This window comes from Priestia sp. TGN 0903 (assembly GCF_050846855.1).
Classification (GTDB): Bacteria; Bacillota; Bacilli; order Bacillales; family Bacillaceae_H; genus Priestia; species Priestia zanthoxyli.
Genome location: NZ_JBOZGL010000006.1, coordinates 1 through 113090 on the forward strand (window position 1 = coordinate 1; position 113090 = coordinate 113090).

Consider the following 113090-nt stretch of genomic DNA (forward strand, 5'->3'; position numbering starts at 1 on the left):
CTTGCATGTATTAGGCACGCCGCCAGCGTTCATCCTGAGCCAGGATCAAACTCTCCGAAGAAATGTTTGACTTGCTCATTTAAAAAATAAAAATTAACGTTGACGTTTGTCGCTTTGTTCAGTTTTCAAAGTTCAACCGCCGCTCTTAAGCGACTTTACCATCATAACAAGTTGCAATCTAGTTGTCAACAAGTTTTTTATTTGTTTATCACTTCGATGTTTGCTTTAGCAGTTCATCTTAGCGACATTTAATAATATACCATGCCTTCTTTTATTGTGCAATAGTTTTTCGATATATTTTTAAAAACTATTTTCTTGTACACGAAACGTTAGCCAATTAATAGATACTAGCATATCTAGACCTAAGCTAGCATAATGTCTATTAAATCATTATCCGCCAAGGAGGCGTTCACTTGGATACCTTAATTGCAGCTGCACTCTATTTGTCCTTTTGTATGTCTATTCTCTTAATTTCACTTGCTTATTGGGAATCAATTCAAATGTCTAATAAAGAAGGCAAAGTCAACGGCCTTTCATTTATTTCACTTTCAACATTCAGCATGATTTTTTGTTTGTTTACTTCATATTTTTATACCATTCTTTATTAACATGATGTTACGTTGTCTTCTTATAATAAGGAGACATTTCTTTATTTTATTACAATATTCGCATTCGGTATACTTACTTATTGAAATCAATACGATAAACTCAGCTCCCCCCTTCTTCATACGTGCGATGGACAGTGAAGGAATTTGTCGAATGATTTTTTGGAACACTTTCTTTAAATTTGATAAACTACTTTTAGAAAACGCTTTCATATATACTTTAACATTATTCAAGGAGGAAACCAAATGAAACCATTGCTTGAAGTAACGGTTGGAGAACTTTTAAAAGAAAGTACAAAAAAGTTTGGGCATCAAGAAGCGGTTATCTACTCTGAACAAAATATTCGCTATACGTACGCAGAGTTTTATCAAGAAACCTCTCGAGTTGCAAAGGCACTTCTAGCCACCGGTCTCAAAAAAGGCGATCATATCGCTATCTGGGCTACAAATGTGCCGGAATGGTTACTTCTGCAATTCGCAGCAGCTAGAATAGGCGCTGTTTTGGTTACCCTTAATACAAGCTACCAATCCTCTGAATTAGAGTATGTATTGAGGCATTCTGATACAGCAGCGCTATTTTTCATTGATGAATTTAAAAGCACTTCTTATACGTCTATTATCACCGGTATTGAACATAATCTTCCCAATCTAAAACATCTTATAAACTTAAGTGAATCAAGCGAACATACTTCTTGGAACGAGTTCTTAATGAGTAGCTCAATGGTATCGGATGAGGTGCTCGATAAGTATGAGCAATCCCTACATATCCATGAAGTTATCAATATGCAATATACTTCCGGAACAACAGGTTTTCCAAAAGGAGTTATGCTAAGTCACCATAATATAGTAAATAACGGCTTTTTAGTTGCTCAGTCTATGAAACTGACTAACGAAGACCGCTTATGCATCCCAGTTCCTTTCTTTCATTGTTTTGGATGTGTACTGGGCGTTCTAGCATGCGTATCCGTAGGTGCTACTATGCTACCGATTATTGAATTTCAGCCTTCCTCTGTTTTACGCACCGTAGAGAAAGAAAAATGTACAGCGCTTCACGGTGTACCAACTATGTTTATTGCGGAATTAAATGCACTTGAGTTTAATCAATATGACTTATCTACTCTTCGCACAGGAATCATGGCTGGTTCTAATTGTCCAGCAGAAGTAATGAAACGAGTCATAAATGACATGGGTATCAGCGAAATTACCATCGCCTATGGTCAAACCGAAACATCTCCTGTAATCACCCAAACAACCCCAACTGATTCTATCGAGCGGCGAGTACAAACGGTTGGCAAAGTACATGATCATGTACAGATTCAAATTATTAATCCAATTACAGGTAAACAAGCTTCTTTTGGAGAACAAGGAGAACTTTGTGCAAAAGGATATTTAACAATGAAAGGATATTACAAAATGCCGGAAGAAACAGAAAAAACAATTGTAGAGGGCTGGCTACATACAGGAGATTTAGCTACCATCGATAAAGATGGCTATGTAAAAATTACAGGACGTCTAAAAGATATGATTATTAGAGGTGGAGAAAACATTTACCCAAGAGAAATTGAAGAGTTTTTATATAGATTACCCGAGGTAGAAGATGTGCAAATTGTCGGTATTCCTGATCCAAAGTATGGAGAACGAGTTGCTGCATGCATTAAACTCAAGCAAGATTCTTTTCTTACCGCTCAAGAAATCAAAGACTTTTGCAAAGGTAAGCTTGCTCATTTCAAAATTCCCGAACATATTTATTTTATAGACGACTTTCCCATGACGGCATCCGGCAAGATTCAAAAATATAAATTAAAAGAAACGATCGTAGCGCTTTATAAATAATCAGATTTTTTCGAATTTCACCTGTCATTATGAAGAAAAGTTTACTATACTGATACATATCTGTTTTTCTTCTTTCATACAGATATAAACAACAATGTCTATTGAAATAGGTGAAAATAATGGAAAATGAAATGTTGCTCAAATTAGGTATTTCTGCTGTACTTGGTCTTATTATTGGAATTGAAAGGGAACTAAAACGAAAGCCTGTTGGTTTAAAAACATCTCTCGTAATTTCCATTATTAGCTGTTTACTCACGATTGTTTCGATTGAGTCTTCTCAAATTTTTAATAAAGGTGATCATATCACAATGGACCCGCTTCGTCTGGCTGCTCAAATTGTTTCTGGAATTGGTTTTTTAGGAGCGGGTGTTATTTTACGAAAAGAAAATGACAGCATCTCTGGGCTTACAACAGCCGCTATTATCTGGGGGGCAGCAGGTATAGGTATTGCTGTAGGTGCAGGGTTTTATCCCGAAGCCATTACCGGAGTTGTACTGCTCATCATCAGCGTTGAACTTCTCCCTTTCCTTATTACTATTCTAGGGCCTAGGCAACTGCGCGAGAAAGAGCTTATTCTTCAACTTAAGCTGGCTGATAAGCACAATATTTTTGATACAACTAACAGCATTAGAGAAAAGAATATTACAATAAAAAATATTCGAATCAAAGATTTAGACACCAATGAATTATATATACGTATGAAAGTGTCAGTTAATAATCAGCGTCCTACTACAGAAGTGTATTACGAGATTCAAAAAATCAGCGGTATTCGTAGCATTGAAGTTGAAAATGTATAAATGAAAAACGGCCAATTGGCCGTTTTTTTATTTATATTTTTCAATCTGTTGTAAAAATTCCCTCTGTTTTACTAGAGACAGCCGGTATTGATCATCGATAATTTCTGTTAACAACTCATGTTTACGGCTCTTTGACACATTCAATCTGTGGATAAGAACTCTGCATTCGTACAAAAACTGTGTATACTGTGTGTAACTCTCATCATAATTCGAAGATAATTCTTCTTTTATTCGTTTTGTCAACAAAGGACTAGCGCCATCTGTGGATATTGCTAGCGATAATCTCCCTCTAGAAAACTGTGCAGGAATTTGAATATTTCCATCGGAAAAACTGCTGGCCATATTAACCAACTGATCATTTTTAATATGCTGCTTAACAAACTCGTTCACAGCTTTATCATTTGTAGCTACAACAATAAAAAAAACATTAAGTAAGTCTTCTACTTCTACTTTTTTTATTTTTACACACAGCTGACCTTTAGCTTCCCACTCATTTATTTGAGATGAAACAGTTGGAGCAACCACTGTAATGGCTGCTCCTTCTTGTAAAAAACCTTTAATTCTACGAGTTGCGATTGTTCCGCCTCCAACTACTAAGACCGAACGATCCTTTAAATCAAGCATAACGGTATACATCGTATTGATTTCCTTTGCTCGATAATAACGTTTTTACTTGATGACTTAAAATGCGTGCAAGTCCATCATGATAACCTAGGTAGTTGGCTAAGATAAACTGCTGGTCATCTGTTGATAACTGCTCCAATTCTTCCTTAATTTCGTTCATTAAAATACCGGTAAACAAAAGGTAAGGAAGAACGAATACTTGCTTATACGAAGTTTGTTTCGCAAGGTGCAGGCCTTCTTTTAAATTAGGGGAAGCCGCAGCTAAATAGCATGTGCTCACTTCTTTAAAAGCTCCTTTACCTTTTAGCAGTTGAGCTATTTCATTAAAATCTTTTTTTACAGCAGGATCACTGCTTCCTCTGCCGACCAACAATACCATTGAATCTTCAAGCTTATCCACATTGGTTTCATTGATTCTCTCTACCAAGATATCAACAATTCGTTCGTCCACGCCGAACGGTTCTCCGTACAACACTTCTACCTGGGGATAACGTTCATATACTTTGTGTATTTCTTCAGGTATATCATGTTTTGCATGCGCAGCTGTTAATAACAGAAGAGGCACAATTGCAATACGAGTAGCACCTTGTTCAATACACGCTTCAAATCCTTGTTCAATAGTGGGGGAAGCTAGTTCTAGGAAACAAACTTCTTGAATCGGTACATCTAGATTTTTTTTACATCTTTCAATAAAAGCAACTGCCTGATCAGCGCCTTCTTTTACGCGGCTGCCATGGCAAACATATAAAACTGCATCCATATAATCAACCTCTTTAGTAAGCTTCTTGTGCAAACGAATAGTAATGCTGTCCAGTCTTCTCAAACCAATTTAATCGGTCATGAAAATTCACAACTTCACCAACGATAATCATACTTGGATTTTCAATTTGTTCTTCTTTAACAATATCAACAATTGTACCAAGAGTTCCAGTTACAGTGCGCTGGTCCGTACATGTTCCCCAGTGAATCAATGCAATTGGCGTAGCTGAAGTTTTTCCGTGTTTCATTAATTGTTGGCAAATGTACGGTAAGTTCCGCACCCCCATATAAATTGCAAGAGTATCTACACCTTTGGCTAGGCTATCCCATTTGATTGCATCATGCTCGCTATCTTTACGATGGCCTGCTACAAAAGCAAAGCTTGCGCTGTATTCCCGGTGAGTGACAGGGATTCCTGCATAAGCAGCAGCTGCGATGCCTGATGTAATTCCTGGAACAATTTCAAATGAAATGCCCTGCTGCACGAGAGCTTCTGCTTCTTCCCCTCCGCGTCCGAAAACAAATGGATCTCCGCCTTTTAAGCGCGTTACAATTTTTCCTTTTTTAGCGAATTTCACTAAAAAGTTGTTAATTGTTTCTTGCTTGAGGGTATGATAGTTTGGAAGCTTTCCGCAGTAAATGATATCTGCATCACTTTTAGCATACTCCAGCAGGTCCTTATTCACTAAACGATCATATAAGATAACATCTGCTTGCTGAATTGCTTTCAACCCTTTTAATGTAATTAAATCTGGATCTCCCGGCCCTGCACCGACTAGATATACTTTCCCCATGAATGCCTTTCACCCTTCCATCATTTCCACGTCTCCGCAATGCTCCCAAATTTCAAGTTGAATTAGAACAGCGGACAAAGTCCGCTGTCATTTAGATAAATTTTCGGTTAGCTAAATATTCAATAACAGTTTGTACACATTCTTCTACAGACTGTGTGCTTGTATTAATTGTTAATTCAGGGTTAGCCGGTGACTCATACGGAGAATCAATTCCTGTAAAATCACGAATTTCTCCGCTTCTTGCTTTTTTGTAAAGGCCTTTTGGATCTCTTTTTTCACATTCTTCTAACGGACACTCCACGTATACTTCCAAAAATTCATTCCCCTCTAAGATCTCACGCACTTGAGCGCGGTCCTCTTGGAATGGAGAGATAAATGCTGTTAGTACCACTTGACCGCTGTCTACAAATAGCTTAGAAACCTCACCGATACGGCGAATATTTTCTGTACGATCTTCAGCAGAAAACCCTAGATTCTTATTTAAGCCGAACCGAACATTGTCACCATCTAATACATAGTTGCGAATATTTTTATCAAAAAGCGCTTTTGCCACTGCGTTTGCTACGGTAGATTTACCTGAACCCGAAAGACCTGTAAACCATAATACAAAACTGTGATGATTATTTTGCTCGCGTCTTTCCTCTTTTGTAATTCCAGCATCATGCCACGTAATGTTTGTTGATTTGCTCACTTCAACCGCTCCTTATTTTGAAGATACTTTTTGTTTTGCTAATCCTTTAATTAACACTTCAATTACTTCTTTACGGCTGAATGTGCTTGGTGGCACTTCTCCGTTACGAAGCATTTCACGTACCTTTGTTCCAGATAGAATCATATGATCTTCCTTGCTATGAGGGCACGTTTTCGTTGATGCCATCGCTTCACACTTCTTGCAGTAGAAGCTGTGTTCAAAGAATAAAGGTGTAATTCCTAATTCATCTGCTGTAAAGTTACTGAAGATTTTTTGTGCATCATATGTTCCGTAGTAGTCACCAACACCAGCGTGATCACGACCTACAATGAAATGCGTGCATCCAAAGTTTTTTCGAACCATTGCATGAAAAATCGCTTCTCTAGGTCCAGCATAACGCATCGCGGCAGGGAAAACTGCTAAAGCTACACGATCGCTAGGATAATAGTTCTCTAAAAGTACTTCATAACTTTCCATACGGATATCTGCTGGGATATCATCTGACTTTGTTTCTCCTACAAGAGGATTTAAGAACAGGCCGTCTACAATTTCTAATGCCGTTTTTTGAATATATTCGTGCGCACGGTGAACAGGGTTACGAGTTTGGAATCCAACAACCGTTTTCCAACCGCGTTCTTCAAATGCTGCTCTTGTTTCAGTTGGATCTAGGTAATATTTTTCAAAACGCGTTTTAGGTGTACGTTCTACAAGTACGATTGGACCTGCTACATATACATTTGGGCGTTCCATCATTTTCTTCACACCAGGGTGGGCAAGTTCTGCTGTGCGGTACACATTTTCCGCTTCTTTTTCTTTATTTGGCGTATATACCTCAGAAACTTCTAGAACACCATATGTCACACCGCTTTGAACTAGTTTTACTTTGTCGCCAATGTTTAATTCTTTAGCTTGCTCTTCTGTTACGGGAAGAGTAATAGGAATACTCCATACAGTTCCATCTGCTAGACGCATATTTTCAACAACTGATTGATAATCTTTTTCTCCTAAAAACCCTGTAATTGGGCTGTAAGCACCAATTCCAATTAGTTCTAAATCACTTAGAGCCATGTTGTCTACTTCAATTTCTTTTGTTAGTGAAGTGTAGTCATATGTTGGTTGATATAAATTAATTAATTCTCCACCGTGTGCTTGAATTGTTGTCATTTTGTAAAATCCTCCTTAAGTAATTAACACAATATAATAAAAAGCAATTGAATCACGCAGTCATTTTTTCTTTTTCCGACTGCAAGCTTGCTCTTTTTCTTCTAGTCGTTCTAGCTAAGCTTAGAACACCTGCTGTGGCAATGCAGCCACTAGCTAGCACCACAAATGAATATAAGTCGCTTTCAAGTACTAATTTCACAAGAACATATGAGATTACGAGTGAAAATACAGGGGATACCACCCAAACCTTTAACATTTGAATGACCACTTCGCGCTGTTCTTTCGTAAATCCCGTTTTCGCTGCGCCTATCCCAATAATAGAAGACGTAGTGACCTGTGTAAGCGGTACTGGCAAACCAAACAGTGAAGCTGCTGTAACAAGAGAAGCACCAGTACCTGAAATAATGCAGCCTTCCCCTACAGAATAGCGAGTAATTTTTTTTCCGTTTGTTTCAATAACTCGGCCTCCTAGTAAAAGAGCTCCGAGTGCCACCGCCAATCCTCCTGCTATGACACCCGTTGTAGCATCCATTAACCCAGCTCCTACTAGAGGACCGACAGCATTTGCCACATTATTCATTCCAGCTGAGAAGGCTTCAAAGAATCCCGTCGCTATAACTAAAATCGTTAAAACTCTTTTCCACTTTCCCTCTGCTTCTTTTTTATGCGCTCTGCGTTTTATCACTTTCCCAATCAAAAAAGCAATGACAAATGAAACTAGCGGAACAATAATCCAAAAAGACATGACAATTAAAAGTTTTTCTACATACAGAGATTGATAAGCTACTCCTACTCCAACAACTGAGCCAACTGTTACTTCACTTGTTGATAGAGGGATACCAATCAAATTCGCGAAAAAGAGTGACAGCGTTGCAGCAGCCAGAATGATAATAACTAATTCTACTGACAGCAGTTTTTCAGGTATGATACCTGAACTGATGGTTTTTACCACCTCACCGCCTCCGGTAACAGCTCCGAGCACAATTCCTACAGCACAGATGAACAGGGCCACTCTTCGCTTTTTAATTGCACCGGAGCCGTATGAAACGCCCATAGCAGCTGCTGCACCGCTTGCCCCAATATTCATTGCAAAAAAAAGCGCAATGATAAAGGCAACATATAAAAGCATCATTTATTCAGCTCTTTCGTATTTAAGATTCGTGTAATCCGCACTCAACTTTTTGTGTACCTGCCCATCTTCCTGAACGTAAATCGTCTACATTATAGGCAGGTGCGGTACAGGGCTCACAGCCGATACTTGGGTAGCCTTGATCATGAAGTTTGTTGTACGGCAAATCATGCTTATACACATAGCGCCAAATTTCTTTCCATGACCAATGAATTAACGGACAAACTTTCACCTTCTTGAATTTCTCATCTTTATTAAAATAATTCGTGTTGGCACGAGACTCAGACTGCTCGCGTCTCAAACCAGAAATCCACGCATCATAAGGAGCAAGGGATTCTCTTAGCGGAATGATTTTTCGAATTTGACAGCATAAGTTAGGCTGACTCTTCCAAAGCTCATCTCCATGTTTTTCAGCTTGTTCTGCAAGAGTTAAATCCGGCTTTTTCATATGAATACGTAAATCAGGGAAGCGTTCTTTAATTGCATCAATCACTTCATATGTTTCTTTAAAATGAACACCTGTATCTAAAAAGACAATTTCAGCGTCTTTTTTCACTTTTGAAATTAAATCAATTAACACGATTCCTTCGATCCCAAAGCTTGACGCATAAATAATTGAATCTCCGTAGGTATCATACGCCCACTGCAATGCTGAAAGGGCTCCTTTTGTTTCATCTTTACTGTCGAACTCTGGAAATGTATCGCTCCAGTTTTCGTACGTATATAAGTCTGCCATTTTCTCCACTCCAATTCTTAGTTATCCGCGTTATCCAATAAAAAAAGACGGTTTTACCCACTAGAATTGGATAAAACCGCCTCTAGTGTGTCTAGTCAGCGAAACTATTTAATTCTTACTTTACTTCGGCGTGTTCAAAAATTTGTTTTAAGTCGGGGTTTACAGTCATTGGTTTCCCTTCTCAAATTATCGCTTGCGCTATATCAAAATAAAAAGTCTTCCGTATTGAAAGACTGGGTAGGCAATAAATTTTCACCTTATCTTTCAAAATGATACACACTTTGCTGGAATTAGCACCTTGCTAAGCAGGTTGCCGGGGTTCAGCGGGCCAGATCCCTCCACCACTCTTGATAAGCATTTTTTAAAAATTTTAGCATATTTAGAATATTTGTCAACATTAAAAATCATATATCCGATAAGAAAACTATACTTTAAATTCACAGAAATATCTATACTTTTATTTAAAACAACATATGTAAATTTGACCCAAATGTGAACATATCAGTTTATAAAACGCTTTCTTTTTTCTCCAACTTTTGATGTTCTCTTGCTAAATAAAACGCAAAATCTCTCTATAAAATTAATAGCGGATTTATAAGCTTTACGGATAATTCACCCACATTAGCACACATTACAGATAACACTGACTGACAGATAGGAGCTATATAAGATGGAGAGACAACCCTTTCAATTAGACGATACAATTAAAAATAATGTACGAACATATTTACAGCAGATTTCAACTGAAGCCTCTAATTTAATTAAACATTTAGACACGAGTGATCATTGTATCCTATGTGATTTTGAGGAGATGAGAAGGTTATTTCAAGATGTTCAAGCTACGGCCGCCTCTTATTACTTGCGTCATTACTTATCGCCTTATACATTTGAATACGCTGCTCTGTCCCTAGCTATTCATAACCTCTCTGAGAAACGTCACGGCGCTTTAATTGTCATTGAACGGGAACAAAATGTTGATCCTCTTATTCAAAAAGGAATGCCTATTCAAGCTCCTGTCAGCGCTACGCTAGTTGAGACACTGTTCTATCCAGGGACACCCTTACATGACGGAGCTGTCCTAATTAGAAATAATCAGCTTATTTCGGCTGCTAATGTTTTACCTCTCTCGTCTATTATTTCAACGAACAAAAAATTGGGAACACGTCACCGTGCAGCCATTGGAATGTCAGAAAAATCGGATGCATTAATTTTAGTTGTATCTGAAGAAACAGGCAAAATTTCGTTTGCGCTTGATGGAAGCCTCTACCCTATTCACTCCAGCAAAAATATGATTTAAGAGCCCTTTCCTAATAAGCAGCCCTATCTTGACTTCTATATCCTTTCTCTTTAATATATTTCATAGTTTTTACATACTATAGATACGGGTGATGCATATGGCAATTTTAAAATTTGAACATGTAGGCGTTCAAGTAAAGGATATAGAAAAATCTATTGAGTTCTATACACAAAAGGTGGGATTAGAGCTCATCGAAACACTACCACATACCGATCCGTCTTTGAAGCTAGCTTTTCTAGGTTTAGAAGGCAATGTAATCGTAGAGTTAATTCAAGGGTATAACTCAAGCTTACCTAATGAAGGTAAAGTTCATCATTTTGCGCTGGCAGTAGATGGAATTGAAGAGGAGTTTGAGCGTTTAAAATCAGCAGGCGTTTCATTTGTGGAAGAAAACATTGTAACTTTGCCAAATGGAGCAAGATACTTATTTTTCTATGGTCCAGACAAAGAATGGATTGAATATTACGAAGTAAAAAGATAAAGATATCTTATACCTTCAGTGAAAAATGGTCATACTGTGGCTATGACTAATCACTGGAGGTATTTTTATGATGGAATGGCTATTATTTCGACTTTTTCGTCGTTCTATTTTAGTGCGGCTTCTTTTTATTATCGGCTGCCTTGTTTTACTTTTCGGCATGCTTATACATTTCCTAGAGCCGCAAACGTTTGGGAATGTGTTTGAAGGAATTTGGTGGGTTATTATTACAATCTCTACTATAGGGTACGGTGATTTTGCTCCCACCACTACGATTGGAAGGTTAGCTGCAATTATTTTAGTCCTCATTGGAACGGGATTTATTACTACTTATTTTGTCACGCTTTCTAAAATTGCTGTTTCCGCTGAGAGCGCTTATCTGGAAGGAAATTTAAAGTTTTATGGAAAAGATCACTTCATCGTTGTGGGGTGGAATGAGCGCGCCAAACTCGTGTTAGAGTCTTATCGCGACGCATTTCATAAAGAAGACATTGTTCTTATCGACGACTCTTTGACTAAAAACCCCATGATCTGTGATCGCGTTCATTTTATTAAAGGAAGTCCCTCTCACTATGAGGTATTAGAACTTGCTAATGCTCGGTACGCAAAAAAAGTGCTGATTACTGCGGATCAGCATAAGACAGAAGAATATGCAGACATGAATACTATTGTTACGCTAGTCGCTCTGCAAGGACTGAACCCTTCTATTTACAGCATCGTTGAACTGTTAACAAAAAAGCATATTCAAAATGCGCAAAATTTGGGGGTAAATGAAATGATTAAAACAAACGAGTTGATTAGTCAGGTCATGTACGAACATATTTTTGTAAAAAAATTAGAGAGTTTAAGAAAAGAATAGTCCCTTCAATTACCGAAGCAGCGCCTCTTCTGCCTCTCTAATTAGCTCTTCTCCTAAGCTGATATACTTTTCTGGAAATGAAGCGTCTGCGTCTTGGGGTTCTGCAAACTGATTAAATGAAGCACCCACGTTTCCATTGTGAACATTGTCATCTAGGCCAATTTGATACTTATGTGAAAGTAAAAATGGCGTACCAATCTGTACGGTTGTTCCTTTAGAATCCAGTTCTCCATTCGTAGCTGTAAACGGGATACGTAAAAACTGATAGCCGACTTCATCGTTCATCTTATAGTCGAATGAACCATGATCATAATCCCAATTTCCTCCAATGTTATACCCAAGCGGCTTAAGCGTTTTTTCTAATTCATAAAGCTTGAATAATGTGCCGTCTAATCTTGAAGATAATTCAATCATCTTATCCCTCCTCTGTTTTAACATGTCCTTTTTCCAGCTTTTTATCCTTTATCTCAAAAGCAAAAAAGTTCACCTTCTAACAAGAAGGTGAACTTTTTATTTATTTCAAACGCTTTTCTAATTCTGCTTTTTTCTCTTCAAAACCAGGTTTTCCAAGAAGAGCAAACATATTTACTTTATATGCTTCTACTCCAGGCTGATCGAACGGATTTACTCCTAGTAAATAGCCGCTGATTGCGCATGCTTTTTCGAAGAAGTATACAACATATCCAAACGTATACTCATCTAGCGCCGGAATGTTTACAACTAAGTTTGGAACGCCTCCGTCTGTGTGAGCAAGCATTGTACCTTGGAACGCTTTTTTATTTACAAAGTCAACTGTTTCCCCAGCTAAGTAATTTAGTCCATCTAAGTCCGCTGCATCTTCTTCAATTGTTAGCTCATGACGAGAATCTTGAACTTGTACAATTGTTTCAAAAATATCACGACGACCTTCTTGTACATATTGACCTAAAGAATGAAGATCCGTTGAGAAGTTAGCAGATGAAGGGTAAATACCTTTTTGGTCTTTTCCTTCACTTTCACCAAATAACTGTTTCCACCACTCAGCAAAGTATTGAAGAGCTGGCTCATAGTTAATCAGCATTTCAATTGTTTTTCCTTTATTATAAAGAACATTACGAGCTACAGCATATTGATAAGCTGCGTTTTCTTCTAGCTCTGATGATGAAAATGCTTCTTGAGCATCAGCTGCCCCTTTCATCATTTGTTCGATATCAAGACCTGCAGCGGCAATTGGCAATAAGCCAACTGCTGTTAATACTGAATAACGGCCGCCTACATCATCTGGAATAACAAATGTTTCATAGCCTTCTTCGTCCGCTAATGTTTTTAATGCGCCGCGCGCTTTATCTGTTGTTGCATAAATACGCTTGCGTGCTTCTTCTTTGCCGTATTTCTCTTCTAATAATTTACGGAAGATACGGAAAGCAATCGCCGGTTCTGTTGTTGTACCAGATTTTGAAATAACATTAATAGAGAAATCTTTATCTTGTAAAACATCCATTAAGTCTTTCATGTATGTTGAGCTGATGTTGTTACCAGCAAAAATAACTTGCGGAGTTTTACGCTGTTCTTTTGATAATGTGTTATAGAATGAATGCTGAAGCATTTCAATAGCAGCACGAGCACCTAAGTAAGATCCTCCAATACCAATAACAATTAATACATCTGAATCAGATTTAATTTTTTCTGCACTTTTTTGAATGCGTGCAAATTCTTCTTTGTCATACTCCGTAGGAAGGTCTACCCATCCTAAAAAGTCGTTCCCAGCACCTGTTTTTTCATGAATTGAATGGTGAGCTACTTTCACGGCATCACGTAAGTATGTAAGTTCATGTTCACCAAAAAATGATAACGCGTTTGAATAATCAAAACGAACATGTGTCATAGTCTGTTCCTCCATTAAAATATCTTTATTTTCCACTTTATCGAAACTGTTAGCTGAATTCAAGTGAATCCACTTACAATTTGACACAATCATTATAGTTTGTTGAAACTGCAATCATTGTATGTACCCTTTTATTTAACGATAAATTCCGTTATGAAGTCAACTAATGTTCTTTGATTACAGAACGGAATTCATGCACGATGACGCAAATAATAAGCAAATAAAAAACGACTAAAGAGTGGTCTTCAATCGTTTTTTATTTGCTTACCGGATGGTGCAATATAGTTCATTTCACCTATCTTTACATATTGTCTCGGTTTATAAGAGGCTTTTAACAGGGAAGAGTCTATTGATATGGAATTTTCAGCTTCACTTTTAGAAGTGATTAGCATCCTGTTTTCTTCTTTCATTTCCAAGTGATTATTTAGCACAAATCCACTCATACATAGTGCGGTAAAAATGAGAAAACTGATGGCTATTTGTTTCCTATACATTTCCATCACCTCACTCTTAGAGTGACAATTTCGCATGATTTTTATACGTCGAAAAAAATTTTTTTATGTTTTTTTTATGGATTTTGTGACGAGTTTCTATTTATTTAATAAGCCTTGAAAATTCTGCTGATACTAAGAATTAGCATGGATGCATGCATAATTAAATTATTATATAATCGGTTACAGAATTGAATATCACAAGGAGGTTTGTCTTTTGTCGTGGTTGCACTTGGTGATTTTATCGCCTTTTTTATTAGCCTTTTTTGTCCCGCTTCTGTATAGGAAATTCCAGCGTATTCATACAGGGTGGTTCGTTTTACCTCTTCCACTTGTGTTGTTCATTTATTTCACACAATATATCAGTGGTGTTTCTAAGGGGGAAACATATCTACATTCAATGAAATGGATACCTAGTCTGGGCATTAACTTTGATGCTTATGTGGATGGACTCGGTCTTCTATTTTCTCTGTTAATCACCGGAATTGGGACACTTGTTATTCTTTACTCCATTTATTATCTTTCTAAGACAAAAGAAGCGCTGCATTCGTTTTATGTCTATTTGCTTCTTTTTATGGGATCTATGCTAGGAGTTGTATTATCAGACAATTTAATGAGTCTTTACAGCTTTTGGGAATTAACAAGCCTTTCATCTTTTTTATTGATTGGTTATTGGTACAAACGAGAGAAATCTCAATACGGAGCCTTAAAATCTATGCTCATTACCGTATTCGGAGGACTTTCCCTATTAGCAGGAATTGTACTTTTATACGTCATGACAGGTACTTTCAGCATACGCGAAATTATCTCAAACGTAGATGTGGTTACATCAAGTCATCTATTTATTCCAGCTCTAGTCCTCATTTTATTAGGGGCCTTTACAAAATCTGCTCAGTTTCCTTTTCATATTTGGCTGCCAGATGCAATGGAAGCTCCAACCCCAGTGAGTGCATACCTTCATTCAGCTACAATGGTAAAAGCGGGAATTTATCTTTTAGCAAGACTCAGCCCTGTTTTTGCTATAAGCGCCACTTGGTTTTTTGTTATTTCAATCATAGGACTAATTACACTGTTTTGGGGCTCGTTTTCAGCAGTAAAGCAACAAGACTTGAAAGGGATTTTAGCTTTTTCAACAATTAGTCAGCTTGGGATGATTATGTCACTTATAGGAGTAGGTAGCGCAGCTATTCACTATGATTTTTTAGACGATAATATCTACTTAGTGGCTCTTACTGCAGCAGTTTTCCATTTGATTAACCACGCTACCTTCAAAGGCAGCTTATTTATGGTAGTAGGCATTGTCGATCATGAAACAGGCACGCGTGACATTAGAAAGTTAGGCGGGTTAATGAGCTTCATGCCTGTCACATTTACCATTGCTATCATTGGGGGATTTTCAATGGCAGGTCTCCCTCCCTTTAACGGATTTTTAAGTAAAGAGATGTTTTTTACAGGCATGGTAAACGTGACAAAAATGGATATGTATAGCATGCAGACGTGGGGAATTTTGCTGCCTATCATCGCTTGGGTGGGAAGTATTTTTACGTTCGTCTATAGTATGATTCTTGTCTTTAAAACCTTTACAGGCAAATACCAGCCCGAAAAGTTGGAGAAGAAGCCGCATGAAGCACCAGTAGGCATGCTGATTTCACCGGTTATTTTAGCATCATTGGTTGTTATTTTTGGCTTTGCTCCTAATTTATTAGAATCAACCCTTATTGAGCCAACAATGGCCTCTATCGCACCTAGCCTGCTAGCTGAAGGTAAAGAATATCAAGTGCATATTAAATTTTGGCACGGCTTTACGCCAGAATTATTTATGACGCTAGGGGTCATCACATTTGGTATTTTGTTGTTTATGACGCTTCAAAAGTGGTCAAAAATTTATACACGATTCCCTTCTTCTTTAACGCTTAATAACGGATATAATTATGGCATTAAAGGGATGGAAAAAGGCTCAACGCGCATCATGAAAACATTAATGACAGGATTTATTAGAGACTATCTTTTAATCATTTTTACTTTCATAGGCATTTTACTTCTCGTAACGCTCTTTTCTCAGAATGCCTTTGCGATTGATCTAAAAGATACTGCTTCTATCGGCGTTTATGAAGCCATACTAGCAGTTGTAATGGTTGCGGCTACTATTACAACTTTATTGGCAAAATCACGCCTCACAGCCATTATTTCGCTGGGAGTTGTCGGGTATACGCTTTCTTTATTTTTCGTATTATTCCGCGCTCCTGACTTAGCTTTGACTCAATTAGTTATTGAGACTGTATCCGTATCACTGTTTTTACTATGTTTCTACTACTTGCCGGAGTTTCGGAAGCGAAAAGTAAGGGTGAAGTTTCAACTGCCAAATTTACTGGTTGCCCTTCTTGTAGGAACGACCGTTACATTGCTTGGCATATCAGCAAACAGTACAAAACTATTTGAATCGATTTCACATTACTTTATTGAAAACAGCTATGAAAAAGCAGGCGGCGAAAACATGGTGAACGTAATCCTTGTGGACTTCCGCGGATTTGATACATTATTTGAAATTACCGTACTTTGTATAGCAGCTCTTGCTATCTATGGCATGATTCGTCTTCGGTTAACAAAGGAGGAAGAAAAATGAAAAAAAATGATTTGATACTACAAACCACAACGAAAGTAGTCACGTTCATTATTATCATTTTTGCCATTCATCTTTTCTTTGCAGGTCATTATACACCCGGGGGAGGGTTTGTTGGGGGACTTACTACCTCAGCAGCCCTTGTATTACTACTGCTGGCTTTCGATATAAAAACGGTATCGAAAGTCATCCCATTTGACTATAAGAAGGTGGCGGCCTCTGGACTGCTGCTAGCTATTTTAACGGGGCTTGGGTCATTTATTTTCAAAGTCCCATTTCTGACTCACACATATAGCTACTTTAACCTTCCCCTTCTCGGGAAAACATCTTTAGCTACCGTTGTACTGTTTGATTTAGGCGTATATCTAGTAGTTGTTGGTGTTACGATGACCATTATTCAAACGATTGGAGAGAGTGAATAGTGGAAATATTAATGTCCATAGTGGCAGGGATTCTATTCACTGCCGCTGTATATCTCATGTTATCCCGCAGTTTACTGCGAATTATTATTGGAACAGGCTTATTAAGCCACGGTGTTCACCTGTTGATTTTAACGATGGGCGGATTAAAAGGGGGGAGTGTTCCCCTTTTGGGAGAAAAGGCTTCTTCTTATACAGATCCTTTACCTCAAGCCCTTATTTTAACTGCCATTGTCATAAGCTTTGGTGTCACTTCTTTTTTCCTTGTACTAGCTTACAGGGCTTATCAAGAACTCGGAACAGACGATATGGACAAGTTAAGGGGAAATGAACATGACGAGTAATTTTGTAATCATCCCACTGCTTATCCCGTTTGTTGTAGGTGTTGTGCTCATTTTTTTCAAAGACAATATTAAACTTCAAAGGATAATCAGTGTTTTATCATTAATCACCACCACTGCTTTTGCTGCATATTTGGTACAGTTGGTTCAATCAAAAGGTGTTTTAACTCATGAGCTTGGGAACTGGAAACCTCCTTTTGGAATTATTCTAGTAGCGGACATGTTCGCTTCCCTTCTCGTACTTACTGCTAGTATCGTAACACTATGCTGCGTTCTTTTTGCTTTTCATACAATTGGCGAAAGACGTGAACGCTTTTACTTTTATTCGTTTGTACAGTTTTTATTAGTAGGCGTATTTGGCGCTTTCTTGACAGGTGATATCTTTAACTTATTTGTCTTTTTTGAAGTCATGCTTATGTCTTCGTACGCTCTTATTGTAATTGGCGGTACAAAAGAACAGCTTCGAGAGTCTCTTAAGTATATTTTAGTCAATGTCATTTCATCTGCTTTGTTTGTAATTGCTGTTGCTTATTTGTACGCCGTAACAGGAACTCTCAACATGGCAGACCTTTCGCAGCGAATTGCAGAGGCTAATCAGCCGGGAATTTTAACAACCATTGGCATGCTTTTATTTATTGTATTTGCATTAAAAGCAGCTTTATTCCCAATGTATTTTTGGCTTCCAGGTTCGTACAGTGCGCCTCCACCCGTTATTATCGGATTGTTTGGTGCGTTGCTCACAAAAGTAGGCGTTTATTCGATTTTCAGGACTTTCACTTTACTGTTTTACCATCATCCTGAATTTACTCATCAAATTATCGGCTACGTTGCGCTTTTGACTATCGTTGTTGGTGCAGTAGGCGCCATTGCTTATTCGGATGTGAATAAAATTTTAATTTATAATATTATTATTGCTGTGGGAGTCATTGTCTACGGTGTAACTTTAACAACAAAAGCAGGTTTTGAAGGAGCCATTTATTATTTAATTCACGACATGATTATTAAAGCAGCTCTCTTCCTTCTTGCTGGAAGCATCATTCGAATAACTGGAACAACAAAATTAAAGAAAATGGGTGGGTTAATTAAAGACTATCCGCTGCTTGGCTGGATGTTTTTTATCGCTACTATTTCGTTGGCAGGAATTCCTCCCCTAAGCGGCTTTATTGGAAAATTCCTTTTAGTTCAAGGCGGTTTAGAATCAGAGAGCTACACGTTTGTAGGAGTTTTACTCGTTTCAAGCCTGCTCGTTTTATATTCTGCCATTAAGATTTTCATGAGCTGCTTCTGGGGTGAACCTACGCTTTCTTCTGAGCATGAAAAAGTATCCCTTAAAGGTATTCTATACCCATCCGCTATCTTACTTGCTGTTTCTGTCTTTTTAGGACTAGGTGCAGAAGCTGTTATTCCTTATGTGTCGACAGCCGCTCAAACGCTTATGGATCCTTCAATTTATATCCAATCGGTGTTAAAGGAGTAGATCTGCATGTCATTTCAACTATTATTAAACGTAATCATTGCATTCACATGGATGTTTTTGAGAGGGATTTGGACACTACCTTCTTTTATTATAGGATTTTTCTGGGGAGCGGTACTGCTGTTTGTTTTCCGCCGTTTTTTTCACAGACGTTTTTACCTGCATAAAGTGTATGCGATCATTAAGCTGCTGTTTATTTTCATACGAGAATTATTCAAAGCCAATATTGCAGTGACGAAAGACGTATTGCGCCCTAAATTAAATATTCAGCCAGCCATCTTTGCAATGCCAACCCGTCTGGAGAGTGAATGGGAAATTACCATTCTTTCTCTTTTAATTACGCTAACGCCAGGCACACTGGTAATGGATGTGTCAGATGACAATTCTACTATCTATATTCATGCAATCAATACCGACGATATTGATGACATTATTACAGATATTCAGCAAACATTCGAAAAAGCTATTATGGAGGTGAGTCGTTAAATGCTCGATATTTTTCTAAACGTTTCGCTCATTCTCATTTCTGCTTCAACTATTGGGTTTGTTTACCGAGTGGTAAAAGGTCCGTCAACTGCTGACCGAGCAATGGCCCTTGATGCTATTGGAATTAACATCATTGCTATCACGGCCATCATCTCGATTATTTTTCGAACTCAGGCTTTTTTCGAAGTCATTTTACTGCTAGGCATCATAGCCTTTGTAGGTACCGTTGCTTTTTCTAAGTTTTTAGAGAAAGGAGAAGTGATTGAATATGAACGTGATCAGTGAAATCATTGTAGGAGCTTTGGTACTCATAGGGTCTCTTCTGACAGTTGTGACCATGATTGGGCTTATTCGTTTGCCTGATACGTACACAAGAAGTCATGCTGCCTCCAAAAGTGCTACCTTAGGCGTCCTGTTTATATTAGTGGGCTGCTTACTCTACTTTTGGATTGACACTGGCCATATTAGTGCACGGTTAATTTTAGCGATTGTCTTTGTGTTTATCACCTCTCCTATTGCTGGGCATTTACTAGGAAGAGCAGCTTATTACAGCGGAGTTCCTCTTTCTGATAAAACCGTTCGGGATGATTTGAAAACCAAACAGCAGAAAAAGCTTACCCATCATGAATAAAAAAAAACGCCGTGCGGTTTGCACGGCGTTTTTTATCGAGAATCTTATAAAGAAGCGCGTAGGATTGCTAGTACATCTTCTTTGTTTAATTTTTTAAATTTACCAAATTCACCTTTGGCCATCGCACGATCAGCCATAAGATCTAATTTGTCTTCGCCAATATCATAATCAGCTAAGCGAGTTGGTGCACCTAGGCTTGACCAGAATTCACGAAGCTTATCCACACCTTCAAGTGCTACTTCTTTATCTGTCTTACCTTCCGTATCTACGTTAAATACGCGTACAGCTACTTGCTTGAAGCGATCTACGTTCTCATCCATTACGTGTTTCATCCAGTTCGGGAATAAAATTGCGAGTCCACCCGCATGTGGAATATCATATACAGCTGATACCGCATGCTCAATATTATGAGTAGCCCAATCGCCTTGGTGTCCCATTTGTAACATACCGTTTAATGCGATGGTACCATTATATAAAATCGTTTCACGTAACTCGTAGTTTTCTAAGTCGTTTAATAATTTTGGTCCCGTTTCAATAACCGTTTGTAGCACACCTTCACACATGCGATCTTGAAGCGGCGTATTTGTTGCAGCATGGAAATATTGTTCAAATACGTGGCTCATCATGTCAACCATGCCATAAACTGTTTGATTTTTTGGTACAGTAAATGTATTAACCGGATCTAAAATAGAGAATTGAGGGAATGTTGCCGGACTGCCCCAGCCGTATTTTTCTTGTGTTTCCCAATTTGTAATAACAGAACCAGCATTCATTTCTGAACCTGTTGCTGCTAATGTTAGCACTGTTCCAAATGGAAGAGCTTCAGCTGCGAATACGTCGCGGTTAATGATGTCCCATACGTCGCCATCATATTTTGCGCCAGCTGCGATTGCTTTTGTACAATCGATTACGCTTCCTCCACCTACTGCAAGTAAAAATTCAATACCGTTTTCTTTACAAATATCGATTCCTTTACGAACAGTTGTCAGACGAGGATTCGGTTCTACTCCCGCTAACTCATGTACTTCTGCATTCATGTCATTCAGTACATCCATTACTTGATCGTATAAACCGCTGCGTTTTACACTTCCTCCACCGTATACTAATAATATCTTTTTACCAAAGCGACTTGCTTCTGTTTTTAATTGCTCTAATTGACCTTTACCAAAAATTAATTTTGTAGGATTATAAAATGTAAAATTGTTCACTATAAACTCCTCCTTACGAGCTTGATTACATGCATCATTATGAAGAACAACTTTTTGATTGTAAAGAAAATTGACTTCCTAAAGATTATTCCCTGTTGGCTAGATGCTCACCCCATCCAAATGAACGTTTATTTGTCTGTATCTTCCAAAAGCAAATATGCATATTTCCCTCTAAAAAAAGCAGGCTAATAAGTGAACTACAAAACAAGGAGGGTTCATCATGAGTGGTATTCAACGTATTGCGCTCGTATTAACGATTATTGGAGCAATTAACTGGGGACTTATTGGCTTTTTTCAATTTGATTTAGTAGCAGCAATCTTCGGCGGTCAAACATCTGCTTTCTCCCGCATTATTTATGGATTGGTTGGAATCGCAGGACTGATTAACCTAGGTCTATTATTTAAACCTTCTGCTGAAGTAGAGCGTACAGAACCTAGAACGGAACATTAAAAAAGAAGGATAGCTAAGCTATCCTTCTTTTTTTCTTATTTCTTAATTAGATCTTCGCGGTTTGATTGCTCAATCCACTCTTCTAATTTTTCTTTTAATGTGTTGAATCCTTGAGTAGATTCAGTATGAACTGTTGCTTGACCTTGACGCTTTTTAGCAGGTTTTTTAGGTGCAGAAGCTTCAGTTTTTTCTGGAGCTGGCTCAGTTGCACGAATAGATAAACCAATTTTACCAGTTGACTCATCAACAGATAAAACTTTAACGTTTACTTCGTCTCCTACTGATAAATGTTCGTTAATATCTTTAACGAAGCCATGTTTTACTTCTGAGATATGAACTAATCCTTGAGTTTCTTCATTTAATGCAACGAATGCACCGTATGGTTGAATTCCTGTTACTTTACCTTTTGTAACAGTACCGATTTCAAATTTTGACATATAAACACTCCTAGATACCTTATTATTTTCACCATTATAGCCAATTTAAAATTATAGCACAGTTCATAGATTGAATCAAAAAGTAGTTATACTATATTTATTATTTACCAATTTCGTCACAAATATAAACTAACACTACATTTCATCATAGCAAAAAAGATATTATATCAAACCGTCTATACGATATGACATAATATCTTATTTTTATTATAACTTATTTTCAACAAAACGGCTAATCCGTTTTATGGATTCTTCTAATGATTCCATTGAAGAGGCGTATGAACAGCGAATATGTCCCTCTCCACCTTTTCCAAATACATTGCCTGGCACGACGGCTACTCGTTCTTCAAGCAAAAGCTGCTCAGCGAATTCTTCCGATGACAATCCCGTTTTCTTGATAGACGGGAACACATAAAACGCTCCTCCGGGAGAATGGCATTCCAGACCAATTTGATTTAATGACTTCACCATATAGTTCCGTCTTCTGCGATAGCTTTTTCTCATCTCTTCTACGTCATGCTGCCCGTTTTGTAGTGCTTCAATTGCTCCATACTGGGCCATGGTAGGCGCGCACATCATTGTATACTGATGAATTTTCAGCATTGCTTTAGCAATCTCAGTTGGTGCACATATGTACCCAAGACGCCATCCAGTCATAGCAAACCCTTTAGAAAAGCCTGAAATAATAATAGTTCGTTCTTTCATTCCTTCTAAAGAAGCAATAGATGTAAATTCTTCATCATATGTTAATTCTGCATATATTTCATCCGTGATAACAAGCAAGTCATGCTTGATTACAATATCTGCAATAGCCTGCAACTCTTCTTTAGATAGCGAACTTCCTGTTGGATTATTAGGAGAACATAAAAGAAGGGCTTTCGTGTTGCTTGTAATGACTTCTTCAATCTGTCTAGGCTGTAGTTTAAACTCTGTTTCCGCCGTTGTTTCAATTGCCACAGGAACTCCTCCTGCTAGAGAAATTAACGGACTGTAAGACACAAAGTTTGGCTCCACGACAATAATCTCATCTTCAGGATTAATCAAAGCTCGCATTGTAATGTCTAAAGCCTGACTTCCTCCAACGGTCACAATAATATCATCTTTATAATCATACGAGATGTTAAAATTTCTTTTCATATACTTCATAATTTCAAAGCGGAGCTCTAAAAGCCCCGCATTTGCTGTATAAGAGGTATATCCTCTTTCCAACGATAAAATACTCGCTTCTCGAACAGCCCAAGATGTGACAAAATCAGGTTCACCTACTCCAAGAGAGATGACGTTATCCATACTTGCTGCTAAATCAAAAAAGCGGCGAATACCTGAAGGTTTCAGCTGTTGTACAGTTGTTGACAAGCGCTCTTTCATTACGGAGACACCACGATTCTGCGATCTTCATCGCCTTGATCGTAGATGGTACCATCGTGCTTGTATTTTTTCATAATAAAGTGAGTCGTTGTAGATAAAACAGAGTCTAGCGTAGAAAGCTTTTCAGAAACGAAAAATGCTACTTCAGACATTGATTTTTCTTCAATAATAACAGACAAATCATATGCTCCTGACATTAGGTACACGGATTTTACTTCTTGAAAACGATAGATGCGCTCCGCAATCTCGTCAAAGCCTACTCCTCGCTTTGGTGCAACTTTTACATCTATCATAGCTGTGACGCCCTCATGTCCATCTACTCGTCTCCAGTTAATATCAGCTGAATATTGCACAATTACTTTTTCTCTCTCTAACTTTTTAACAATATTAGAGGTTTCTTCAAACGTTAAATCCACCATTTTTGAAATACTATCTATTGAAATACGGCTATTTTTTTCTAGAATTTCTAAAATTTCTAACTCTTTTTCTTCTAAGAACACCGCGTTCCCCTCCTACACCGATTAAATTTTTTCACTTTTTCCATTATATCAAATTTAAACACATCTTTAATGTGAAATCTATACCGGTAATTGAGTTTCATTTTATAGATTGCTGGAAATTAGGACAGACTAGAAAGAAAAAGATGGAGTGAAACAAATTGACTGACTCTAAAATTACTTGCCACCAGCGTACTTTTAATGGCGTCAATGTTTACTACGAATGCCATAACTATCACCCTGATAAACCAGCTATTGTATTTATTCACGGCTTTTTATCATCCAGTTTTAGCTTTCGGCGTTTAATTCCTTTATTTGAAGATACGTTTTCTATCATTACGCTGGACCTTCCGCCATTTGGGCGAAGTGAAAAATCGTTAACCTTTCAATACTCGTATAAAAACTTAGCCAAAATTGTCATCGAGTTGATTGAATACTTAAAATTGAAAGATGTTGTACTATCGGGACACTCAATGGGAGGACAGGTTTGTTTAAACGTAGCAAAATTAAAGCCTTCTTGTGTATCAAAACTCGTTCTTCTGTGCAGCTCAGCTTATTTAGGCCCTTCACATTATGGGTTGGTCATGTCTTCTTATGTTCCCTTCTTTTATCTGTGGGTAAAAACGTGGCTGTCTCGCAAAGGTGTATTAGGTAACTTGCAAAATGTCGTATTTGATCATCAGTTAATCGACGAAGAAATGATTGATGGCTATACTGAACCCTTTTTGGATGACCGTACGTTTATGGCTTTGACAAGAATGATTCGTGATCGAGAAGGAGACCTCTCCTCAAAGGATTTGCAGCACATAAAAAAACCAAGTTTACTCATTTGGGGAGAAGAAGACCGAGTTGTCCCTTTACATCTCGGACGTAAATTAAAAGATGATTTGACAGACTCTACCTTTATCTCGTTAAAGGAAATTGGACATCTTTTACCAGAAGAGTGTCCCGACATTGTGCAGTCTCATATGGTCGATTTCTTGTACGGTGAAAAAGCCCTGTCTCAATAATGACGGAGCGAGTTCATATATTTCACACGAGGCGCTAACTTTAATAAAAAATTTATTAGTGGTGCTTCAGCCAATTTTCCCACTTTCTTTATTGACTTCACAAGTTAACTTCGTTGACAAACGTATTAAAAATAAGCAAACTATTATATTAAAAAAGGGGGTACTTTTATTGTCTACTTTTTCTTTTGATCAATTAATTAATCGTACAGGTACGCAGTCCGTAAAGTGGGACAAAACGGATCTCGTTTTTGGAGCAAAAGATGTTCTGCCTTTTTGGGTAGCTGATATGGATTTCCAAGCGCCGCCTAATGTTCTTCAAACCATTAATGAGCGTGTCAAACACGGTATTTTCGGCTACACTTCCCCTACTGAATCTACGGCAAATGCTTTATCATCTTGGGTAAAAAACAAGCATCAGTGGACCATTGATCATGAATGGATTACATACAGTCCAGGAGTTGTATTTGCCCTGAGTATGGCTATTCAAGCATTTACGGAACCTGGAGATTCAATTTTAATTCAACCTCCAGTTTATACTCCGTTTTTCAACATGATAGAGGTAAATGATCGAGAAGTTGTTGAAAATCCGTTAAAACTTGCGGGCGATAAATACGAAATTGATTTTGCAGATTTAGAGAAAAAATTTGCAGAAGGCGTAAAATTAATGATTCTTTGCAGTCCTCATAATCCAGTAGGACGCGTGTGGACAAAAGAAGAACTGAAAAAACTTGCCGATCTTTGTCAAAAATACAATGTATTAATTGTTTCAGATGAAATTCATTCTGATCTAATTTACCATTCTTATAAACACATTCCCATCAGCATGGTGAGTGAAGATGCAGCCAATCGAACCATTACGTGTATGGCCCCTAGCAAAACATTCAATATACCAGGACTTCAAGCTTCAGCTATTATTATTCCAAATGAGAAGCTGCGCACACAGTATGTTCAGCAGCAGCAAAAACAAGGTTTCTCTAATTTAAATACATTTGGAATCATTGGTTTAGAAGCAGCTTACAGCGAAGGTGGCGAATGGCTAGAAGCACTGCTTGTGTATCTGAAGAAAAATGTAGATCTCGTGACAGGGTTTATAAGTGAACACTTACCTGAACTGCGAGTCATTCAGCCGGAAGGAACTTATCTACTATGGATTGACTGCAACAAGCTGCACTTATCAGAAGAAGAATTACATGAACGTTTATTAGAAAAAGGCAAAATCGCCGTAGAAAAAGGCGAAAAATACAGTTCCACATATGGAAAAGGTTTTATTCGCTTGAACATTGGCTGTTCACATGAACAACTTCAAGAAGGATTAAATCGCTTAAAAATAGCTTTAACGTAAAAAACAGCGTTCTTTCTCACGAAAGAACGCTGTTTTTAATGTTTTTTTGAAATAACTCCGCACGCGATTCGCTTGCCAGAATTACCTGATGGCTCTGTCATTCCATCATCACCTTGTTCAGTAATTACAAGAGAGGAACCATCCATACGCTTAACGAGAGACGTCTTTCCTTCTTTTAACGTGACTTGAGGAACCATATCCGTTCCTTTATACGTCTGATCGTCTTCTACCACAATATTTTTCATATCGCCTAAATGTGGTCCTTTTGGATTTAACAGTCCGTGTTTCTTTTTATCAGGATCAAGGTGATTTCCTGCACTTTTAAAGTTAGGAGCTTTGCAAATCCCCATTTCATGAATATGTACGCCGTGTTCGCCAGGTGGAAGTCCGCTTAAATCGTACGTAAACTCAATTCCATCAGCCTGCTCTTTCAATTTGACTGTACCGATGCTATCTCCATCTGCGTTATAGACTTTGACTTCTTTATTGGATATTTCTTTTTCCATACACCCCGTTAACAAGAAAAAAGGCACGGTTCCAATGAGTAGTAGTTTTTTCATGTTGCCCTCCAATCGCATACGCACTAGCGAAAGTTTTAGATGTCTTTCCATAGATTGTCCAGCAACATATCATTTTAAACGCTTACATTTTATTTGCATTTCATTAGAGTGACTTCTTATTTTCTTGTTCTTTCAGCTTTGCTTCTAATTCCTTCGTTTTTTCTTCTTCTTTTTTAGACACCTTGATGATGAACCGCCAGACTGCAACTGCTGCTAGTACAAAAATCGCCATTGTAGCAAAAGCAGGAATATATTCTGTTTTATCTTCCGGAAAATAAAGCAAAAACATTAAATACATCATGTACAACATCCTTTCATAGAAACGGTAGTAGGTTTTGATTTATACTGTTTATAACAAACACTTTACTTAAAGGAGATCTGGCAATATGACATTTACAATTGGTCAAACCGTTACAGCACTTTATAAAACCGGGAAATACATCGGTGAAATTACACAAGTTCGAGATCTGCATTATGTTGTACGAATTCAAGCTGTGTTGAAGCATCCAGAACAAGGTGACTTACATAATCCTGGACAAGTGGACGTACCTTTTTTTCACGAGCGAAAAGCACTTGCGTTTCGAGAGCAGGCCAACATTCCCCAAAAAATGGTTCATCTCTATGAAGACAGCGTTCCTGATTATAAGCATTCACTAAAAAAAGCCCTTGAATTAAAGATAGCTGAACAACAAGCCAAAGATAGCGCTTTTGCTCAAGCAAGTATTGCCTGTTTAGAAGAGTTAAAAAAAGAGTACGGTATTCATTAAACAAAAAGCCAAATTCACATAGAAGTGATTTGGCTTTTATAATGCAAATTTATTTAATACTTTTGAAAAATCGATTCGATCTCCTATGGTCGTCGGCTCCGGTTTTTGAAGGTACCGCTTATCTTTTTCTACAAGCTTAAAGATGTTGAGTGTCGTCATCGCATCATCAAGCGCGCAGTGGTGCTTTCCAGTTCCTTCTTTACCATACTCTTGCACAGCTTTCCAAAGGCCGGTTTGATTTTGATCTCCAAAAAAGCGCTTATACTCCATCGAAAGATCAATTTCTTTACCTGTAAAAGGAAACGGCACCTTATTTTTTTGACAGCACTGCCTTAATACTTTCATATCCATGTTTCCCCATGTAATAATCGTGCTGTTTTTATACATGCCCAGTCGCTGTACAAGCTGCTCTAGCGTAATTCCTTCATTTACTTGATTTTGTTCGATATGGAGAAATGATTTACAGCGCTCAGTTAATTTTGTGAAGTGTGTAGGCTGTACGTAAGAGGAGAAACGATCAATGATTTCTTGATTTTTAACAAACACCAAACCAACTTCAATGATTTCCGGAAAAAAGCCTTTTGGAAAACCTTTATACTCTGGCATTGTAAATTCAAAATCAATGAATAAATACTGAGAGTTCTTATCCAATATTATCACCCCTTTGTAAAATAAACCGCCCTACTATATTAATGCTATTATAGCACGATTGAACAATCGGAAGGTCTATTTTCTGTTCTTATTTTTAATATTATGAATATTCTAGTTGCTGAATAAAAAGAATACTTTACTACTACTATATTCTAGAGCATGTCTCTATGCGCAGGGTAACTGTCACGAATAGACATAATTTCGCTTCTTTTTTTTACCTATTTTTTCACTTTTTTATGTATCCGCTCTTCCAAATTCTCTTTAAGCTCTCACATCAGTGTGTGAGGTGCTCCTCCTGACTTCAAAAGCATACCTCACACCTTTTAGACTAAGCCTTTCTTATATTTAAGCTTTAGGCAGAATAGCAAGCGTGCACCGGGATATACAGATTAAATTCTCTTCTTCATCTTGAATTTTCACTTCCCAAACCGCTGTTTTTTTTCCTTTATGTAAAGGAACGCCTATAGCTGTAACTGTTCCATCTTTTTTCCCTTTGATGTGATTAGCATTAATCTCTAAACCCACACAGATTTCTTTTTCAATATCTACACTTTTAATAGCACCTAGACTAGCCACAGTTTCGGCTAACGCCACCGATGCTCCTCCGTGCAAAAGCCCGAATGGCTGACGCGTTCGCTCATCAACAGGCATCGTCGCTTCCACTCTTTGTTCACTTGCGCTAATAATCTCAATTCCTAATGCTTCTAACAGCGTATCTTTTGTTTTCATATACATACCTCCCTTTGTATCTAGTATACAATAACGGTTTTGCTACAACATATACGAACCCTCTACATATACATAATAAAAATCCGTTTTTTAGGAGGATTCTTATATGAAACCATTTGCTCCCTTGTCTTACTACTGGCCATCGTACTACATGCCTCACCCTTATACATACAGGGTACCTAGCTTACCTGAGGCGGACATAGCGACTTTCCAGCAATCTCTTAAAGTGATTCCCTCTACCATGCAAAGCGCTACCATATTTATTCAAAGAGCTAACGCTTCGCCAGCTTTAATAAAAAAAATAAAAGCTGCTGCTCAAGAATCTAAAATGAGTGAAGTAAAAAGACTCATTCTTTCAACAGGTGTTAAGGCCAAAATTGATGTTTTTTATACGCCAGACTATATTAAAATTACGTTTATTCATCCCGATAACCAATTTGACTGCTGTCACGTTTCGTTAAATATTAAATGGTAAAACACAAGGAAAAAAGTCTTATTTTCTTTTGAAAAAGATGTACATGTTGTTTTGTTTCGAATATTATAATATATGCCGTTTTTGGATGTAAAAACAAATTACACGATAATTGTATTTAGGAAATAAATATGATATTGTATTTGGAAATATATTTTTTCTTTAGGAGGGATGACATGATGAGACATGTTACGCTAGTAGAAATTTTCACGCATCCTATCGCTCAAAAATATTTAACACGATCTGGCGTTGCGCATGCTGTATCGGTCGCCTATCATGCGTTTCGTCTATCTGTACAGCATAATGTAAACCCTGATTTAGCTACAAAAGCAGCGCTGCTTCATGATATTGGCCACTACGAATGGTACACAAATGGTCAGTGGGATTATGAGAAGTATCGTCAAAATGATATTCACGCTATTAAAGGTGCTGAACGTGCACATAAATTACTCATTCGTTTAGGCGAGGAACCTCAGGCGGCAAAAGAAATTGCCTTAGCTATTTTACTACACACAGACTCCTATTTGCCTGAAGGAACCATTCAGCAACGCCCTCTTCAAAAAGTAGTCAAACTAGCTGATGAAGCTGATGAAGAGCCAGGCGGCAAACATCATTACCGTGAAATGGAATACAATTTGGCTGTAAAGAAAATTAAGGAGCTTGATAAGAAAGTGCTTGAACTTCTACATTCCAACCAATTTAAACAGTTAGGCTGACAGGATTAACTCCTTTCATAAGAGTTAATCCTTTTTATTATTTCTCCTCATAATTCCCTGCAAATTACTCATACTACTTATTGATTCTCATTTTTGGTTAGTTAGGAGGAAGAAGAATGTCTAAAAACGCTAGAGGTTACGTGCAGGATTCTTGTACGTCATTAAATCAGGCAAAAGCAAGCCTTGAACAAGCTCTTCAAACAGTAGAGAAAGATTCAAATCGCGAACATATTGAACAATCTCTTCAGGCTGTAGAGCAAGCATTAGGAGCTTGTGACAGCACTGCTTCTACTCTTTCTCAAGCATGAAAAAAAAGCAGCCGGTTTTGATCGGCTGCTTTTTTTTCATTAGAGACCCTCTATTTACAAGATAACTGAGGCAACCCACCCAAAAATAATGAGTGGAATGTTATAGTGAAGAAAAGTTGGTACACACGTATCCCAGATATGATCATGTTGACGATCGACTGCTAGTCCAGATGTTGGTCCAAGCGTACTGTCTGAAGCTGGTGAACCAGCGTCTCCAAGCGCTCCTGCTGTACCAACAATACAAATCGTTGCCATTGGACTCATACCAAGTTCTAAGCAAAGAGGAACAAAAATCGTCGCGATAATTGGAATGGTAGAGAAAGAAGAACCAATGCCCATTGTGACTAAAAGCCCGATGACAAGCATAAGAAATGCACCCAGCATTTGGTTTCCGCCAATAAGAGCAACAGAGCCTTTTACAAGTGCTTCTACATCTCCAGTTTCTTGAAGAACTTTTGCAAAACCAGAGGCTGACAGCATAACAAATCCGATGAAAGCCATCATTCTCATTCCGTTCGTTAATACTGGATCTGCTTCATTCCACTTCAAAGCCCCGCTGAAATAAACGACCACAATTCCTGCAAGCGCTCCGAAAATCATAGAATCTACTAAGAGCTGCACAGTTAAAGCCGCTACAATCGCAAGTAACGCTACTATAATCCCTCTTGTTGTGTAACCTGTACGCTCCTCTGCGCCTTGATCAATGTCAATGTCTTTATAACTGCGCGGCTTACGGTACGAAATAAACACAGCAAACAATAAGCCCGCTACCATTCCTAAAGCTGGAAGAGCCATCGCCGTGGTAATATCTCCTTTATCAATCGTTAATCCACTTTCTTTGATGTTAGTAAATAAAATGTCGTGATAAATCTTACCGAATCCTGCCGGCAAATACATATAAGGTGTAACCAATCCAAATGTAATAACTGTTGCGACTAATCGGCGATCTATTTTCAACTGATTAAATACTTTTAATAGCGGTGGAATTAAAAGCGGAATAAATGCAATGTGAACCGGAATAACATTTTGAGAAAAACACGAAATAATAAGGATGATCAATAAAATCAGTACTTTTGACAGTGACTTCTTTTTCGTTTCTCCTTCTTTTCCTACTATTTTCAACGCTAGCTGAACAACGGCATCAGGCAGCCCTGTCCGCGAAACAGCCATTGCAAATCCTCCAAGCAAAGCATAGCTTAATGCAACAGAAGCACTGTTTCCAAGACCATCTGTGTATATACTTACTGTATCTGTGAGGCTGATACCGCCAACAAGTCCTCCAATTAGCGCTCCGACCGCTAAAGAAAAGACAACGTTGATACGCAATAAGCTCAAAATCAGCATCACGAGCACAGCTATTAATACTGCATTCATTTTGAAACCTCCATTTTTCTTTTTACTTTATCTCATTAAAACATTAGAGAGATAAACAACATGTTCATTATATTAGGTATAGAAAAAAAGTCAATCATCTTACTAAATAAACGTTTGTTTAACTTCTCTACATCCTTAACAATATAAGGATTTTTTTAAACAATCTTTTCTTCCTAAAAAGAAAAAAATGTTATGTAAACATATTAAAAAAGAAGCATCTTCGATGCTTCTTTTTACGTTTCTTTCTATCACTGCTATGTTCTTTTTATTAATTGGCTTCAAATGAACAAACCATCGCAGCTAGTGTTCGCACCATCACGCCTGTTGCACCTGAAGGTCCTAACTCATGAGAAGCAGCGGATGTTGCAGTTCCAGCAATATCCAAGTGAACCCATGGTGTTTGCTCTGCAAACTCACCAATAAAGGTTCCTGCCATAATTGCGTGCCCCTCCCGTCCAGGAGAGTTATTTAAATCTGCTACCTTACTTCCCCGAACACGCTTTTTGTCTCGTTCTGTAATAGGCAGCTCCCAAATCGGTTCGCCTGTCTCAATGCTCGCTTTCGCTATTTGCTGCAATAAAGCAGAATCATTCGTCATTGCCCCAGTTGTGTGTGTACCAAGAGCTACAATTACACCACCCGTTAATGTCGCCACGTCTACTAAATAATTTGCTCCATGATGCTTGGCATATGAAATACCATCAGCTAGTGCTAAACGCCCTTCAGCATCTGTGTTCAGCACTTCTATTGTCTTTCCATTCATTGCTGTAATAACATCATCTGGTTTAAAGGCACGCGCGCTAATAACGTTGTCAGTTGATGGAATGACCGCTACTACGTTTTGATGAGGTTTTAATTCTCCAATCGCTTCCATTGCACCAAGAACAGATGCAGCTCCACCCATATCTGTTTTCATGCCTACAATCCCGTCTTTAGATTTGATAGAGTAACCACCTGTGTCAAAGGTAATCCCTTTTCCTACCAACCCAATAACGTCTTCCCATTTTTCTTTACCTTGATATTTCAGCACAATCATTTTAGGAGGCTCTGCGGAACCTTGATTGACTGCGAGCAACGCGCCCATTCCTAGCGTTTCCATCTCTTCTTTTTCTAAAATTTCATATTCAAAACCATATGTATGTGCCATTTCTACTGCATAATTAGCTAAATCTGTAGCCGTTAGCATATTGCTTGGTAAGTTAACGAGGGTGCGGGCTGAGTTTGTTGCTTTCCCGTACGTATATCCAACCAACGCAGATTGTAAAACGTCTTTATAACAAGAAAACAGTTCAATTTTCTCAAGCTGCTTGTCAGGCTCATTTGATTTCTTTTTGTAGTTTTCAAACTCATACATAGCAAGCTGTTGAGCTTCTCCTAGTAAAGCTGCAGTTTCTTGCTCTGACCACTCTCCTGTATCAAATGTAGGAAGGACGACCGATGCGTTTGAAATTTTTGCTTCTTTTAACTTTTTAAATAAAAGGCCAAAGCTTTCTTTGAGCCCATTTTTAGTTAACGCTTGCTTTCGTCCGAGCCCTACAAAATAAAGACGTTTTGCTCCTAATTTTCCTAGTGTATGAATCGTTGATATCCGCTTTTCCTGTACGCGAATATCTCCTTCCTTAATCAAATGAATGAGCTGTCCACCTAAAGCATCATCAATTTCTTTTAGAAAGCCTTCAAACTGTTGATTTTGATTAAATAACCCGATTACGAGCGCTTCTGTTTGATGATCAACACCATATGTTTCTACGTGCGAAAACATAAAATTCCTCCCTTTTACGTATAGATATTTTATTTTTATTTATCATCTGCTTTGTTTAATCTATTCAGCAAGTGGAATATATATCATATTCACCACTGTTTTCATCTATATACATATGATAGCAGAAATACAATTTTTAATCACAGTTCAAAAACCTTAGTTTCACACATATACTTTCATCTACCACTGTTTTCATCATACGGATTTATCTTTTTAGACATTTTAAGTTGAGGGAGGACATCTCAATGGAGTTATTCTCAAATTTTCCACTTTGGAGTTCATTAATCGCTATTTTCTTTGCTCAATTTATTAAGATTCCCCTTTCTTTTGTAGCTACTAAAAAAATAGACGGCAGCTTATTTTTTAGTACGGGGGGCATGCCAAGCTCTCACTCCGCAGCCGTAACTTCCTTAGCAACTGCCATTGGGCTAGCAGAAGGTCTTAAATCCCCTATTTTTGCTCTATCCGCTATTTTTGCCATCATTGTCATGTTTGATGCTAAAGGAGTAAGAAGACACGCAGGAGAGCAAGCAACAGTTTTAAATCGTTTGGTTGAAGACTTTCAGCGCGCAGTAAAAGAGGCAAAGCTGTGGACGACCAATGAAGAGGACGAAAAACAAGTGAAGCTAAAAGAACTGCTTGGGCATAAGCCTATTGAAGTTTTCTTTGGAGCCTTAACAGGAATAGCAGTTGCTTTTGTAACGTATTATGTATGGCCATAAAACTTAAGAAAACACATGAAGAATGCTTCATGTGTTTCTCGTTTATTTCACCTGCTGACGAAAAACTTGCATCGATTTCTTTTCATTCAGCATTGTTAACTCTTCTTCAGTTAAACGGCCGTCTCCTGATTTGACTACATAGACGTTTAATTCTTTCTTACCCCATATGTTATACACATCAGAAACAGTTTCAAAGTATAAATCAAGATGATTGCCTTTAATAGCCCCACCTTTATCTGCTACCACTCCGTACCCATAGCCCGGAATGAACAAGATCGTGCCGATTGGAAATATGGTTAAATCAGCAGCGATGGTTGAATACAAGTCACGTTTTACTTTAACGCCCGAATATGTAATACCATACCCTGGATGATTGGGATTTTTCCCAGTTGATTCGTAACCAGCTGTGTAACCCGTAGCCAATACATTCTTAGTTGGATAACGCGACCAATCAAATGCTTCTTCAATTGTCAGACGCTCTCTGTCATTGCTAGCTGCTTCAACTCTTAGTGGTTTTAGAAATGATGGTAAGAGCCTTTCATTCATTAGAGGATGCCCTGTACTGTTTATAAAAGGCATATATTTGATGACCGTGTTTATTGGGACGCCAGTAATTGCTTCATATGTTGTAAACAGCGCTCCGACCAGTAGTAGGCACATAATGAATCGCTTTGCTATTTTTCCAATCATTGTGATTTCCACAACTCCTCTCACGAATCTATTTGTTTCCAACATAAAAACAAATTATTCGTTCGCGAGAAGAATTTACATTCAAAACATTTGGTACCCTCTTGTTCGTAAAGATTTAATGGTAATACCTGAAGCTAGTGCACCTATAAAACCAGCCATTAAAATCGCAATGTCAGCTGTGGCTAAAGATAGCACTTTTGTACCTAGCTGCTGAAAGGAGTGAGCGGGATGTTGAATGTAATCAACCGCTCTTACATCATCAATAATAAGAATAAAAATTACGGGATAAATAATGGCCATAATCCAAGACATGCGAAGCAGCATATTCAACAAGAAACCGATTCCAAAAAACAACACAAAAAACAACAAGATGGAGATAATTAGGACAGGCACACTCATTTCCATTGCTTTTCGCCTCCGTTACTCTTTATACTCTCAGTTTACTTAAGAGTAATCAAGGCGTCAATCACAGAAAAGTAAGTTAATACCAAAAAAAGCAAAAGGTTTGAAGACCTTTTGCTTTTTGTTTTAAAAGAAATTAAATTTTCCCTTTTTCAATACAAGACCTGCTCCGCCTTGAAGGAAAAGCGAGCGATTATCAACAACTTTTTTCATAAAAGATGCGCTTGAACCAAATAGTTTTCGACCGTATACAACGCCAATTGCGTCATCATGCCCTAACGAACATACCGTTCCTTTAATATCTGGTTTGAACTCGCTTAATTCTTTTTGCCCTTTCATCAAACGGCTAATATTTTCAGCGCAGGTACCGCCTTGTTGCATAGCGATTTGAGCTGTTGGCGGATAAGGACGTTCTGTTTCTGGGTTAATCATTAGTGAACAATCTCCAATAACAAACACATCTTCATGCCCTGGTGCCAGCAAGCTATTGCTTACTTTTACACGTCCGCGCATGTTCTCAAATCCAGCTTTTTCAATTAAATGACTGCCTCGAACACCTGCAGCCCATACAACTGTTGCTGATTTGATTTCTTCCACTTGGTCATCTTTTGATACAATAATTCCTTCTTCTGTACACTCTTTAATCGCTGTTCCAATCTTGAACTCGATTCCTTTTCGTTCTAGCTGTGTTACCGCATATTCTACAAGTTCCGGATCAAAACCTGGCAAGGCCGTAGGCGCTGCTTCTACACAAATAACGCGTACTTTTTCACGCGGGATATCAAACTCTTTGCAAAGCTGAGGGACTCGATTTGCTAATTCTCCCACAAATTCAATGCCGGTAAAGCCAGCACCTCCAACAATGATTGTCAGAAGTTCGTCTCTTTTTTCCACTTCATTGTTGTACGTCGCAAACACATAATCAATATGCTCACGAATTTGACGTGCTGCATTAATGCTCGTAATGGTAAATGCATGTTCTTTTAAACCTTTAATTCCGAAAGTTTCTGCTTCGTACCCTAAAGCAACAACTAAATAATCGTACGTTAGCTCACTGTTTTCAAGAAGAACACGCTTTTCATCTAACTTAATATCTACGACCGTGTCTTTAATAAATGTAACCTTATTCGTGTTAATTAAATTTTTAACAGGAACACGAGAGCGATCTTGATGAATTGTACCTGCCGATACTTCATGAAGCCATGTCGTTTCGTAATGGTAATCGTTTTTATTTACCAAAACAATTTCCGCATCACTAGCACCCAGTTTCTTTTGTAAATTAACAATTGTCATAATGCCGCCATACCCGGCACCCAAAATGACGATTTTAGGCTTTTTCATAGGAATGTCATCCACCTTTTTTAGTTATAGTCACAAGTATGTCTTACAAATATAATGATAAGAGCAATTTTATTTGGTTTGCTTTTTTATGTTAGTTTGAGCAAGAACGATCATCGCTATCCATTTATTATTCATATAAGAAAAATAATGTGAATCACTTCACGTTCTTTTTTAAAAAAATACATTTTTTCTTTTTCAAAAAAATGTAAGCATAAGTCCTAGCTTGATTTACACAAACATCTTATGCTTTTTTCATCGGTTTTTCAACCCTTCACTTTGTATTTACAAGCTTTTAAATTTTCAATTACTTTCCTGTATACCCAGTTTTATATTTGACCAAAACGTGTGGTTATGTTAATGATTGCAAATACTGATCTTTAAGCTGAGAAAGTTTCTCAAACATTCCAGCGTGTTTTAATGATATTTTATAATTTACTATGCTATCATAAAGTAGAATATGCATTGGCACAGAACAATCTAGAGGTGATTATAAATGAAAGAAGATAAACAAGTATACGATATTACCATCATCGGAGGCGGCCCTACAGGCTTATTTACAGCATTTTATGGCGGTATGCGTCAGGCGAGCGTAAAAATTATTGAAAGCTTACCACAGCTCGGTGGACAGCTTTCTGCTTTATATCCTGAAAAATATATTTATGACGTAGCTGGGTTTCCAAAAGTACGTGCTCAAGAATTAGTCAATAACCTAAAAGAGCAAATGGATCAATTTAAACCTGCAGTTGCACTAGAGCAAGCAGTAGAAAAGGTAGAAAAACAAGCGGACGGTGTATTCCGATTAACTACTAATTCTGAAGTCCACTATTCAAAAACAATTATTATTACGGCTGGAAACGGTGCATTTAAGCCCCGTAAAATTGAGCTAGAAAACGCAGAACAATTCGAGCAAACGAACCTTCATTATTTTGTGGATGATATGAATAAATTCAAAGGCCGCAAAGTATTAGTATGCGGGGGTGGGGATTCTGCTGTAGACTGGTCTCTTATGTTAGAGCCGATCGCAGAAAAAGTAACGTTAACGCATCGCCGAGACAAGTTCCGCGCTCATGAACATAGCGTAGAAAACTTGCATAATTCATCAGTTGATATTAAAACACCATATGTACCGGTTGAATTTATTGGAGATGACCGTATTACACAAGTTGTGTTAGAAAATACAAAAGGTGAAGAAAAGACAGTAGTAGACGTAGATGATGTTATTGTAAACTTTGGATTTGTTTCTTCTCTAGGTCCAATTAAAGAATGGGACTTAGATTTAGAGAAAAATGCAATTGTTGTTAATTCAAAGCAAGAAACAAATATTCCTGGCATCTATGCAGCAGGTGATGTCTGCACATATGATGGAAAAGTAAAACTCATCGTGGCAGGATTTGGCGAAGGTCCGACTGCCGTTAATAACGCTAAAGCATACATTGACCCAAAGGCTCGCTTACAGCCTATGCACAGTACGTCAATGTTCTCATAAAAAAGCAGGCTCTCGCCTGCTTTTTTTCATTGCTGGATTGGTGTAACCATTCGATGAATGATTTCACTCATCATTTCTGCATCACTGCTTATTAAACAGATTTCATAAAAGGAATGGTTTCCTTCTTGACTAGTTACGCTCATTCTGTAGGCCTTCAAGCCTTCGAGCTTGCTTAAATATTTTACTACCTCTGATTGACCGACAATACGTTCAACCAGCAGAATATGCTCTCCTTCCACTGCTCCATAGCTTTCGGCCAGAGATGCATTAGCATTTTCATAATAGCGAATGTAAGGTTCAGAATGGTTAAGAGGCGCAGAGGACGAGTTTTGATGACAGACTTCACCTGAGGAAAAAGGCAAATGTTGAACAAATAAATGCGATTCACTGAAGTGAATACTTTTTGCATCCTTAGACTCCATTTTCCTATTTTCAAGTTTTAACCAGTTTATAAACCCCTTCCATAGAATAGGCAGGGTATTTTTTTTACGAAAACTTCCATAACCTCCTACTTGTTCCGCGTCGTAACGAGTCGCATCTATCAAATCCGTTCATCTCCTCTTTTTTATTGAGTATAAAAAAGACTGATTATTTGGTCAATAAGTTTGGTAGATGATGTAACATACAAAAATTTCTCACTAAAAAAGCTTTCTTCACCAGATGAGGTGAAGAAAGCTTTTTTATAAAAATATACTTAGCACTCTTCAGGAGCACCTGCGTTGCTTGCTGTACGGAAAGAAGAGCCGCAGCCGCATGCTGCAATGGCGTTCGGGTTATCAATTGTAAACCCTCCGCCTAGCATAGATTGCTTGTAATCAATTTTTACATCTTTTAAAATTGGAGCACTTTCGCTATCTACAAGAATCTTAATGCCATGTTGTTCAAACAGCGTATCGTTTTCATTTACTTCGTGTGCAAAACCCATGCCGTAAGAAAGACCTGAGCAGCCTCCTCCATTCACAGTAACACGTAAATAAGCATTTTCTTCTTCATGTTCTTTCATCATATCTTTTATTTGAAAGCTTGCAGCTTCTGTAATTGTTAGGATATCTTGACTCATTTTTAAACAGACCTCCTTTTTTGTTTAGTATACGACGAAATGTCTGTGACGACAAATCGTCTGCTTCTTCATTTTTAATAATAATACATGCCGTCGCAAATCACATTGGCTGGACCTGTCATTAACACATTGCCTTTATTTTGCCAAACAATCGTTAAATCTCCTCCAGCGAGGTGTACAACAGTAGGCACATCTTTTTTCGTCTTCTCATTTAACACAGAAGAAACAACAGCAGCGCATGCTCCTGTCCCGCATGCTTGAGTGATACCCGAACCTCTTTCCCATACGCGAAAGTTCAGCTCTCTTTCGTTCACTACCTCGACAAATTCAACGTTCACTCCTTCTGGAAAACGCGCATCTTTTTCAACTACCGGACCTAGTGTAGTAAGAGGCGCTTGTTCAATATCATTTACATAAAAGACGACGTGAGGATTTCCCATTGATACAGCCGTCCCTTTTAACCGTTCTTTTCCAAATTCCATCTCTTCATCAACAACTTGGTATTGGCTTGCTCCCGTCATTGGAATTTGTTCTCTAGCTAAAATAGGCTCTCCCATATCGATTGTTACTTCTGGAACTTCATTTCCCTGCGGATGCACCGTTGCTTCTACAACTCCAGAAAGCGTTTCGATAAAAAATCTTTCGCTTGTTACTAAATTATGTTCGTATGCATATTTAGCTACACATCTTAAACCGTTTCCGCAGTTTTTTGCTTCCGAGCCGTCATTATTAAATACGCGCATTTTCACATCTGCGCGTTCAGATGGACAAATAAGAATCATTCCATCCGATCCGATTCCCGTATAAACATTTGAGACTTTTACAGCAAGCGGTGCTAACTCTTGCTCTTCTATATGTTCTTCAAACATATTTACGTAGATATAGTTGTTGCCAAGTGCATGCATTTTTGTAAACTGAAATTTTTTCATATTATCACCCATTATTTTTTTATGTAGCTCTAGTATAAAGTGATTCTCTTTTGTACACAATAATATCATCCCCCGTTTTTTTAGCTCCTTAATCATAAAGATTAAGGGGTTTTTTTATTTTGTTCTCCTTTAGAGTATTAAAAAACAAAAGAAGCTTTATGATTACAAAAAGGATGGTTAAAGCGCATATATTTGCGCAAAAACGCATAAAAAAGCACGGCAAGACTAGCCATGCTTACATCATCTATTCTATTAGCCTCATGTCCCTCTCCTGCTAAAAAGAGATACGACAGCGGGGATAGTTTAAAACATTGGGTTTTCTTCTAAATGAATGTAGATATTATCTACTAACTGTTCAGGTGTTTCCGCCGTAACAATCTCTCCATTTACCAAGGCAAATAAAGATTGTGAACATTTCCCGCAATAACCTAAACATCCGTATTCAATAATATCTAGATTTGGATCTTTTTCAAGCTTTTCTAAAGCTGCTTGAGAACCGCTGGCTAAATTGCTAACGCAAAATTCAATAATTGGCTGTATCACGTTTTTTCACCTCTCTACTATTAGTTTATCCTATCTCCTTTCATTTTCAACGTCAACTTTAGAAATTCACGTTCATTTCGCGCGCGTTTTTTAGCTTTATAGACTTTTTTCAAAAACGCATAAATAAGCTTTATTACGTGGATAGCTTGAAATTATGTTGAAACATATTGTGGTTTTTTATTAATTTAGTTATACTTTTATGTATAGAAAACCAAACGAGGTTATATTAAATTATTATTTAAGTAAAATATGTTATCTTATATAGCCTTTCATATCTTTTTGGCAACCATCCTTATTAACGGTAATTTGTACCCTCCTATTCTTAAAAGCAAGAATAATAGAGAGAAAACAAAAATGCATGAAGCTAAAGGGGAAATTCACATGAAGAACCTTGTCATACTGGGCGGCGGATACGGTGGTATGCGCATTTTGCAGCGCCTTTTTCCGAATCAATTGCCTAACGATGTAGAAGTAACGCTTATTGACAAAGCACCTTATCACTCACTAAAAACTGAATTCTATGCACTTGCAGCTGGAACAATCTCTGATCAACATGTCCGTGTTGCTTTTCCTGAACACCCTCGCTTAAAAATCCGCTACGGCTGTGTAAAACGAATAGACCTGAAAGAGAAATGCGTCTATGTGGATGATCAAATGATCGCTTACGATGACCTGATTGTAGGACTCGGATGCGAAGATAAATATCATGGAGTTCCCGGAGCTCTTGAGCATACATACAGCATTCAATCCATTGATGCTTCACGAGCAACTTATCAGACATTAAACAACTTACCGGCCCACGCTACTGTTTCAATTGTCGGAGCTGGATTAAGCGGCGTAGAACTGGCAAGTGAGCTAAGAGAAAGCCGCCCGGATTTAAAAATCATCTTATTTGACCGCGGTAAATTAATTTTATCTGCTTTCCCAGAACGTTTAAGCAATTACGTTCAAACTTGGTTTACTTCAAACGGTGTCGAAATTGTAAATAGTGCTAATATTACAAAAGTAGAACCGAACATTCTTTATAATCATGATGAGCCCGTTCAAAGCGATGCAATCGTGTGGACAGCAGGCATTCAGCCAAATAAAGTGGTACGCGATTTAGACGTGGAAAAAGATCCTCAAGGACGCGTCGTATTGACAAAATACCATAACTTGCCTGACGATGAAAATGTCTACATTTTGGGTGACTGTGCAAGCCTACCGCACGCCCCAAGTGCTCAGCTTGCAGAAGGTCAGGCTGAACAAATTGTGCAAGTGCTTCTTCACCGCTGGAAAGGCGAAGCGCTTCCTGATGAATTGCCAACTATTAAATTAAAAGGCATACTTGGTTCATTAGGCAAAAAGCATGGGTTTGGCTTAGTTGCCGAACGTCCGATTACAGGACGCGTAGCTCGATTATTGAAATCAGGTATTCTTTGGATGTATAAACACCACAGTGGATAAAACAAAAGCCGTTAGATGACTGACAATCTAACGGCTTTTTTCGTTATGATGCGCGGAAACCATACTTCTCCATTTCCTCAAATACGCGCTTTAATTTCGGATTGCCTTCCCCAACAATTTCTCCATTAATGACCACTACAGGATAGAATAAATCTTCTTCAATCACACGCTTGGCAAAAGCTGCTTTTTCCGGATCCGTATGCGGCTCGTTTATATCTACATACGTGATAGCAAACGGTTGGTTCGGATATTTACGAGAAATAGCTGCCTCTAGCCAATCATAGGTGTCTTTTGAAGACGGCAGGTTAACACAGCTTGCACAAACAATTTCAGCTCCATAAATACACACTTCTACCTCAGTTGACTGCATAGCACATCCCCCTTGAATCTTTACATATAAACTGTACGATTATTCACACTTTTACTTCATTATGAATACTATTTTACACAAAACTGATTCATTGCACATCTTTTTCTTTTAAGGTAACATTACGATGTATACTCCAATAGATTTTTCATGAAAGACCGTTTATAATAAGAGTAGAAGAAAGGAGTCGATAGTTATGTCAGAAATGCACGAGCAAGTTCAAGAAGTATTAGAAAAACTTCGTCCGTTTTTACTTCGCGACGGTGGAGACTGTGAGCTAGTAGACGTAGAGGATGGTATTGTAAAATTACGTCTTTTAGGCGCTTGCGGAAGCTGCCCAAGTTCAACAATTACGCTAAAAGCTGGTATCGAACGTGCCCTTTTAGAAGAAGTACCTGGTGTAGTTGAAGTAGAACAAGTATTCTAATCTCTTTGATTTTATTATAAAAGCAACCTCCCATTGTATTGGGGCTTGCGAATAAAAAATCCTCATTCAAATGAATGAGGATTTTTTTATTAACTCGTTGTGACTTCAGCTTCTACAAATACACCTTTGCGATCAATTTGTAAAACATCTATTTCGCAGTTCGGCAGTAAAGCATACATATGTTCAGCAATCGCTTTTCCTTTTCCTTTTGGTGCTAAACATAATACACTCGGACCGGCTCCGCTTAGTGACACACCGTATGCGCCGAGAGCTTTTGCTTCTTTTCGCACAAGAGAAAGCTCTGGCACGAGTCTCATACGATAAGGTTCGTGATATAAATCTTTCTCCATAAATTCGCCTACCAGAGGTAAATCTTTATTTAACAGAGCTGCTACTAGCATGTTGCCTATTGCTCCAGCTTCTACTGCATGGCGATAATTAATATCGGAAGGCAGCACATCACGGGCATCCGTTGTTTTTAATTCATATTCTGGAATAGCCATCACAATATCGACATCAAATTCAGGTATTTGAGCAATATATGTTTCCTTTTCATGATGGTAACCAACAACGATGCCGCCGTAAATAGACGGGCTGACGTTATCGGGATGTCCTTCCATTAAGCTGCTGATGCGAAGCTTTTCTCTTTTTGATAAACGCAAGTCACACAGTACATTGGCCAGCTCGATTCCAGCTACGATAGCCGATGCACTGCTTCCAAGTCCCCTTGCTAACGGAATATTGCTCCAAACATTGACCTTCGCACTTGGAAGATCAATGTTAAATTGACGAGCCACGTCTTGTGCCACTTCATACATTAAGTTATCTGTACCTGTAGGAATACTTTGCACTTCTTTCGTTTCAGGGATAAAAACCCATTCGTCATGACGCTCTACTGTTAATCTTAAGTAGCGGGATAAAGCCACTCCAATGGAATCAAATCCTGGCCCTAAATTAGCAGAGCTAGCTGGGACCGTAATGACAAAACGCTCATTTTCTAGCATGAAGCAACGACACCTTGGATATACTCAAATACCTTTTCTTCATCATTTGGTAAAACCACTGGCTTTACGTTATGAGCATCGATTGCTACATTTGGATCTTTTAATCCATTACCTGTTAGTACAGCTACAACCGTTGAACCTTTTGCAATTTTACCAGAAGCTACACCTTTAAACACACCAGCAATTGAAGCGCAAGAACCTGGCTCTGCAAATACGCCTTCTTTGCGTGCAATTGTACGATATGCTTCTAAGATTTGTTCATCTGTCACTTCATCAATTTTTCCATTTGATTCTTTTGCTGCGTTTACAGCATAATCCCAGCTTGCTGGATTTCCGATTCGAATAGCCGTTGCAATTGTTTCTGGATTTTCGATAACTTGATTACGCACGATCGCCGCTGCACCCTCTGCTTCAAAACCATGCATGTGAGGAAGAGACGTTTGGTGACGCTCACTGTATTCTTTGAATCCTTTCCAGTAAGCTGTAATGTTCCCTGCGTTCCCTACCGGAATAGCTAAAACATCAGGCGCTTTTCCAAGCTGTTCACAAATTTCGAAAGAAGCTGTTTTTTGCCCTTCAATACGGTATGGGTTTACAGAGTTTACAAGTGCAACAGGTGATGTTTCACTTAGCTTACGAACCATAGAAAGCGCTTGGTCAAAGTTTCCTTCAATTGCTACAATTTCTGCACCATACATAACAGCTTGAGCTAATTTCCCCATCGCAATTTTTCCATTTGGAATAACAACGATACAGCGCATGCCAGCGCGTGATGCATAAGCTGCTGCAGCTGCGGATGTGTTACCTGTAGATGCACAAATAACCGTATTGCTTCCTTCTTCTTTTGCTTTGGCTACAGCCATTACCATTCCGCGGTCTTTAAATGACCCCGTTGGATTTAGCCCTTCTACTTTTACATGTAAGTCAATGCCTAGCTCTTTTGATAAATGAGCAAGATGAATTAAAGGCGTATTTCCTTCATGTAGCGTAAGCATAGGTGTTTTCTCTGTTACAGGTAAAAATTCTTTATATTCAGCTAATAGACCTTTCCACATCATACTGTGCCAACTCCCTCTACGCGGTAACTGCTTTTTACATTTTCTACAATTGGTAAATCCCGAAGCTGCTGAAGGATTTCCTCATAATCTTTTTGAGATGTTTTGTGTGTAACAACAACAATCTCAGCTAATTCGCTTCCTTTCACAGGAAGTTGGATAATTTTTTCGAAGCTCACGCCACGCTCTGAAAATAGTGTTGTTAATTTTGCAAATGCGCCAACTTGATCTTTAACATGAATACGTAAGAAATGCTTTGAGAACATTTCATCTTCTGCTTTTAACTGTTTTGGATACTGAGGTGTTACCGCACTTTTACCATTCACACCTAAACGCATGTTTTTCATAACGCCTACTAAATCGGATACGACAGCAGTGGCAGTTGGCAGGCTTCCTGCCCCCGGTCCGTAGAACATCGTTTCTCCAACAGCTTCTCCGTATACATACACAGCATTGTACTCATCGCTTACGGAAGCAAGGGGATGTGTATCTGCTAAAAGAGTTGGCTGAACACTAACTTCTACATTGTCGCCGTCACGATGTGCATATCCAATCAGTTTCATCGTATAGCCTAATTGTTTACTATATTGCAAGTCTTCTTCCGTTACTTCTGTAATACCTTGAACACGAACATCGTCCAAGTCAATTTTCATTGAAAACCCTAGTGTAGCCAAGATTGCCATTTTGCGAGCAGCATCTAAACCACCTACGTCAGAAGTTGGATCAGCTTCAGCATATCCTAAATCCTGCGCTTCTTTTAACACTTCATCATAAGCGCTTCCTTCTTTTGTCATTTTCGTTAAAATGAAGTTTGTTGTTCCATTGACAATTCCCATCATTTTGGTAATACGATCAGATGCTAACCCATCTGCTAATCCACGAAGAATTGGAATACCGCCTGCTACACTTGCTTCATAAAATAAATCACAGTTGTTTTCAGAAGCTACCGTTAACAATTCTGAGCCGTAAACTGCCATTAAATCTTTGTTTGCCGTTACCACATGCTTTTTATTACGAAGGGCTGTTAAGATATAATCCCTTGTTTCTTCAACTCCACCCATTACTTCAATGACAACGTCAATCTCCGCGTTATGTAAAACGTCTTCAACATTCGTTGTTAATCTATCTTCACTAATTTCTACGTCACGCTTCTTATCAATATCTTTAACTACTACTTTTTTAACTTCTACTGGGCACCCGACTTGATGACTTAATTTGTCCTGATGATTTTCAATAATTTTGACTACTCCGCTTCCTACCGTTCCTAATCCTAATAATCCTACTGAAATACTTTTTGTCATATTCCTCACCTCTGTGTTCTTTCTACGTATACATTTGTTCTCTTATAGAGGACATTATAGACCTTATTTTTCTTTTTTACAAGGTTTACTGGACATCTTTTCTCGTAAACTTGTTAAAAAAATTGGTATATAAAGATAAATGTAAATTTTTAAAATATTTCATTTTATTATCATAACATGGCTACCACTGTTTTTTAATAAAAAAAAGACAATTTCACCGAAATGAAATTGCCTTTTTCCATTATGATTTTTTCGCAAACGCTTCTTTATTTACAATTGTAATAGGAGACTCTTTTGTGAGCACTGCTTTAATGTTTTTTACGCATAAAGAAATCATTTCCGTGCGCGTTTCGATACTCGCACTGCCGATGTGAGGAAGCGCTACAACATTAGGCAATTGAAGAAGAGGGTGAGAAGCAGAAATAGGCTCTTGATCGAATACATCCAAGCCAGCTCCGGCAATTTCACCTGATTGAATTGCATGTAACAGTGCTTGCTCATCAACCACTGCTCCTCTTGAAGCATTAATAAAAATCGCTGTTGTTTTCATCTGTTTAAATGCTTCAGCATTAAATAAATGTTTGGTTTCGTCCGTTAACGGTGTCAAACAAACAATAAAATCAGATCGCTCAAGCAGCTCATTTAACTCACAGTAAACTGCATCGAGCTTTTGTTCTGCTTGGAGGTTGCGGCTCCGATTGTGATACAAGATTTCCATATCAAAACCTGTAGCACGTTTCGCAAGCGTCTCTCCAATTTTCCCCATTCCAACAATACCTAATGTTTTATGGTGAACATCTCTACCCGCTAACAAAAATGGGCTCCAGCTTTTCCACTGATTTTCTTTTACGTATTCAGCAGCTTCTACTAAACGTCTAGCTACACTCATTAACAAACCAAACGTTAAATCCGCTGTTGTATCAGATAAAACATCGGGTGTATTAGAAACGATAACTCCGCGTTCAGTTGCCGCTTCTATGTCAATATTATCGAATCCGACCGCTAAGTTAGCTACAAGCTTTAAATGAGGAGCTTGCGTAAGCAATTCACTGTCAATACGGTCTGAAAGCATTGTTAATAGAGCATGTGCGTGCTTAGCTTTTTCACAAAGCAGCTCATGAGGGACTGCCTCATCTTCTTTATCCCACATTTCCACATTCGCTACTGCCTTTAAAGGTTCAATTAATTCATTCGGTATTTTTCTCGTAATAAATACAAACGGCTTGTCCATATGTACGCCACCTCTTTATCCTTTTTAAACTGCATGCACAAAAACAAAATAGAAAAACGGGTTTGGATTATCCAACACCTATTTTTCTATTTTATCATATTCTATAGTAATCGCTTTTTAATGAATCCATGTTAATTCAGGAATGTGATAACGAGACGTTGAAATGCCTACCGACTGGTAAAAGCGCTTCAGAAAAGCTTCGTAGTGAGAAGAATGAGCTAATACTCCTTCAAGCTTCTCATAATACTTTTGTTTTTCCCGCTCATCTTGTACACTGTAGTATCCTTCAATGACCTCAAAATAATGAACGGGAAAAAGAAGTCTAGCATATAACAGTCTCCATGAAAAAGAAGAAAGTGGATTTACCTTTTCGTATTCACTTAAAAACTGATGCATGTGCCTTTCATCGACAGCGTATGTTAATAAATATTGTTCCCTTATATATTCAGCTATATCTCTGCTAGGGTGATCGAAAACCCAGTCTGCCGGGAGCTTGTAAACGTGGTCTTCCCCCCATGTTTTTTGGCCGAACCGATGATGACAAATCGTCGCAGCGTCAACTGACCGGGGCAAATCGTCAATTTCCGTGTCTACTAGGTATTGAATAGCATTTTCCGTTAATCCTAGGTAATAAGGAAAAGTTTCTAAAAAACGTTTTTCCATCTCTTGATTAGGTAAAGCACGTAATCTTCCATACCAAAATTGCTCCATCTGGTCGAGACGCTTCTCCCACATGGACTTCCATTGCCCTAGCCGGTTTGCTTTTTCCACTTCATAAGGAAACAGCCTCCCTTTTTGATGAAAAACAGCTAGCTCGTGCCCAGGTGAAAAATTGGGGTTTTTCTCTTCCGCAAGACAGCGGCAAATGATAAATTTTTCAGTTTCAGTTTCTGTAATCATTTCTCCATTTAAATTAGGCATAAATGTTGCCACATGGCGATCACCTTGGCCCATCAGAAATTGACTCATTTGATATAGTTCATTTAACTCGTCTTGTTCCATTTGCTTTACATTAATGATTGTATATAAAATATCTCGATACTGAAAACCTTCAAATTTACCAACGGGCATAAATTCATTTGGACGTAATCCGTAATGCTCATAAATGGTTTGTATCATTTTAATCCCTCTCTTCATTCATTCAAGAAATTATATGATGGAAAACAACATTACTTGTCATAATATTTACGGAGGAATGAATAGATTAGAAATACACCATTTATAGTTATTTACTCCGGGTTAGTAGTATGAAACAACTTTAGACTTAAAAATATATAGAAAACAGGTGATGATACTTGGAGAAAAAACATACACAAAGTGAATTAGAAAAAAAAGCAAGAGAATGGTTAATAGAACGCGGCGTGGCTCTTACAGACATTGCTGAACTGGTCTATTACTTGCAAAAAAAGTATCACCCAAACTTAACAATCGAAGACTGTTTATATAACGTTGAGCGCGTCATTTCTAAACGAGAAGTTCAAAATGCTATTTTAACGGGTATTCAACTAGATGTCCTCACGGAAAAAAAAGTGATTGAGCCGCCTCTGTTGGATATTCTTGAGAAAGATGAAGGTTTATACGGTATCGACGAAATTTTAGCATTATCGATTGTAAATGTGTACGGATCAATCGGCTTTACCAATTACGGGTATATTGATAAACAAAAGCCGGGTATTTTAGAAAGATTAAACGATAAATCTACTGGAGAGTGCCACACTTTCTTAGATGATTTAGTAGGCGCAATTGCTGCCGCTGCTTCTAGCCGGTTAGCGCATCGGGCTGCCAGTCAAGAATAGGTTTTAAAAACAAAAAAAGCTGTCAATTGACAGCTTTTTAAATTCGCTCCATCCACTCTTTTAGTGAATCTACCGTATAAGTTGGCTTTTTCTCATATCCTTCTAGTAACTCTCTTGTTGTTACCCCTGTATGGACTAATAATGTATCTAAGCCTGCATTCATCCCTGCTAAAATATCTGTATCATAGTAATCACCAATCATGATTGTTTCTTCTTTTGGCGTACCGATGACTTCAAGGGCTTGCTCCATAATAATACTTTCTGGTTTACCAATAAATACTGGATTTGTTTGAGTAGAAACCGTAATAACGGACGTGATAGATCCATTACCAGGCAGTAAGCCTCTTTCAGTAGGAATCGCAATATCTCCGTTCGTCGAAACAAAAAAGGCGCCGTTTCGAACGTTTAAACATGCTTTTGCTAATTTTTCATATGTAATTTCCTGATCCAAACCAACAACTACGAAATCCGTATCTTCCTCTTCAATGGTAAATCCTTTTTCAAGCAACGCATGTCGGATTCCTTCTCCACCAATTACATAAGCTGAAGCGTTTGCTTTGCGTTCATGCAAATAATTAGCTGTTGCCTGGCTCGTTGTAAAAACTTGCTCTTCTGTTGCAGGAATGCCAAATGCCTCTAGCTTTTCAGCTACTTTATCGGGCGTTTTTGTTGAGTTGTTTGTTACAAATAAATAAGGAATTCCTTTTTCCTTTAATTTAATAACAAAATCACGCGCCTCGGCAATTAACTCTGTTCCTTTGTACATGGTTCCATCTAAATCAATCAAATATCCTTTATATTCCTTCATGTTGTGTGATCTCCTTTCAAGTCTCATACTTGAAATCATAGCTTATTTTTTATACAACTACAAATTGCTTGCCTTTAGTTACGAAAAGCAGACACAGGTCCTAACTCTGTCTCTAGATATGTCCTTACGCGCTCTGAAAATGCTGCCAGTACGTCTTTATGCTGCATCACTTTTTGATAAATATCCTGATGATTAACATCCACATATTCTTGAACAAGGCTTTTACGCAATTGAACAATCTCTTTTAATGGTGTTTCTTCCTCTTTTTTAACCACTTTCTCATCAACTAAAATGTCAATGATATCATCGTAACTGCCTGGGTCTCTCATAATAAAACCATCAATCATTGCATTTCCTACATCTAAAACGTTTTCAATTAAAAGATGTACAATTCTCTCTAATGCCTTTTTCTCTATTTCTGTGTTCCAGCTCGAATGCTCAGCAAACAAACGAACGTGTTCATCAAAAAAAACAAGCGTGGCTTCTATTTTTTCACGATCTACAAAGTACATATTATTTCCTCCCTAGTTGTCAGCTCTGTATAAATCTTCTTTCATAAACAAACGGGGTTCCTGTTCTATTTTATCATGACCCATTATCCATTTGATAAATTCATTTTTGTTTTTGACCTTATTTGATATGATACAAATACAACCTATGAAAGGAGTATACCTATGAGCGAACGCTTTTATCTATATGACGATGTCGTCTCTACAAAGACCCGGTTTGTCAGCTTTATGGGCGAAAATCAACGATTTGATTTAGCTATTATCCAAACCGACCGTTATTATGGCAAACAAGTTGTTCTTGATATTCAAGGAGGACGCTTTGCCATTATTGGACAAGATGACCTTGAAGAACCCCACTATCTTGAAGAAGTATTTAAACTAAACAGCGAAGATGGTCAGGAACTTCGCGAATTTTTATATGAAATCATCTAAAAAAAAAGGCAGCGTGAAGGACAATTAGTGTCTTCGGCTTGCCTTTTTTTACTTATGGACTTTTTTTAAGACAAAATACGCACAGCCAAAATTACAATATTCATGTAAATAATCTTGAAGCGTACTAATCTTCGTATCATACGTTGCCTTCTGGTTACGATCATCAAAAAAGCCTCGCAGTCGAAGCTGATTGTATCCCCAATCTCCCACAATATAGTCATAGCGGCTCAGCACGTCGATAAAGCGACCTCTAAACGCCTCTTCATTAAATGCCTCGCGCTCATCTTTTAATACTTCATAACAAATATTATTGATACAGACCATTGCTCACACCTCTTCTCTTAAAATTTACCATACCATAATTATGATGATGAAACCATCAATTAACATGAAATTTTTCACGTATAAGCAGCACTCTAATCCTGTAGGAGTTTTATCGGTATACCTACTGATCTTTTATGCTCCACATGAAGGTTCGCCGGTTTACCTGGCGTACGATATTTAACTACAGGAGGTGGAAATGGTGAAGAAATCTATTCTTGGAATCGCTTTAATAACAAGTATTTTAACCATTGGCTGTCAAAATAAAAACACAGCTGAAAATGAAAATTTATCACCAAACAACCCAGATGCCATTAATGTAAACGAGCCTAATCATTATTATAATCCAAATAATAATAGCGGCACAAATTATGGATATGTCCGATACACTAAAAACACAAATGAACAAAGTTCCAATATGAACCAAGTAGGAACATTTAACCGAGAGGAAGCAGCCGACAATATTAGTAAACTGAGCACCGCTATCCCAAATATTAAACAAGCCGCTACGCTAGTAACGGATAAAGATGTGCTTGTTGCTTATAAAACAGATGCTAAAAACAGGAATAACGCAGCCGATCAGGTAAAACGTACAGCTATGTCTGTAGTCCCTCGTTATTATCATGTATACGTCTCAGATAATCCGAAACAGATGGACCAAATCGAAAATATCAGTGAAATGAATACACAAACAAATGATGCTAGAAAACGAATCGATGCTGTTATTCAACAAATGCTAAAATCTCCCCAAGGGCGTAAAATGAACGGCGGAGAAGATGCAAATGGAAGAGAGAAAACGAATTGAATGAACCGATGACGGACAAAGATATGGTGGAATAGACAAAAAAGTTGAGACGTAACTAAAAGAATGTAATCGAAAGACGAAGAAATGAGACACATGAGCTGAACCGCTTGTGACACCGCAGTTGATTTCCGTGCAAGGCTTCGCTTTCCGCGGGAGGCCGCTGAGCCTCCTCGTCGCTTGCGCTCCTGTGGGGTCTCACCTATTCCGCTGTTCCCGCAGGAGTCTTCGCCTTGCCCTCCAATCAACTGCTAGAAGGAACAAAACTGATAAATTTTACGTTAACCGTAACAAAAAAACGAACCACTAATCAAACAATTTGATTAATGGTTCGTTTTTCACTTCGGCTAAACGACTTTCGTCCCAGCCTCTTTTTACCTTATTTGCTTTCTTGTGCTTTATTTTTGGCAGCAGCGTTAACTTGCTCATCTGCATGGTAAGAAGAACGTACAAGAGGACCTGCTTCGACATGGCTGAATCCTTTTGATAATGCAATTTCTTTTAGCTCTTCAAACTCATTTGGATGGTAATATTTCTGAACTTTTATGTGCTTTTTAGTTGGCTGTAGATATTGGCCTAGCGTCATAATATCTACATTGTTCGCACGCAAATCATCCATCGTTTCAATAATTTCTTCTTTTGTTTCTCCTAGACCAAGCATGATACTTGATTTTGTAGGGATATCCGGCTGCATTTCTTTTGCACGGCGAAGGAACTCAAGAGAACGCTCATATTTAGCACGAGCACGAACACGAGGCGTAAGGCTGCGTACTGTTTCAATATTATGGTTTAAAATATCAGGACGTGCGTCCATTACAATACGTAAGTTCTCTTCCACACCGCCCATATCAGAAGGCAATACTTCAATTGTTGTGAATGGATTTTTTCGACGAATCGCACGAATTGTTTCAGCTAATACGCTTGCTCCTCCGTCTTTTAAATCATCGCGAGCTACTACTGTGATAACCGCATGTTTTAAGTTCATTAGCTGAACAGAATCTGCTACGCGTTCTGGCTCTTCTAAATCTAATTCTGTTGGTAAACCTGTCTTAACCGCGCAAAAACGACAGGCACGTGTACATACTTCTCCTAAAATCATAAAAGTTGCCGTACGACGAACAGCCCAACACTCATGAATATTCGGACATCTTGCTTCTTCACAAACTGTATGAAGGTTTTTCTCACGCATCATTTTCTTTAAGCCTGTGTAATTTTCGTTTGTGTTTAGCTTAATCTTCAGCCACTCGGGTTTGCGGACATGCTCTTCTTTTGTTGCCATATTATCAACTCCACCAATCTAGAAAATGTCTATAACCTATATGCTTAATTTTAACTACATATTAAAAACATAACTATATGTCACTTTATCATAAAAAAGTGAGATTCGACAAGTTGTCTGCTCTTTATTTTCCTCAGTTTTCTTCTATTTTCCATCCAAATGTGTGCGTTTTCATCCTCCATATAATTTCCATTTATCTTCTGAATAAAATTCTTTTAAAAAGTTTTGAAGCGATTTCCATTAATTAATATTTATGAAATCTTTTTTCTCGCTGCAAACTAGTGTTACACACTATTTTTAGAAAGGGGGAAACACGATGCGCAAAACGATTATCTTACTTTTTATGTTCATGTCTATATTCACAGGATGGCACCACGTAACAGCTGAATCTTCAGCAGATCAAGAAAAAATGCTTATTCAAAAGAGATTAGAGCTGTATAACCAAATGGAAGCCGCTACTACAATTCCTTGGTATTACTTTGCTGGGATTGACCAGTATGAACGAAATATTCGACGCTCTCATAAAGATATTCCAAGAGAAAAAGGTGCGATCGCCATTTATTATCCTCCAGAAAAATGGTCAGGTTCTTTAAATCCAAATTTGGAAGATACAAACCCACTTACTATTTCTCTTCTCGGGGGAATGGGTAAAGATGGGAACGGAGACAAAAAAGCAGACCAATTTAATGATGAAGATATGCTTTTTACCATGGCAGATTATATTCGGACGTTCGGGGTGTCCGAAGACTATATTAAAATTGCGCTTTGGAACTATTATCACCGGGCTAAAGCGGTTGATATTATTTTAGGGAATGCTAAAATTTTTCGCCATTACGGTCGCATTGATTTAAAAGGTTCTTCATTTCCTGTCCCTCTCCGTGCGAACTACAGTTATCGCAGTACATGGGGAGATGCGCGCGGCTGGGGTGGAAAACGAATCCATGAAGGAACAGACATTTTTGCAGATTATGGAGTTCCAGTAAAATCCCCTTGCTATGGCATTATTGAGCTTAAAGGATGGAATAAATATGGAGGCTGGCGAATCGGTATTCGTGACCTTCATAATAACTATCACTATTTAGCTCATTTAAGCGGATTTGCAAAAAATTTAAAAGTAGGACAAATTGTAGAACCAGGAACACTTATTGGCGGAGTAGGAAGTTCAGGTTATGGACCTCCTGGAACTTCTGGGAAATTCCCTCCTCACTTGCATTACGGAATGTATAAAGATAACGGCAAAAATGAGTGGTCGTTTGACCCATATCCTCAGTTAAGAACGTGGGAAAGAAATGATCGTTTAGAACTAAAGAAAAAATAAAAAAACAGGAAGCTAATGCTTCCTGTTTTTTTATCCTGATGGTTTACTTTCTTTTGCTTTTTTCACAGCATGAGCAATACTCGCGGCCAAGCCGCCCCATATGATGACCATCCCTACAACCATCATTGTAATTGAACTTCCATCCATTATTTAGAAACCCCCTTCTCTTTAACTGACAAACGAGTCGCCCCATCTTTCCATCGTGCAAAAGAAAAAGCAATTCCTAAAATAACAGCCAGAGCTGCCACGCCCCAACCAAAAGGACCTACAAAAGTCGTTGCATACTGCTCGTAATTTTCCGAAATATTTTTTCGGAAGTTATCAAACATCATATACCCAAGTACAAGCGGTGTAATTACTCCTAAACATATCTTCCACCATGAACCGATTCGAATATCAGAAACTTCGTTTGCATGCTGCTGAAGGCTGCTCAGCTTTTTAAATACCCAAGCAACTAATACAACTTCTACTAAGCCTGCTAAAGCAACTCCGAAGTTATTAATGAAATAATCGACCACATCTAAGAAATAAAGTCCGCCCTGTGTTGCAAATAATAGGGAGCAAATTGAAGCGATTCCTCCGCCTATTAATACGGATTTTGTACGTGAGATAGTAAATTTATCTTGAATGCCTGCTACAAATGTTTCAATAATTGAAATAAGCGACGTTAACCCTGCTAATGTTAAGGAAGCAAAGAATAACATGCCAAACAGCTGTTTAAAGGCTGGAAATTCATTAATAATTTGCGGGAAAACAACAAAGGCTAGTCCTACGCCTCCCTGAACCACCTTATCGATTGGGATACCTTGCTGAGTAGCCATAAAACCAAGTGCGCTAAACACACCGATTCCTGCTAGTAATTCAAAAGCGGAATTACCGAATCCAGTAATAAACGCATTATTAGTTAAATCAGATTTTTTTGGAAGGTAACTGGAATAAGTGATCATAATAGCAAAACCAACAGATAAACTAAAGAAAATTTGACCATATGCTGCAATCCAAACCTTTCCATCTCCAATTGCGCTCCAGTTTGGTTTAAAAAAAGCGTGCAGACCTTCCATTGCTCCGTCCAATGTTACTGCTCGAATGACAATGATTAAAAAGAGAACAATTAGTGTTGGTAAAAAGATTTTATTTGCCGCTTCAATTCCTTTTTTGATTCCTTTTAATAACACACCTAACGTCACAATCCATACAAGTACAAGCGGAATTAAAACATGTAATACGATGCTTCCTGTTTGTCCTGGTGCTTCGGCTAACTTTAAGTAATCTCCATATAAAAACGCTTCCGTATCCTTTCCCCAGCTTAACTTAAATGAAAAGATAAAATACGACATCGCCCATGCGATAATAACGGAATAGTAAACTGAAATAAAAAAGGAAATAGCTACTTGCCACCAGCCTAGCCACTCAGCCTTTGGACTTAGTCTCGCTAATGATAAAGGAGAAGAACCTTTATATTTATGACCTATAGCAAACTCCATGATTAAAATAGGAATCCCTGCCGTCAACAAAGCAAATAAATAGGGAAGAAAAAATGCTCCTCCTCCGTTTTCATATGCAGTAGCTGGAAACCTCCATATATTCCCTAGTCCAATTGCTGAACCTGCTGCTGCTAAAATAAACCCTGCTCTTGATCCCCACTGCGGCCTATTTTCCACCGTAATTCCCCCTCTTGTTCTCTCCCTACTCTCTTTTTATCGCAGATCAACGAGAATTTTTTATAATTTTTTGATTATTCTTTCTATAACTTCCTATTTCAAATTATAGAAGGGAGAAGATAGTATGTCAAAATATTTTTTATAGAAAATTCAGACAAATTAACCGATGAATAAAAGCAGGTATGAAAGTCTTTTTGAACTTCCGTACCTGCTTTTTCAATAACACTTTATCACGTTAATATAATATTGTTAATTTTTCTTCGGAAGTTCAATCGCTGGAGAAGACGAGTTTCCACCGTTAAAATAGTCAGGAACATTTCCAGGAATAACGGTGCCTCCGACTGGGATTGTAGCCGTAACGGTTGTTTTTTTAGTTGCAAATGGGATAATGATTTGCATGTTTACTTTCACTTTGATAGATACTTCAAGAAACGCATTATTTATTCCATACTCCTCGATTTTTCGCACTACGTCTGTTTGAACGTCACCAATAGCATGAAATTTAACCGGAATCAGCGGACCCAGATTTCCAAGCAGCGCATTATTAGTCGCTTGCCCAAGCGGAACTTGGTAGACAATTCCTTGATTCCGCAACTTTTCATTTTTTTCAATACGAATATCTGTTGGAAGTTCAAGTGCATCTAAATTCCCTTTCTCTGCTTCTTTTAAGTTAGCCTGGACAAATGACGTAGTTTGAGCTCTAACTCGGTTCACAAGCGCTGTGTCAATTTTGGCTACTTGACCGTTAGGTGTAGATTCCACTTTAATGACATCTACGTCGAGCTGATCGAGTACCTGTTTATTCACCGCTTTATTAATAACTAAAGTTGCAATCTCTTTTGTTTGTGCTTCAGCATATTTCATCAACGTTGGTTCAATCCCTCTATTAATTAGCCATAATCCTACCCCTGTGGAAAGCATAAAAAAAAGAAAGGTGAGCAACAGAACGTAACGAAAAGGAAGCGGGCCTTTTCTTGTTAATTTCCGACGAAGTTTAACCAAAAAAAATCCCTCCTTACAAGCTATATGTATGCATGTATAAGGAGGTTCACGCTTCTTTTAAAAAGTTTTATCTTAAATTCTCGACTATATTAAAGCATTTTCAATAAAGCATCTTTGCCAATTGTGCCTTTAAAAATCCCTCTTTTTTCAGCTTCAAGCGTTACAGATTCAAGCGGCGCTTCAAGAAGCTGCTCAATTGTACGTACACCTACAGCTCTTCCAGCTATTATTTGACGATCAGCTAATTTATCATTTAATAGACCTACGTCTAGTGCTCCGCACATAATGTAGCCTTTATCTGATGAAATGGTTAACAAAGTTGTTTTTGGCAGCAATACGGTAACTGCATTAAACGTATGACCTTCAATTACGATAGGCGCTAAGGTAATCATAGTAGCTCACTCCTTTCTTAATCAATTTATGATTTTGAAAGAAAAAAGTGAGGTTTTACATATACTTTTCTACCTATTTAACGTTTAGAGTAATCCTTGTACATTTTATAGACCTCGGTGCTAAAATTCGTTAAAAAAATCTAGTTGCTTAGGAGCTAAATTCTCATATTCAATATTTAATAAGCTCATGAGCTGTTTGGCATTATGTACAGCATCTCCGCCAGAGTTATTATTAAATAACAAATAAATGTCCTTCGTTTGTTTTTGCAGCTTTTCAAGACGTTCTTTCCACTCTAGGAGCTCTTTTTCATTGTAGCGATACAAAAACCTTACCGCTCGCCAATTGCCTTCTGCGGGCTTATTCCAGCCGTGTACGTTTCGTCCATGAAAACGTATAAGTGTTTTCTGTTTATCTGTAGCATGAATCACAGTGGGAATAGATCCTTCTCCTGCCTGCGGTTCATCACAAATACCATGAATCCACTTCTCTTGTTCCATAAACGTTAACGTTTTATCATAGAAAAATGGTTTAAACCAAGATTGATTTCGAAACTCCAGTGCTACTGGCAAATCTCCAAACTTCTCACGGCTATACCTCAAATAGGCTACGTTTTCTTTTGTACAGTCAAACCAAGGCGGCATTTGAAATAAAATCATACCAAGCTTATTTGAACTTACGTACGGCTTCACTGATTCTAAAAATGCATGAAACATTTCTTCTTTGCTATCAAACGGATTTCCTTCTCTCATATGCCCCGTCATGCCTTGATAGGCTTTTACCACAAAACGAAAAGATTCCGGCGTATCATTCACCCACTTTTCTACATTTGACTTAGGTTGAATGGCGTAAAAAGATGAATCGACTTCAACAATTGGAAAATGGCCTGCGTATACGGCAAGCTTGTCTCTTGATGAAACACCCGCTTCATATAATGAATCATGATCTCCCCAGCCTGTAACTCCAATATAAATCATGCCATTCCTCCTCTATTTTCTTAGATTGCTTTTCTTTATTTTAATACAAACGATACAAAAAAACTCGTTTGCTTAAACAGCAAACGAGTTTTTATCTATTATTAACCGATTGAACCTTCCATTTCAAATTTGATTAGACGGTTCATCTCTACTGCATATTCCATTGGAAGCTCTTTTGTAAATGGTTCAATAAAGCCCATTACAATCATTTCTGTCGCTTCTTCTTCAGAAATACCGCGGCTCATTAGATAGAATAATTGTTCTTCAGATACTTTTGATACTTTCGCTTCGTGTTCAAGTGAGATGTTGTCATTTAAAATCTCATTGTACGGAATTGTATCAGAAGTTGATTGGTTATCCATAATTAGCGTATCACACTCAATGTTCGCACGTGCACCTTCTGCTTTACGGCCAAAGTGTACGATACCGCGGTATGTTACTTTACCGCCTTGTTTTGAAATTGATTTTGATACGATCGTTGAAGATGTGTTTGGTGCTAAGTGAATCATTTTTGCACCAGCATCTTGGTGCTGTCCTTTACCAGCAAGGGCAATGGATAATGTCATACCGCGTGCGCCTTCGCCTTTTAAGATAACAGCTGGATATTTCATTGTTAACTTAGAACCGATGTTTCCATCAATCCATTCCATTGTTGCGTTTGCTTCACAAACTGCACGTTTTGTTACAAGGTTGTATACGTTGTTTGCCCAGTTTTGAATTGTTGTATAGCGGCAATACGCGTCTTTTTTGATGATGATTTCTACAACGGCACTGTGAAGAGAGTTTGTTGTATAAACAGGTGCTGTACAGCCCTCTACATAGTGGACGTGTGAGCCTTCATCAGCAATAATTAACGTACGCTCAAACTGTCCCATATTTTCAGAGTTAATACGGAAATAAGCTTGTAATGGTGTATCTACTTTTACGCCTTTTGGTACGTAAATGAATGATCCACCAGACCAAACCGCTGAGTTAAGAGCAGAGAATTTGTTATCCGTTGGCGGGATAACTTTTCCAAAATGCTCGCGGAAAATATCTTCGTTTTCTTTTAGCGCCGTATCTGTATCTTTAAATACGATACCTTGCGCTTCAAGATCTTCTTTCATATTGTGATAAACAACTTCAGATTCGTACTGAGCTGATACACCCGCAAGATATTTTTGCTCTGCTTCAGGAATACCAAGTTTATCAAACGTTTGTTTAATTTCTTCAGGAACTTCATCCCAAGAGCGTTCAGACTTCTCAGATGGTTTTACGTAGTACGTAATTTCATCAAAGTCTAAGCTTGCCATGTCTCCGCCCCACTGTGGCATTGGCATGTTGTAGAAGTGCTCTAGAGATTTCAAACGGAAGTCAAGCATCCATTGTGGTTCCTCTTTCATACGAGAAATTTCTTCTACGATTTCTTTTGTTAAACCGCGTTTAGAGCGGAAAATTGATACGTCTTTATCGGAAAATCCATATTTATAATCGCCGATTTCTGGCATTTTTTTAGCCATCTTTTATTACCCCCTACTTGATAGGATTGGGAATGAATGAAGGTCTTATTTTTGTTCGTTAAGACCTTTTTCCATCGCTTTCCACGCTAGTGTTGCACATTTAATACGCGCAGGAAATTTTGCTACACCTTGAAGTGCTTCAATATCTCCTAAATCTATACTATCATCATACTCTTTACCTTGCATCATGTCAGAGAAGATATGGGCCATTTTAAACGCTTTGTCTACTTCTTGACCTTTAATTGCTTGTGTCATCATTGAAGCTGATGACATTGAAATTGAACATCCTTCACCTTCGAACTTTGCATCCACCACTTTGCCGTCCTCTACTTTTAAAGAAAGTTCAATGCGGTCTCCGCACGTCGGGTTATTCATATGAATGTTCACAGTATCTTCATTCAATGTTCCACGATTACGCGGGTTTTTATAATGGTCCATAATTACTTGACGATAGAGAGTATCTAAATTATTAAAAGCCATTTGTAAAATACTCCTTCGTTTTTATTAATGATGACACCAATTTATCTACTTCTTCTTCCGTGTTATACAGATAGAAGCTTGCACGTGCAGTAGACGATACGTTTAAATATTTCATCAGCGGCTGCGCACAGTGATGACCTGCACGAATCGCAATTCCATCAGCGTCTACTACTGTTGCAACGTCGTGCGGATGCACATCTTCAATATTAAACGTCACAACACCCGCTCGCTCTTTCGGTCCGTAAATCGTAATTCCATCTACTTGCGATAAGCGATCCAGTGCATATTGCGCTAGCTTGTGCTCATGTGCTTGAATGTTATCTAAACCAACTTCTTCTAAGAAATCAATCGCTGCACCTAAACCAATTGCACCTGCAATGATTGGCGTACCTCCTTCAAATTTCCAAGGAAGCTCTTTCCACGTTGATTCGTATAAGTTTACGAAGTCAATCATTTCGCCGCCAAACTCGATTGGTTCCATTTTTTCAAGAAGCTCTTTCTTTCCATAAAGAGCGCCGATTCCAGTCGGTCCGCCCATTTTATGTCCAGAGAAAGCAAAGAAATCACAGTCTAAATCTTGTACATCCACCTTCATGTGAGGCGTACTTTGCGCACCATCCACAACCATTACTGCACCGTTAGCGTGTGCAATTTCTGCAATTTCTTTTACTGGGTTAATTGTACCCAATACGTTAGATACTTGCATAATCGATACAATTTTTGTGTTAGATGTAATCGTGCTTTTTACCTCTTCTAGTGAAAGTGCATGATCTTCTGTTAGTGAAATATATTTTAACGTTGCACCTGTTTCCTTGGCAACTTGCTGCCAAGGAATGATGTTACTGTGATGTTCCATATAAGTAATCACAATTTCATCACCAGGTTTAAGATTCGCACGGCCATAGCTTGCAGCTACTGTATTAAGAGCTGTCGTTGTACCGCGCGTAAAGATAATCTCTTCCGTTGATTTTGCATTAATAAACTTACGAACCTTTTCACGAGCGCCTTCGTATCCGTCTGTTGCTCTTGTACCAAGCGTGTGAACACCTCGGTGTACGTTTGAGTTATATTCTTTGTAATACTTCTCAATTGCTTCAATTACAGCAAGCGGCTTTTGTGAAGTTGCTGCACTGTCTAAATAAACGAGTGGGCTGCCATTTACCTCTTGGTCTAAAATAGGAAATTGTTTACGAATATCAGAGATATTCATTATCGAACTTTCCTCTCAATTAAATCCGTTAATTGTTTTTTAACCGTTTCGATTGGCAACTCGTTTACCACTGGTGCTAAGAACCCGTGAATAACTAGACGTTCTGCTTCTGTTTGCGGAATACCGCGGCTCATTAAGTAGTAAAGCTGAATTGGATCTACGCGTCCAACAGATGCAGCGTGTCCTGCTGTTACATCATCTTCATCAATTAGAAGAATTGGGTTTGCATCTCCACGTGCTTTTTCACTTAACATTAACACACGGGATTCTTGCTCAGCGTTTGATTTAGAAGCACCGTGTTCAATTTTACCGATACCGTTAAAGATTGAAGACGCGCTTTCTTTCATAACGCCGTGTTTTAAAATGTAGCCTTCAGAATGTTTTCCGAAGTGTACGATACTTGTTGTTAAGTTTTGAGACTGCTCTCCACGTCCAACTGTTACCGTTTTTGTATCTCCATATGAACCGTCGCCCATTAGATACGTTGTATTTTCTGAAACTGTATTTCCTTCACTCATTAAGCCTAAAGCCCACTCAATGCGACCATCTTTGCCCGCTACGCCGCGGCGGTTCACATAAGTAGTTGTACCTTTAGCTAAGTAGTCAACAGCTCCAAACGTTACTTTTGCATTGCTGTTAGCGAATACTTCCGTCACGATATTGACAACACCGTTTGACTCTTCAGCAGTAGCAATGTAGTTTTCTACATATGTTACTGAGCTGTTGTCTTCAGCTACAACAATAACATGGTTGAATAAAGCTGCTTCTTCATCTTCACGGACAAATACAGCTTGAAGAGGCTCTTGTACTTCTACATTTTTAGGAACGTATACAAATACACCGCCGTTTAATAACGCTGCGTTTAATGCAGTTAAACGGTGCTCATCTACTTTAACTCCGTCTTTCATGAAGTACTTCTCAACAAGGTCGCTATGCTCTTTAGCAGCTGTTTGAATATCTGTGAAGATAACGCCTTGAGATTTTAGCTCTTCTGTTAATGTTGAGTATGCAGCTGTTTGGTCACGCTGAACATATAGATTCTTAACCGCTTCTGTATCAATCAGTGCTTTAACCACTTCTGGAAGCTCGTCTACGGATGAGATTGTGCTTGCCTGTGAAGTGTGCTTGTCAAAAGCAGTAAAGTTCCATTTCGAAATGTTTGTTTTATCTGGCTTTGGAAGTGCAAGATCTTCTGCTTTCGCAAGAGCTTGTAAGCGAAGATCTAGCAGCCAACTTGGTTCATTAGCTTCTTTTGAAAAGCTGCTGATGTACTCTTGATCAAATGGTAATTTCGTATCAATAGTCATAGAGATCCTCCTAACTCTTAAGCTTCTTGCTCTACAGTTTCGTCTTCAATACCTAATTCTTGTTTGATCCAGTCATAACCTTCTGCTTCTAGACGCTGCGCTAATTCTGGTCCACCTGATTTTACAACGCGACCTTGCATCATAACGTGAACTTTATCTGGTGTAATGTAGTTTAATAAACGTTGGTAGTGAGTGATCATTAAGCAACCAAACTCGCTGCCGCGCAGTTCATTAATACCTTTTGATACAACTTTTAACGCATCGATATCTAAACCAGAGTCGATTTCATCTAAAATTGCAATTCCTGGTTGAAGCATCATTAATTGAAGAATTTCGTTACGCTTCTTCTCACCGCCAGAGAAACCTTCGTTTAGGTAACGCTGAGCCATGTCTTGATCCATTTCTAAGAAATCCATGTTTTTGTCTAATTGACGGATGAATTTCATTAGTGAAATTTCTTCGCCTTCTTCACGACGAGCATTAATTGCTGAACGTAGGAAGTCTGCGTTTGTTACCCCGCTGATTTCACTTGGATATTGCATCGCTAGGAATAGACCTGCACGAGCGCGCTCATCTACTTCCATCTCAAGTACATCTTCGCCGTCTAGCGTGATGCTTCCTTGTGTAACCTCGTATTTAGGATGTCCCATGATTGCTGAAGATAATGTTGATTTACCAGTACCGTTTGGTCCCATGATTGCATGGATTTCGCCGCCCTTAACTTCTAAATTAACACCTTTTAAAATTTCTTTACCTTCAATTGCAACATGAAGATCTTTAATTGTTAAAGTTGACCCTGCCATATTAAAACCTCCAGTTATAGACGTATATAGTAAAAAACGATATACCTATATCTTTTTAATTATTCTCATTTTATTCTCATTACAATCTTATAACAAATGAAAACTTATAGCAACCTTTTGACCCAAAAGGTTTTAAACCATTATGTACGTTTTTTAAGACTAAATCCACTCATAAAAAAGTTGCCTTAAAAGACTCGATAGAGCCTTCTAAGACAAGCTTTTTACCCGCTTTATTTACTTAGTGCGTGTGGCTAGTCAGTTCTGAAACACACTCTTGGACAAGCGTAACGGACTGACTCATCGCTGCGCCTCCGCCAAATGCCGCTGATACTCCGCATGCTTCTAAAATTTCTTGCTCAGTTGCACCTTGATCAATGCAGCCTTTTGTATGATAAATCATACAGTACTCGTCTTGAGCTACTACGCTGATTCCTAGCGCGATTAACTGCTTTTCTTTTTTAGAAAGAGAACCTTCTCCAAAACATGCTTCAGTAAACGCATTAAACGTTTTTGTTACTTCCGGCAATTTTTCGCTAAATTTCCCAACACCCATTTTATAATCATGAAGTGCTTGCTCAGTTGAATGACGTGCTTCTTGCTGCATAACGTCAGCTCCCATCATCAGTAAAGTTTTCACGGTTAGTATGCGTGAGAAAAATAAGAGTTATTCGTTTTGATGCATACAAAAAAGCACTTGCCCAGAGTTGGCAAGCGCTTTTCTTCTATTATTTATTTACCGGCAATACTCCGCCTTTGTATTTTTCTTTAATGTAGTCTTGAATTTCTTTAGAGTGAAGAACTTTTACTAAAGCTTTCACTGTATCTTTATTTTCGTCACCTTTGTGAACCGTAATGATGTTTGCATATGGGTTATTTTCTTTGCTTTCCACTGCGATTGGATCTTTTACTGGATCTAAACCAGCATCGATAGCATAGTTAGCATTGATAACAACAGCGTCACCTTCATTGTTTTTGTACATTTGAGGTAACAATCCGCCTTCAACATCGGCTTTAAATTTTAAATTCTTAGGGTTTTCTACAATATCTTTAATTTGTGCGTCTGTTTTCTTTACGCCTGGTTTTAATTTGATCACGCCAGCTTTTTCAAAAATCGATAAAATACGTCCTTGCTCTGCTACTGCATCACGCATAATAACTGTGCCGTTTTTCGGAAGATCTTTTAAGCTTTTGTATTTTTTAGAGTAGATACCAATTGGTTCAATGTGAATGGCACCGGCACTTACGAAATCATACCCTTTTTCACCTTTATGATCTTTTAGCACTGAATTCATATAAGGAACGTGCTGGAAGTAGTTTGCATCAATTTCATTGTTTGCAAGAGCTGTGTTCGGTAAGATGTAATCTTGGAATTTTTTAATCTCTAAATCAATTCCTTGTTTTTCCAAAATAGGTTTTGCTTGTTCTAAAATTTCAGCATGAGGCGTATTAGATGCACCCACGACAATTTTCTTTTCATCTTTTGATCCATTGTTAGATCCACACGCCGCTAATCCTACTACTAGCGCAGATGTTAATGCTAAAGCTGAAAGCCATTTTTTCATAATAAATAATCCTCCCTTTATCTTTTATCAATTTTTGCAGTAATCGCATCTCCAATAAGTTGGATAATAAATACAATAATCAAAATTAAGATCGTAGCAGCTAGCGTTACGTCATTATGACTGCGCTGGAATCCTTCTAAATATGCAAGGTTTCCAAGACCTCCAGCTCCAATCACACCCGCCATTGCCGTATAGCCGACTAACGCAATGGTTGTTACTGTCAAACCGGAAATCAAAGCTGGCAGCGATTCAGGTAACAGCACTTTAAAGATAATAGTGCTTGTTGTGGCTCCCATTGATTTAGCAGCTTCAATAACACCTTTATCAATTTCACGCAGACCAATTTCTACAAGACGCGCATAAAATGGTGCTGCTCCAACAATTAAAGCCGGTAACGCTGCATTAGCGCCTAAAATACTTCCTACCAATGCTTTGGTAAATGGAATCAGTAAAACAATTAAAATAATGAATGGAATGGAACGAAAGATATTTACAACCGCCGACACAATGGCATATAAAGGTTTGTTTTGCCAAAGCTGTCCTTTGGACGTTAAAAATAAAAGCAAGCCCAATAAAATACCTAGAACAAATGTGGCTACAACTGAAATAGCCGTCATATATAGTGTTTCATTTGTCGCTTGAATAAAATCATCTAAAATAACGTTTGGAAATAGTTTCTCAAGCATTTGTCATTACCTCCACTTCTACCTGCTGCTCATGAATGTATGCAATGACTTTTTCAACTTCTGTTAATTCTCCGTCTAAATGAACGAACAACGTCCCGTATGAACCTGTTTGTGTATGAGAAATCTTTCCTTGCAAAATATTAATCGTTACATCAAACTGTTTTAAAATCGTTGTAATGAGCGGTTGCTCTGCTTTTCCGCCAACAAACGTCAGCTGAATAATTTGCCCGCTTGGATACAGCTCTTTTACTTGTTCAATCGTTTCAAACGTTTCCTCTGGTTCAGAAATCTGTTGAACGAATCGTTTTGTAATCGGCTGCTTAGGTTTTCTGAATACTTCTAGCACTTGTCCTTCTTCTACTACTGCCCCATTTTCCATAACGGCTACTCGATGACAAATTTTACGAATGACGTGCATTTCATGAGTAATCAATACAATGGTTAACCCTAGCTTCTCATTAATATCTACTAACAGATCTAAAATAGAATCTGTCGTTTGAGGATCAAGCGCTGATGTTGCTTCATCACAAAGCAATACTTTTGGATTGTTCGCTAGCGCTCGAGCAATCCCAACACGCTGCTTTTGTCCGCCGCTAAGCTGTGATGGATAAGCATCTTCACGCCCTTCAAGCCCGACTAGCTTAATAAGTTCGTCTACTCGTTTCATTCTTTTTTCTTTTGAAATCCCTGCTATTTCTAACGGAAAGGCAATATTTTCTCGTACCGTACGCGACCACAAGATATTAAAGTGCTGAAATACCATACTAATTTCTTGTCTAGCTTTTCTGAGTTTTCCGCCTTTAATTTTTCCAATATCATTACCTGCTACTTCGACCGTTCCTGTCGTTGGTGTTTCTAATCCGTTTAGCAAGCGAATCAAAGAACTTTTCCCCGCTCCGCTATAACCAATAATTCCGTAAATTTCTCCTTGGTTAACGGTTAGATTCACATTATCAACAGCTGTTACTTGACCGCTTTTGGCCTGATAAATTTTTGTAACGTCTGTTAATGTAATCATATTTCTTCACCTTCTTTAATAAAAACTTAATTATGTTAGGTTGCCCTATAGGATGAAAAAGCCGTAAAACAATTTTCCCCATTAAAAAAGCCTCTCTGCGCATGACAGAAAGGCTCGATATTTAATCCTTTCTCTCATCTTTCAAAGCGCATAGCTTTGCAGGAATTGGCACCATTTCAGTTAGTCTGACGGTTGCCGGGTTTCACAGGGCTCAGTCCCTCCACCTCTCTTGATAAGAGTTCGCAACAATTATTTTGTTTTTAGGAAATATTCATTCATTTATGAACATTCATGAGTGTGATTTTAGCATGTGTCAGATAGGCTGTCAACAGATTTTGTTCTTGGGATAATATCCCAAGATTTCAACAGCCCCAACGGTTCGCTCTCTTTCAACTTCTTCATTTTAAACAAACGTTTGATTATCGAAGCTCCTCGAGTACGTGCTCGATGGAATGAAACGCGTAGAGTTTTTTTACCATTTCACCATTTTCCACTTCAATCAAACAAGGTACGCTTTCAATAGAAAATAATTCTGCTTTTGAAGGCATATAATTTAAATTGCTCATTCCGATGGTTACATCCGGCAGCATCGCTTCTGCCACGGTTAACATTTTTTTTGCCAGCTGACATGTCCCGCAAAAAGGCGTATGGAAAAAGATAAAGGCTCTTTCTCCTTCTTTTAACTGATCATCCAGCTGTTTTTCGCTCCATTCTTGCATGTTGCTCATTCCTTTTATGTTAAAAATTCTGCATTAACATCGATATTGGCACTCAGCAATACTGTTGCTATGTGATGTCTAGGGGCGGCAGCAACTTCTCGGTACATTTTATCAATATATAGATGCTCTGCTTCCGGAAGCTCTCGTTTAAATTGTTTTCTCAGCTTATTCCCTGAATCATCAGAGTCAACGAGTATGTATACCTCTTTGTTAAACGTACAGTCAATAATTTCATCCAGCTTTGATAAACTAATCGTACCGTTTGTACAAATAATTTCAATTGGTTCTCGAATGATATCTTGAATACGCTTTTTATCTGACTTTCCTTCGACAATAATTACTTTTTCAATTTCAATTAGCCCCATTTTCATCACCCATAATCGTCAGTTGTATAGTAACATCATTTCTTTATGCTATACAATATTCGTTAATGTATCACAGTTCACCTGTTTTTTAAAAGAAATTTGCAAGAAAGAACTCTTTTAAAAGGCAGTTTAGGCCATATTATCTCTATAAAACAAGAAAAACAGCGGCAGTTGCCACTGTTTAGCACCATCCTGCTTCTTCATCGCAGTCTGTATATTTTTGCGTTTCACCTTGTTTTTGTACGTCCGCGTATTGATAGAACTTATTATTTTCTTGCGAATATCCTTCTTCAAAGCGGTATTCATTGCCGCTTGTTCCGTAGCTAACTTCACCAATTGGCTGCTTATCAACGTATAATTTCATACCGCCGTCATGAAATTTAGCTGTAACGCGATCTGTAACGTCCATTTTTTGTTTTTCAAACATAAAAAGACACTCCTTTAGCTTGTTTACTAATAGAGTGTCCAGTCAAAAACTTTTCATAAAGACAATTTATGGAGGAATATTATCCTTCGTTTGTCATTTCTTCGTATTGCTCTGCTGTCATCAGCTTGTCTACTTGAGAAGCATCAGATGGTTTGATTGTAATCATCCATGCTTCTTCGTATGGAGATTCATTAACAAGTTCAGGACTATCGCCTAAGTTGTCGTTTACTGCTACAACTTCACCGCTAATTGGTGCGTAAAGCTCAGAAACTGTTTTTACTGATTCAACGCTACCAAACGGCTCGTCAGCTTCTACTGTTGCTCCTACTTCTGGCAGTTCAACGAATACGATGTCTCCAAGCTCAGCTTGAGCGAAATGTGTAATACCTACGCGGACAACGTCTCCTTCTGTTTTTACCCATTCATGCTCTTCAGAATAACGCAAATCTTTTGGTGTACTCATCTTAATCCCTCCAAAATATGTATCGTAATTTGTTTATATAAAAAGCGCCTTCAACGTGGAGAACACTTTCTACAACCTAAAATAACTTCCTATTAACAGTGTAACGTAAAAGGTAAAAATTTTCTATTTGAAAACTTACTTCCACACGTCCTCAAACTGCTCTTCTTTGAAACCAAGCGTTACTTTTTGTCCATCTGTTAGCAGCGGACGCTTAATTAACATGCCATCTGACGCAAGAATAGACAGAAGTTCGTCTTCACTCGCACTGCTTACTTTATCTTTAAGACCTAACTCGCGATATTTTTTACCGCTTGTATTAAAGAATTTTTTTAATTCTAGGCCGCTGTTCTGATAGTAAGCTTGCAGCTGCTCTTTTGTTGGCGGATTTTCTACAATATGAATTTCTTCATATGCTACTCCGTTATCATCGAGCCACTTCTTTGCTTTTCGGCACGTACCGCACTTTGGATATGAATAAAAAAATAATGACATTTCGTCAACCACCCTTTATTTTAAGCTTTTTTCGTATTTTAACACATCCTTTATCATTTACCTAGATAGAGGCTTCTTAAACAAAAAGGAGCTCGCAAAACGAGCTCCTTTTTCCTTAAACTGTGAACTTCTCTACTTCTAGAAGCGTTTTTGCAACCTCGCGCTTTACGCTAATTACATTGATTGGTGTATAGCGAGTTAATTTGCGAAGAGACGAAAGCATGACTCTAAGCGTATCACCTTGTTCAACGCCAATTAACGTTTCTTTTGCATCTGCTTCGATTCGATTAAATGCTTCTTGGCAGAATACTTGCGTGTATTTTAATTTTAAGCTGTTTTGATCTACTCCTGTTTTGGAAATGGCTTTTTCAGTACGTAAAACAGTAGATTCCATTGCATATACGTTACTAATCATATCAGAAATATTAACGAGAATTTCTTGTTCTTTTTCTAATTCTTTGCCATACTTTTGTGCAGCTAATCCCAAAAGCAAGAGCGCAATTTTCTTCCCGTTTTGCACAAGCATTTTTTCTTGATCTAACGGCTCATTTCCTACTTCCTGCGGCATAAGCATCATCAATTCTTCTTGAAGCGTTTGTGCTTTTTGAAGCAGTGGAAGCTCTCCTTTTAACGCTTTGCGTAAATATGTGCCTGGTACTAAAAGACGGTTAATCTCATTTGTTCCCTCAAAAATACGATTAATGCGAGAATCACGATACAGACGCTCAATTTCATACTCGCTCATAAAACCGTAGCCTCCATGAAGCTGCACGCCTTCATCTACAATGTAGTCAAGAGCTTCCGTGGCAAACACTTTATTTAATGAACATTCGATAGCATATTCAGCAATGGAAGCAGCAATTTGTTTTCCGTCTTTTTGCTGTTCTTCTGAAAGCTGGCCCATATGGTCTTCAAAAAGTCCTACCGTACGATATACGGAGCTTTCAGTTGCATACAATTTAGAAGCCATTGTGGCTAACTTTTCTTGTGTTAATGAGAATTTAGCAATTGGCGTTTTAAACTGCTGACGCTGGTTAACGTATTGAGACGTAATTTCTAACGCACGTTTCCCTGCTCCAACTGCTCCAACTCCAAGCTTATAGCGCCCAATATTTAAAATGTTAAAGGCAATCACATGGCCTTTTCCAATTTCACCTAGCACGTTTTCTTTTGGAACAAGCGCATCTTCAAGAATCAACGTTCTGGTTGATGAGCTTTTGATTCCCATTTTCTTCTCTTCCGGGCCAACCGAAACGCCTGGAAATTCGCGCTCAACGATAAAAGCAGAAAATTTATCGCCGTCAATTTTTGCGTACACCACGAATACATCAGCAAATCCAGCATTCGTAATCCACTGCTTTTCTCCATTTAACACATAGTGTGTACCTTCTGCGTTAAGGCGAGCTGTTGTTCGAGCACCGAGAGCATCCGAACCAGAACCCGGTTCAGTCAGCGCATAAGCCGCTATTTTTTCCCCTACCGCTAAAGCAGGTAAATATGCTTGTTTTTGCTCTTCTGTTCCAAATAAGACGATTGGCAATGACCCAATTCCTACATGAGCACCATGAGTGATGGAAAATCCGCCTGCTCGAGACATTTTTTCAGCAATTAAAGCCGAGGTAATCTTATCTAAACCAAGCCCACCGTATTCTTCCGGTACATCTGCACCAAGCAAGCCTAATTCACCAGCTTGTTTTAATAGCTTTACAGAACGGTCAAATTCATGCTTTTCTAAATATTCCACTTGCGGAAGGACTTCGTTTTCTACAAATTCATCTGTCGTCTTGGCAATCATCTTTTGTTCAGATGTATAATCCTCCGGCGTGTAGACGCGGCTTGCATCGCCTTCTTCAATTAAAAAACTTCCACCTTTAATCATTTGTTTTGTTTTATTTGACATGTTCATATCCCCCTTTGAAATGATTATGCTAACAATTCAAATACACCAGCAGCTCCCATTCCTCCACCAATACACATGGTGACAATTCCAAACTGCTCATTTCGACGCTGCATTTCGTGCATTAAGCTAAGAGTCAGCTTAGCTCCAGTACAGCCTAATGGATGACCTAAGGCAATAGCGCCTCCGTTTACATTTACTTTATCTTCATTAATATTTAATTCACGAATAACGCCAAGTGCTTGAGAAGCAAATGCTTCATTTAATTCAAACAATCCGATATCAGAAAGCTCCAGCCCTGCTAGTTTAAGAGCTTTAGGGATGGCAGCTACCGGGCCAATCCCCATTACTTCAGGCGGAACTCCTCCAACTGCAAATGAGCGAAACTTAAGCAAAGGCTTTAAGCCTTCTGCTTCAGCTTGTTCTTTATCCATTAGAAAAACGGATGCAGCTCCGTCACTTGTCTGCGAAGAGTTTCCAGCTGTGACGGATCCTTTAACCGAAAAGGCTGGACGAAGTTTCCCTAATACGTCCGCAGTTGTGCCAGGACGAACTCCTTCATCTTGAGAGAACATCAGCTTTTGTTCACGTAGCTTATTGTTTTCATCGATTTTCCGAAGCGTCACTTCCACAGGAACAATTTCGTCGTTAAACTTCCCTTCTTGAAGTGCTTTTGCTGCTTTTTGATGGCTGCGTACGGCAAATGCATCCTGGTCTTCACGTGAAATGCCGTATTTCATCGCCACTTGTTCTGCTGTATGTCCCATGCCCATATAATACTCCGGCGCATTTTCAACCAGCTGAACATTCGGACGCGCTACGTTTCCAAACATCGGAACAAAACTCATTGATTCTGCTCCTCCAGCTAACACTGCTTTGGCTTGCCCTAGCATAATTCGTTCTGCACCGTAGGCAATACTTTGCAAACCTGATGAACAATAACGATTAATCGTTATTGCTGGCACCGTATAAGGCAAACCTGCAAGAGCGCCAATATTTCGAGCCATATTCAAACCTTGTTCTGCCTCAGGCATCGCACAACCAATAATTAAATCATCAATCGGTCCTTCGTATCCGCCTGCTCGGCGAAGAGTTTCTTTAACCGCAATAGCTCCCAAATCATCAGGTCTAACACTTGCCAATGAACCTTTTTTTGCTTTTCCGACCGGTGTCCTAGCACCTGCTACAATAACTGCTTCTCTCATTTTTTCTCCCCCTTAATTGCGCAGTGGCTTTCCTTTAACTAACATGTGCTGCATACGTTCTTGAGACTTCGCTTCTCCAACAAGGCTTAAAAATGCTTCTCTCTCTAAATCAAGCAAATACTCTTCATCCACTTCGGAACCAAACGCTACGCGTCCTCCAGCTAATACAAATGCTAACTTACTAGCAATTTTGTAATCATGTTCTGATATATATCCTGAATATTTCATGGATTGAGCTCCTAGCAGCAACGTTGCATATCCTGTTTCTCCAACGACAGGAACTTTAGTTTTTACAGGCGGTTTATAGCCCGTGTCGTGTAAAGCAAGGACTGAGTTCTTTGCATCATTCAGCAAGTGATCTCCGTTTACACTGATAGCATCATGGCGGTTTAAAAAGTTTAGCTGCCTAGCTTCTGCAGCAGAAGTAGATACTTTTGCAGTAGCAATTGTTTCAAATGTTTTATTGGCAATTTGCTGAAGATCCAGCGTTACACCGTTCGGTAAACCATTTAGCTGTTTGATATAAAGCTCCTTGTTACCTCCTCCGCCAGGAATTAACCCGACTCCTACTTCTACAAGGCCCATGTAAGTTTCAGCAGAAGCTTGGATTTTAGCTGACGGTAAGCAAATTTCTGCTCCGCCTCCAAGAGTCATCGCAAATGGAGCTGCAACAACCGGCTTTTCGTTATATTTCACCTTCATCATTGCCTGTTGAAATTGTTTAATGACAAGCTCAACTTCAAAATAATTGTCATCTTGTGCTTCCATCAAAATCATAGCTAAGTTAGCGCCAACGCAGAAATTTTTTCCTTGGTTTCCTATGACCAGCCCCTTATAATTCTTGTTCACTTCTTCAAGAGACTGATTCAATAAGCTGATAATATCTAGCCCAATCGCATTGTTAGGAGAAGTAAACTGCAGGCATGCCACATCATCTCCTAAATCAATTAAGCTCGCTCCGCTGTTTTCTAAAATGACATTATTTTGAGAGCGTAAAGATGACAGGTGGATCACCTTTTTATTTTCTTTTACTGCTTTATACTCATCCTCTTCGTAGTAAAGCGTTTGACCTTCCATTTCTTTATAAAAGCTTGTAAATCCATTTTCCTGCATTTGTTTTACCCACTGCGGGATGGCTAAGCCAGACTGCTCCATCTTCTCAATTGATTTTTCTAAACCAATTGCATCCCACGTCTCAAAAGGACCCATTTTCCAGCCAAATCCCCACTTCATAGCTTGATCAATGGCGACGATATCGTCGGCGATTTCATTTTTCAACTGTGCTGCATACACAAGAACGGGGCTGATAATGTTCCAAAGAAGCTGTCCAGCACGATCATCAGAATATATAAGCGCTTTCATTTTGTTTTGCAGCCCTTTTGCCTGCTTACTTAATTCGGTAGAAGCTGTTTTTAACTTCTTTCTTTCGACGTATTGAAGTGTATTAGGATCAAGTTCTAAAATTTCCTTGCCTTTCTTTAAAAAGAAGCCTTGCCCCGACTTGCTTCCCAGCCAGCCATTTTCCTGCATTTGTTTCATAAATAAAGGCACGTCGAATACCTCTTTTTCTTTGCCTTCCACTTTGTCAAACACATTGTTTGCCACATGAATAAATGTGTCTAGTCCCACTACGTCTAACGTTCGAAACGTTGCGCTTTTTTGTCTTCCAATTAAGGGACCCGTCACAGAGTCAACTTCTCCCACGCTGTAATTACCTTTTAACATTTCTTGAACGGTCACAAGTAAACCGTACGTACCGATACGGTTGGCGATAAAGTTAGGCGTATCTTTTGCAATAACTACTCCTTTACCCAATACATCTTCACCAAACGTTTTCATATATTCAACAATTTCTGATTTTGTGTCATGAGTTGGAATAATTTCTAATAACTTTAAATAACGAGGTGGATTAAAAAAGTGCGTTCCTAAGAAATGCGCTTTAAAATCTTCTGAGCGTCCTTTAGCCATTTCGTGGATCGATATTCCTGAAGTATTTGAACTTACAATACTTCCTTTTTTTCGTACGCCGTCAATTTTTTCAAACAACTGCTGTTTAATATCAAGGCGTTCCACTACTACTTCAATGATCCAATCGCAGTCGCTTAACTGCTGTAAATGATCTTCAAGGTTTCCCGGCGTAATTAACGATAGTGACGACTTCGACGTTAAAGGTGCCGGTTTTTGCTTCGTTAATTTAGCTAAAGCAGTTGTGCTCAACCGATTTCTGACTTGCCTATCTTCAAGCGTTAGCTGTTTTTTTTCCTCGTCTGGTGTTAATGAAGCTGGAACCACATCTAGCAAAAGCGTTGGAATTCCTACATTCGCTAAATGAGCTGCAATTCCAGAGCCCATAACTCCTGAACCTAAAACGGCGGCTTTTTTTATGTTCATAATTATCCCCACATCCCCTTTGATATATTGAATGAATGGTCATTCATTTTATGTGTAAAAAAAGAGAGTCACTGTTAATCTCTGTTTTTACTATAAAGCATTTTTAAAATTTTCGCAATATATTCACAATATTATCTCTAACTATTTTTAATGTGTTTGGTTATCTTAATACACAGGAGGTGATTTTGTGAGTAAATTAAAGAAAGATCCATCTTCAGCAGGCGTAAGCGCAGCAAGCGTTAAAGGAAATGCTGGACCGGTTAATGAACCGCACGGACGCGGCAAAAAGACATCTCAAAACCAGCAGTACACAAAGCATAATACACAAGGACATTAACCTCAAAATCGAACATGAGTAATCGAATCATGTTCGATTTTTGACTATTTCTTATTCTGTCATCACGACCATTTCATGGTTATTTTTTTACGATTCCTTTTAAGACAAATGCGACATTTGCAGGTCTTTCTGCAAGGCGCCTCATAAAGTACCCATACCAGTCCGTTCCATAAGGAACGTACACTCTCATTTGATATTGTTCTGCTACGAGCTGAACCTGCCTTTCTGGTCGAATACCGTATAGCATCTGGAATTCAAACTGATTCATTGAAATTCCATGCTTTTTAACAAACTCTTTTGTATACTGAATGATTCGTTCATCATGAGTAGCAACTGCTGTGTAGTGACCGTTTAATAAATGAAGTCCAATTATGTTTTTGAAGTTTTCGTCTACGTCTTCTTTATCAGGAAAAGCCACGTCTGCCGCTTCTTTGTACGCTCCTTTTACTAACCTTAATTTAGGAGCATAAGCATCTAATTCGCGAACGTCACTTTCTGTTCGATATAAGTATGCCTGAAGTACCGTCCCTACGTGGTCATACTCACTTTTTAATTGTTTAAACAGCTTAATCGTCTTGCTGCATCGCTTATAATCTTCCATATCAATCGTCACGAACACGCTATATTTTTCCGCTTCATTTAGAATATGACGCATATGATGAAGCGCCAGATCTTCAGAAATATCAAGTCCCATAGACGTTAATTTCAAAGAAATTTCTGAATCTAACCTTTCTTTGTGTATAAGATGGATGGCCTTTATGCATTGAGCCACAGCATTATTGACTTCAGCTTCACTTTCCACAAACTCTCCGAGATAATCAATCGTTACTTTTAATCCCTGTTCATTTAGCTTTTTTATCACACTAACAGCTTCATCGATGGTTTCCCCTGCAACAAACCTTGCTGCCCCAAAACGTAAACCATAGCGCTTAGCCAGCTTTGTTAACTTTTTGCTTTTTGATAACAATAAAAAAAAGTTTCTTATCGTTTGTTCCAAAGCAACCCCCCGCCTTCACTTGTCATGCACCTCACAAATTTTATCTAATTATCATTAATTTTACCATTTTATCAACCAGATAGATAGGCACCCTTCATTAACATATGCACACTAGATCAAAAAGCTACCTGGAGCTTTTTTGATAAAAAAACATTCATCAGCTTCGTGATGAATGTTTTTATTCTGGTTTTCGCTGTGACGCTCGATGCGCTTCATTCAGCTCTTTTATTTCCTTCACAATTTCAATCATTTCCGCTTTTGCGTCTGGATATAATTGATTCCAATGCTTTGTTAAAGGCGGCATAGATTTTGAGATATGGTTGTAAAGTGCCCACATTTTCACTTTTTCCTGCAGCTGTTCATCACTTTCTCCAACCATTAGTTCCGTATACTTTTCAATCAAACCGTCGAATTGCTCTTGAAAGGTTTTACTCATGCGCAGTCACTCCTTTCTTTGGTTTACAAATAACCGGACACGTTCGACAATAAGTCTCTTTATCTCCTGTTTGGTAGGACAAACAGCACGTTTTTCGTACTCTTATCTCCTGCTTTTGTTTCTCTATATATTGAGGAGGTGAACTGTACCGAGCAAGCGGATTGTTATGATATGAACCAAAGTGACGTCCCTCAGCTTCTTCTAACACGTATCGTAAATTCTTTTGCACTTTCACATTGTCTATTTCTTCGTTTGCTAAAAGCAAATCATAAAGCCAGTGAATATAAACAGCTACGTTTTCCCACAGCGTCAGCTTTGAGATTTTTGTCACTTTACGCAGTACTGACCACATCGGCTCAATTTGATAAGCAAACAATTCATCAAGAAGTTCATCAAGAAGAATTTCGCGATTATCCTCTGTTACTTCTGTCGTCTCAATTTCTGAGATAAACACTTTTGGAAGCCACATCGTTTCAACTTGTTCGGTATGCAAAGATACATTTTTAGTCGATGCATTTATCTTTTTTTGAAACACAATAAATGAATACAAAGCCGCAACCACAACAAAACTATACCGCTTTGCTAACATTGAAGCAGCTGCTCTCAAACTAGCGGCCTCCATCGTCTCTTGAATCCATAATAGCTGCACCTTCACCTTACTTTCATCCATGCAGCTGGCAGGAGAAAACCTGTACAGCGAGTTATCTTTAAACGTACAGCGGAATTTTTCTGCTAACTCGCTTTGCTCATTCCTACTGAGCATGCTGCGTTTCAACTCGCAGCTTATTCACAATACATCGTCCGCGCCCATGAGGAATACAAAGAGGCGTTCCAAATAACGGATCAACCGTCACTTCACAGTTCATATTAAAGACTCGCTGTACTAAATCGCAGTTAATGACTTCTTCTGGTCTTCCCTGTGCATAGATTTTTTTATCTTGAAGCGCCACAATATGATGAGCATAGCGGCAAGCTAAGTTTAAATCATGCAGCACCATTACGATGGTACGATTTTCTTTTTCATTCAGTTCAAACAACAAGTCCAAGATCTCAATTTGATGCGTCATATCTAAATATGTTGTCGGTTCATCAAGTAAAATAATATCTGTATCTTGCGCTAGTGTCATGGCAATCCATGCGCGCTGACGCTGTCCCCCAGAAAGCGAATCAACTTGACGATCTGCCAAGTCTGCTAAGCCTGTTGCTTCCAGTGCATTTTGCACTTTTTCTTCATCCTCTTGAGACCACTGGCGGAACCAATTTTGATACGGATAGCGCCCTTGTTTAACAAGCTGCAGCACAGTCAGACCTTCAGGTGCAACAGGACCTTGAGGAAGGATTGCTAGCTGCTTTGCAATTTCCTTGGTAGGAAGAGAAGAAATTTTAGAACCTTCTAGTAAAATAGAGCCTGCATGTGGCTTCAATAACCTTGCCAGTGAACGCAGCAGCGTAGATTTTCCGCATCCATTACTGCCGATAAAAACCGTAATCTCACCCTTTGGGATGGTAACGTCAAGCTCATCTATAATCATCGCTTCTCCATATGATAATGTTAGCGACTTTGTTTCTAACGAATGCATGCGAATCGCTCCTTCTACAAAGAATGCTATACGTTTCTTTGTTTGTATAGTAAATAAATGAAGTATGGTGCGCCAATTGCAGCTGTAAATACACCTGCTGGCACTTCGATTGGCAAGAAGAATGTTCGGCCAATTAAATCTGCTGCTGTGATTAAAATCGCTCCGATTAGTGCCGATAGCGGTATTAAAGCGCCGAATGACGAACCTACAAGCTTTCGGGCAATATGTGGAGCAAGTAACCCTACAAAGCTAATTCCACCGGCAAATGCAACGGCGCTCCCGGTTAAAGCTGTGCTCATCAGCAATAGTGCCAATCGATTTTTTTGAACGCGACTTCCAACGTTAGTCGCAATTTCTTCACCTAATTCTTGAACATTTAAATTTCGAATCATTAAAATCGTAATTATAACCAGCCCTGCAGTAACTGGAACTAGTACGGAAACACTGGCCCAATTTGAACCATACACCGTTCCGGTAATCCAAATATTTGCCTGGCTAGCGCGGTAGATAGGACCCATAATCATAAACAGCGTGGTCATAGCTTTCGTTAACGCTGTTAATCCAATTCCTATTAATACTAGTGTAATAGGAGAGACACCATTTTTCCAGGCAAACACATAAAGTAAAAGCGCCACTGCCACGGCACCTAAAAATGCGCTAACAGGCATCCAATTAATACTTACGGTTAACGAGTTGCTTTTATCACTAAATAGTGTCAAAAATAACACTACACCAACTGACGCTCCTCCTGTTAATCCAATTAAGTCTGGTGAAGCAAGCGGATTTCTCACAAGCCCCTGCAAGATAGCGCCCGCAATAGCTAGACAAATACCAGCACAAATGGCAACAATAATACGCGGCAGTCTAAAAGATGTAACAACTAATCGTTCAAACTCCAACCCATGACCCGCTAAAATTTTAATTACACGAAATGGATTAATAAATAAGTCACCCGTACCTGCACTTAACAAAAAGAGTGCAACAAGGACAGCTGAAAATCCGGTAATGATTAGAGCAGCTTTTATATTAACTAAAAATGAAATTCTCTTTAAGCGAAGAGATAAGTATGTTTTCATGACGTCTTCGCCCCTTTCCTTGCCATATAGATAAAGAAAGGTGTACCAATAACAGCAGTCATGACTCCAACAGGGATTTCTTGAGGCATAATGACGTACCTTGCGCCAACATCAGCTAATAAAATTAAAATCCCGCCGACAACCGCACTATAAGGAAATACCCAGCGATAATCTTGCCCTACGATTGCTCTTACAACGTGAGGAACAATGATTCCTACAAAGCTAATGGGACCGGCTACTGCAACGGCTCCCCCCGCTAAAATCGCAATAATGATGCCGCTTATAATTTTGACAAGAGCTGTTCTTTGACCTAATCCTTTGGCTACGTCTTCACCAATCGTTAAAATATTAATTTTTGAAGCGATAAAAAAAGTAACAATAATTGCTGGCACTACATAAGGCAGTATGCCATACAACATTTCAACCTTGCGTCCTTGCACAGACCCTGCCAGCCAAAAGAGGACTTGATCAAGCGAAGATTCATCCACAGCTAGCAGTCCTTGTGTTAAAGAAGAGAAAAAGGCTGCAATAGCCGCTCCTGCGAGCGTCAGTTTGATAGGCGTTAGCCCTTCTTTTCCAATGGACCCAAGAAAATAGACAACCACTACGGTTAGTGCCGCTCCTACAAATGCAATCCATGTAAAAGCTTGAAGTGAATTGACCGAAAAAATCATCACTGCAACAACAATAAAAAAGCTGGCCCCAGCGTTCACACCGATAATATCCGGTGAAGCAAGTGGGTTTTTCGTTAACGCCTGCATCATTGCTCCTGCAATTCCTAAACAAATACCTACCACAGCACCGATTATAGCGCGCGGCAATCGAATATTTTGAATAACTATGTGCTCATTCGAACCGTTAAACGCTTGAAAAGCTTCAAATGCTGTTTTGATACTTGTATCTGTGTATCCGAGTACGATACTTAATCCAATACAGATTAAAAGCAGCATGATTCCAATGATGAGCCCCATTACTTTCATTTGAACACTGCGTAGCATCATTTTCATTGCTCTCCTCTAAGATGATTCCTATATATATCTAACCTTTAGTTTAGGAAACATTGAAAAAAGTGTCAATGATTTTGAGAATCATTTTCAATTTTTAATTGACACCGCTTAAAAGTTAGAATATTATCTTAATTGTTAATGAAAATCATTATCACTTACGAGGGGGAAAAGATGTGAATACATATTCTAAAGGCAAGTTGTCATATTTGTTGTCCATTCTTACCATTATGACACTGCTTGTGCTGGCAGCCTGCGGTAATTCAAACGGCGCTGACAGCGATAAAAAAGAAAAAACTGAGGGTTCTGGCGAAACTTACACAGTAAAACACGCAATGGATAAAACCGATATTAAAGGAACGCCTAAACGAGTGGTTGTTTTAACAAACGAAGGTACTGAAGCTCTTCTTGCAATGGGTGTAAAGCCTGTGGGCGCTGTTCAATCATGGTTAGGAAATCCGTGGTATGACCATATTAAAGGTCAGATGAAAGGCGTTAAAAGTGTGGGTACAGAAAGCGAGCCAAGCTTAGAAGCAATCGCTGCTTTAAAGCCTGACTTGATTATCGGAAATAAAATGCGACAAGAAAAAGTATACGATCAGCTTAGTCAAATTGCTCCGACTGTATTCTCTGAGGAGCTGCGCGGAGATTGGAAATCAAACTTTAAGCTATATGCAAAAGCTGTAAACAAAGAAGAAAAAGGTAAAGAAGTATTAGCTGACTATGACAATCGCGTAGCAGATTTAAAGAAACGCCTTGGAGATCAGTTAAAACAAAAAATCTCAGTTGTACGCTTTACAGCTGGAGACGTTCGTATCTATCATAAAGATTCATTCTCAGGTGTTATTTTAGATCAGCTTGGATTTGCTCGCCCTGAGTCTCAAGACAAGGATGATTTTGCTGAAATGAATGCAACAAAAGAACGCATTCCGGCAATGGACGGCGATCAGCTATTTTACTTCTCTTATGAAACGGGAGACGGTGAAGCAACAAAGCTTGAAAAAGAATGGATAAACGATCCTCTCTTTAAAAAGCTAAAAGTGGCTCAAGAAAATCATGTTCATAAAGTAGATGATGCTACTTGGAATACAGCAGGCGGTGTGTTAGCAGCTAATATCGTACTTGATGATATTGAAAAAATCTTCTTAGATAAAAAACAATAATAATATGAAAGAAAGAGCTTCGACGAATCGAAGCTCTTTCTTTCATGTATAATGTATTTCCTTTCATCGCACACTAACCGTGGTCTCACTTTATTAAATAGGAGTGGTGAAAATGAATTCAAAAAAACAGCCTAAAAAGCAGCCAGATACAAATGAAATGGCTGACCGTCAGTTCGAAACAGAAGATTATAACCGACAAGATGCACTCTCACAAGGTCTAGCAGAAACACATGAGCAAATAAGCGACGCCTATCAAGAAGGATCATTTGAAGATACAGATCGTTAATAAAAAAAGAGCTGACTCTAAGTCAGCTCTTTTTTATTTTGAATGCTGCCATGCCGTTTTAGGCAATGACATGGACATCCACTGCTGGCGCTTTGATTTATCAATCGTCACTTTCTTTGCTTTAATTCCTTGTTGAATCAGCTGTTTCATTAGTTTATCAATTGACTTCATCGCTATTCACCTCAAAAGCGGAAATTTGTCTTGCTTCTACTCTTTTACTTTTTTGCGCTTAAACTTCATAAAAAACTCATAGACAATTGGAACGATAATGAGCGTAAGCAGCGTAGAACTTGTTAGTCCTCCAATCACGGTAACCCCTAGCCCTTTTGAGATAAGGCCTCCACCTTCAAATCCAAAAGCTAATGGAAGCAGTGCACCAATCGTTGCAATAGCTGTCATTAAGATCGGGCGAAGACGTGTCATTCCAGCTTCTAGTAAAGCTTCACGCGTTGAAAGACCCTCTTGCTCTTTATGAATCACGCGGTCAATCAGAACAATCGCATTGGTTACCACAATTCCAATCAACATAAGAGCTCCAATCATCGAAGAAATACTAATCGTTTCCCCAGAGATTAAAAGTGCCACTAGCGCACCAATGAGTGTAAATGGAAGTGAGAATAAGATAGCAAATGGCGCTAAACCTCCACCAAATGTCAGTACAAGTACGAAGTACACGATACCAATGGCTGCGAGCATGGCAATTCCTAATTGACTAAATGAGTCATTAATTTGCTCTGATGCTCCGCCAAAGTTAATGTCCATATCACTTGGCAAATCAATTTTCTTCACTTCTTTTTGAACGTTAGAAGAAACGCCGCCTACATCGTCACTCTTAATATCGGCACTTACCTCTGCATAAATTTTATTATCACGGCGCGTTACCGTATTCGACGTTTTACCTTTTTTAATATCGACAACTTCATTTAATGTAACTTCCTGTCCAGTTTGAGAGGTCACTTTTGTGCTTGAAAGTTCGGCAAAAGTAGAGAAATCCTCTTTTTCTTTTGGAAGGTATACGTTAATTTCGTTTCCGTCTTTTTGGATAGTTGTTAATACTTCACGCTGTCCAAGGTTGGAAATTTGCATTCCGATTTGACTAGCAGACAAGCCGAGTTCAGCGGCTTTCTTTTGGTTCGGTACTAGCGTATATTCATCAAACGTATCTGAAAGCGTAGAATCGACATTTTTCAGTTCTTTATGCTTTTCTAAAACGCGCTGAACTTTGTCAGCATAAGGTTTGATTTCGTCTAAGCTATCTCCGTAAATAAGGACGTTTAATGAATTATTGCTGCCGCTAGACGCCGTATTCATGGAGCCCCATTCACCTTGATTCGCTTGTTTATTAAGAGCTTTTAATACTTTATCCTGCTCTTTATCAAAGTTTTGTGTATCCTCGTCATATTGCACAAATGTTAAAACGTTATTTTTGCTTCCCGGATTAAAAGAGTTACCTTCACCGAACGAATACTGAACCGTTTTGACACCATCTCGCTTCATCAAGTACGCTTCTGCGCGATTCGCTGCTTTTTCCACGTCGCTTTGAGACTGTCCGGCTTTCGGTGTATACGTAAGCGTCAGCGTTTTTTCTTGATCGGATGATAAAAAGCTAACCCCAATAGAAGGAACTAAAAATAAACTTCCTACTAACAGTAGTACGGCTAACCCAAAGGAAATAAGCTTATGGTTTAGCGTCCAGTTCAAAATTCGCTTATATCCGTGCGCTAGTTTGCTTGGCTTTTCTTCTTTGACTTTTACATTTGTTTTAAATAACGAATGAGCAAGCATTGGCACGAGTGTTACCGCTACTAGCAGTGATGCTAACAGTGCAAAAACAACCGTTAACGCAAACGGTAAGAATAGCTCTCCTACCGGTCCTTCTACGAGACCTAACGGTAAGAATACGGCCACGGTTACGACTGTAGAAGAAAAAATTGGAACAAACATTTCTTTCGTCGCCGCGACAATTAAATCTTTTCCTGTAAGCTTTTCTTCCTGATAAGCCATGCGGCGGTAAATATTTTCAATAACGACAATGGAATCATCTACAACCCTTCCGATGGCTACAGTCATCGCTCCAAGCGTCATAATATTTAAAGAGATATCCATTGATTTGAGCGCCAAAATGGCGATTAATAGCGAAAGCGGAATTGAAATAACGGCAATAATCGTTGAACGAATATCACGTAAAAATAAAAGAATAATAATAACCGCAAAGACCGCACCGATAATAGCTTTATTTAGCATCGTATGAACAGAATCTTCAATCGGTTTACCTTGATCAAAAATATTGTCAACGTGAAGGTCTTTATTTTTCTTTTCTAGGCTATTCATTTTTTCTTTAATATCATTTACAACATTTACTGTGTTCGCATCCTTCGCTTTGACAACTTGTACAGCAATTGAAGGTTTTCCGTTCGTGCGAGAAATGGATTCTGCTTTCCCCGTCACTTTAACATCCGCAATTTCTTTTAATTTCACAGTTGGAATCGAAGCTGCGGACGGCGCCTGCTGCACGGCTCCTTGTGTTTGCTGCTGGCTCATTCCTTGTTGCTGACCTTGAGCAGCTCCTTGACTAGGCACAGCTGGAATCTCTAAGTTTTCCAAATCTTTTTCTGTTGTCATCTTTCCGTCTACCACAACAGATTTTTGAGATCCATCCATCGTATACGTACCAGCCGGCACTTTTGCATCGGATGCTTGGATCAGCTTTTTCACCGTATCTTCATCGAGTCCCAGCTGCTTGAGCTTGTCTTGTTTGAATACAAGTTCTGCTTCTTCAACTTGTTCTCCTGAAACGCTGACCGAAGAAATGCCTTGCACTTTTTCAACTTGTGGAACAACGGTATTTTTTACATACTTCGTTAAGTCTTCTAATGATTTTTTATCATCTGAAACACTTAATGAAATAATCGGAAAATCACTGATGCTTTGTCTTGAAACATTTGGTTCCTCTACATCATCTGGCAGATCCACGTTTGAAAGAGCTCGTCTGACTTCGTCTTCTGCCTTCTCCATATTTTTACTAAAGCCATATTCAACTTGAATGGTAGCCATATTTTCATAAGAAGACGAGCTAACTGTGTCAACGCCGCTCAGTCCCTGAAGCTTTTGTTCAATTGGCTTACTCACCTTGTCTGCCACTTGTTCCGGAGTGGCGCCCGGATAAGTTGCACTGACTGTTACAACAGGCGTTGATATATCAGGAATAGTCTCTAGCTTCATATTAAATCCTGAATACAGCCCTGCAATAATGACAAAGAGTGTTAACAGCCATACTGCAAATTTATTTTTCAATGAAAATTTAATAAACTTCCCCAATGCATATCCTCCTTCAAATATATGTATACTAATAAAATTGACTGATTGGTCACAACAACTTAAAATATAAATGACTAACCGGTCAGTGTCAACCCTAAGCAGTCTCTCTCCTAATATGTTCATAATAAAGACATATTTACGATAAATCTTTTTTAGAGGAACTGACTCCCGTTCTTAACTTTGATATATACCTTTATCTTTTTTAGTGTATGATACTATTATCTAACGAAATGAATGGTCAAATTGTTTAATAAAGGAGGTAGAATACTTGAAAGAAAAAGAAAAAAGAATAATTGAAGCTTCGATTAAGCTTTTTGCAAAAAAAGGATTTAATGCTACCTCTGTGCAAGAAATTGTAGATGAATGCAACATTTCAAAAGGTGCATTTTACCTGCACTTCAAATCTAAGGATGCACTTTTATTATCAATTCTAAACTTTTACTATGAAAAGCTCTTTAGCTCTGTTTATGCTCTCGACGAGGAAGTAAACGATGCCCGCAGCCGCTATATGAATCAGCTCATCTATTTCTATGAATTTATTACAGAGCACAGAGATTTTATTATCATGCAAATCCGTGAAAAATCGATTCCATTTAACAAAGAAGTGGAGACCTTTGTTCATAAAATGCAGCGAGAAACGTTTTACTTTCATCGCAAAAGCCTCGTTAGCGTATACGGAGAAGACGTAACTCCTTATATCTCCGATTTAACGAAAATGATTGAAGGTATTCATCATTCCTTTTTAGAAATTATTATCTTCAATCAATACGAGCTTACCTTTAAAGAAGTCGCGCAGTACATAATGGAACGAGTTGACGTATTAGTAGAAGATTTATTAGCTAGAAAACCTCGTCCCCTTATTCCCGCTTCTTTTGGTGAAGATATATACGGAAAGGAACGAACGACTTTTCTAAGTAAAAATGAGCAGGTAAAACAAGCTCTTGAGGAAATTAAACATCTGCTAGACACCAGCGATCATATTTCTGATGAACACGCAGACAGCTTTCACATTTTACAAACGGAGCTAAAAAAAGATAAGCCTACCGCTGCTATTGTAAAAGGCATGGTTGGAAATTTAACGGAACTTAAACCGTTGGAAGAACCGCTTAATCTTTTAACAGCTTTACTCCAACAAAAATAACAGAAGGCTTCAAGCTTTCTGTTATTTTTCTGCTTTTGAACTAGATACTCCCCCAGATAACACGAACTTCATTGCTTCTTCCGGCTTAATATCTAACCATTCAATTTCTTCTTTTGGAATCAAAAAAGTAAAACCGGCTACTTGAAAAGTTTGTGGAACATAGACAGCGACATGGTCTTTTAACGAATGAATCACCTCTTCTACTTCTTCAGAGGTCACAAACCCTATGACTTTCATTGACGTGCCGGGCATTGGCACTAAAGCTACTTTTGAAAAAGACTTTTTCTCTCCAAGAAAAGATTGAAATGTATCTTTAATGACACTATATAGCGTTTTAACAAGCGGTATTTTTTCTAACAATCGATCAATTAAGTTAATAATTTTCCCAGCGAAAAAACGGGTAGATAACCACCCTAAGAACGTAATTAAGACAAGCGTTGCTAAGATTCCAATACCAGGTATATAATCCTGCTTCATATAGGGCTTCAATACGTTCCCTAAAATGCTGTCTAAAAAATTAAATACTCTTACCAAAATATAAATAACAAGGATAATAGGGACAATCGTTAAGAGTCCATTAATAAAACTTTTTATGATTGCTTTCATGCAAACACCTCATTTTTCCTGACATACTGCTGTTCATTATACAATGGATTTGTTTTGCTGCGTCTTTTTATTTCTATTCACATACGTATAAACTAGCGACGTTTTATCAAAATAATAGATGGGTACATGAACATACATACTTATATATTTATTTTTTCGGAGGGATACAATTGGGACGTTTAGAATCAAAAATTGCTGTTATTACAGGGTCAAGCTCTGGTATAGGAAAAGCAACTGCTGAGCGCTTTGCGAAAGAAGGAGCGGTTGTTATTTGTGCCGATATTAATTTGGACGGGGTAAAAAAAGTAGCAAAAGAAATTAAAGACGCTGGCGGTGAAGCATACGCCTACTATATCGATGTAGCTGAAGAAGAAAAAGTAAAAGAGTTCACAGCGGAAATTGAAAAGAAATTTGGAAAAGTGGATATTCTTTTTAATAATGCGGGGACAGACACAGAAGGCGGCAAGCTTCACGAATATCCTGTAGAACTTTGGGATCGCTTAATGTCGGTAGATTTACGCGGAACATTTCTTGTAAGCAAATATGTTATTCCGCTGATGTTAGAAAATGGCGGGTCGATTATTAATAATTCATCCGTATCCGGACTGGCAGCAGACTTAGACCGTTCTGGCTATAACGCGGCGAAAGGTGCTATTACCAACTTAACAAGAACCATGGCAATTGACTACGCTCGTGAAGGTATTCGCGTTAACTCAATTGCTCCTGGAACAATTGAAACGCCTCTTCTTGATGATTTATCAGGCGCTGAAGAAGGAAAAAAATTCAGAAAAGCATATGAATGGGTCGATCCCATGGGCCGTTTAGGCAAACCAGAAGAAGTAGCCGGTGCCGTATTATTTTTAGCATCCGATGACAGCTCATATGTAACGGGTGACTGCATTACGGTAGATGGCGGTCATATGGCGTATACATGGCCTGGAAAAATGCTTTACGATAAAATGTGAGAATACAATTAGCTCTATACCTTAAGGTATAGAGCTTTTCCGTTTGCATTTTTTCTTTAAAATAGACGTGACATTATGTCAAGACAGGTGTAAACTTAAAGCAAAATTCTTTGCTTCTAGGAGGAAGACATGAAAACAAAACAATTATCAGAACGTCAGCTTCTTGGCATCGCAGGGCTAGGATGGCTCTTCGATGCAATGGATGTTGGCATTTTGTCTTTTATCATTGCAGCTCTTCACGCTGAATGGGGACTTTCCCCTACTGAAATGAGTTGGATAGGCAGCGTTAACTCGATCGGGATGGCCGTTGGAGCTCTCGTGTTCGGGCTGCTGGCTGATCGAATTGGGCGAAAAACCGTTTTTATTGTGACTCTTGTTCTTTTTTCAGTGGCAAGCGGACTTTCGGCTCTTACTACTACCCTTGCTGCTTTTTTAGTATTTCGATTTTTAATTGGAATGGGTTTAGGAGGAGAGCTGCCTGTTGCTTCTACCCTTGTGTCTGAGACCGTGGCGCCGGAAAAACGCGGTAAAGTGGTCGTCTTGTTAGAAAGTTTTTGGGCGTTCGGCTGGCTACTGGCAGCGCTTATTTCTTACTTTGTAATTCCAGCTTACGGGTGGCAACTAGCTCTTATCCTAACGGCTATACCAGCATTTTATGCCATTTATTTGCGCATCAAACTGCCAGATTCTCCTCAATTTTTAGAGGCGACAAAGGAAAAGAAACCGTCTATTGCGGACAATGTAAGAAGCGTGTGGTCTAAGCCTTATCGTCAATCTACCGTTATGCTGTGGGTTCTGTGGTTTTGCGTTGTATTTTCATATTACGGCATGTTTTTATGGCTACCTAGCGTCATGGTCATTAAAGGATTTAGCTTAATCAAAAGCTTTGAATACGTATTGATTATGACATTAGCTCAGCTGCCTGGCTATTATACGGCTGCTTGGTTTATTGAACGCATGGGCCGAAAATTCGTATTGGTCACATATCTGTTAGGTACGGCTGCCAGCGCATATATCTTCGGAAATGCGGAGTCACTTTGGCTGCTGCTAACAGCAGGAATGTTGTTGTCTTTCTTCAACTTAGGCGCTTGGGGAGCTTTGTACGCGTATACACCTGAGCAATATCCGACATCTATTCGAGGCACAGGAGCTGGAATGGCCGCTTCTTTTGGACGAATTGGAGGAATTCTAGGACCGCTGTTAGTTGGGTATATGTCAACTCAAGGTGTTTCTTTAACCGTTACGTTCTCAATCTTCTGTGCAGCTATTTTAATCGGTGTTGGTTCGGTTGTTTTTCTAGGAAAAGAAACCAAACAAAAGCAGCTCGCATAAAAAAAAGACGCTCTTTTAGAGCGTCTTTTTTGTTCTTATTATTTATTTTCTACTAGCTCTTTTTCGCCTGTCTCTACTTCCACGTCACGCTGAGCGAATACTTTCTTAGCTACGCTTAAAGCATTTAACACGCGAGGGAAACCCGTATATGGAATTAATTGAATGATGCTTTCCACAATTTCATTCGGCTCTAGTCCAGCTGTTAAACCTGTGTTTAAATGCAGCTCAAGCTGAGGCTCTGTACCCTGAGTAACCAGTGATGAAATGGTTACTAATGCTCGCTGCTTATTCGTTAAACCTGGTCGTGAATAAATGTCTCCATAGGCAAATTCAATAATATATTTCCCAACGTCAGGAGCTAGGTCTTTTAAGTCTTCCGTAATTTTTAAATGAGTCGAAATATCATCGTTACTCGTTAACGTATATTCCATTAATTTATCTAAACCTTTTTGATAACTATTTTGTGCCATGTAAAATCAACCTCCGTATTTTTTACTGACACCGCACGGAATCAATGTTTGTTTTTGTGTATGTTTTCTACACTATCTACTTTAGCGCACATTCTTTCTTTCGTAAAATACATATATTCAATACAACATATGCATTTTATCTATATAAAACAGAATGCTGTTCATTCATATAGTGGAGGAATTGTTTAGAGGCATATGAAATATATTTATCTTTTTTTAAAATCAATCCTAAATCCCATGAAATTGAAGGATTAGTAATAGGAACTGCTTTTACGATAGCAGAATCCACTTTTGCTGCAATGGACTGTGGAAAGATAGATACACCTAAGTTTTCCGCGATCATTTCACCGATAAAATCCCATTGAGAGCTCTCGTAAGCTACATTAGGTTCAAATCCTGCTTGTTGACACGCCTGAATAAGCCGGTCGTGAAGCGTAAAATCTTCATTAAACAAAATAAATTTCTCTTGGGCTAGTTCATTAATTTCCACATGAGTTTTAGAGGCTAAAGGGTGAGAGTGGTGAACATATAAAAGCATTTTTTCTGAGATAAAAGGATTAATGTCAAAAAGATGTTCATTTACTGGAAGCACCGCTACACCTAGGTCTAACTCTCCTTTTTCTACTGCTTTTTGAACACGATTGGCTCCGTATTCAATAAGTTTAATTGTGATATCTGGATAGAGCTGCTGAAACCCTTTAATAATCTTTGGAAAGAACAGCACTCCAATCAATGGAGGAATTCCAATTTTAATCATTCCTTTTTTCAGATTCATCACATCATATAAATAAGTCGATAGCTCATCAATGGATGCCATAACTTTTTGTCCTTGCGCATACACAACTTCCCCGGCATCCGTTAAATCAATCTGTCTTGCGGAACGATCAATTAATTCTACTTCCAATTCTTCTTCTAAGTTTTTCACCATTTTGCTCAAGGTCGGCTGTGAAATATGAAGACTTTGAGATGCTTTAGTAAAGCTCCTTAATTTAGCGACTTCTAAAAAATAATTAAGCTGACGAATATCCATCTCTGCTCCTCCTATAGATAAAGCGAATATCTTTTATCTTATTTATTCATTTTACCTATTAACTTTTAAGATATACAGCAAAAAATCCGAACGATTTATCGTTCGGATATACCTTCACCTAAAATACTTTTGTCCTGTCCTTTTTTACTACGGTTATTTAAAATATTTTGGCTGCTTGTGCTGCTTGTTCTAAACCACTTTCAATAATTTCTTGAGCACGATCCGGAAACTGATTATGTCCTTCAATAATAACGGAGTTCACGTCCGTGATTCCAAAGAATTGAAGTACGCTGCTAACATATTTAACGGCCATTTCGACCTCAGCTGCTGGACCTTCTGAATATACTCCGCCACGCGCGTTTAATAACATCACCTTTTTATCGCCCAGTAATCCCACAGGACCTTCTGGCGTATACTTAAACGTTTTGCCTGCTTGATTTAAATAATCAAAGTACGTATGAAGCACGGCCGGCACAGTAAAATTCCAAAGAGGAAAGGCAATGACAATTTTATCAGCTTTCACAAATTGGTCTAGGTAACGATTAGCAATTTCTGCTGCTTTGTTTTCCGCTGCCGTCACTTCTAGCCCTCTTGCTAATTTAAACTGACCGTTTATCATGTCAGCACCTAAATAAGGAAGTTCTTCTTTGAACAAATTTATCTCCATTATTTCTTCACCTTGGTGCGATTGTTGATAGCTTTCTAAAAACGCATCATATAATTTTACGCTGACCGCTTCACTTGCCGATCTGTCATTTGCTTTTATAAAAAGAGTATAACTCATACTAAAACCTCCACTGATTGTTGATACTCTTATTTTATTCGCTTTGTCCTTGCGTTTCGCACGACTTTATAATGAAATACTTTCATACTTTAGTCGGAGAAATCTTATATAAGTAAGAATTTTTAAAGAGCCAAAAATCACATTGACAACGATAATCATTATCATTAAAATTAGAGAGAAATTATTATTTATCATTTAACGTAAGGGGAGCTTTTTATGTGGTCAAGTTTGGCTTTGTCGCTTCGTGAAGGTTTAGAAGCATCGCTTATCATTGGAATTATTTTAGCTCATGTTACAAAAATCGGCCGAAAAGACTTAAAATATTCCGTCTTTATTGGCGCTGCTGCTGGCCTTATTTTCAGCTTAGTATTTGGCTTTATTGGTTTTAATGAGGCGAAAGAGTTAGAAGAAGAGTCAGAAGAAATTTTTGAAGGAGTCATGATGCTTTTAGCTGCAGGCCTTATTGCTTATTTTATTCTGTGGTTGCACCGAAGCAAAGAAGTGACATCTTCAGTTACATCAAAAATTTCCAAAAGCTCTTCCAAGTGGGGATTAATCGTTTTAGCCTTTTTATCTGTCTTTCGTGAAGGAACAGAACTAATCATTTTTAATCTGACACAAGTGAATCAACACGCCTCTTCTATTGTATTCGGCAGTATAAGTGGCATTTTGCTGGCCGTCGTTATTACATACATTTTGTTCAAAACAGCTATTAAGCTGAACCTTTGGATTATTTTTAAAGCGCTTGGTATTTTCCTTATTTTTATTGGGGGAGAGTTATGCGGTGAAGGTTTGGTTAAGCTATTTGAAGCTGGTGGAGAACCCCTTGAGATAATTGGATTTAGTGTATTTACAGTTGCATCACTGTATCTATTCTTCCAAACGGAGTTAAAAAAATTAAGAGTAAGAAAACAAAAATCAGCATCATAATCATAAAAAAGCCCCCTAATGGCGGCTTTTTTAGTTTATAGATGAAACGGGAAGATGAATCACAACTTCCGTCCCTTGTTCTTCTTCACTTTTAATAAAAATCTCGCCTTTATGCTGACGGACAATAGTTTGTGCAATCGATAGTCCAAGCCCCGTTCCTCCCGTAGCTCTGCTTCTAGCTTTATCCACTCGGTAGAAACGTTCAAAAATATGTGCAAGATCTTCTTTTGGAATACCAATTCCATAGTCTTTCACTTTGATAATGACATCTTCCTGCTTTTTTTCCACGGTCACTTCAATTTTATTCGTACTGTATTTAATTGCATTATCAAGCAAAATAATCAGCACTTGCTTCATTTTCAGTTCATCCACTTGAATCATAATGGGCGTTTGATCATAATGAAGAACTAATTCTCTTTTGTATACCTGTTGCAGCTGCTTAACGATTTGTTCAAAAATAAGAACAAGATCTGTTTGCTTCATATCAAGCGTTTGTTCTTTTTCCACACTTGCCAGATCAAGCAGCGTTTCAATCATTTTTTGCATTTTGGTTGCTTCCGCATAGATGGTGTCGATCGCATCCAGCGTAATTTCTTCATTTTTAATCCCTCTTCTTCTTAATAAATTAGAATAACTGCGAATAACGGTTAGAGGGGTTTTTAATTCGTGAGAAGCATCAGAAACAAACTGATTTTGCTTTTCAATATTTTCTCGCAAGCGGTCAATCATATGATTAAACGTAACGGTCATACCCTGCAGTTCATCTCTCGTCTCCGTTTGAATGAGAACTTTTTTAGGAACACCGCTCTCTTCAATCTCTTTCATCGTTGTGACCATATTTTTAATAGGATGCATAATGACGCGTGATAACCATCTTCCTCCTAAAAGCGACAGTAAAATGGACACAAGCGAACAAAAAATCAAAATTGATAGCAAAATATCTTTGCGGGTTTCAAAACCAGTCAAGAGCTCGCCAATCTCAAGCGTTTCAACGACTTGATTATTGACTTTGACAGGCATGCGAATAACCAATACTTGCTTTTCTCTGATTTTGCGAAGCTTCACCTTTTTTTTCTTTGAAAACTCGGGCTTAATTTTCACCAGATGAGGATCATTTGATACTTGATTAATGACCGTAGAATTTTCTGAGACTGTTCGGATAAATGAATGGTTGGTCAAATAAAATTTTAGTAACTCCGGCGAGAGCTCCACGGAATGATCTTGCTGACCTTTTTGAATAATCTCGCGTGCTTTTTCGAATAAAATGTCCTGTTCCATATTCACCGTAGATTTAGTGAAGGAGAAAAAAACAACGATGTTCATGATTAATAAAATAACCACTAGCCATGCTGTTGTCAGCAAATTAATCTTCGTCGTGATCTTCATGTTTCTCCTCTTTCATCATATATCCTACGCCCCGCACCGTATGAATGAGAGAAGTAGAAAAACCTTCATCTACTTTTTTTCTTAAGTGGCGAATATACACATCAATTACGTTTGTTTCTCCTTCATATTCATAGCCCCAAACGTTTGTGAGAATCCCTTCTCTCGTGACAATTTTATTTTTATTCGTAAGCAAATACACGACTAAATCATACTCTTTCGGTGTCAACGTAATGGATTCATTGTTTCTTAGGACTTCCCTTGTTTCAAGATTAATGGTCAAATCACTAATCGTTAAGAGCTCTGCTTCAGCTTCTTTCGTTCCTGATGCTTCTACGAGCGAACGATAGCGAATACAAGAGCGAACTCGTGCTAACAGCTCTTCAATTTCAAACGGTTTTGTAACATAATCATTAGCCCCTTGGTCTAACCCCATTACCTTATCTAACGTCGTATTTCGGGCAGTTAATAAAATAACTGGCGTAAACACTTCTGCTTTCCGAAGTCTTCTTAACACCTCAATACCGCTCAGACTTGGAAGCATCACGTCGAGCAAAATGAGGTCATATTGAGCGGATATTGCCGTCTCTAAACCCGCTTTCCCGTCGTACTCAACATCTACTTCATAATCTTCAAATTCCAATTCAATCTTTAGCACTTTCGCAATTTGCGCTTCATCTTCCACAATTAAAATTTTCTCTTTCATATTATGCACCTCTCACCACATGTCTTAAGTGAAAGAATAGCTTCTTTAGATAAAAAAACAACACCTTTTTCAAAAGATGTTTGTTTTTTTATCTAAACCCTACTTTTTCAACATAATTGTTCTTTAGCTTATCCTTATTGTTTGTAAACATGAATGTTTTACGCATGAAGACCAATCGTTTGCTTTTCACCTAGAATCCAATTGACTACTGCTAAAAGTTCTTCAGGCGTTTGTGCTTCGATTTCTTTATGGTAAGCAGCAATCGCGTTATACAATGTGCTCATTTTATCAGCATCCTGCAGCACTGTCTGCAGCTGACTTTCTAACGATTGATCCGCCTTTAGTTCTTTAACTAAGTTTCGTTCTGTTAAATAGCGTAAATTCACTTCTTCTTGACCTGGTAAAGCGGAGTGAACAAAAATTGGTAAACTCTTACGAAGAGCTTCACTGACCGTGATACCACCTGGCTTTGTTACAATAGCATCCACTCGCTCATACAGTTCATTCATTTTTGTGCGTGATGAAATGTACGGAATTGGTGTAACGTGTTGTAGTTCCCACCCTTTGATTTCTTCATATAACTTTTGATTTTTGCCACATAAGACAAAGTAATGAAAATGGCGCGCGTCTTTTAAATCATTGTAAAAATCCATAATATTGCCTAGACCGCTGCTGCCTCCGGCAATTAAAATATTTCGGTTACCATGATGCTTAACAGTTCTTGTTTTTGTTATTTCTTCATGTACCGGTATCCCTGTGACCATCATATTTTGAAGTGGAATTTCACTTTGAGCACGAAGCCCTCTTTTTACTTCTTCACTAGGAAGAAAGTGAAAGTCAATCTCTTCTTTTCCCCATAAATTATTAATAAAGAAATCCGTGTAGACATTTATAATAGGAACATTGCACTTGCCTTTTGCTTTTAATTGGCTGAGCAAATAAGAAGGAAATCCATGTGTGCATATAATTAAATCCGGATTTTCTTCTTTAACTAAGTGCTCCATTTTTTTTGCGAATACGTGATGATACCATTTGAATGAATGAACAGGCGGTTCATAAAAGAGATGTTTGTATGCCATATTGTATGTTTCTGGAGCATAACGAATCCATTTCAAATATGTGCCTGTAACCACTTTTTCTAATAGTTCGTTTGTATAGCTTAATAAATCTATTTTTTTATAACAAATATTTGTTGTCCTTCTTTCCAATATATCCATTAACGCCTCTGCCACTTGATGATGGCCAGAAGGCATTTTTAGAAGAGGTAAAAATAAAACCTTTTTCAACTGTTTCATCTCCTATTCTAAAAGCAGTTTCTTCCTCTCCTTTTTATATCATTAAATGTCCTTGAATTTCGGATTTTAATTGATTTTTAATGTGAAATTCATCGTTTTTTTAGAGTGTCAATCTAAACTAAGAGTGAAAAGTACTGCATAAGGAGAAAACAAATGAACCTCAATTACGAAGTATTTCAATGGATTAACTCGTTTGCTGGTAAATCCAGCGCAATGGATTCTGTCATGGTTATCATTACGAATAGCGTTCCTTATTTTATAATGGCCTGTTTGCTTTTGCTTTGGTTTAGCGGAAAAACAGAAAGAACAATTTATCACCGTTATACGGCTTTATACATGTTGTTTACAATTGTACTTTCTCTATGTATCAATGAAGTCATTCACCTGGTGTATTACCACCCGCGTCCGTTTGTGACTCATCACGTTCATAAGCTGATTCCGCACCCGGCTAATTCATCTTTTGTGAGTGATCATTCGATTTTAGTCTTTTCTGCCGCTTGGATCATGTGGTTACGAAAAAACAAATGGAGAAGCGTCATTTTTATATGGGCTGTCATCTCGGGCCTTTCACGCATTTACGTAGGTGTCCACTATCCAGCAGATGTACTTGGAGGCATGGTAATTGCGGGAGCTATCAGCTGCTTTGTTATCTATCTTTCAGATAAAACAGCGCCTCTTATCCAGCGATTATTCTGGATTCACGATGTGATTATCAAGCGTATTCCGTTTCTGTCTCCTTACACGCATGAACAAATTAGTAAAAAAAATCATTCAGCTTAAAGACGCTGAGACAAAAATAGTATAGTTGAAGTGAAAAACGAACCACTAATCAAACCGTTTGATCAGTGGTTCGTTTTTTTGGTTACGATGAACGTAGATTTTATCTGTTTCGTTCCTTCTGGCAGTTGATTGGAGGGCAAAGCGAAGTCTTGCACGGAAATCAACTGCCGTGTCACAAGCGGTCCATACAGGCTCATTTATCCGATTTGTTCGTCTTTAGATTGCATTGATTTCGTTATATCTCAATCTCTTTTTATTATTTATAAAAAAAGATTGTTCACTTTCTTGACTTTCACTTTTATTTATTTTATATTAGTTGATGTATCAAACATTGATGTATCAAATATTAATCCATCAATAAATATCATAGAAAAAAGGGAGCGACTTTCTTGTCACATTCATGTTCTAAAAAAGCAAATGTTCTGTATGCTCTGCAAGAAGTTAATAAACAAATTAATCAAAAGTTTGAGCATTGTACCGGTGTTAGCCAATCACGTCTTGATATTTTACATCAGCTTTATGAAACAGGTGAAATGAGTCAAAAGGCGCTTCAACAGCAAGTAAACATTGATAATGCTGCAATTACAAGGCATTTAAAGCAGCTAGAAGAAAGAGATGTTGTATCACGCCGTAAAAATCCTGATGACAACCGCGTAACATTTGTAAAGCTTACGAAAAGCGGACATGAAAAAATCGGTGCATTTCGAAACGAAAAAGCTCGCTTTATTGATGAAGCATTTAAAGATTTCAGCGAAGAAGAACAGCTGCTGCTTTCCAAAATGCTTGAGCGTTTAAAAGTAAACATTTCGGCCATTGAACGGTCATAACATTTTTAACATAAAGGAGAGTTCATCATGACACAAACAAAAACACTAAACAATGATTTCCAAGATATTATTACAGGGCGCAGATCTATTCGTTATTACGATCCATCTGTCAAAATCAGCCGTGAAGAAATGAAAGAAATTTTAACAGAAGCGACGCTAGCTCCATCTTCTGTTAATGCACAGCCTTGGCGCTTTCTAGTAATTGATAGCCCTGAAGGAAAAGCAACACTAGCTCCGCTTGCTAAATTTAATCAATCACAAGTAGAAACATCGGCAGCTGTTATTGCGATATTCGGCGATTTAAAAAGCGAAGAAAATTTAGATGAAATTTACGATAAAGCTGTTGAACTAGGCTATATGCCACAAGAAATTAGAGATATGCAAATTCCAAAAATCAAAGCGCACTACGCAGCTGCTTCTGAAGAATTAAATAAAGAAACGGTATTAATTGACGGCGGTTTAGTATCTATGCAGTTAATGCTTGCTGCACGTGCTCACGGTTATGATACGAATGCTATTGGCGGTTATGAAAAAGATCAAATTGCCGAAGCATTCGGTTTAGACAAAGAACGCTATGCACCGGTTATGTTACTTTCAATCGGCAAAGCAGCAAATAGCGGTTACCCTTCTGTACGTTTACCAATTGAAAAAGTAGCTCAATTTAGATAATAAAAAAGGTGCTGTGTATTCAGCACCTTTTTTTATCCTCCACTAACGGGTGGAATAAATGCAACGGTATCTCCCGTTCCAATGATTTCTTCATCTGTTACAAACTCTTCGTTGACTGCTGTCATCGTTTGATTCAGAGAGGACAGCTTATATGTTTTTTGTACATATTCCTTTAATTCCTTCACTGTTATATCTTGCTTATCAACTGTTACTTGTTCCACTCCAGCCTCTTCACGTATAGCAGCGAAAAATAAGACGTTAATCATTTTTACATCTCCTTCAATGGCTTTCCTTCAGGATATTCTTTTGTTTCTAACTGATCCCCAATCCATTTTGTTCCATCTTCCCAAAATTCCTTTTTCCAAATTGGCACAATTTGCTTAATACGTTCAATAGCATACTCATTTGCTTCATAAGCTGTTTTGCGATGCGGAGAAGAAACCGCAATAACTACTGCGACTTCTGTTATATCAAGCTTTCCGATTCGATGAGTAATAGCTGTCAAAGCATCCGGCCACTTTTCCTGAATTTCGTCACCAATTTGGCTGAGCATTTTCACTGCCATTGGCACATAGGCTTGATATTCAAGAGAGAGCGTCTTTTTGCCTTTTGTAAATTCTCTTACCGTTCCAATAAATGTCGTAATAGCTCCCGCGTCTCTTCTAGAAACTTTTTTAATTATTTCATCTACCGCAATTGGCTGATTTACTACTTCAAATAAGTGCTGGTTCATCTTCTTTCCCCCACTTCTTTCAATAAAAAATTAAGATAAAGCTCGTCTTCTTGTAAGTGAAACATTGGATATGCTCGCTGCACTTCGTTTTTAAGCGGAATGTGACTAATCACGCATATGATATTGGTTAGAGAGGAAAGCAGAACAAGATCTTCTTCGCTTCGAATCAAGACTGCTTTTGGATAGGATTCTTTTTTATATCCTTCAACAAAAATGACATCTGGCGAGAAAAATTGATAAAAATCAATCAGCTTTTTTAGGCTCCAGTCTTTACTGTTTGCCGTAAGCTGAAGGATCCCACCTCCTTCTACACCTGCCACATCGGCACCTGCTTGCTGGTGGCGATGACTGTCTTTTAGCTCACTGCTGCTATCTGGAGGTCCGCCGTGTCCATGGTGCTTAATAGAACCTACACGTAGATCGAATTGTTTCGCTTTTTTAATTAGCCTTTCCACTAAAGTCGTTTTTCCGCTGTTTTGAAATCCAACTACTTGTAAAACGGTGCAACTTGCTACCAAGGCCATTCACTTCCCTGCACGTCATCTAGCAATAAGACGTCAACCAGCATTCCTTCTTTGTACCCTCTCGTCCCTCCGGGAAATATAATTAACGTATCCGCATGAGCTAAAGAAGAAACAGCACTAGATTTTGTAAAGCTTAATGGAGAAGCAATCAGCTGTCCTTCCCTGTATGAAAGCCTGCCAGATACAAATCGCATAAAAGGATTTGGCTTTAAGAAGTCTTTTCCTAACAAAGCTTTTTCTTTCCGGAGATGAGGGGTTCTTTTCCCCGCATATGTACTGATGACCGGACGAGCTAGCAGTTCAAAACCAACGTAGCAGGCCGTAGGGTTTCCCGATAGACCAAATAAAAGCTTGTCTTCCATACGTGCAACTGTTGTGACACTGCCTGGTCTCATCGCTATTTTATTAAAAAGAACTTCGGCCTGTAATTGCTTATACACCTCTGGTAGATAATCATAATCTCCTACTGAAACGCCCCCCGTTGTAATCAGTATGTCCACTTCTGATAGCGCAGATTTTACCGCGCTGTAGCACTGACTTAAATCATCGGGCATAATACCAAAATAGTTTACTTCTCCTCCAGCTTTTTCAATTTGGGCACGAAGCATATGAGCATTGCTATTACGAATTTTCCCTCGCTGAACAGGATCACGTACTTCCACTAGTTCACTTCCCGTTGCAAGTAATCCAACTACAGGCTTTTTGAAGACAGCTACGTTACTATAACCAAATGTGGCTAGAAGAGCAGCTACTCCCGGAGTGATATACGTTCCTTTTGAAACTAACATGGTGCCTTTTTTTGTTTCTTCTCCTTGAAACGAAATGTTATCTCCGCTGTTAAACGACCGCTTGATTTGAACGACGGGCTGGTTGTCTTTTGTATATTCTTTTGTTACTTCAAGCATTGCCACCGCATCGCAGCCTTTTGGAATAGGAGCTCCTGTCATAATACGCACAGCCTGCATCGCGTTGACTGTATGTTCAAAAACAGAACCCGCTCCTATCTCTCCTCGAACATCCAGTTCTACTGGATGAAGTGATGATGCTTTTTTCGTATCTTGTGACCGAATAGCAAAACCATCATATGGAGAACGATTAAAAGCAGGAACATCATGATCTGCCATTAAATCTTCTGCTAAAAATCTGCCGTGAGCTTCTTCAAGCGCAATGATTTCTTGCTTTCCGCTTTTGACATACTGCATCACTCGCCCAACGCATTCTCCGACAGGGATAGGAGTTCGCTTTTCTCTCATTTTTTCACTCCTTTACTCATCCTAATAAACGATAATATAAACTTCTCGCAAATTGAATATCATTCGTTCCATGAATAAATACACGGCCATCTTGAAAAATAACAAAGCGCTGCTCTGGAAGCTGACATGACAGAAGATATGGGTTGCGGTCTACTTTCCCTTGGTTTTTTAAACGCTTTTCCAATTCATCAAAGTTGTGTAAATGCTGCTGCGAGGGTCTGATCTGAACCGTCTCTCTGCCGCAAAGAACTTCTGTTTTAAGCTGATTTTCATACGCTAAGTACGGATATGTGCGTGCCGATCCGCAAGAAGAACATTCATAACTTTTCATTTTACCCGTCTTAAATTCAGCGTGCTGATTATTCCAGACGTCAAAAGTTAGAAATGTGTGTCGCAAAGCTTCAACGTCTCCCACTAAAATTTTTAATGCTTCGGTTATTTGATAGGCTGCCACAATTTGAACGGCTGGACTGATAATTCCTGCTGTCTCACACGTCGCTCCTCCCACAGGCACTTTTTTCAATATGCAGTGCAGACAAGGGGTTACGTTTGGGATAACGGTATAAGTGGTGCCATAACTCCCTACACATGAGCCGTAGATCCAAGGAACTTCATACTTATGTGACAAATCATTTAAAATAAAGCGAATGTCGAAATTGTCTGTCGCATCGATAATCAAATCAGCTGTTTGGACGATACTTTCTAAATTAGCAGGCTGAGCATCCATCACCAGCGCTTCGATTTTCACTTCTGTGTTTATTTGACGCAAACGATTTTTGGCTGCTACAGCTTTAGGCAGTTTGTTTTGCGCATCTTGTTCTGTATAAAGCTGCTGACGCTGCAGATTACTCCATTCTACATAATCACGATCTACAAGAGTCAATTTTCCAATTCCAGCACGCACGAGAGCTTCTGCACTAGCGCTGCCTAGAGCCCCTGCGCCTACAACTAAAACATGCTTACTTCTAATTTGCTGCTGCCCTTTGTTTCCAATGGGCTGGAAAAGCTGCTGACGTGAATAACGTTCTGTCACTCTTTTCTCTCCCTTTCTCGTTCAATCTATGACTTCACTATCTATTCCTTCGTCAAAGATATTTCTTTAAAAACATGCTATTATACACATAAAGCTAAGCTGCTTTACGGACGCTTATGTGCATAAATATACAACTATATTTTGATGGAGGTATTTAATAAATGTCCATTGCCGGCATTGTATTAGCAGGAGGAAAATCTTCTCGCTACGGTCAACCAAAAATGTTTGAAACCTATAACAAGAAATCATTTTACGAATATAGTATAGATGCATTAAAAGAAAATCACGTCACACCTATACTTGTGTCTACCAACCAAGATTTACTTCCTTATTTTCAAAGAAAAGATGTTTCATTTGCAGTTGAAAAATGCCCGTATCAAGGACCTTTGTATGCAATTCATCATGCTTTAACTGCAATTGATTGCCGTGCTGAATGGTTCTTTATTCTTTCGTGTGACATTCCTTTTGTTAATGCTGAGTTTGTTCATAATATGATTACCCTAACTCAGGCGAACTCAGCTGATATTGTTCTTCCTGTTCAGCCAAATCACATGCACCCGCTTCTAGCCCTCTATCACCGTAGAACGCTTCCTCTTATTGACCAACTCGTTACACAAGGTGAAAGAAGGCTCACAGGATTGTTGAATCAGGCAAACGTCCTTCGCGTGCCTTTTTCAGCAGAAGATCCTACTTTTATAAATGTAAATCATCGCAGTGATTGGCATTTATAAGGCTTTTTTTGAATTATCCACCAATATGAGACATTTCCACTTTCTCAGCGCCTTGGACCTGTCTTCCGTTAGCCCGCTCATCTGAGTAACGATCTTTCCGATGATTCCAGATATCAGAAATGGTGTCACAAACAGTATGATCAGATGCTTGTGATCGTATCAGTTTCCGGAGGTCGTACCCTTTTGACGCAAACAAGCAGGTATAGAGCTTTCCTTCAGCCGATACTCTTGCGCGTGAACAAGTCGAACAGAATGAATCTGTCACGGATGAAATGATACCAATTTCCTCTTCTGTCCCAACATACCGATACCTGGTAGCTACTTCTCCCGTGTAATGAGGCGGAATTTCTTCAAGAGGCATTTCTTGTCCAACTATATCAAGAATTTGTTTCTTTGTTATAACCTCATCCATTTTCCATCCGTTTGAATTTCCAACATCCATGTATTCAATAAAGCGCAGCGTATGTTTTTTGCCTTTAAAATATTGGGCCATCGGAAGGATATCCTGCTCGTTCTTGCCTTTTTGGACAACCATGTTTATTTTGACTGAAATCCCCGCAAGAGCTGCTGCCTCTATTCCTTCTAACACTCGTTTGACGCTTCCTCGATTTCCGTTCAGCTCTTGAAATCTCACTTCATCAAGCGAGTCTAAGCTGACGGTTACTCTTGATAATCCCGCTTTTGATAAGGCTTCTGCATGCTTCTTTAACAGTGAGCCATTTGTTGTTATGGCAATATCATCTATACCCTCAATTTGCTTCAGACGATTGATTAGATCTGGCAAGCCTTTTCTTAGCAGTGGCTCTCCTCCCGTTATACGCACTTTTTTTACTCCTAGCGATACGAATAATCTCGTGAGTCTCTCTAATTCATCAAACGAAAGAATATTTTCGGCAGGTAAAAATGGATAGTCTGCCCCAAAAATTTCTTCAGGCATACAATATCGACAGCGAAAGTTACAGCGATCTGTTACGGACAAACGCAAGTCTCGTAAAGGGCGCTTTAACGTATCAACTATAGTGTATGACATCTGCCTCATCTCTCCTCTCTAGCTGTCAGCTTCTCCACAGCAGATTAACTTTCTCTTAAAATTCTTTCCGGGCATGTATAAATATTCAACGAATCACTTCGGATAAACCCTACCGTTGTAATTCTCAATTCTTCTGCTAGATTTAAAGCAAGTTCAGTCGGAGCGGATTTTGAAAGAACCACTTCACACCCGATCTTCGCTACTTTCAACAAAATTTCTGAAGAAATACGGCCGCTGAAAACGACTACTTTATCCCTAATTGAAATATGGTGTTTTAAGCAATACCCATATAGTTTATCTAGAGCATTATGCCTGCCAATGTCCATTCTGCTAAGCATGAAACCATTTTTATCACAAATGGCAGCGTTATGAACGCCACCCGTTTCTTGAAACGTAGCAGCAGATTGCTGCAGCTTATTCATGAGTTGAAAACAATCCTTAATTGAAAGTTCTACCGATATATCATTCATTTTTTTAGCAGTCAGCGCATCATTTATAAAGACAAACCCTTGTCTGCTCGCCCCGCAGCAAGACGTGATATATCGTTTATTTTGAAGGTTTTGAAAATACGGGTTTAATTTATCTATTGTAACATGAACATACCCTTCTTTTTCTTGAACCCATATGTTTTTAATGTCTTTGTATTCTCGAATAACCCCTTCAGATGCTAAATAGCCAATTACCATATCTTCAATGTATTGAGGGCTACATACCATCGTGACAAACTCTTCTTCATTAATTTTCACAGTCACAGGAAACTCCGTTACAATTTTATCTTCCACGCTTTCCATTTCACCATTTTTAAATCTAAGAACTGTACGCTTCTTAACGGTCGAATTCATGTGATGTCTCCTTTTTTAAATAATGTTTTTATCAAAAACAAATACGGAAACCGCTATATTTTCTTTTATTTTCATATCTGAAAATAAATTAACCAGCTTTGCTCCTACCAATTCTTCTAGCCCTTCCGGCGGATTCGATGCATATACATCTTGAATCATTTTTGTTCGAGCTAAATGAACCATGTCACACCCTTCAGAAGTGCTTGCAATAAATGTTTCTGTCGGAGTTAAATTTCCATACAGTGTTGAGACAGCCATATTTTCAACAAAAACCGTATGTATTCTTTCCGGTCCTTTTCCAAATAAATCTTTTCGAAGCTTCCGAATAATATCATTAAATTCATGAATTGTTTTTGACATAATCAACGCTCTCCCACCGATTAAAATTAAATTGTGCATTTTATTCCTACAGTTTTTTTATCATAAATCAACACTTCAAAAAATAAAAGCCTAAAATCTTTGCAGCAAAACTTTTGAAGAGAGTTGGGTATTTAAAAAAGTTGTGCATTTAAAAACGTAGCGATATAATTATAAATAACCGAGATGGAATAATAATAATAATGAATTGTTATTACTCTATCACTTTTTCTTAACGATATAAATGGGCCGGATTGGCATATTAGTAAGACCTGCTAGTAAACTATTCCACCATGATTGCACTTCCCTTATTTAATTAGGCATGTGTATTCATGGTGGTTTTTTGTTTTATATAAAGGAGGAAAACAAATGAGTCGTGAAATCATCACTGTTCATATAAATGGCAACGAATACAAGGCAGCTTCAGGTGCTACCATACTCGAAATTATTAACCAGCAAAACATCGAGCATCCTCAGATTTGTTATGTGCCTGAAGTAGACCCTATTCAAACTTGTGACACATGTATTGTTGAAATGAATGGCGAGTTAGTTCGTTCTTGTTCTACAAAAGCTGAAAACGGCATGAAGATTGAATTACAATCAGCACCCGCAAAAGCGGCACAGACGGAAGCAATGGATCGCTTATTAGAAAATCATTTGCTATACTGCACCGTTTGCGATAATAACAACGGAAACTGTAAATTACATAATACAGCCGAAATGATGGAGATTGAACATCAAAAATACCCCTATACGCCAAAAGCCTCAGAGGATGAAGTCGATATGTCTCATCCGTTTTACCGTTATGACCCTAATCAATGCATTGCTTGTGGACAATGTGTAGAGGTTTGTCAAAATCTTCAAGTTAATGAAACGCTCTCTATCGACTGGGAAGCGAAACGTCCCCGCGTTCTCTGGGATGATGGTGTAGCAATCAATGAATCTTCTTGTGTGAGCTGCGGTCAATGTGTAACAGTATGCCCTTGTAATGCCTTAATGGAAAAATCTATGCTCGGAGAAGCTGGATTCATGACCGGACTTCCAAAAAGCGTTTTGAATCCAATGATTGATTTAGTTAAAGAAGTGGAACCAGGGTACAGCGGAATTTTTGCTGTTTCAGAGGTGGAAGCAGCTATGCGTGAAACTCGGACGAAAAAAACAAAAACCGTCTGTACATTTTGCGGAGTTGGATGTTCATTTGAAGTGTGGACAAAAGGCCGCGAAATCCTTAAAGTTCAACCTAGCTCAGATGCTCCCGCAAACGCTATTTCAACCTGTGTGAAAGGAAAATTCGGCTGGGATTTTGTAAACTCTGAAAAACGTATTACTAAGCCTTTAATCCGAAAAAATGGCGCATTTGTAGAGTCGTCATGGGAAGAAGCGCTCGATTTAGTAGCAAGCAGGTTAAACTCCATCAATCAGCAGTACGGACATGGATCCGTTGGTTTTATCTCTTCTTCTAAGATTACAAACGAAGAAAACTATGTTATTCAAAAGCTGGCTCGCCAAATGTTTGAAACAAATGACGTAGACAACTGTTCTCGCTACTGTCAGTCTCCTGCAACCGATGGATTATTTCGAACAGTCGGAATGGGAGGCGATGCCGGCACGATAAAAGACATCGCAAAAGCTGGACTGGTTATCATCGTTGGAGCTAACCCTGCCGAAGGTCACCCTGTATTAGCAACTCGTATCAAACGCGCGCATAAGCTTCATGACCAAAAACTAATCGTCGCAGATTTGCGCAAAAACGAAATGGCTGAACGCTCTGACATTTTTATCAGTCCAAAACAAGGTACGGACCAAGTATGGCTAATGGCTGTAACAAAATACATGATTGATCAAGGATGGCACAACGAAAAATTTATCCAAGAAAACGTCAACTATTTTGAAGACTTTAACTCTTTGCTTGAAAAGTACACGCTTGAATATGCTGAACAAATTACGGGCATTTCAGCAGCAACACTCATTCAAATAGCTGAAATGATTCGAGACGCCGATGGAACCTGTGTGCTGTGGGGTATGGGCGTGACGCAAAATACAGGAGGCTCTGATACATCAGCGGCTATCTCAAACCTGTTGCTTGCTACTGGAAACTATCGACGCCCTGGTGCAGGCGCTTATCCACTCCGAGGCCACAATAACGTGCAAGGCGCATGCGATATGGGAACTCTTCCCGCTTGGCTTCCAGGTTATCAGCACGTCACGGACTCAGTCGCTCGAGAAAAATTTGAAAAAGCATACGGCGTGAAAATTAAAGACAAGCCGGGTCTTGATAATATCCAAATGCTTCATTCAATTGATGAAGGAAAAATGAAAGCTATGTACCTTGTAGGAGAAGATATGGCTCTTGTCGATTCGAACGCTAATCACGTACACGAAATATTATCAAATCTAGATTTTTTTGTTGTCCAAGACATTTTCCTTTCAAGAACGGCTCAATATGCTGATGTTGTACTCCCTGCTGTTCCTTCTCTTGAAAAAGACGGAACGTTTACCAATACGGAGCGACGCGTACAAAGATTGTATCAAGCATTGCCAACGCTTGGTGATTCGAAGCCGGATTGGTGGATTGTTCAAGAGATTGCAAACCGCTTAGGTGCAAATTGGACGTATACACACCCTGGTGACATCTTTTCAGAAATGGCTAGTCTATCACCTCTGTTCAGCCAAGCCAGCTACGAAAACCTTGAAGGCTGGGATAGCTTCTTATGGGGGAGCTTAGAGGGGAAAAGCACGCCTTTACTTTACGTCGATGGGTTTAATTTCCCAGATAAAAAAGCGCGCTTTGCTTTATCAGATTGGGTTCTTCCTGCTGAATTTCCAGAGGAATATGATTTGCACATTAATAACGGACGAATGTTAGAACATTTTCATGAAGGGAATATGACCAATAAATCGAGCGGTATTCAATCAAAGGTACCGGAAGTATTTGTAGAAATTTCACCTCAGCTTGCCAAGGAGCGTGAAATTGAAGACGGTTCGCTTGTCAGATTAATCTCACCGTTTGGAGCAGTAAAAGTACAGGCATTAATTACAGAGCGAGTAAAAGCAAATGAGCTGTATCTTCCGATGCACTCCGTTCATAAAGATTCGGCTATTAACTTCTTGACGGGACCTGCAGTCGACCAACGAACAAATACGCCGGCTTACAAACAAACAAAAGTACGGATGGAAGTATTAAGCAAAGGTGGAAAAACGCCTTTACCGTCTACAAATCCGCGTAACAAAAAACGTCATCCTCAAAATGGGGTCGAGGTTCAGCGTAAATGGAATCGTCCTGGCTACGTCCATTTAACAAGTAAATAGGAGGAGAAAAGATGGCACAACCTATTACAGAAATTAAAAAGCCTCTTCTAAGCGAGGAAGAAAAAAAACAGCAAAAATTAGAAGACTTGACTTCTCTGCTGGCAGATAATGAAGAAGCGCTGAATCGTATTCTCGGTATTGTCGGAGAACTTAACGACATGGGTGTTCTTGAAGCTGCTGATTCAATGATTCAAGCAAAAGAAAAAATCTCAAAAATTGCGCTTCATCAAATTTCTAGAGAACCCGTAACCAATTTAATTAATACCCTTATGGGTGCAAGCAGCGGTTTGATGAAGGCAGACCCAGAGGTAACCGCTAAACTTGTGAACAGTGCAACAGCTGGTATGAACGAAGCAAATGAATATGTAAAAACAGGAAAAAAAGTAAGTGCGTTAGCTCTTATAAAAGCGCTAAATGATCCAGATGTTAATCGTGCAATTGGATTTGGACTTCACTTTTTAAAAGGAATGGGCAAAGCGTTGGAAGAGTAAATAAGGCAGCGACTTGAAAGTTTTTCCCTTTCAAGTCGCTGTTTTCTTTTTAGGAAGTCCTTTTCTAAGTGAACGTGATATAGTTATACTAAATTGCTCTACTAAAACTAATTGAGGTGACACGATGCAACAATACTTTAAACCCTTATTCGCACTATTATTTTTAATTATGTTTACTGCTGCTTGTTCGAACGGAACAAATACGAGTCAATCAGCGGCTCAGCACCAAAACGTCAGCTTAACGATATCCGCTGCAGCCAGCTTAAAAGATGCGCTTACCGATATTCAAAAGCAATATGAAACAAAGCATCCGAATGTCGACTTAAAATTTAATTTTGGAGCTTCAGGCTCGCTGCAACAGCAAATCGAAAACGGCGCACCGGCTGATTTGTTTTTTTCAGCAGCGGAAGATAAGTTTGATGCACTGGTAAAGTCAGGAGTTATTTCTAAAGAAAATGGAACTGACTTGGTTGGCAACGATCTTGTGCTTATCGTCCCAAAGAATAATTCGGCTGCCATCAAAAATTTTGAAGATCTATCAAAGCCTGCTGTTCAAAAAATTGCACTTGGCATACCGGAATCCGTTCCTGCCGGACAGTATGCAAAAGAGACTTTTGAACACATGAATCTGTGGAAAAACATTGAGCCTAAAACCGTCTATGCAAAAGACGTACGCCAGGTGCTTTCCTATGTGGAGACAGAAAACGTTGAAGCTGGAGTTGTTTATAAAACCGATGCGTTGATTTCAAAAAAAGTGAAGATTGTCGCCACTGCAGATCATAGCACTCACAAACCAATTGTATATCCTGTAGGCGTTATTAAGGATTCGAAACATCCACAAGAAGCAAAGGATTTTTATCAATTTTTACAAAGTAAGACGGCTCTTAACACGTTTAAAAAATACGGTTTCACTGCGAATTGAGATTGCTATGATTCAAGAGTTTTTATCTCCTCTTCAGCTATCGCTTAAAATTGCATTAGTAGCGGGATTTGTCGTGATTATTCTAGGCACTGTTATAGGAAAACTGTTATCCAGGAAACACTTTAAGGGAAAAGTGATGGTTGAAACGGTGTTGATGCTACCATTGGTCCTGCCTCCGTCCGTTGTTGGATTTTTATTGATTGTCATATTCGGAAAACACAGCCTACTCGGCCGAGCAATTGAATGGGTCTTTCAACAACCCGTTATTTTTACGTGGTGGGCAGCTGTTATTGCATCCGTTGTCGTTGCGTTTCCCCTTATGTATCAATCTGCCAAAACGGGCTTCCAAGGCGTTGATCATGAAATTGAAGACGCAGCTCGAGTAGATGGTGCAAGCGAATGGAAAGTCTTTTTCTTTATTTCCATTCCTTTAGCTTCTAAAGCTATCGTAACAGGAGGCGTGTTAAGTCTGGCAAGAGCACTCGGAGAATTTGGAGCCACTTTGATGTTTGCTGGCAATATTCCAGGTGAAACTCAAACTGTTCCTACCGCTATCTACGTCGCGATTGACTCTGGAAACATGAATCTCGCTTGGCTATGGGTTATCTCGATCGTCTTTCTTTCCTTTCTTATGCTGCTTTTTGTTCAGCTTAAACAAAAGTAAAAGGATGCCTCTTACACAAAGAGGCATCCTTTTACTTTTGTACCGCTTTTTCAATTTTACATACATCATAAATTAAAAAGGAGCTAATCAAATGTAGATCATACATTTGATTAGCTCCTGTTATAAGTAAGGTAAGCCACCAAAAATATGTATTTGGTGGAGACGGTGGGAGTCGAACCCACGTCCAGAAATATCGCCACTTAAGCGTCTACGAGTGTAGTTGGCATATTGATCATTCGCGAGCTGTTCTGCCTACCAACAGGCGTCCCAGTCGCTAGTCTGATTATTCTCTTCCTTCGTCCTCAGACGGCGAACTCCGGCGTAGCCCACTTAAAGTGAGTCCCTTACCCTACCACATGGGCGATGGAGGGAGGAACCGCTAAGCTACTATTATGCAGCTAAAGCGAAGTTATTGTTAGATTTGCCAGTTATTATTGGCGTTGATGTTTTAACGAGGCCATCTCCTCGACTCGCAACCTAAGCTCGAACTATCCCTGTCGAATCCGTAACGTCCCCATATAAAAGGGAGTCGGAACGTGTAAGAAAAATTCTTACATCAGATAGCGACTTCAGTGTGCAAAATGAAATCTAACTGATAACAATATTTATTATATCACAAAATGAGCATTTTGCAATTGTAAGATTTTGTAATTTTACATCTTTTGACGATCACGAAATGCTCGTTCGATATCACGCTTGGCTTCTTTGCGCTTTAAGTCTTCACGCTTATCATATTTCTTTTTACCCTTACCGAGCCCTAGTAAAACCTTTGCGTATCCATTTTTCAAATACACTTTTAACGGAACTAGTGAATAACCTGTTTCTTTTGAATAGCCAATTAGCTTGCTGATTTCGCGTTTATGCAGCAATAGCTTTCGTGTACGAAGTGGCTCATGATTGTATCGATTTCCTTGTTCGTAAGGACTAACGTGCATATTGTGTAAAAATACTTCTCCGTTTTGCACACGAGCAAAAGAGTCCTTTAAATTCACACGACCATTACGAATTGATTTAATTTCCGTTCCTTGTAGAACAATACCCGTCTCATATGTTTCTTCAATAAAAAAGTCGTGGCGGGCTTTTTTGTTTTGTGCAATTAATTTCCCTTCACCTTTTGGCATAAAACGTTCCTTCCCTTCAGCCGTACTTACGTATATGTATGATATTATGTATCATTTTACTGTATGGAAATCTAAACAACAACTAAAACGTTTAATAGAGCTGTTTTGAAGCAGAAGGTCTATCCTTCTGCTTCACTGCTGTCGATTATTTGCGCTTTTTCTTTTTGCGCTTAACGTTTGGAGCGCCTTCGAAGAATCTTTTTTTCTTTTTCTTCTTTGGTTTTTGAGTAGACCACTCTTCATTTTTGCTTCGGCTGCCCTCTCGACCTTTTCCTTTATCGTCTTTGCGTGACTTTTGTTTTGCCTTAATCACTTTAGGACGATCTTTAGATAAGCGTTTGCGGCCTTCTTTCATTCCCACAATAACAAAGTCCACTGAACGCTCGTCTTTATTCACATCGGCAACTTTCACTTCAATTTCGTCTCCAATTCGGAAGACGTTGCCCGTTCTTTCTCCAATCATCGCATAATGACGTTCGTCGTAACGATAATAGTCATCCGTTAAGTCACTAACATGAACTAACCCTTCAATCGTATTTTCCAGCTCCACGAACATCCCAAAGTTTGTAACAGAGCTAATAATACCATTGAATACTTCCCCAACTTTATCAGCCATAAACTCAGCTTTTTTCATATCGTCCGTTTCTCGCTCAGCGTCAACTGAACGACGTTCCATATTAGAAGAATGCTCAGCAACATCAGGCAGAAGCTCGCGCCATTTTTCTTGCGTTTGCTGATCTGTTTTTCCTTCAATTAAATACGTACGAATGAGACGATGAACGATTAAATCCGGATAACGACGGATTGGAGACGTAAAATGCGTATAGAATTCAGCTGATAAACCAAAGTGGCCTAAACTTTCTGCTTCATATTTCGCTTGTTTCATCGAACGAAGCATAACAGTTGAAATAACCATCTCTTCAGGCGTACCCTTTACTTCTTCTAAAATATCTTGCAGCGCACGCGGATGAATATCGTTGCCTGTCCCTTTCACTGTATAACCAAAGTTTGTAATAAACTCTAAGAAACGAGTAAGCTTCTCTGCATCTGGATCTTCATGAATACGATAAATAAACGGTACGTTCATCCAGTGAAAATGTTCTGCTACTGTTTCATTCGCCGCCAGCATAAATTCTTCGATTAGCTTTTCAGCAACTGAACGTTCACGCAAAATAACATCGTGAGGATGTCCATCATCATCTACCAATACTTTTGCTTCTTTGAAATCAAAATCAATGGCACCGCGATCCATTCTCTTTTTACGAAGAATAGCTGCCAGCTTTTCCATACGCTCAAACATCGGAACGATTGGCTCGTAGCGTTCTAACACTTCTTCATCTTTATCCACTAAGATTTTGTTCACATCTGAATACGTCATTCGTTCTGTCGTTTTGATGA

At 38.6% G+C, this 113090-nt stretch carries 128 protein-coding genes, 1 rRNA gene, 1 other RNA gene and 2 riboswitches (1 of these 132 running past the window's edge); of the genes, 43 read left to right on the forward strand and 87 right to left on the reverse strand.

Features of this window, described 5'->3' with window-relative positions; all coding sequences use genetic code 11:
- Positions 1–61, reverse strand: a 16S ribosomal RNA gene (locus tag ACRPLY_RS19390); the annotation flags it as partial.
- Positions 62–413: 352 nt separating this feature from the next.
- On the opposite strand from ACRPLY_RS19390, the gene ACRPLY_RS19395 reads away from it, so the two are divergent.
- The 3 genes from ACRPLY_RS19395 to ACRPLY_RS19405 all read left to right on the forward strand — a co-directional run bounded on the left by ACRPLY_RS19395 (position 414) and on the right by ACRPLY_RS19405 (position 3235).
- Positions 414–608: a hypothetical protein gene (locus ACRPLY_RS19395; RefSeq protein WP_013059575.1), complete on the forward strand. Its 195-nt coding sequence runs from the start codon at positions 414–416 to the stop codon at positions 606–608.
- A gap of 243 nt (positions 609–851) precedes the next feature.
- On the forward strand, positions 852–2438 hold the full coding sequence (locus ACRPLY_RS19400; RefSeq protein WP_033580479.1) for an AMP-binding protein: 1587 nt from the start codon (positions 852–854) through the stop codon (positions 2436–2438).
- A 119-nt stretch (positions 2439–2557) separates the two neighbouring features.
- Complete coding sequence (locus ACRPLY_RS19405; RefSeq protein WP_013059577.1) at positions 2558–3235, forward strand: MgtC/SapB family protein; 678 nt, start codon at positions 2558–2560, stop codon at positions 3233–3235.
- A gap of 27 nt (positions 3236–3262) precedes the next feature.
- On the opposite strand, the gene ACRPLY_RS19410 is transcribed toward ACRPLY_RS19405, so the two are convergent.
- The 7 genes from ACRPLY_RS19410 to ACRPLY_RS19440 form a co-directional block, all read right to left on the reverse strand.
- Positions 3263–3871 (reverse strand): NAD(P)-binding protein, encoded by a 609-nt coding sequence (locus ACRPLY_RS19410; protein WP_226556337.1) that lies wholly within the window; start codon positions 3869–3871, stop codon positions 3263–3265.
- The gene (locus tag ACRPLY_RS19415; RefSeq protein ID WP_325077781.1) at positions 3852–4619 is read right to left on the reverse strand and encodes a sirohydrochlorin chelatase; all 768 of its coding nucleotides are present in this window, start codon (positions 4617–4619) and stop codon (positions 3852–3854) included. Before ACRPLY_RS19415 ends, ACRPLY_RS19410 begins: the two co-directional genes overlap by 20 nt.
- A 13-nt stretch (positions 4620–4632) precedes the next feature.
- Positions 4633–5412 (reverse strand): uroporphyrinogen-III C-methyltransferase, encoded by a 780-nt coding sequence (gene cobA, locus ACRPLY_RS19420; RefSeq protein ID WP_014457933.1) that lies wholly within the window; start codon positions 5410–5412, stop codon positions 4633–4635.
- A gap of 91 nt (positions 5413–5503) precedes the next feature.
- Entirely contained in the window at positions 5504–6103 is a 600-nt protein-coding gene (cysC, locus tag ACRPLY_RS19425; protein ID WP_014457932.1) for an adenylyl-sulfate kinase, read from the reverse strand.
- A gap of 12 nt (positions 6104–6115) precedes the next feature.
- Positions 6116–7267 (reverse strand): sulfate adenylyltransferase, encoded by a 1152-nt coding sequence (gene sat, locus ACRPLY_RS19430; RefSeq protein WP_014457931.1) that lies wholly within the window; start codon positions 7265–7267, stop codon positions 6116–6118.
- Positions 7268–7319: 52 nt separating this feature from the next.
- Positions 7320–8399, reverse strand: coding sequence for an inorganic phosphate transporter (locus tag ACRPLY_RS19435; protein ID WP_028412603.1), 1080 nt, complete (start codon positions 8397–8399; stop codon positions 7320–7322).
- Between the two features lie 19 nt (positions 8400–8418).
- The gene (locus tag ACRPLY_RS19440) at positions 8419–9132 is read right to left on the reverse strand and encodes a phosphoadenylyl-sulfate reductase (RefSeq protein ID WP_028412604.1); all 714 of its coding nucleotides are present in this window, start codon (positions 9130–9132) and stop codon (positions 8419–8421) included.
- Between the two features lie 254 nt (positions 9133–9386).
- Positions 9387–9489, reverse strand: a riboswitch (SAM riboswitch).
- 313 nt (positions 9490–9802) lie between these two features.
- Here ACRPLY_RS19440 and cdaS point away from each other — a divergent pair.
- From cdaS to ACRPLY_RS19455, 3 genes are all read left to right on the forward strand, one after another.
- Positions 9803–10429, forward strand: coding sequence for a sporulation-specific diadenylate cyclase CdaS (gene cdaS, locus ACRPLY_RS19445; protein WP_028412605.1), 627 nt, complete (start codon positions 9803–9805; stop codon positions 10427–10429).
- A 97-nt stretch (positions 10430–10526) separates the two neighbouring features.
- A complete protein-coding gene (locus ACRPLY_RS19450) occupies positions 10527–10910 on the forward strand; it encodes a VOC family protein (RefSeq protein WP_014457927.1) in 384 nt (127 codons plus the stop codon).
- Between the two features lie 67 nt (positions 10911–10977).
- Positions 10978–11766 carry a potassium channel family protein gene (locus tag ACRPLY_RS19455; RefSeq protein ID WP_014457926.1) on the forward strand — a complete coding sequence of 263 codons (789 nt, stop codon included), beginning with the start codon at positions 10978–10980 and terminating at the stop codon, positions 11764–11766.
- A 9-nt stretch (positions 11767–11775) separates the two neighbouring features.
- Here the strand turns inward: ACRPLY_RS19455 and ACRPLY_RS19460 are convergent, their stop codons facing one another.
- The 3 genes from ACRPLY_RS19460 to ACRPLY_RS19470 form a co-directional block, all read right to left on the reverse strand.
- On the reverse strand, positions 11776–12180 hold the full coding sequence (locus ACRPLY_RS19460; protein ID WP_014457925.1) for a YugN-like family protein: 405 nt from the start codon (positions 12178–12180) through the stop codon (positions 11776–11778).
- Positions 12181–12280: 100 nt separating this feature from the next.
- Positions 12281–13630 (reverse strand): glucose-6-phosphate isomerase, encoded by a 1350-nt coding sequence (locus tag ACRPLY_RS19465; protein WP_028412606.1) that lies wholly within the window; start codon positions 13628–13630, stop codon positions 12281–12283.
- A gap of 245 nt (positions 13631–13875) precedes the next feature.
- The gene (locus ACRPLY_RS19470) at positions 13876–14124 is read right to left on the reverse strand and encodes a hypothetical protein (RefSeq protein ID WP_014457923.1); all 249 of its coding nucleotides are present in this window, start codon (positions 14122–14124) and stop codon (positions 13876–13878) included.
- Between the two features lie 214 nt (positions 14125–14338).
- Here ACRPLY_RS19470 and ACRPLY_RS19475 point away from each other — a divergent pair, with 214 nt between their 5' ends.
- Genes ACRPLY_RS19475 through mnhG form a run of 7 tightly spaced genes read left to right on the forward strand, consistent with a single transcriptional unit; the run spans position 14339 to position 20092 of the window.
- Positions 14339–16744, forward strand: coding sequence for a Na+/H+ antiporter subunit A (locus ACRPLY_RS19475; protein WP_325077782.1), 2406 nt, complete (start codon positions 14339–14341; stop codon positions 16742–16744).
- Positions 16741–17163, forward strand: coding sequence for a Na(+)/H(+) antiporter subunit B (locus ACRPLY_RS19480; RefSeq protein WP_013085301.1), 423 nt, complete (start codon positions 16741–16743; stop codon positions 17161–17163). The genes ACRPLY_RS19475 and ACRPLY_RS19480 overlap by 4 nt, the downstream gene beginning before the upstream one ends.
- Positions 17163–17504, forward strand: a complete 342-nt coding sequence (locus tag ACRPLY_RS19485) for a Na(+)/H(+) antiporter subunit C (RefSeq protein ID WP_013059592.1) — start codon at positions 17163–17165, stop codon at positions 17502–17504. Before ACRPLY_RS19480 ends, ACRPLY_RS19485 begins: the two co-directional genes overlap by 1 nt.
- A complete protein-coding gene (locus ACRPLY_RS19490) occupies positions 17494–18978 on the forward strand; it encodes a Na+/H+ antiporter subunit D (RefSeq protein WP_098112216.1) in 1485 nt (494 codons plus the stop codon). The genes ACRPLY_RS19485 and ACRPLY_RS19490 overlap by 11 nt, the downstream gene beginning before the upstream one ends.
- A gap of 6 nt (positions 18979–18984) precedes the next feature.
- Complete coding sequence (locus ACRPLY_RS19495) at positions 18985–19461, forward strand: Na+/H+ antiporter subunit E (protein ID WP_013059594.1); 477 nt, start codon at positions 18985–18987, stop codon at positions 19459–19461.
- Complete coding sequence (locus ACRPLY_RS19500; protein ID WP_013059595.1) at positions 19462–19746, forward strand: Na(+)/H(+) antiporter subunit F1; 285 nt, start codon at positions 19462–19464, stop codon at positions 19744–19746.
- Positions 19730–20092 (forward strand): monovalent cation/H(+) antiporter subunit G, encoded by a 363-nt coding sequence (gene mnhG / locus ACRPLY_RS19505; RefSeq protein ID WP_013085304.1) that lies wholly within the window; start codon positions 19730–19732, stop codon positions 20090–20092. The genes ACRPLY_RS19500 and mnhG overlap by 17 nt, the downstream gene beginning before the upstream one ends.
- A 44-nt stretch (positions 20093–20136) precedes the next feature.
- Here mnhG and ACRPLY_RS19510 read toward each other — a convergent pair whose 3' ends face one another.
- Positions 20137–21300 (reverse strand): iron-containing alcohol dehydrogenase, encoded by a 1164-nt coding sequence (locus tag ACRPLY_RS19510; RefSeq protein ID WP_013085305.1) that lies wholly within the window; start codon positions 21298–21300, stop codon positions 20137–20139.
- 220 nt (positions 21301–21520) lie between these two features.
- Here ACRPLY_RS19510 and ACRPLY_RS19515 point away from each other — a divergent pair, with 220 nt between their 5' ends.
- Positions 21521–21751 (forward strand): DUF378 domain-containing protein, encoded by a 231-nt coding sequence (locus ACRPLY_RS19515; RefSeq protein ID WP_013059598.1) that lies wholly within the window; start codon positions 21521–21523, stop codon positions 21749–21751.
- A 35-nt stretch (positions 21752–21786) separates the two neighbouring features.
- Here ACRPLY_RS19515 and yugI read toward each other — a convergent pair whose 3' ends face one another.
- The 3 genes from yugI to ACRPLY_RS19530 all read right to left on the reverse strand — a co-directional run bounded on the left by yugI (position 21787) and on the right by ACRPLY_RS19530 (position 24056).
- Positions 21787–22188 (reverse strand): S1 domain-containing post-transcriptional regulator GSP13, encoded by a 402-nt coding sequence (gene yugI / locus ACRPLY_RS19520; protein ID WP_013059599.1) that lies wholly within the window; start codon positions 22186–22188, stop codon positions 21787–21789.
- Between the two features lie 207 nt (positions 22189–22395).
- Positions 22396–23556 carry an aminotransferase gene (locus ACRPLY_RS19525; protein ID WP_432232093.1) on the reverse strand — a complete coding sequence of 387 codons (1161 nt, stop codon included), beginning with the start codon at positions 23554–23556 and terminating at the stop codon, positions 22396–22398.
- Positions 23556–24056, reverse strand: coding sequence for an Lrp/AsnC family transcriptional regulator (locus ACRPLY_RS19530; protein WP_013059601.1), 501 nt, complete (start codon positions 24054–24056; stop codon positions 23556–23558). Before ACRPLY_RS19530 ends, ACRPLY_RS19525 begins: the two co-directional genes overlap by 1 nt.
- Before the next feature lie 158 nt (positions 24057–24214).
- Here ACRPLY_RS19530 and ACRPLY_RS19535 point away from each other — a divergent pair, with 158 nt between their 5' ends.
- Together ACRPLY_RS19535 and ACRPLY_RS19540 are read left to right on the forward strand one after the other, a co-directional pair.
- Entirely contained in the window at positions 24215–25063 is an 849-nt protein-coding gene (locus tag ACRPLY_RS19535; RefSeq protein WP_048021850.1) for an alpha/beta fold hydrolase, read from the forward strand.
- A 169-nt stretch (positions 25064–25232) separates the two neighbouring features.
- Entirely contained in the window at positions 25233–26405 is a 1173-nt protein-coding gene (locus tag ACRPLY_RS19540) for a MalY/PatB family protein (protein ID WP_099000355.1), read from the forward strand.
- Between the two features lie 35 nt (positions 26406–26440).
- Here ACRPLY_RS19540 and ACRPLY_RS19545 read toward each other — a convergent pair whose 3' ends face one another.
- Both ACRPLY_RS19545 and ACRPLY_RS19550 read right to left on the reverse strand, forming a co-directional pair.
- Entirely contained in the window at positions 26441–26965 is a 525-nt protein-coding gene (locus tag ACRPLY_RS19545; protein ID WP_033580466.1) for a superoxide dismutase family protein, read from the reverse strand.
- Between the two features lie 103 nt (positions 26966–27068).
- Positions 27069–27266 carry a hypothetical protein gene (locus ACRPLY_RS19550; protein WP_033580465.1) on the reverse strand — a complete coding sequence of 66 codons (198 nt, stop codon included), beginning with the start codon at positions 27264–27266 and terminating at the stop codon, positions 27069–27071.
- A gap of 85 nt (positions 27267–27351) precedes the next feature.
- On the opposite strand from ACRPLY_RS19550, the gene ACRPLY_RS19555 reads away from it, so the two are divergent.
- The gene (locus ACRPLY_RS19555) at positions 27352–27732 is read left to right on the forward strand and encodes a kinase-associated lipoprotein B (RefSeq protein WP_034264171.1); all 381 of its coding nucleotides are present in this window, start codon (positions 27352–27354) and stop codon (positions 27730–27732) included.
- Positions 27733–27768: 36 nt separating this feature from the next.
- Here the strand turns inward: ACRPLY_RS19555 and kapD are convergent, their stop codons facing one another.
- Positions 27769–28383, reverse strand: coding sequence for a 3'-5' exonuclease KapD (gene kapD / locus ACRPLY_RS19560; protein ID WP_013085312.1), 615 nt, complete (start codon positions 28381–28383; stop codon positions 27769–27771).
- Positions 28384–28728: 345 nt separating this feature from the next.
- Complete coding sequence (locus ACRPLY_RS19565; RefSeq protein ID WP_033580463.1) at positions 28729–29112, reverse strand: hotdog fold thioesterase; 384 nt, start codon at positions 29110–29112, stop codon at positions 28729–28731.
- Positions 29113–29218: 106 nt separating this feature from the next.
- On the opposite strand from ACRPLY_RS19565, the gene ACRPLY_RS19570 reads away from it, so the two are divergent.
- The 3 genes from ACRPLY_RS19570 to ACRPLY_RS19580 all read left to right on the forward strand — a co-directional run bounded on the left by ACRPLY_RS19570 (position 29219) and on the right by ACRPLY_RS19580 (position 30608).
- A complete protein-coding gene (locus tag ACRPLY_RS19570) occupies positions 29219–29587 on the forward strand; it encodes a hypothetical protein (RefSeq protein WP_033580462.1) in 369 nt (122 codons plus the stop codon).
- Between the two features lie 176 nt (positions 29588–29763).
- Positions 29764–30300 carry an HD domain-containing protein gene (locus tag ACRPLY_RS19575; RefSeq protein ID WP_013059610.1) on the forward strand — a complete coding sequence of 179 codons (537 nt, stop codon included), beginning with the start codon at positions 29764–29766 and terminating at the stop codon, positions 30298–30300.
- Positions 30301–30416: 116 nt separating this feature from the next.
- Positions 30417–30608 carry a hypothetical protein gene (locus ACRPLY_RS19580; RefSeq protein ID WP_033580461.1) on the forward strand — a complete coding sequence of 64 codons (192 nt, stop codon included), beginning with the start codon at positions 30417–30419 and terminating at the stop codon, positions 30606–30608.
- Positions 30609–30662: 54 nt separating this feature from the next.
- Here the strand turns inward: ACRPLY_RS19580 and ACRPLY_RS19585 are convergent, their stop codons facing one another.
- Together ACRPLY_RS19585 and ACRPLY_RS19590 are read right to left on the reverse strand one after the other, a co-directional pair.
- On the reverse strand, positions 30663–31982 hold the full coding sequence (locus tag ACRPLY_RS19585; protein WP_033580460.1) for a Na+/H+ antiporter family protein: 1320 nt from the start codon (positions 31980–31982) through the stop codon (positions 30663–30665).
- A gap of 268 nt (positions 31983–32250) precedes the next feature.
- Positions 32251–33744 (reverse strand): leucyl aminopeptidase, encoded by a 1494-nt coding sequence (locus ACRPLY_RS19590; RefSeq protein ID WP_033580459.1) that lies wholly within the window; start codon positions 33742–33744, stop codon positions 32251–32253.
- 245 nt (positions 33745–33989) lie between these two features.
- Between ACRPLY_RS19590 and ACRPLY_RS19595 the strand changes: the two genes are divergently transcribed.
- Entirely contained in the window at positions 33990–34466 is a 477-nt protein-coding gene (locus tag ACRPLY_RS19595; protein ID WP_013085319.1) for a divergent PAP2 family protein, read from the forward strand.
- A gap of 42 nt (positions 34467–34508) precedes the next feature.
- Here the strand turns inward: ACRPLY_RS19595 and ACRPLY_RS19600 are convergent, their stop codons facing one another.
- From ACRPLY_RS19600 to ACRPLY_RS19610, 3 genes are all read right to left on the reverse strand, one after another.
- The gene (locus ACRPLY_RS19600; RefSeq protein WP_033580458.1) at positions 34509–35156 is read right to left on the reverse strand and encodes a 3D domain-containing protein; all 648 of its coding nucleotides are present in this window, start codon (positions 35154–35156) and stop codon (positions 34509–34511) included.
- 81 nt (positions 35157–35237) lie between these two features.
- A complete protein-coding gene (locus ACRPLY_RS19605) occupies positions 35238–35561 on the reverse strand; it encodes a YuiB family protein (RefSeq protein ID WP_033580457.1) in 324 nt (107 codons plus the stop codon).
- Positions 35562–35684: 123 nt separating this feature from the next.
- Positions 35685–36899, reverse strand: a complete 1215-nt coding sequence (locus tag ACRPLY_RS19610) for an NAD(P)/FAD-dependent oxidoreductase (protein WP_033580456.1) — start codon at positions 36897–36899, stop codon at positions 35685–35687.
- 493 nt (positions 36900–37392) lie between these two features.
- Here ACRPLY_RS19610 and ACRPLY_RS19615 point away from each other — a divergent pair, with 493 nt between their 5' ends.
- A complete protein-coding gene (locus ACRPLY_RS19615) occupies positions 37393–38385 on the forward strand; it encodes an NAD(P)/FAD-dependent oxidoreductase (RefSeq protein ID WP_013059618.1) in 993 nt (330 codons plus the stop codon).
- A gap of 26 nt (positions 38386–38411) precedes the next feature.
- Here ACRPLY_RS19615 and ACRPLY_RS19620 read toward each other — a convergent pair whose 3' ends face one another.
- From ACRPLY_RS19620 to ACRPLY_RS19635, 4 genes are all read right to left on the reverse strand, one after another.
- Positions 38412–38930 carry a hypothetical protein gene (locus ACRPLY_RS19620; protein ID WP_063248387.1) on the reverse strand — a complete coding sequence of 173 codons (519 nt, stop codon included), beginning with the start codon at positions 38928–38930 and terminating at the stop codon, positions 38412–38414.
- A gap of 149 nt (positions 38931–39079) precedes the next feature.
- On the reverse strand, positions 39080–39445 hold the full coding sequence (locus ACRPLY_RS19625) for a HesB/IscA family protein (protein ID WP_025752687.1): 366 nt from the start codon (positions 39443–39445) through the stop codon (positions 39080–39082).
- 74 nt (positions 39446–39519) lie between these two features.
- Positions 39520–40374 carry a diaminopimelate epimerase gene (gene dapF, locus ACRPLY_RS19630; protein ID WP_063248452.1) on the reverse strand — a complete coding sequence of 285 codons (855 nt, stop codon included), beginning with the start codon at positions 40372–40374 and terminating at the stop codon, positions 39520–39522.
- A gap of 303 nt (positions 40375–40677) precedes the next feature.
- Positions 40678–40917 carry a YuzB family protein gene (locus tag ACRPLY_RS19635; protein ID WP_033580454.1) on the reverse strand — a complete coding sequence of 80 codons (240 nt, stop codon included), beginning with the start codon at positions 40915–40917 and terminating at the stop codon, positions 40678–40680.
- A 381-nt stretch (positions 40918–41298) separates the two neighbouring features.
- Between ACRPLY_RS19635 and ACRPLY_RS19640 the strand changes: the two genes are divergently transcribed.
- Complete coding sequence (locus ACRPLY_RS19640; protein ID WP_028412619.1) at positions 41299–42363, forward strand: NAD(P)/FAD-dependent oxidoreductase; 1065 nt, start codon at positions 41299–41301, stop codon at positions 42361–42363.
- A gap of 43 nt (positions 42364–42406) precedes the next feature.
- On the opposite strand, the gene ACRPLY_RS19645 is transcribed toward ACRPLY_RS19640, so the two are convergent.
- On the reverse strand, positions 42407–42733 hold the full coding sequence (locus ACRPLY_RS19645) for a YuzD family protein (protein ID WP_028412620.1): 327 nt from the start codon (positions 42731–42733) through the stop codon (positions 42407–42409).
- 193 nt (positions 42734–42926) lie between these two features.
- Here ACRPLY_RS19645 and ACRPLY_RS19650 point away from each other — a divergent pair, with 193 nt between their 5' ends.
- Positions 42927–43157: a NifU family protein gene (locus ACRPLY_RS19650; protein ID WP_013059625.1), complete on the forward strand. Its 231-nt coding sequence runs from the start codon at positions 42927–42929 to the stop codon at positions 43155–43157.
- Between the two features lie 89 nt (positions 43158–43246).
- Here the strand turns inward: ACRPLY_RS19650 and thrB are convergent, their stop codons facing one another.
- From thrB to yutH, 5 genes are all read right to left on the reverse strand, one after another.
- Complete coding sequence (thrB, locus tag ACRPLY_RS19655) at positions 43247–44161, reverse strand: homoserine kinase (protein WP_033580452.1); 915 nt, start codon at positions 44159–44161, stop codon at positions 43247–43249.
- Complete coding sequence (thrC, locus tag ACRPLY_RS19660; protein ID WP_325077797.1) at positions 44155–45216, reverse strand: threonine synthase; 1062 nt, start codon at positions 45214–45216, stop codon at positions 44155–44157. The genes thrB and thrC overlap by 7 nt, the downstream gene beginning before the upstream one ends.
- Positions 45216–46517 carry a homoserine dehydrogenase gene (locus ACRPLY_RS19665; RefSeq protein ID WP_014457900.1) on the reverse strand — a complete coding sequence of 434 codons (1302 nt, stop codon included), beginning with the start codon at positions 46515–46517 and terminating at the stop codon, positions 45216–45218. The genes thrC and ACRPLY_RS19665 overlap by 1 nt, the downstream gene beginning before the upstream one ends.
- A gap of 241 nt (positions 46518–46758) precedes the next feature.
- Positions 46759–47748 (reverse strand): 2-hydroxyacid dehydrogenase, encoded by a 990-nt coding sequence (locus ACRPLY_RS19670; RefSeq protein ID WP_165635035.1) that lies wholly within the window; start codon positions 47746–47748, stop codon positions 46759–46761.
- A gap of 117 nt (positions 47749–47865) precedes the next feature.
- A complete protein-coding gene (gene yutH / locus ACRPLY_RS19675; protein ID WP_028412623.1) occupies positions 47866–48867 on the reverse strand; it encodes a spore coat putative kinase YutH in 1002 nt (333 codons plus the stop codon).
- Between the two features lie 176 nt (positions 48868–49043).
- Between yutH and ACRPLY_RS19680 the strand changes: the two genes are divergently transcribed.
- Positions 49044–49544 (forward strand): phosphatidylglycerophosphatase A family protein, encoded by a 501-nt coding sequence (locus ACRPLY_RS19680; RefSeq protein WP_013059631.1) that lies wholly within the window; start codon positions 49044–49046, stop codon positions 49542–49544.
- Between the two features lie 37 nt (positions 49545–49581).
- Here ACRPLY_RS19680 and ACRPLY_RS19685 read toward each other — a convergent pair whose 3' ends face one another.
- Positions 49582–50352, reverse strand: coding sequence for a TIGR01457 family HAD-type hydrolase (locus tag ACRPLY_RS19685; protein WP_013059632.1), 771 nt, complete (start codon positions 50350–50352; stop codon positions 49582–49584).
- A 74-nt stretch (positions 50353–50426) separates the two neighbouring features.
- Positions 50427–50864 carry a DUF86 domain-containing protein gene (locus ACRPLY_RS19690; protein WP_013085332.1) on the reverse strand — a complete coding sequence of 146 codons (438 nt, stop codon included), beginning with the start codon at positions 50862–50864 and terminating at the stop codon, positions 50427–50429.
- Positions 50865–51026: 162 nt separating this feature from the next.
- Between ACRPLY_RS19690 and ACRPLY_RS19695 the strand changes: the two genes are divergently transcribed.
- Complete coding sequence (locus ACRPLY_RS19695; protein ID WP_033580450.1) at positions 51027–51293, forward strand: DUF3055 domain-containing protein; 267 nt, start codon at positions 51027–51029, stop codon at positions 51291–51293.
- A 48-nt stretch (positions 51294–51341) separates the two neighbouring features.
- On the opposite strand, the gene ACRPLY_RS19700 is transcribed toward ACRPLY_RS19695, so the two are convergent.
- Entirely contained in the window at positions 51342–51617 is a 276-nt protein-coding gene (locus ACRPLY_RS19700) for a YutD family protein (RefSeq protein ID WP_013059635.1), read from the reverse strand.
- Positions 51618–51816: 199 nt separating this feature from the next.
- Between ACRPLY_RS19700 and ACRPLY_RS19705 the strand changes: the two genes are divergently transcribed.
- Positions 51817–52419 (forward strand): YhcN/YlaJ family sporulation lipoprotein, encoded by a 603-nt coding sequence (locus ACRPLY_RS19705; RefSeq protein ID WP_247807391.1) that lies wholly within the window; start codon positions 51817–51819, stop codon positions 52417–52419.
- On the opposite strand, the gene ACRPLY_RS19710 is transcribed toward ACRPLY_RS19705, so the two are convergent.
- Positions 52341–52664, reverse strand: a complete 324-nt coding sequence (locus ACRPLY_RS19710; RefSeq protein WP_432232094.1) for a hypothetical protein — start codon at positions 52662–52664, stop codon at positions 52341–52343. The two genes, ACRPLY_RS19705 and ACRPLY_RS19710, sit on opposite strands and share 79 nt — an antisense overlap.
- A 131-nt stretch (positions 52665–52795) precedes the next feature.
- Positions 52796–53695 (reverse strand): lipoyl synthase, encoded by a 900-nt coding sequence (lipA, locus tag ACRPLY_RS19715; protein ID WP_013059637.1) that lies wholly within the window; start codon positions 53693–53695, stop codon positions 52796–52798.
- Positions 53696–54011: 316 nt separating this feature from the next.
- On the opposite strand from lipA, the gene ACRPLY_RS19720 reads away from it, so the two are divergent.
- Positions 54012–55013, forward strand: coding sequence for a M23 family metallopeptidase (locus ACRPLY_RS19720; protein WP_028412626.1), 1002 nt, complete (start codon positions 54012–54014; stop codon positions 55011–55013).
- Between the two features lie 30 nt (positions 55014–55043).
- Here the strand turns inward: ACRPLY_RS19720 and ACRPLY_RS19725 are convergent, their stop codons facing one another.
- From ACRPLY_RS19725 to ACRPLY_RS19830, 22 genes are all read right to left on the reverse strand, one after another.
- Positions 55044–55160, reverse strand: coding sequence for a methionine/alanine import family NSS transporter small subunit (locus ACRPLY_RS19725; RefSeq protein WP_141483520.1), 117 nt, complete (start codon positions 55158–55160; stop codon positions 55044–55046).
- On the reverse strand, positions 55160–56674 hold the full coding sequence (locus tag ACRPLY_RS19730; RefSeq protein WP_165635036.1) for a sodium-dependent transporter: 1515 nt from the start codon (positions 56672–56674) through the stop codon (positions 55160–55162). Before ACRPLY_RS19730 ends, ACRPLY_RS19725 begins: the two co-directional genes overlap by 1 nt.
- Before the next feature lie 249 nt (positions 56675–56923).
- Positions 56924–57676: a sporulation protein YunB gene (gene yunB, locus ACRPLY_RS19735; protein WP_034264201.1), complete on the reverse strand. Its 753-nt coding sequence runs from the start codon at positions 57674–57676 to the stop codon at positions 56924–56926.
- A gap of 89 nt (positions 57677–57765) precedes the next feature.
- Positions 57766–58068, reverse strand: a complete 303-nt coding sequence (locus tag ACRPLY_RS19740; RefSeq protein ID WP_013059641.1) for a YunC family protein — start codon at positions 58066–58068, stop codon at positions 57766–57768.
- 120 nt (positions 58069–58188) lie between these two features.
- The gene (locus ACRPLY_RS19745; protein WP_048021828.1) at positions 58189–59043 is read right to left on the reverse strand and encodes a DUF72 domain-containing protein; all 855 of its coding nucleotides are present in this window, start codon (positions 59041–59043) and stop codon (positions 58189–58191) included.
- Between the two features lie 101 nt (positions 59044–59144).
- Positions 59145–60542, reverse strand: coding sequence for a Fe-S cluster assembly protein SufB (gene sufB, locus ACRPLY_RS19750; protein WP_013059643.1), 1398 nt, complete (start codon positions 60540–60542; stop codon positions 59145–59147).
- Positions 60543–60587: 45 nt separating this feature from the next.
- A complete protein-coding gene (sufU, locus tag ACRPLY_RS19755) occupies positions 60588–61022 on the reverse strand; it encodes a Fe-S cluster assembly sulfur transfer protein SufU (RefSeq protein ID WP_013085338.1) in 435 nt (144 codons plus the stop codon).
- Entirely contained in the window at positions 61012–62232 is a 1221-nt protein-coding gene (locus ACRPLY_RS19760; RefSeq protein WP_013059645.1) for a cysteine desulfurase, read from the reverse strand. The genes sufU and ACRPLY_RS19760 overlap by 11 nt, the downstream gene beginning before the upstream one ends.
- On the reverse strand, positions 62232–63539 hold the full coding sequence (sufD, locus tag ACRPLY_RS19765) for a Fe-S cluster assembly protein SufD (protein ID WP_014457887.1): 1308 nt from the start codon (positions 63537–63539) through the stop codon (positions 62232–62234). Before sufD ends, ACRPLY_RS19760 begins: the two co-directional genes overlap by 1 nt.
- 17 nt (positions 63540–63556) lie before the next feature.
- The gene (gene sufC, locus ACRPLY_RS19770; protein ID WP_013059647.1) at positions 63557–64342 is read right to left on the reverse strand and encodes a Fe-S cluster assembly ATPase SufC; all 786 of its coding nucleotides are present in this window, start codon (positions 64340–64342) and stop codon (positions 63557–63559) included.
- Between the two features lie 238 nt (positions 64343–64580).
- Positions 64581–64946, reverse strand: a complete 366-nt coding sequence (locus ACRPLY_RS19775) for a carboxymuconolactone decarboxylase family protein (protein WP_016765828.1) — start codon at positions 64944–64946, stop codon at positions 64581–64583.
- A 121-nt stretch (positions 64947–65067) separates the two neighbouring features.
- Entirely contained in the window at positions 65068–65904 is an 837-nt protein-coding gene (locus tag ACRPLY_RS19780; protein ID WP_014457885.1) for a MetQ/NlpA family ABC transporter substrate-binding protein, read from the reverse strand.
- A 17-nt stretch (positions 65905–65921) separates the two neighbouring features.
- Positions 65922–66590 carry a methionine ABC transporter permease gene (locus ACRPLY_RS19785; protein WP_016765829.1) on the reverse strand — a complete coding sequence of 223 codons (669 nt, stop codon included), beginning with the start codon at positions 66588–66590 and terminating at the stop codon, positions 65922–65924.
- Entirely contained in the window at positions 66583–67608 is a 1026-nt protein-coding gene (locus ACRPLY_RS19790; RefSeq protein ID WP_034264210.1) for a methionine ABC transporter ATP-binding protein, read from the reverse strand. The genes ACRPLY_RS19785 and ACRPLY_RS19790 overlap by 8 nt, the downstream gene beginning before the upstream one ends.
- A gap of 131 nt (positions 67609–67739) precedes the next feature.
- Positions 67740–67847: riboswitch (SAM riboswitch) on the reverse strand.
- A gap of 180 nt (positions 67848–68027) precedes the next feature.
- Positions 68028–68327, reverse strand: a complete 300-nt coding sequence (locus ACRPLY_RS19795; RefSeq protein ID WP_033580445.1) for a thioredoxin family protein — start codon at positions 68325–68327, stop codon at positions 68028–68030.
- A gap of 14 nt (positions 68328–68341) precedes the next feature.
- Positions 68342–68692: a toprim domain-containing protein gene (locus ACRPLY_RS19800; protein WP_025752660.1), complete on the reverse strand. Its 351-nt coding sequence runs from the start codon at positions 68690–68692 to the stop codon at positions 68342–68344.
- Positions 68693–68873: 181 nt separating this feature from the next.
- Positions 68874–69119, reverse strand: coding sequence for a YusG family protein (locus ACRPLY_RS19805; RefSeq protein WP_014457881.1), 246 nt, complete (start codon positions 69117–69119; stop codon positions 68874–68876).
- A gap of 79 nt (positions 69120–69198) precedes the next feature.
- Positions 69199–69582, reverse strand: a complete 384-nt coding sequence (gene gcvH, locus ACRPLY_RS19810) for a glycine cleavage system protein GcvH (protein ID WP_014457880.1) — start codon at positions 69580–69582, stop codon at positions 69199–69201.
- Positions 69583–69717: 135 nt separating this feature from the next.
- Positions 69718–70074 carry an arsenate reductase family protein gene (locus ACRPLY_RS19815; protein WP_028412087.1) on the reverse strand — a complete coding sequence of 119 codons (357 nt, stop codon included), beginning with the start codon at positions 70072–70074 and terminating at the stop codon, positions 69718–69720.
- A 115-nt stretch (positions 70075–70189) separates the two neighbouring features.
- On the reverse strand, positions 70190–71974 hold the full coding sequence (locus tag ACRPLY_RS19820) for an acyl-CoA dehydrogenase family protein (RefSeq protein WP_033580444.1): 1785 nt from the start codon (positions 71972–71974) through the stop codon (positions 70190–70192).
- 23 nt (positions 71975–71997) lie between these two features.
- The gene (locus ACRPLY_RS19825) at positions 71998–73176 is read right to left on the reverse strand and encodes an acetyl-CoA C-acetyltransferase (protein ID WP_165635037.1); all 1179 of its coding nucleotides are present in this window, start codon (positions 73174–73176) and stop codon (positions 71998–72000) included.
- A gap of 12 nt (positions 73177–73188) precedes the next feature.
- Positions 73189–75570: a 3-hydroxyacyl-CoA dehydrogenase NAD-binding domain-containing protein gene (locus ACRPLY_RS19830; protein WP_432232105.1), complete on the reverse strand. Its 2382-nt coding sequence runs from the start codon at positions 75568–75570 to the stop codon at positions 73189–73191.
- A gap of 184 nt (positions 75571–75754) precedes the next feature.
- Here ACRPLY_RS19830 and ACRPLY_RS19835 point away from each other — a divergent pair, with 184 nt between their 5' ends.
- Entirely contained in the window at positions 75755–75904 is a 150-nt protein-coding gene (locus tag ACRPLY_RS19835; RefSeq protein WP_013059660.1) for a YuzL family protein, read from the forward strand.
- A 79-nt stretch (positions 75905–75983) separates the two neighbouring features.
- Here ACRPLY_RS19835 and ACRPLY_RS19840 read toward each other — a convergent pair whose 3' ends face one another.
- From ACRPLY_RS19840 to ACRPLY_RS19865, 6 genes are all read right to left on the reverse strand, one after another.
- On the reverse strand, positions 75984–76901 hold the full coding sequence (locus ACRPLY_RS19840; RefSeq protein ID WP_028412084.1) for a proline dehydrogenase family protein: 918 nt from the start codon (positions 76899–76901) through the stop codon (positions 75984–75986).
- A 178-nt stretch (positions 76902–77079) separates the two neighbouring features.
- The gene (locus ACRPLY_RS19845; RefSeq protein WP_028412083.1) at positions 77080–77337 is read right to left on the reverse strand and encodes a YusU family protein; all 258 of its coding nucleotides are present in this window, start codon (positions 77335–77337) and stop codon (positions 77080–77082) included.
- The gene (locus ACRPLY_RS19850) at positions 77330–78100 is read right to left on the reverse strand and encodes an IucA/IucC family C-terminal-domain containing protein (RefSeq protein WP_165635039.1); all 771 of its coding nucleotides are present in this window, start codon (positions 78098–78100) and stop codon (positions 77330–77332) included. Before ACRPLY_RS19850 ends, ACRPLY_RS19845 begins: the two co-directional genes overlap by 8 nt.
- Positions 78090–78917, reverse strand: coding sequence for an ABC transporter ATP-binding protein (locus tag ACRPLY_RS19855; protein ID WP_013059664.1), 828 nt, complete (start codon positions 78915–78917; stop codon positions 78090–78092). The genes ACRPLY_RS19850 and ACRPLY_RS19855 overlap by 11 nt, the downstream gene beginning before the upstream one ends.
- Before the next feature lie 26 nt (positions 78918–78943).
- The gene (locus ACRPLY_RS19860) at positions 78944–79993 is read right to left on the reverse strand and encodes a FecCD family ABC transporter permease (RefSeq protein WP_028412081.1); all 1050 of its coding nucleotides are present in this window, start codon (positions 79991–79993) and stop codon (positions 78944–78946) included.
- Positions 79990–80994 (reverse strand): FecCD family ABC transporter permease, encoded by a 1005-nt coding sequence (locus ACRPLY_RS19865; RefSeq protein ID WP_028412080.1) that lies wholly within the window; start codon positions 80992–80994, stop codon positions 79990–79992. Before ACRPLY_RS19865 ends, ACRPLY_RS19860 begins: the two co-directional genes overlap by 4 nt.
- Positions 80995–81173: 179 nt before the next feature.
- Between ACRPLY_RS19865 and ACRPLY_RS19870 the strand changes: the two genes are divergently transcribed.
- Together ACRPLY_RS19870 and ACRPLY_RS19875 are read left to right on the forward strand one after the other, a co-directional pair.
- Positions 81174–82160, forward strand: coding sequence for an ABC transporter substrate-binding protein (locus ACRPLY_RS19870; protein WP_028412079.1), 987 nt, complete (start codon positions 81174–81176; stop codon positions 82158–82160).
- Between the two features lie 112 nt (positions 82161–82272).
- On the forward strand, positions 82273–82446 hold the full coding sequence (locus ACRPLY_RS19875; RefSeq protein ID WP_080754494.1) for a YozQ family protein: 174 nt from the start codon (positions 82273–82275) through the stop codon (positions 82444–82446).
- 33 nt (positions 82447–82479) lie between these two features.
- On the opposite strand, the gene ACRPLY_RS19880 is transcribed toward ACRPLY_RS19875, so the two are convergent.
- Together ACRPLY_RS19880 and ACRPLY_RS19885 are read right to left on the reverse strand one after the other, a co-directional pair.
- A complete protein-coding gene (locus tag ACRPLY_RS19880; RefSeq protein ID WP_014457868.1) occupies positions 82480–82617 on the reverse strand; it encodes a hypothetical protein in 138 nt (45 codons plus the stop codon).
- A 36-nt stretch (positions 82618–82653) separates the two neighbouring features.
- Positions 82654–85764, reverse strand: coding sequence for an efflux RND transporter permease subunit (locus ACRPLY_RS19885; RefSeq protein WP_028412078.1), 3111 nt, complete (start codon positions 85762–85764; stop codon positions 82654–82656).
- A 268-nt stretch (positions 85765–86032) separates the two neighbouring features.
- On the opposite strand from ACRPLY_RS19885, the gene ACRPLY_RS19890 reads away from it, so the two are divergent.
- Complete coding sequence (locus tag ACRPLY_RS19890; RefSeq protein WP_028412077.1) at positions 86033–86905, forward strand: TetR/AcrR family transcriptional regulator; 873 nt, start codon at positions 86033–86035, stop codon at positions 86903–86905.
- Between the two features lie 21 nt (positions 86906–86926).
- Here ACRPLY_RS19890 and ACRPLY_RS19895 read toward each other — a convergent pair whose 3' ends face one another.
- Positions 86927–87511 (reverse strand): DUF502 domain-containing protein, encoded by a 585-nt coding sequence (locus ACRPLY_RS19895; RefSeq protein WP_028412076.1) that lies wholly within the window; start codon positions 87509–87511, stop codon positions 86927–86929.
- 170 nt (positions 87512–87681) lie between these two features.
- On the opposite strand from ACRPLY_RS19895, the gene ACRPLY_RS19900 reads away from it, so the two are divergent.
- Both ACRPLY_RS19900 and ACRPLY_RS19905 read left to right on the forward strand, forming a co-directional pair.
- A complete protein-coding gene (locus ACRPLY_RS19900) occupies positions 87682–88476 on the forward strand; it encodes an SDR family oxidoreductase (protein ID WP_028412075.1) in 795 nt (264 codons plus the stop codon).
- 129 nt (positions 88477–88605) lie between these two features.
- Complete coding sequence (locus ACRPLY_RS19905; protein WP_028412074.1) at positions 88606–89808, forward strand: MFS transporter; 1203 nt, start codon at positions 88606–88608, stop codon at positions 89806–89808.
- A 38-nt stretch (positions 89809–89846) separates the two neighbouring features.
- On the opposite strand, the gene ACRPLY_RS19910 is transcribed toward ACRPLY_RS19905, so the two are convergent.
- The 3 genes from ACRPLY_RS19910 to ACRPLY_RS19920 all read right to left on the reverse strand — a co-directional run bounded on the left by ACRPLY_RS19910 (position 89847) and on the right by ACRPLY_RS19920 (position 92092).
- Positions 89847–90278: a carboxymuconolactone decarboxylase family protein gene (locus ACRPLY_RS19910; RefSeq protein WP_014457862.1), complete on the reverse strand. Its 432-nt coding sequence runs from the start codon at positions 90276–90278 to the stop codon at positions 89847–89849.
- Positions 90279–90414: 136 nt separating this feature from the next.
- A complete protein-coding gene (locus tag ACRPLY_RS19915; protein ID WP_014457861.1) occupies positions 90415–91308 on the reverse strand; it encodes a LysR family transcriptional regulator in 894 nt (297 codons plus the stop codon).
- 157 nt (positions 91309–91465) lie between these two features.
- The gene (locus ACRPLY_RS19920; RefSeq protein WP_028412073.1) at positions 91466–92092 is read right to left on the reverse strand and encodes an FMN-dependent NADH-azoreductase; all 627 of its coding nucleotides are present in this window, start codon (positions 92090–92092) and stop codon (positions 91466–91468) included.
- 216 nt (positions 92093–92308) lie between these two features.
- Here ACRPLY_RS19920 and ACRPLY_RS19925 point away from each other — a divergent pair, with 216 nt between their 5' ends.
- A complete protein-coding gene (locus ACRPLY_RS19925; protein WP_028412072.1) occupies positions 92309–93022 on the forward strand; it encodes an FTR1 family protein in 714 nt (237 codons plus the stop codon).
- A gap of 30 nt (positions 93023–93052) precedes the next feature.
- Here the strand turns inward: ACRPLY_RS19925 and ACRPLY_RS19930 are convergent, their stop codons facing one another.
- The 3 genes from ACRPLY_RS19930 to ACRPLY_RS19940 form a co-directional block, all read right to left on the reverse strand.
- Complete coding sequence (locus ACRPLY_RS19930; protein WP_033580431.1) at positions 93053–94408, reverse strand: sensor histidine kinase; 1356 nt, start codon at positions 94406–94408, stop codon at positions 93053–93055.
- Complete coding sequence (locus ACRPLY_RS19935) at positions 94386–95111, reverse strand: response regulator transcription factor (RefSeq protein WP_025752630.1); 726 nt, start codon at positions 95109–95111, stop codon at positions 94386–94388. The genes ACRPLY_RS19930 and ACRPLY_RS19935 overlap by 23 nt, the downstream gene beginning before the upstream one ends.
- Before the next feature lie 158 nt (positions 95112–95269).
- Positions 95270–96397 carry an MGDG synthase family glycosyltransferase gene (locus ACRPLY_RS19940; RefSeq protein WP_098627033.1) on the reverse strand — a complete coding sequence of 376 codons (1128 nt, stop codon included), beginning with the start codon at positions 96395–96397 and terminating at the stop codon, positions 95270–95272.
- 162 nt (positions 96398–96559) lie between these two features.
- Between ACRPLY_RS19940 and ACRPLY_RS19945 the strand changes: the two genes are divergently transcribed.
- From ACRPLY_RS19945 to ACRPLY_RS19955, 3 genes are all read left to right on the forward strand, one after another.
- On the forward strand, positions 96560–97186 hold the full coding sequence (locus tag ACRPLY_RS19945; RefSeq protein WP_098627034.1) for an undecaprenyl-diphosphatase: 627 nt from the start codon (positions 96560–96562) through the stop codon (positions 97184–97186).
- A gap of 389 nt (positions 97187–97575) precedes the next feature.
- Positions 97576–98013: a MarR family winged helix-turn-helix transcriptional regulator gene (locus ACRPLY_RS19950; protein WP_016765850.1), complete on the forward strand. Its 438-nt coding sequence runs from the start codon at positions 97576–97578 to the stop codon at positions 98011–98013.
- 27 nt (positions 98014–98040) lie between these two features.
- Complete coding sequence (locus tag ACRPLY_RS19955; RefSeq protein WP_013059680.1) at positions 98041–98682, forward strand: nitroreductase family protein; 642 nt, start codon at positions 98041–98043, stop codon at positions 98680–98682.
- A gap of 32 nt (positions 98683–98714) precedes the next feature.
- Here the strand turns inward: ACRPLY_RS19955 and moaD are convergent, their stop codons facing one another.
- From moaD to ACRPLY_RS19980, 5 genes are read right to left on the reverse strand one after another with little or no spacing between them, the layout of a single operon-like run.
- Positions 98715–98948, reverse strand: coding sequence for a molybdopterin converting factor subunit 1 (gene moaD / locus ACRPLY_RS19960; protein ID WP_028412068.1), 234 nt, complete (start codon positions 98946–98948; stop codon positions 98715–98717).
- 2 nt (positions 98949–98950) lie between these two features.
- Entirely contained in the window at positions 98951–99415 is a 465-nt protein-coding gene (locus tag ACRPLY_RS19965; protein WP_025752620.1) for a molybdenum cofactor biosynthesis protein MoaE, read from the reverse strand.
- A complete protein-coding gene (gene mobB, locus ACRPLY_RS19970; protein ID WP_165635044.1) occupies positions 99412–99939 on the reverse strand; it encodes a molybdopterin-guanine dinucleotide biosynthesis protein B in 528 nt (175 codons plus the stop codon). The genes ACRPLY_RS19965 and mobB overlap by 4 nt, the downstream gene beginning before the upstream one ends.
- Positions 99927–101192 (reverse strand): molybdopterin molybdotransferase MoeA, encoded by a 1266-nt coding sequence (locus ACRPLY_RS19975; protein ID WP_165635045.1) that lies wholly within the window; start codon positions 101190–101192, stop codon positions 99927–99929. The genes mobB and ACRPLY_RS19975 overlap by 13 nt, the downstream gene beginning before the upstream one ends.
- Before the next feature lie 16 nt (positions 101193–101208).
- A complete protein-coding gene (locus ACRPLY_RS19980) occupies positions 101209–102225 on the reverse strand; it encodes a molybdopterin-synthase adenylyltransferase MoeB (protein ID WP_028412065.1) in 1017 nt (338 codons plus the stop codon).
- A 161-nt stretch (positions 102226–102386) separates the two neighbouring features.
- Between ACRPLY_RS19980 and mobA the strand changes: the two genes are divergently transcribed.
- On the forward strand, positions 102387–102956 hold the full coding sequence (gene mobA, locus ACRPLY_RS19985; RefSeq protein ID WP_028412064.1) for a molybdenum cofactor guanylyltransferase: 570 nt from the start codon (positions 102387–102389) through the stop codon (positions 102954–102956).
- Positions 102957–102969: 13 nt separating this feature from the next.
- Here the strand turns inward: mobA and moaA are convergent, their stop codons facing one another.
- From moaA to ACRPLY_RS20000, 3 genes are read right to left on the reverse strand one after another with little or no spacing between them, the layout of a single operon-like run.
- Entirely contained in the window at positions 102970–103986 is a 1017-nt protein-coding gene (gene moaA / locus ACRPLY_RS19990; protein WP_165635046.1) for a GTP 3',8-cyclase MoaA, read from the reverse strand.
- Between the two features lie 44 nt (positions 103987–104030).
- The gene (gene fdhD, locus ACRPLY_RS19995) at positions 104031–104828 is read right to left on the reverse strand and encodes a formate dehydrogenase accessory sulfurtransferase FdhD (protein WP_033580428.1); all 798 of its coding nucleotides are present in this window, start codon (positions 104826–104828) and stop codon (positions 104031–104033) included.
- Positions 104829–104843: 15 nt separating this feature from the next.
- Positions 104844–105188: a DUF2294 domain-containing protein gene (locus ACRPLY_RS20000; protein WP_013059689.1), complete on the reverse strand. Its 345-nt coding sequence runs from the start codon at positions 105186–105188 to the stop codon at positions 104844–104846.
- Between the two features lie 366 nt (positions 105189–105554).
- Between ACRPLY_RS20000 and fdhF the strand changes: the two genes are divergently transcribed.
- From fdhF to modB, 4 genes are all read left to right on the forward strand, one after another.
- Positions 105555–108494: a formate dehydrogenase subunit alpha gene (gene fdhF / locus ACRPLY_RS20005; RefSeq protein WP_432232095.1), complete on the forward strand. Its 2940-nt coding sequence runs from the start codon at positions 105555–105557 to the stop codon at positions 108492–108494.
- Positions 108495–108505: 11 nt separating this feature from the next.
- Complete coding sequence (locus ACRPLY_RS20010) at positions 108506–108985, forward strand: DUF1641 domain-containing protein (protein WP_033580426.1); 480 nt, start codon at positions 108506–108508, stop codon at positions 108983–108985.
- A gap of 124 nt (positions 108986–109109) precedes the next feature.
- Positions 109110–109907, forward strand: coding sequence for a molybdate ABC transporter substrate-binding protein (modA, locus tag ACRPLY_RS20015; RefSeq protein WP_099000230.1), 798 nt, complete (start codon positions 109110–109112; stop codon positions 109905–109907).
- Between the two features lie 7 nt (positions 109908–109914).
- Positions 109915–110571: a molybdate ABC transporter permease subunit gene (modB, locus tag ACRPLY_RS20020; protein ID WP_034264255.1), complete on the forward strand. Its 657-nt coding sequence runs from the start codon at positions 109915–109917 to the stop codon at positions 110569–110571.
- Positions 110572–110725: 154 nt separating this feature from the next.
- On the opposite strand, the gene ssrA is transcribed toward modB, so the two are convergent.
- The 3 genes from ssrA to rnr form a co-directional block, all read right to left on the reverse strand.
- Positions 110726–111087: a transfer-messenger RNA gene (ssrA, locus tag ACRPLY_RS20025) on the reverse strand.
- A 137-nt stretch (positions 111088–111224) separates the two neighbouring features.
- On the reverse strand, positions 111225–111692 hold the full coding sequence (gene smpB / locus ACRPLY_RS20030) for an SsrA-binding protein SmpB (RefSeq protein WP_013059694.1): 468 nt from the start codon (positions 111690–111692) through the stop codon (positions 111225–111227).
- A 145-nt stretch (positions 111693–111837) separates the two neighbouring features.
- A protein-coding gene (rnr, locus tag ACRPLY_RS20035) for a ribonuclease R (protein ID WP_028412057.1) crosses the window boundary here: on the reverse strand, positions 111838–113090 show its 3' portion. 1090 nt of this gene lie beyond the right edge of the window; only the last 1253 of its 2343 coding nucleotides appear in the window; its start codon lies off the right edge, out of view; it ends in the stop codon at positions 111838–111840.

Bases quoted from the DNA above. Each gene is read 5' to 3' on its own strand.
- thrB (WP_033580452.1), bottom strand. From the start codon at position 44,161: ATGCTAGAAAATGAGCGTTTTGTCATTACGGTCCCAGCTAGCTCTGCT.
- ACRPLY_RS19920 (WP_028412073.1), bottom strand. From the start codon at position 92,092: ATGAGTTATACTCTTTTTATAAAAGCAAATGACAGATCGGCAAGTGAA.
- thrC (WP_325077797.1), bottom strand. From the start codon at position 45,216: ATGTGGAAAGGTCTATTAGCTGAATATAAAGAATTTTTACCTGTAACA.
- ACRPLY_RS19550 (WP_033580465.1), bottom strand. From the start codon at position 27,266: ATGATGTATTTAATGTTTTTGCTTTATTTTCCGGAAGATAAAACAGAA.
- ACRPLY_RS19720 (WP_028412626.1), top strand. From the start codon at position 54,012: ATGCGCAAAACGATTATCTTACTTTTTATGTTCATGTCTATATTCACA.
- ACRPLY_RS19610 (WP_033580456.1), bottom strand. From the start codon at position 36,899: ATGAAAAAGCCTAAAATCGTCATTTTGGGTGCCGGGTATGGCGGCATT.
- ACRPLY_RS19600 (WP_033580458.1), bottom strand. From the start codon at position 35,156: ATGATTGGAAAAATAGCAAAGCGATTCATTATGTGCCTACTACTGGTC.
- ACRPLY_RS19850 (WP_165635039.1), bottom strand. From the start codon at position 78,100: ATGCTCAGTAGGAATGAGCAAAGCGAGTTAGCAGAAAAATTCCGCTGT.
- ACRPLY_RS19690 (WP_013085332.1), bottom strand. From the start codon at position 50,864: ATGTACTTTGTAGATCGTGAAAAAATAGAAGCCACGCTTGTTTTTTTT.
- ACRPLY_RS19545 (WP_033580466.1), bottom strand. From the start codon at position 26,965: ATGAAAAAACTACTACTCATTGGAACCGTGCCTTTTTTCTTGTTAACG.
- sufU (WP_013085338.1), bottom strand. From the start codon at position 61,022: ATGGCTTTTAATAATTTAGATACTCTCTATCGTCAAGTAATTATGGAC.
- ACRPLY_RS19905 (WP_028412074.1), top strand. From the start codon at position 88,606: ATGAAAACAAAACAATTATCAGAACGTCAGCTTCTTGGCATCGCAGGG.
- ACRPLY_RS19875 (WP_080754494.1), top strand. From the start codon at position 82,273: ATGAATTCAAAAAAACAGCCTAAAAAGCAGCCAGATACAAATGAAATG.
- ACRPLY_RS19640 (WP_028412619.1), top strand. From the start codon at position 41,299: ATGAAGAACCTTGTCATACTGGGCGGCGGATACGGTGGTATGCGCATT.
- ACRPLY_RS19665 (WP_014457900.1), bottom strand. From the start codon at position 46,517: ATGACAAAAAGTATTTCAGTAGGATTATTAGGATTAGGAACGGTAGGA.
- ACRPLY_RS19405 (WP_013059577.1), top strand. From the start codon at position 2,558: ATGGAAAATGAAATGTTGCTCAAATTAGGTATTTCTGCTGTACTTGGT.
- ACRPLY_RS19935 (WP_025752630.1), bottom strand. From the start codon at position 95,111: ATGAAAGAGAAAATTTTAATTGTGGAAGATGAAGCGCAAATTGCGAAA.
- ACRPLY_RS19745 (WP_048021828.1), bottom strand. From the start codon at position 59,043: ATGATTTATATTGGAGTTACAGGCTGGGGAGATCATGATTCATTATAT.
- ACRPLY_RS19780 (WP_014457885.1), bottom strand. From the start codon at position 65,904: ATGAAAAAATGGCTTTCAGCTTTAGCATTAACATCTGCGCTAGTAGTA.
- ACRPLY_RS19865 (WP_028412080.1), bottom strand. From the start codon at position 80,994: ATGATGCTACGCAGTGTTCAAATGAAAGTAATGGGGCTCATCATTGGA.
- smpB (WP_013059694.1), bottom strand. From the start codon at position 111,692: ATGCCAAAAGGTGAAGGGAAATTAATTGCACAAAACAAAAAAGCCCGC.
- ACRPLY_RS19975 (WP_165635045.1), bottom strand. From the start codon at position 101,192: ATGAGAGAAAAGCGAACTCCTATCCCTGTCGGAGAATGCGTTGGGCGA.
- ACRPLY_RS19880 (WP_014457868.1), bottom strand. From the start codon at position 82,617: ATGAAGTCAATTGATAAACTAATGAAACAGCTGATTCAACAAGGAATT.
- cobA (WP_014457933.1), bottom strand. From the start codon at position 5,412: ATGGGGAAAGTATATCTAGTCGGTGCAGGGCCGGGAGATCCAGATTTA.
- ACRPLY_RS19415 (WP_325077781.1), bottom strand. From the start codon at position 4,619: ATGGATGCAGTTTTATATGTTTGCCATGGCAGCCGCGTAAAAGAAGGC.
- ACRPLY_RS19605 (WP_033580457.1), bottom strand. From the start codon at position 35,561: ATGGAAATGAGTGTGCCTGTCCTAATTATCTCCATCTTGTTGTTTTTT.
- ACRPLY_RS19580 (WP_033580461.1), top strand. From the start codon at position 30,417: ATGTCTAAAAACGCTAGAGGTTACGTGCAGGATTCTTGTACGTCATTA.
- sat (WP_014457931.1), bottom strand. From the start codon at position 7,267: ATGACAACAATTCAAGCACACGGTGGAGAATTAATTAATTTATATCAA.
- modB (WP_034264255.1), top strand. From the start codon at position 109,915: ATGATTCAAGAGTTTTTATCTCCTCTTCAGCTATCGCTTAAAATTGCA.
- fdhF (WP_432232095.1), top strand. From the start codon at position 105,555: ATGAGTCGTGAAATCATCACTGTTCATATAAATGGCAACGAATACAAG.
- ACRPLY_RS19615 (WP_013059618.1), top strand. From the start codon at position 37,393: ATGAAAGAAGATAAACAAGTATACGATATTACCATCATCGGAGGCGGC.
- ACRPLY_RS19470 (WP_014457923.1), bottom strand. From the start codon at position 14,124: ATGTATAGGAAACAAATAGCCATCAGTTTTCTCATTTTTACCGCACTA.
- ACRPLY_RS19795 (WP_033580445.1), bottom strand. From the start codon at position 68,327: ATGCAAGAATGGAGCGAAAAACAGCTGGATGATCAGTTAAAAGAAGGA.
- sufB (WP_013059643.1), bottom strand. From the start codon at position 60,542: ATGGCTAAAAAAATGCCAGAAATCGGCGATTATAAATATGGATTTTCC.
- ACRPLY_RS19590 (WP_033580459.1), bottom strand. From the start codon at position 33,744: ATGTTTTCGCACGTAGAAACATATGGTGTTGATCATCAAACAGAAGCG.
- ACRPLY_RS19945 (WP_098627034.1), top strand. From the start codon at position 96,560: ATGAACCTCAATTACGAAGTATTTCAATGGATTAACTCGTTTGCTGGT.
- ACRPLY_RS19805 (WP_014457881.1), bottom strand. From the start codon at position 69,119: ATGTTTGAAAAACAAAAAATGGACGTTACAGATCGCGTTACAGCTAAA.
- yutH (WP_028412623.1), bottom strand. From the start codon at position 48,867: ATGATACAAACCATTTATGAGCATTACGGATTACGTCCAAATGAATTT.
- ACRPLY_RS19650 (WP_013059625.1), top strand. From the start codon at position 42,927: ATGTCAGAAATGCACGAGCAAGTTCAAGAAGTATTAGAAAAACTTCGT.
- ACRPLY_RS19645 (WP_028412620.1), bottom strand. From the start codon at position 42,733: ATGCAGTCAACTGAGGTAGAAGTGTGTATTTATGGAGCTGAAATTGTT.
- ACRPLY_RS19410 (WP_226556337.1), bottom strand. From the start codon at position 3,871: ATGTATACCGTTATGCTTGATTTAAAGGATCGTTCGGTCTTAGTAGTT.
- ACRPLY_RS19480 (WP_013085301.1), top strand. From the start codon at position 16,741: ATGAAAAAAAATGATTTGATACTACAAACCACAACGAAAGTAGTCACG.
- modA (WP_099000230.1), top strand. From the start codon at position 109,110: ATGCAACAATACTTTAAACCCTTATTCGCACTATTATTTTTAATTATG.
- ACRPLY_RS19455 (WP_014457926.1), top strand. From the start codon at position 10,978: ATGATGGAATGGCTATTATTTCGACTTTTTCGTCGTTCTATTTTAGTG.
- ACRPLY_RS19825 (WP_165635037.1), bottom strand. From the start codon at position 73,176: ATGAGAGAAGCAGTTATTGTAGCAGGTGCTAGGACACCGGTCGGAAAA.
- ACRPLY_RS19500 (WP_013059595.1), top strand. From the start codon at position 19,462: ATGCTCGATATTTTTCTAAACGTTTCGCTCATTCTCATTTCTGCTTCA.
- ACRPLY_RS19760 (WP_013059645.1), bottom strand. From the start codon at position 62,232: ATGAATATCTCTGATATTCGTAAACAATTTCCTATTTTAGACCAAGAG.
- ACRPLY_RS19570 (WP_033580462.1), top strand. From the start codon at position 29,219: ATGAAACCATTTGCTCCCTTGTCTTACTACTGGCCATCGTACTACATG.
- ACRPLY_RS19565 (WP_033580463.1), bottom strand. From the start codon at position 29,112: ATGAAAACAAAAGATACGCTGTTAGAAGCATTAGGAATTGAGATTATT.
- ACRPLY_RS19625 (WP_025752687.1), bottom strand. From the start codon at position 39,445: ATGAGTCAAGATATCCTAACAATTACAGAAGCTGCAAGCTTTCAAATA.
- mnhG (WP_013085304.1), top strand. From the start codon at position 19,730: ATGAACGTGATCAGTGAAATCATTGTAGGAGCTTTGGTACTCATAGGG.
- ACRPLY_RS19685 (WP_013059632.1), bottom strand. From the start codon at position 50,352: ATGAAGGAATATAAAGGATATTTGATTGATTTAGATGGAACCATGTAC.
- ACRPLY_RS19460 (WP_014457925.1), bottom strand. From the start codon at position 12,180: ATGATTGAATTATCTTCAAGATTAGACGGCACATTATTCAAGCTTTAT.
- ACRPLY_RS19440 (WP_028412604.1), bottom strand. From the start codon at position 9,132: ATGGCAGACTTATATACGTACGAAAACTGGAGCGATACATTTCCAGAG.
- ACRPLY_RS19775 (WP_016765828.1), bottom strand. From the start codon at position 64,946: ATGCAGCAAGAAGCACGTCATTCAACTGAGCAAGCACTTCATGATTAT.
- yugI (WP_013059599.1), bottom strand. From the start codon at position 22,188: ATGTCAAAATTTGAAATCGGTACTGTTACAAAAGGTAAAGTAACAGGA.
- ACRPLY_RS19860 (WP_028412081.1), bottom strand. From the start codon at position 79,993: ATGAAAACATACTTATCTCTTCGCTTAAAGAGAATTTCATTTTTAGTT.
- ACRPLY_RS19525 (WP_432232093.1), bottom strand. From the start codon at position 23,556: ATGAAAGAGCGCTTGTCAACAACTGTACAACAGCTGAAACCTTCAGGT.
- ACRPLY_RS19725 (WP_141483520.1), bottom strand. From the start codon at position 55,160: ATGGATGGAAGTTCAATTACAATGATGGTTGTAGGGATGGTCATCATA.
- ACRPLY_RS19695 (WP_033580450.1), top strand. From the start codon at position 51,027: ATGAGCGAACGCTTTTATCTATATGACGATGTCGTCTCTACAAAGACC.
- mobB (WP_165635044.1), bottom strand. From the start codon at position 99,939: ATGGCCTTGGTAGCAAGTTGCACCGTTTTACAAGTAGTTGGATTTCAA.
- sufC (WP_013059647.1), bottom strand. From the start codon at position 64,342: ATGGCAGGGTCAACTTTAACAATTAAAGATCTTCATGTTGCAATTGAA.
- fdhD (WP_033580428.1), bottom strand. From the start codon at position 104,828: ATGAATTCGACCGTTAAGAAGCGTACAGTTCTTAGATTTAAAAATGGT.
- ACRPLY_RS19515 (WP_013059598.1), top strand. From the start codon at position 21,521: ATGAGTGGTATTCAACGTATTGCGCTCGTATTAACGATTATTGGAGCA.
- ACRPLY_RS19895 (WP_028412076.1), bottom strand. From the start codon at position 87,511: ATGAAAGCAATCATAAAAAGTTTTATTAATGGACTCTTAACGATTGTC.
- ACRPLY_RS19965 (WP_025752620.1), bottom strand. From the start codon at position 99,415: ATGAACCAGCACTTATTTGAAGTAGTAAATCAGCCAATTGCGGTAGAT.
- ACRPLY_RS19700 (WP_013059635.1), bottom strand. From the start codon at position 51,617: ATGGTCTGTATCAATAATATTTGTTATGAAGTATTAAAAGATGAGCGC.
- ACRPLY_RS19495 (WP_013059594.1), top strand. From the start codon at position 18,985: ATGTCATTTCAACTATTATTAAACGTAATCATTGCATTCACATGGATG.
- ACRPLY_RS19915 (WP_014457861.1), bottom strand. From the start codon at position 91,308: ATGGATATTCGTCAGCTTAATTATTTTTTAGAAGTCGCTAAATTAAGG.
- ACRPLY_RS19925 (WP_028412072.1), top strand. From the start codon at position 92,309: ATGTGGTCAAGTTTGGCTTTGTCGCTTCGTGAAGGTTTAGAAGCATCG.
- ACRPLY_RS19790 (WP_034264210.1), bottom strand. From the start codon at position 67,608: ATGATTACATTAACAGACGTTACAAAAATTTATCAGGCCAAAAGCGGT.
- ACRPLY_RS19930 (WP_033580431.1), bottom strand. From the start codon at position 94,408: ATGAAGATCACGACGAAGATTAATTTGCTGACAACAGCATGGCTAGTG.
- mobA (WP_028412064.1), top strand. From the start codon at position 102,387: ATGTCCATTGCCGGCATTGTATTAGCAGGAGGAAAATCTTCTCGCTAC.
- ACRPLY_RS19465 (WP_028412606.1), bottom strand. From the start codon at position 13,630: ATGACACATGTTCGTTTTGATTATTCAAACGCGTTATCATTTTTTGGT.
- ACRPLY_RS20000 (WP_013059689.1), bottom strand. From the start codon at position 105,188: ATGTCAAAAACAATTCATGAATTTAATGATATTATTCGGAAGCTTCGA.
- gcvH (WP_014457880.1), bottom strand. From the start codon at position 69,582: ATGAGTACACCAAAAGATTTGCGTTATTCTGAAGAGCATGAATGGGTA.
- ACRPLY_RS19400 (WP_033580479.1), top strand. From the start codon at position 852: ATGAAACCATTGCTTGAAGTAACGGTTGGAGAACTTTTAAAAGAAAGT.
- cdaS (WP_028412605.1), top strand. From the start codon at position 9,803: ATGGAGAGACAACCCTTTCAATTAGACGATACAATTAAAAATAATGTA.
- ACRPLY_RS19575 (WP_013059610.1), top strand. From the start codon at position 29,764: ATGAGACATGTTACGCTAGTAGAAATTTTCACGCATCCTATCGCTCAA.
- ACRPLY_RS19955 (WP_013059680.1), top strand. From the start codon at position 98,041: ATGACACAAACAAAAACACTAAACAATGATTTCCAAGATATTATTACA.
- ACRPLY_RS19815 (WP_028412087.1), bottom strand. From the start codon at position 70,074: ATGTCATTATTTTTTTATTCATATCCAAAGTGCGGTACGTGCCGAAAA.
- ACRPLY_RS20010 (WP_033580426.1), top strand. From the start codon at position 108,506: ATGGCACAACCTATTACAGAAATTAAAAAGCCTCTTCTAAGCGAGGAA.
- ACRPLY_RS19585 (WP_033580460.1), bottom strand. From the start codon at position 31,982: ATGAATGCAGTATTAATAGCTGTGCTCGTGATGCTGATTTTGAGCTTA.
- ACRPLY_RS19845 (WP_028412083.1), bottom strand. From the start codon at position 77,337: ATGAGTAAAACCTTTCAAGAGCAATTCGACGGTTTGATTGAAAAGTAT.
- ACRPLY_RS19555 (WP_034264171.1), top strand. From the start codon at position 27,352: ATGACATTTACAATTGGTCAAACCGTTACAGCACTTTATAAAACCGGG.
- ACRPLY_RS19595 (WP_013085319.1), top strand. From the start codon at position 33,990: ATGGAGTTATTCTCAAATTTTCCACTTTGGAGTTCATTAATCGCTATT.
- ACRPLY_RS19785 (WP_016765829.1), bottom strand. From the start codon at position 66,590: ATGCTTGAGAAACTATTTCCAAACGTTATTTTAGATGATTTTATTCAA.
- ACRPLY_RS19800 (WP_025752660.1), bottom strand. From the start codon at position 68,692: ATGGGGCTAATTGAAATTGAAAAAGTAATTATTGTCGAAGGAAAGTCA.
- ACRPLY_RS19910 (WP_014457862.1), bottom strand. From the start codon at position 90,278: ATGGCACAAAATAGTTATCAAAAAGGTTTAGATAAATTAATGGAATAT.
- ACRPLY_RS19490 (WP_098112216.1), top strand. From the start codon at position 17,494: ATGACGAGTAATTTTGTAATCATCCCACTGCTTATCCCGTTTGTTGTA.
- ACRPLY_RS19450 (WP_014457927.1), top strand. From the start codon at position 10,527: ATGGCAATTTTAAAATTTGAACATGTAGGCGTTCAAGTAAAGGATATA.
- ACRPLY_RS19855 (WP_013059664.1), bottom strand. From the start codon at position 78,917: ATGCATTCGTTAGAAACAAAGTCGCTAACATTATCATATGGAGAAGCG.
- moaA (WP_165635046.1), bottom strand. From the start codon at position 103,986: ATGTCATACACTATAGTTGATACGTTAAAGCGCCCTTTACGAGACTTG.
- ACRPLY_RS19740 (WP_013059641.1), bottom strand. From the start codon at position 58,068: ATGATTACCTTAGCGCCTATCGTAATTGAAGGTCATACGTTTAATGCA.
- moaD (WP_028412068.1), bottom strand. From the start codon at position 98,948: ATGATTAACGTCTTATTTTTCGCTGCTATACGTGAAGAGGCTGGAGTG.
- lipA (WP_013059637.1), bottom strand. From the start codon at position 53,695: ATGGCAACAAAAGAAGAGCATGTCCGCAAACCCGAGTGGCTGAAGATT.
- ACRPLY_RS19820 (WP_033580444.1), bottom strand. From the start codon at position 71,974: ATGTCAAATAAAACAAAACAAATGATTAAAGGTGGAAGTTTTTTAATT.
- ACRPLY_RS19670 (WP_165635035.1), bottom strand. From the start codon at position 47,748: ATGGACAAGCCGTTTGTATTTATTACGAGAAAAATACCGAATGAATTA.
- sufD (WP_014457887.1), bottom strand. From the start codon at position 63,539: ATGACTATTGATACGAAATTACCATTTGATCAAGAGTACATCAGCAGC.
- ACRPLY_RS19435 (WP_028412603.1), bottom strand. From the start codon at position 8,399: ATGATGCTTTTATATGTTGCCTTTATCATTGCGCTTTTTTTTGCAATG.
- dapF (WP_063248452.1), bottom strand. From the start codon at position 40,374: ATGAAAAAATTTCAGTTTACAAAAATGCATGCACTTGGCAACAACTAT.